Source organism: Neorhizobium populisoli (assembly GCF_019430945.1).
Taxonomy (GTDB): Bacteria; Pseudomonadota; Alphaproteobacteria; order Rhizobiales; family Rhizobiaceae; genus Neorhizobium; species Neorhizobium populisoli.
Window position 1 is genome coordinate 1 of the sequence record NZ_JAHYCB010000014.1, and the last position, 115343, is coordinate 115343.

General features: G+C 61.0%; 96 protein-coding genes and 2 pseudogenes (1 of these 98 running past the window's edge). 42 read left to right on the forward strand and 56 right to left on the reverse strand.

What is annotated here, in order from left to right:
- Positions 1 to 221, forward strand: a pseudogene (locus KX729_RS27800) (hypothetical protein); the annotation flags it as partial.
- 57 nt (positions 222 to 278) lie between these two features.
- Here KX729_RS27800 and KX729_RS27805 read toward each other — a convergent pair.
- Together KX729_RS27805 and KX729_RS27810 are read right to left on the reverse strand one after the other, a co-directional pair.
- Entirely contained in the window at positions 279 to 2267 is a 1989-nt protein-coding gene (locus tag KX729_RS27805; RefSeq protein WP_219745738.1) for an alpha-glucosidase, read from the reverse strand.
- Positions 2268 to 2292: 25 nt separating this feature from the next.
- The gene (locus tag KX729_RS27810) at positions 2293 to 2997 is read right to left on the reverse strand and encodes a GntR family transcriptional regulator (protein ID WP_219745739.1); all 705 of its coding nucleotides are present in this window, start codon (positions 2995 to 2997) and stop codon (positions 2293 to 2295) included.
- Between the two features lie 211 nt (positions 2998 to 3208).
- Here KX729_RS27810 and KX729_RS27815 point away from each other — a divergent pair, with 211 nt between their 5' ends.
- The 6 genes from KX729_RS27815 to KX729_RS27840 all read left to right on the forward strand — a co-directional run bounded on the left by KX729_RS27815 (position 3209) and on the right by KX729_RS27840 (position 9007).
- Complete coding sequence (locus KX729_RS27815) at positions 3209 to 4366, forward strand: LLM class flavin-dependent oxidoreductase (protein ID WP_219745740.1); 1158 nt, start codon at positions 3209 to 3211, stop codon at positions 4364 to 4366.
- Entirely contained in the window at positions 4366 to 5253 is an 888-nt protein-coding gene (locus KX729_RS27820) for an aldo/keto reductase (RefSeq protein WP_219745741.1), read from the forward strand. Before KX729_RS27815 ends, KX729_RS27820 begins: the two co-directional genes overlap by 1 nt.
- 9 nt (positions 5254 to 5262) lie before the next feature.
- On the forward strand, positions 5263 to 5790 hold the full coding sequence (smoA, locus tag KX729_RS27825) for an NADH-dependent FMN reductase SmoA (RefSeq protein WP_219745742.1): 528 nt from the start codon (positions 5263 to 5265) through the stop codon (positions 5788 to 5790).
- 76 nt (positions 5791 to 5866) lie between these two features.
- Positions 5867 to 7036, forward strand: coding sequence for a pyridoxal phosphate-dependent aminotransferase (locus tag KX729_RS27830; RefSeq protein ID WP_219745743.1), 1170 nt, complete (start codon positions 5867 to 5869; stop codon positions 7034 to 7036).
- Positions 7037 to 7074: 38 nt separating this feature from the next.
- On the forward strand, positions 7075 to 8658 hold the full coding sequence (locus KX729_RS27835) for a gamma-glutamyltransferase family protein (protein ID WP_219745744.1): 1584 nt from the start codon (positions 7075 to 7077) through the stop codon (positions 8656 to 8658).
- A 19-nt stretch (positions 8659 to 8677) separates the two neighbouring features.
- Positions 8678 to 9007: a hypothetical protein gene (locus KX729_RS27840; protein WP_219745745.1), complete on the forward strand. Its 330-nt coding sequence runs from the start codon at positions 8678 to 8680 to the stop codon at positions 9005 to 9007.
- Between the two features lie 358 nt (positions 9008 to 9365).
- Here the strand turns inward: KX729_RS27840 and KX729_RS27845 are convergent, their stop codons facing one another.
- The 9 genes from KX729_RS27845 to KX729_RS27880 all read right to left on the reverse strand — a co-directional run bounded on the left by KX729_RS27845 (position 9366) and on the right by KX729_RS27880 (position 22600).
- Positions 9366 to 11906 (reverse strand): DNA translocase FtsK, encoded by a 2541-nt coding sequence (locus tag KX729_RS27845; RefSeq protein WP_219745746.1) that lies wholly within the window; start codon positions 11904 to 11906, stop codon positions 9366 to 9368.
- 287 nt (positions 11907 to 12193) lie between these two features.
- Positions 12194 to 14530, reverse strand: a complete 2337-nt coding sequence (locus KX729_RS27850; protein WP_219745747.1) for a polysaccharide biosynthesis tyrosine autokinase — start codon at positions 14528 to 14530, stop codon at positions 12194 to 12196.
- A 70-nt stretch (positions 14531 to 14600) separates the two neighbouring features.
- On the reverse strand, positions 14601 to 15569 hold the full coding sequence (locus KX729_RS27855; protein ID WP_219745748.1) for a glycosyltransferase family 2 protein: 969 nt from the start codon (positions 15567 to 15569) through the stop codon (positions 14601 to 14603).
- Positions 15566 to 16483 (reverse strand): glycosyltransferase family 2 protein, encoded by a 918-nt coding sequence (locus KX729_RS27860; protein WP_219745749.1) that lies wholly within the window; start codon positions 16481 to 16483, stop codon positions 15566 to 15568. Before KX729_RS27860 ends, KX729_RS27855 begins: the two co-directional genes overlap by 4 nt.
- On the reverse strand, positions 16483 to 17493 hold the full coding sequence (locus KX729_RS33785; RefSeq protein ID WP_281423276.1) for a glycosyltransferase family 2 protein: 1011 nt from the start codon (positions 17491 to 17493) through the stop codon (positions 16483 to 16485). The genes KX729_RS27860 and KX729_RS33785 overlap by 1 nt, the downstream gene beginning before the upstream one ends.
- Positions 17494 to 17502: 9 nt before the next feature.
- Positions 17503 to 18696: a glycosyltransferase gene (locus tag KX729_RS33790; protein ID WP_246617911.1), complete on the reverse strand. Its 1194-nt coding sequence runs from the start codon at positions 18694 to 18696 to the stop codon at positions 17503 to 17505.
- 70 nt (positions 18697 to 18766) lie between these two features.
- Positions 18767 to 19591, reverse strand: a complete 825-nt coding sequence (gene exoK / locus KX729_RS27870) for an endo-1,3-1,4-beta-glycanase ExoK (protein ID WP_219745750.1) — start codon at positions 19589 to 19591, stop codon at positions 18767 to 18769.
- 3 nt (positions 19592 to 19594) lie between these two features.
- Complete coding sequence (locus KX729_RS27875; RefSeq protein WP_219745751.1) at positions 19595 to 20740, reverse strand: acyltransferase family protein; 1146 nt, start codon at positions 20738 to 20740, stop codon at positions 19595 to 19597.
- Positions 20741 to 21121: 381 nt separating this feature from the next.
- Positions 21122 to 22600 carry a lipopolysaccharide biosynthesis protein gene (locus KX729_RS27880; RefSeq protein WP_219745752.1) on the reverse strand — a complete coding sequence of 493 codons (1479 nt, stop codon included), beginning with the start codon at positions 22598 to 22600 and terminating at the stop codon, positions 21122 to 21124.
- 112 nt (positions 22601 to 22712) lie between these two features.
- On the opposite strand from KX729_RS27880, the gene KX729_RS27885 reads away from it, so the two are divergent.
- Positions 22713 to 23684, forward strand: coding sequence for a glycosyltransferase family A protein (locus tag KX729_RS27885; RefSeq protein ID WP_219745753.1), 972 nt, complete (start codon positions 22713 to 22715; stop codon positions 23682 to 23684).
- A 37-nt stretch (positions 23685 to 23721) separates the two neighbouring features.
- Positions 23722 to 24675, forward strand: coding sequence for a polysaccharide pyruvyl transferase family protein (locus tag KX729_RS27890; protein ID WP_219745754.1), 954 nt, complete (start codon positions 23722 to 23724; stop codon positions 24673 to 24675).
- Here the strand turns inward: KX729_RS27890 and KX729_RS27895 are convergent.
- Positions 24666 to 25670, reverse strand: coding sequence for a glycosyltransferase family 2 protein (locus KX729_RS27895; RefSeq protein WP_219745755.1), 1005 nt, complete (start codon positions 25668 to 25670; stop codon positions 24666 to 24668). The two genes, KX729_RS27890 and KX729_RS27895, sit on opposite strands and share 10 nt — an antisense overlap.
- Before the next feature lie 79 nt (positions 25671 to 25749).
- Positions 25750 to 26034 carry an exopolysaccharide production repressor protein gene (locus tag KX729_RS27900; protein ID WP_219745756.1) on the reverse strand — a complete coding sequence of 95 codons (285 nt, stop codon included), beginning with the start codon at positions 26032 to 26034 and terminating at the stop codon, positions 25750 to 25752.
- A gap of 729 nt (positions 26035 to 26763) precedes the next feature.
- On the opposite strand from KX729_RS27900, the gene KX729_RS27905 reads away from it, so the two are divergent.
- The 4 genes from KX729_RS27905 to KX729_RS27920 all read left to right on the forward strand — a co-directional run bounded on the left by KX729_RS27905 (position 26764) and on the right by KX729_RS27920 (position 31141).
- Positions 26764 to 27444 (forward strand): sugar transferase, encoded by a 681-nt coding sequence (locus KX729_RS27905; RefSeq protein ID WP_025554975.1) that lies wholly within the window; start codon positions 26764 to 26766, stop codon positions 27442 to 27444.
- Positions 27445 to 27574: 130 nt separating this feature from the next.
- Positions 27575 to 28837, forward strand: a complete 1263-nt coding sequence (locus KX729_RS27910; protein WP_219745757.1) for a polysaccharide biosynthesis/export family protein — start codon at positions 27575 to 27577, stop codon at positions 28835 to 28837.
- 16 nt (positions 28838 to 28853) lie between these two features.
- A complete protein-coding gene (locus KX729_RS27915) occupies positions 28854 to 30125 on the forward strand; it encodes an O-antigen ligase family protein (protein ID WP_219745758.1) in 1272 nt (423 codons plus the stop codon).
- Between the two features lie 2 nt (positions 30126 to 30127).
- Positions 30128 to 31141 (forward strand): acyltransferase family protein, encoded by a 1014-nt coding sequence (locus tag KX729_RS27920; RefSeq protein WP_219745759.1) that lies wholly within the window; start codon positions 30128 to 30130, stop codon positions 31139 to 31141.
- 11 nt (positions 31142 to 31152) lie between these two features.
- Here the strand turns inward: KX729_RS27920 and KX729_RS27925 are convergent, their stop codons facing one another.
- From KX729_RS27925 to pobA, 10 genes are all read right to left on the reverse strand, one after another.
- Entirely contained in the window at positions 31153 to 31842 is a 690-nt protein-coding gene (locus tag KX729_RS27925) for a superoxide dismutase (protein ID WP_219745760.1), read from the reverse strand.
- 126 nt (positions 31843 to 31968) lie between these two features.
- Entirely contained in the window at positions 31969 to 33270 is a 1302-nt protein-coding gene (locus KX729_RS27930; RefSeq protein WP_219745761.1) for an HlyD family type I secretion periplasmic adaptor subunit, read from the reverse strand.
- A 2-nt stretch (positions 33271 to 33272) separates the two neighbouring features.
- Positions 33273 to 35039, reverse strand: coding sequence for a type I secretion system permease/ATPase (locus KX729_RS27935; RefSeq protein ID WP_219745762.1), 1767 nt, complete (start codon positions 35037 to 35039; stop codon positions 33273 to 33275).
- Positions 35040 to 35296: 257 nt separating this feature from the next.
- Entirely contained in the window at positions 35297 to 36610 is a 1314-nt protein-coding gene (locus KX729_RS27940) for a calcium-binding protein (protein ID WP_219745763.1), read from the reverse strand.
- A gap of 348 nt (positions 36611 to 36958) precedes the next feature.
- Complete coding sequence (locus KX729_RS27945) at positions 36959 to 37675, reverse strand: ABC transporter ATP-binding protein (protein ID WP_219745764.1); 717 nt, start codon at positions 37673 to 37675, stop codon at positions 36959 to 36961.
- Positions 37656 to 38420 (reverse strand): ABC transporter ATP-binding protein, encoded by a 765-nt coding sequence (locus KX729_RS27950; protein ID WP_219745765.1) that lies wholly within the window; start codon positions 38418 to 38420, stop codon positions 37656 to 37658. The genes KX729_RS27945 and KX729_RS27950 overlap by 20 nt, the downstream gene beginning before the upstream one ends.
- The gene (locus KX729_RS27955) at positions 38417 to 39421 is read right to left on the reverse strand and encodes a branched-chain amino acid ABC transporter permease (protein ID WP_219745766.1); all 1005 of its coding nucleotides are present in this window, start codon (positions 39419 to 39421) and stop codon (positions 38417 to 38419) included. Before KX729_RS27955 ends, KX729_RS27950 begins: the two co-directional genes overlap by 4 nt.
- Positions 39422 to 39436: 15 nt before the next feature.
- Entirely contained in the window at positions 39437 to 40300 is an 864-nt protein-coding gene (locus KX729_RS27960; protein WP_219745767.1) for a branched-chain amino acid ABC transporter permease, read from the reverse strand.
- A 220-nt stretch (positions 40301 to 40520) separates the two neighbouring features.
- Positions 40521 to 41693 (reverse strand): ABC transporter substrate-binding protein, encoded by a 1173-nt coding sequence (locus KX729_RS27965; protein ID WP_219745768.1) that lies wholly within the window; start codon positions 41691 to 41693, stop codon positions 40521 to 40523.
- A gap of 129 nt (positions 41694 to 41822) precedes the next feature.
- Positions 41823 to 42995 carry a 4-hydroxybenzoate 3-monooxygenase gene (pobA, locus tag KX729_RS27970; RefSeq protein ID WP_219745769.1) on the reverse strand — a complete coding sequence of 391 codons (1173 nt, stop codon included), beginning with the start codon at positions 42993 to 42995 and terminating at the stop codon, positions 41823 to 41825.
- Positions 42996 to 43114: 119 nt separating this feature from the next.
- Between pobA and KX729_RS27975 the strand changes: the two genes are divergently transcribed.
- Positions 43115 to 44011 carry a helix-turn-helix domain-containing protein gene (locus tag KX729_RS27975; RefSeq protein ID WP_219745770.1) on the forward strand — a complete coding sequence of 299 codons (897 nt, stop codon included), beginning with the start codon at positions 43115 to 43117 and terminating at the stop codon, positions 44009 to 44011.
- 139 nt (positions 44012 to 44150) lie between these two features.
- Positions 44151 to 45107, forward strand: coding sequence for an AraC family transcriptional regulator (locus tag KX729_RS27980; RefSeq protein ID WP_219745771.1), 957 nt, complete (start codon positions 44151 to 44153; stop codon positions 45105 to 45107).
- Positions 45108 to 46113: 1006 nt separating this feature from the next.
- Here KX729_RS27980 and KX729_RS27985 read toward each other — a convergent pair.
- The 10 genes from KX729_RS27985 to tssH all read right to left on the reverse strand — a co-directional run bounded on the left by KX729_RS27985 (position 46114) and on the right by tssH (position 56514).
- The gene (locus tag KX729_RS27985; RefSeq protein ID WP_219745772.1) at positions 46114 to 46410 is read right to left on the reverse strand and encodes a PAAR domain-containing contractile injection system baseplate protein; all 297 of its coding nucleotides are present in this window, start codon (positions 46408 to 46410) and stop codon (positions 46114 to 46116) included.
- 45 nt (positions 46411 to 46455) lie between these two features.
- A complete protein-coding gene (locus KX729_RS27990; RefSeq protein ID WP_219745773.1) occupies positions 46456 to 46809 on the reverse strand; it encodes a hypothetical protein in 354 nt (117 codons plus the stop codon).
- 11 nt (positions 46810 to 46820) lie between these two features.
- The gene (locus KX729_RS27995) at positions 46821 to 47564 is read right to left on the reverse strand and encodes a hypothetical protein (RefSeq protein WP_219745774.1); all 744 of its coding nucleotides are present in this window, start codon (positions 47562 to 47564) and stop codon (positions 46821 to 46823) included.
- A 65-nt stretch (positions 47565 to 47629) separates the two neighbouring features.
- Positions 47630 to 48106 (reverse strand): hypothetical protein, encoded by a 477-nt coding sequence (locus KX729_RS28000; protein ID WP_219745775.1) that lies wholly within the window; start codon positions 48104 to 48106, stop codon positions 47630 to 47632.
- Positions 48106 to 48621, reverse strand: a complete 516-nt coding sequence (locus KX729_RS28005) for a DUF4123 domain-containing protein (protein WP_219745776.1) — start codon at positions 48619 to 48621, stop codon at positions 48106 to 48108. The genes KX729_RS28000 and KX729_RS28005 overlap by 1 nt, the downstream gene beginning before the upstream one ends.
- Entirely contained in the window at positions 48614 to 51016 is a 2403-nt protein-coding gene (gene tssI / locus KX729_RS28010; RefSeq protein WP_219745777.1) for a type VI secretion system tip protein TssI/VgrG, read from the reverse strand. The genes KX729_RS28005 and tssI overlap by 8 nt, the downstream gene beginning before the upstream one ends.
- A gap of 33 nt (positions 51017 to 51049) precedes the next feature.
- Complete coding sequence (locus tag KX729_RS28015; RefSeq protein WP_219745778.1) at positions 51050 to 51976, reverse strand: hypothetical protein; 927 nt, start codon at positions 51974 to 51976, stop codon at positions 51050 to 51052.
- A 10-nt stretch (positions 51977 to 51986) separates the two neighbouring features.
- Positions 51987 to 53069, reverse strand: coding sequence for a hypothetical protein (locus KX729_RS28020; RefSeq protein ID WP_219745779.1), 1083 nt, complete (start codon positions 53067 to 53069; stop codon positions 51987 to 51989).
- Positions 53070 to 53216: 147 nt separating this feature from the next.
- Positions 53217 to 53693 (reverse strand): Hcp family type VI secretion system effector, encoded by a 477-nt coding sequence (locus KX729_RS28025; RefSeq protein WP_219745780.1) that lies wholly within the window; start codon positions 53691 to 53693, stop codon positions 53217 to 53219.
- Positions 53694 to 53733: 40 nt separating this feature from the next.
- The gene (gene tssH / locus KX729_RS28030) at positions 53734 to 56514 is read right to left on the reverse strand and encodes a type VI secretion system ATPase TssH (RefSeq protein ID WP_219745781.1); all 2781 of its coding nucleotides are present in this window, start codon (positions 56512 to 56514) and stop codon (positions 53734 to 53736) included.
- 298 nt (positions 56515 to 56812) lie between these two features.
- On the opposite strand from tssH, the gene tssA reads away from it, so the two are divergent.
- The 14 genes from tssA to KX729_RS28100 all read left to right on the forward strand — a co-directional run bounded on the left by tssA (position 56813) and on the right by KX729_RS28100 (position 75551).
- A complete protein-coding gene (gene tssA / locus KX729_RS28035) occupies positions 56813 to 57826 on the forward strand; it encodes a type VI secretion system protein TssA (RefSeq protein ID WP_376776089.1) in 1014 nt (337 codons plus the stop codon).
- Between the two features lie 86 nt (positions 57827 to 57912).
- Positions 57913 to 58437, forward strand: coding sequence for a type VI secretion system contractile sheath small subunit (tssB, locus tag KX729_RS28040; protein ID WP_219745782.1), 525 nt, complete (start codon positions 57913 to 57915; stop codon positions 58435 to 58437).
- 127 nt (positions 58438 to 58564) lie between these two features.
- On the forward strand, positions 58565 to 60046 hold the full coding sequence (gene tssC, locus KX729_RS28045) for a type VI secretion system contractile sheath large subunit (RefSeq protein WP_219745783.1): 1482 nt from the start codon (positions 58565 to 58567) through the stop codon (positions 60044 to 60046).
- A gap of 85 nt (positions 60047 to 60131) precedes the next feature.
- A complete protein-coding gene (tssC, locus tag KX729_RS28050) occupies positions 60132 to 61520 on the forward strand; it encodes a type VI secretion system contractile sheath large subunit (protein WP_219745784.1) in 1389 nt (462 codons plus the stop codon).
- On the forward strand, positions 61517 to 62353 hold the full coding sequence (locus KX729_RS28055; RefSeq protein ID WP_219745785.1) for a type VI secretion system accessory protein TagJ: 837 nt from the start codon (positions 61517 to 61519) through the stop codon (positions 62351 to 62353). The genes tssC (KX729_RS28050) and KX729_RS28055 overlap by 4 nt, the downstream gene beginning before the upstream one ends.
- Positions 62346 to 62855 (forward strand): type VI secretion system baseplate subunit TssE, encoded by a 510-nt coding sequence (gene tssE, locus KX729_RS28060; protein WP_219745786.1) that lies wholly within the window; start codon positions 62346 to 62348, stop codon positions 62853 to 62855. The genes KX729_RS28055 and tssE overlap by 8 nt, the downstream gene beginning before the upstream one ends.
- Positions 62848 to 64629, forward strand: coding sequence for a type VI secretion system baseplate subunit TssF (tssF, locus tag KX729_RS28065; protein ID WP_219745787.1), 1782 nt, complete (start codon positions 62848 to 62850; stop codon positions 64627 to 64629). The genes tssE and tssF overlap by 8 nt, the downstream gene beginning before the upstream one ends.
- Positions 64630 to 64647: 18 nt before the next feature.
- Positions 64648 to 65700: a type VI secretion system baseplate subunit TssG gene (gene tssG, locus KX729_RS28070; RefSeq protein WP_219745788.1), complete on the forward strand. Its 1053-nt coding sequence runs from the start codon at positions 64648 to 64650 to the stop codon at positions 65698 to 65700.
- Positions 65690 to 66889: an FHA domain-containing protein gene (locus KX729_RS28075; RefSeq protein ID WP_219745789.1), complete on the forward strand. Its 1200-nt coding sequence runs from the start codon at positions 65690 to 65692 to the stop codon at positions 66887 to 66889. Before tssG ends, KX729_RS28075 begins: the two co-directional genes overlap by 11 nt.
- Positions 66879 to 68219, forward strand: coding sequence for a type VI secretion system baseplate subunit TssK (gene tssK, locus KX729_RS28080; protein WP_219745790.1), 1341 nt, complete (start codon positions 66879 to 66881; stop codon positions 68217 to 68219). Before KX729_RS28075 ends, tssK begins: the two co-directional genes overlap by 11 nt.
- Positions 68216 to 69763, forward strand: coding sequence for a type VI secretion system protein TssL, long form (gene tssL, locus KX729_RS28085; protein ID WP_219745791.1), 1548 nt, complete (start codon positions 68216 to 68218; stop codon positions 69761 to 69763). Before tssK ends, tssL begins: the two co-directional genes overlap by 4 nt.
- Positions 69760 to 73242 carry a type VI secretion system membrane subunit TssM gene (gene tssM / locus KX729_RS28090; RefSeq protein WP_219745792.1) on the forward strand — a complete coding sequence of 1161 codons (3483 nt, stop codon included), beginning with the start codon at positions 69760 to 69762 and terminating at the stop codon, positions 73240 to 73242. Before tssL ends, tssM begins: the two co-directional genes overlap by 4 nt.
- Before the next feature lie 10 nt (positions 73243 to 73252).
- Entirely contained in the window at positions 73253 to 74653 is a 1401-nt protein-coding gene (tagF, locus tag KX729_RS28095; protein ID WP_219745793.1) for a type VI secretion system-associated protein TagF, read from the forward strand.
- The gene (locus KX729_RS28100) at positions 74646 to 75551 is read left to right on the forward strand and encodes a serine/threonine-protein kinase (RefSeq protein ID WP_219745794.1); all 906 of its coding nucleotides are present in this window, start codon (positions 74646 to 74648) and stop codon (positions 75549 to 75551) included. Before tagF ends, KX729_RS28100 begins: the two co-directional genes overlap by 8 nt.
- 23 nt (positions 75552 to 75574) lie before the next feature.
- Here KX729_RS28100 and KX729_RS28105 read toward each other — a convergent pair whose 3' ends face one another.
- Entirely contained in the window at positions 75575 to 76714 is a 1140-nt protein-coding gene (locus tag KX729_RS28105) for a polysaccharide biosynthesis/export family protein (RefSeq protein ID WP_219745795.1), read from the reverse strand.
- Between the two features lie 295 nt (positions 76715 to 77009).
- On the reverse strand, positions 77010 to 78524 hold the full coding sequence (locus KX729_RS28110; protein ID WP_219745796.1) for a malonate--CoA ligase: 1515 nt from the start codon (positions 78522 to 78524) through the stop codon (positions 77010 to 77012).
- A gap of 304 nt (positions 78525 to 78828) precedes the next feature.
- Between KX729_RS28110 and KX729_RS28115 the strand changes: the two genes are divergently transcribed.
- Positions 78829 to 79092 carry a DUF982 domain-containing protein gene (locus tag KX729_RS28115; RefSeq protein ID WP_219745797.1) on the forward strand — a complete coding sequence of 88 codons (264 nt, stop codon included), beginning with the start codon at positions 78829 to 78831 and terminating at the stop codon, positions 79090 to 79092.
- Positions 79093 to 79162: 70 nt separating this feature from the next.
- Here the strand turns inward: KX729_RS28115 and KX729_RS28120 are convergent, their stop codons facing one another.
- The 8 genes from KX729_RS28120 to KX729_RS28155 all read right to left on the reverse strand — a co-directional run bounded on the left by KX729_RS28120 (position 79163) and on the right by KX729_RS28155 (position 89448).
- Positions 79163 to 80143 carry a mannonate dehydratase gene (locus KX729_RS28120; protein WP_219745798.1) on the reverse strand — a complete coding sequence of 327 codons (981 nt, stop codon included), beginning with the start codon at positions 80141 to 80143 and terminating at the stop codon, positions 79163 to 79165.
- Positions 80144 to 80196: 53 nt separating this feature from the next.
- Positions 80197 to 81087 (reverse strand): aldose epimerase family protein, encoded by an 891-nt coding sequence (locus KX729_RS28125; protein WP_219745799.1) that lies wholly within the window; start codon positions 81085 to 81087, stop codon positions 80197 to 80199.
- The gene (locus KX729_RS28130) at positions 81074 to 82261 is read right to left on the reverse strand and encodes a galactarate dehydratase (RefSeq protein WP_219745800.1); all 1188 of its coding nucleotides are present in this window, start codon (positions 82259 to 82261) and stop codon (positions 81074 to 81076) included. Before KX729_RS28130 ends, KX729_RS28125 begins: the two co-directional genes overlap by 14 nt.
- Before the next feature lie 11 nt (positions 82262 to 82272).
- The gene (locus KX729_RS28135) at positions 82273 to 83478 is read right to left on the reverse strand and encodes a mandelate racemase/muconate lactonizing enzyme family protein (RefSeq protein ID WP_219745801.1); all 1206 of its coding nucleotides are present in this window, start codon (positions 83476 to 83478) and stop codon (positions 82273 to 82275) included.
- A complete protein-coding gene (locus tag KX729_RS28140; protein ID WP_219745802.1) occupies positions 83475 to 85226 on the reverse strand; it encodes an ABC transporter ATP-binding protein in 1752 nt (583 codons plus the stop codon). Before KX729_RS28140 ends, KX729_RS28135 begins: the two co-directional genes overlap by 4 nt.
- Positions 85227 to 85233: 7 nt before the next feature.
- Positions 85234 to 86358, reverse strand: coding sequence for an ABC transporter permease (locus tag KX729_RS28145; protein WP_219745803.1), 1125 nt, complete (start codon positions 86356 to 86358; stop codon positions 85234 to 85236).
- A gap of 10 nt (positions 86359 to 86368) precedes the next feature.
- Complete coding sequence (locus KX729_RS28150; RefSeq protein ID WP_219745804.1) at positions 86369 to 87355, reverse strand: ABC transporter permease; 987 nt, start codon at positions 87353 to 87355, stop codon at positions 86369 to 86371.
- A gap of 140 nt (positions 87356 to 87495) precedes the next feature.
- Positions 87496 to 89448: an ABC transporter substrate-binding protein gene (locus KX729_RS28155; RefSeq protein WP_219745805.1), complete on the reverse strand. Its 1953-nt coding sequence runs from the start codon at positions 89446 to 89448 to the stop codon at positions 87496 to 87498.
- 201 nt (positions 89449 to 89649) lie between these two features.
- Here KX729_RS28155 and KX729_RS28160 point away from each other — a divergent pair, with 201 nt between their 5' ends.
- From KX729_RS28160 to KX729_RS28185, 6 genes are all read left to right on the forward strand, one after another.
- A complete protein-coding gene (locus KX729_RS28160) occupies positions 89650 to 89919 on the forward strand; it encodes a hypothetical protein (protein ID WP_219745806.1) in 270 nt (89 codons plus the stop codon).
- Complete coding sequence (locus KX729_RS28165) at positions 89919 to 90638, forward strand: FadR/GntR family transcriptional regulator (protein ID WP_219745807.1); 720 nt, start codon at positions 89919 to 89921, stop codon at positions 90636 to 90638. The genes KX729_RS28160 and KX729_RS28165 overlap by 1 nt, the downstream gene beginning before the upstream one ends.
- A gap of 48 nt (positions 90639 to 90686) precedes the next feature.
- Entirely contained in the window at positions 90687 to 91517 is an 831-nt protein-coding gene (locus tag KX729_RS28170; protein WP_219745808.1) for an NAD-dependent epimerase/dehydratase family protein, read from the forward strand.
- Positions 91514 to 92398, forward strand: coding sequence for an SMP-30/gluconolactonase/LRE family protein (locus tag KX729_RS28175; protein WP_219745809.1), 885 nt, complete (start codon positions 91514 to 91516; stop codon positions 92396 to 92398). The genes KX729_RS28170 and KX729_RS28175 overlap by 4 nt, the downstream gene beginning before the upstream one ends.
- An 11-nt stretch (positions 92399 to 92409) precedes the next feature.
- A complete protein-coding gene (locus tag KX729_RS28180; RefSeq protein WP_219745810.1) occupies positions 92410 to 93327 on the forward strand; it encodes a dihydrodipicolinate synthase family protein in 918 nt (305 codons plus the stop codon).
- 311 nt (positions 93328 to 93638) lie between these two features.
- Complete coding sequence (locus KX729_RS28185) at positions 93639 to 94034, forward strand: tautomerase family protein (protein WP_219745811.1); 396 nt, start codon at positions 93639 to 93641, stop codon at positions 94032 to 94034.
- Positions 94035 to 94083: 49 nt separating this feature from the next.
- Here the strand turns inward: KX729_RS28185 and KX729_RS28190 are convergent, their stop codons facing one another.
- Together KX729_RS28190 and KX729_RS28195 are read right to left on the reverse strand one after the other, a co-directional pair.
- The gene (locus tag KX729_RS28190) at positions 94084 to 94782 is read right to left on the reverse strand and encodes a DUF72 domain-containing protein (protein WP_312992406.1); all 699 of its coding nucleotides are present in this window, start codon (positions 94780 to 94782) and stop codon (positions 94084 to 94086) included.
- A gap of 128 nt (positions 94783 to 94910) precedes the next feature.
- The gene (locus tag KX729_RS28195; protein WP_312992369.1) at positions 94911 to 97226 is read right to left on the reverse strand and encodes a putative bifunctional diguanylate cyclase/phosphodiesterase; all 2316 of its coding nucleotides are present in this window, start codon (positions 97224 to 97226) and stop codon (positions 94911 to 94913) included.
- A 174-nt stretch (positions 97227 to 97400) separates the two neighbouring features.
- Here KX729_RS28195 and KX729_RS28200 point away from each other — a divergent pair, with 174 nt between their 5' ends.
- Together KX729_RS28200 and KX729_RS28205 are read left to right on the forward strand one after the other, a co-directional pair.
- Complete coding sequence (locus KX729_RS28200) at positions 97401 to 98204, forward strand: ABC transporter substrate-binding protein (protein WP_219745813.1); 804 nt, start codon at positions 97401 to 97403, stop codon at positions 98202 to 98204.
- A 203-nt stretch (positions 98205 to 98407) separates the two neighbouring features.
- Positions 98408 to 98677 carry a BON domain-containing protein gene (locus KX729_RS28205; protein ID WP_219745814.1) on the forward strand — a complete coding sequence of 90 codons (270 nt, stop codon included), beginning with the start codon at positions 98408 to 98410 and terminating at the stop codon, positions 98675 to 98677.
- Positions 98678 to 98730: 53 nt separating this feature from the next.
- Here KX729_RS28205 and KX729_RS28210 read toward each other — a convergent pair whose 3' ends face one another.
- Positions 98731 to 99141 (reverse strand): DUF4174 domain-containing protein, encoded by a 411-nt coding sequence (locus KX729_RS28210; RefSeq protein WP_219745815.1) that lies wholly within the window; start codon positions 99139 to 99141, stop codon positions 98731 to 98733.
- 362 nt (positions 99142 to 99503) lie between these two features.
- Here KX729_RS28210 and KX729_RS28215 point away from each other — a divergent pair, with 362 nt between their 5' ends.
- Positions 99504 to 101453, forward strand: coding sequence for an ABC transporter ATP-binding protein/permease (locus KX729_RS28215; RefSeq protein ID WP_219745840.1), 1950 nt, complete (start codon positions 99504 to 99506; stop codon positions 101451 to 101453).
- A gap of 334 nt (positions 101454 to 101787) precedes the next feature.
- Here the strand turns inward: KX729_RS28215 and KX729_RS28220 are convergent, their stop codons facing one another.
- From KX729_RS28220 to KX729_RS28235, 4 genes are all read right to left on the reverse strand, one after another.
- Entirely contained in the window at positions 101788 to 102204 is a 417-nt protein-coding gene (locus tag KX729_RS28220) for an organic hydroperoxide resistance protein (protein ID WP_219745816.1), read from the reverse strand.
- Between the two features lie 158 nt (positions 102205 to 102362).
- Positions 102363 to 103685 carry a sensor histidine kinase gene (locus KX729_RS28225; RefSeq protein ID WP_219745817.1) on the reverse strand — a complete coding sequence of 441 codons (1323 nt, stop codon included), beginning with the start codon at positions 103683 to 103685 and terminating at the stop codon, positions 102363 to 102365.
- Complete coding sequence (locus KX729_RS28230) at positions 103682 to 104422, reverse strand: response regulator (RefSeq protein WP_219745818.1); 741 nt, start codon at positions 104420 to 104422, stop codon at positions 103682 to 103684. Before KX729_RS28230 ends, KX729_RS28225 begins: the two co-directional genes overlap by 4 nt.
- A 108-nt stretch (positions 104423 to 104530) precedes the next feature.
- The gene (locus KX729_RS28235) at positions 104531 to 105577 is read right to left on the reverse strand and encodes an alpha/beta fold hydrolase (protein WP_219745819.1); all 1047 of its coding nucleotides are present in this window, start codon (positions 105575 to 105577) and stop codon (positions 104531 to 104533) included.
- Positions 105578 to 105900: 323 nt separating this feature from the next.
- Here KX729_RS28235 and KX729_RS28240 point away from each other — a divergent pair.
- The 3 genes and pseudogenes from KX729_RS28240 (at position 105901) to KX729_RS28250 (ending at position 109427) form a co-directional block, all read left to right on the forward strand.
- Positions 105901 to 107672: pseudogene (locus tag KX729_RS28240) on the forward strand (cytochrome c biogenesis protein DipZ).
- 47 nt (positions 107673 to 107719) lie between these two features.
- Positions 107720 to 108478: an alpha/beta hydrolase gene (locus tag KX729_RS28245; protein ID WP_219745820.1), complete on the forward strand. Its 759-nt coding sequence runs from the start codon at positions 107720 to 107722 to the stop codon at positions 108476 to 108478.
- 157 nt (positions 108479 to 108635) lie between these two features.
- Positions 108636 to 109427, forward strand: a complete 792-nt coding sequence (locus KX729_RS28250; protein WP_219745821.1) for a carbohydrate-binding protein — start codon at positions 108636 to 108638, stop codon at positions 109425 to 109427.
- Positions 109428 to 109448: 21 nt separating this feature from the next.
- Here the strand turns inward: KX729_RS28250 and KX729_RS28255 are convergent, their stop codons facing one another.
- The 6 genes in view from KX729_RS28255 to KX729_RS28280 are tightly spaced (at most 16 nt apart) and all read right to left on the reverse strand, a layout consistent with a single transcriptional unit that may run on beyond the window.
- Entirely contained in the window at positions 109449 to 110342 is an 894-nt protein-coding gene (locus KX729_RS28255; protein WP_219745822.1) for an ABC transporter permease, read from the reverse strand.
- Positions 110342 to 111277 carry an ABC transporter permease gene (locus tag KX729_RS28260; protein ID WP_219745841.1) on the reverse strand — a complete coding sequence of 312 codons (936 nt, stop codon included), beginning with the start codon at positions 111275 to 111277 and terminating at the stop codon, positions 110342 to 110344. The genes KX729_RS28255 and KX729_RS28260 overlap by 1 nt, the downstream gene beginning before the upstream one ends.
- 14 nt (positions 111278 to 111291) lie before the next feature.
- Positions 111292 to 112008: a glycerophosphodiester phosphodiesterase gene (locus KX729_RS28265; RefSeq protein ID WP_219745823.1), complete on the reverse strand. Its 717-nt coding sequence runs from the start codon at positions 112006 to 112008 to the stop codon at positions 111292 to 111294.
- Between the two features lie 16 nt (positions 112009 to 112024).
- On the reverse strand, positions 112025 to 112852 hold the full coding sequence (locus KX729_RS28270; protein ID WP_219745824.1) for an ATP-binding cassette domain-containing protein: 828 nt from the start codon (positions 112850 to 112852) through the stop codon (positions 112025 to 112027).
- A complete protein-coding gene (locus tag KX729_RS28275) occupies positions 112849 to 113877 on the reverse strand; it encodes an ABC transporter ATP-binding protein (RefSeq protein ID WP_219745825.1) in 1029 nt (342 codons plus the stop codon). Before KX729_RS28275 ends, KX729_RS28270 begins: the two co-directional genes overlap by 4 nt.
- Positions 113874 to 115343, reverse strand: partial view of an ABC transporter substrate-binding protein gene (locus KX729_RS28280; protein ID WP_246617915.1) — the 3' portion only. Its footprint extends 87 nt past the window's final position; only the last 1470 of its 1557 coding nucleotides appear in the window; its start codon lies beyond the right edge, outside the window; it ends in the stop codon at positions 113874 to 113876. The genes KX729_RS28275 and KX729_RS28280 overlap by 4 nt, the downstream gene beginning before the upstream one ends.

Here is a 115343-nt window from a genome sequence, read left to right on the forward strand (position 1 = left end):
TCAGAATGAACGCCTTCTGGGCGTCCGAAAACTTCGATGCCTTCATCACTTCCGCTCCTGTTCCCAGCCGGGAATTTAACGCGGAAAACTCCAGTTATGAACGATCCAGTTTTTGGGGATCAGAGCACGCAGATTGTTGGCTGGATCAAGGATATAGTTTCTCTTCCCTACAACTCTCCGGTTCGCCGGGAGCGGCAAAGAATGATGTTCCGATGGAATGATGAGGATAGGCTACTGCGGCTCTATTAAATCTAATAACAACCGCAGCTCTCTATTTCTCAGATGCCCTTTAGTGTCTTGAAAACATCCGCAAAAGCCGTGCCCTTGCGATAAAACACCGGCGGCTCTCCGATCGGGGAGACAACCGTCACGTCCTGCCCACCGGCAAATTCTTCCCCGCTCCAGACATGCACCCAATCGGCCCCTTCCGGCAGATAGACCACCCGCTCACCTTGAGCCGCCTGCCACACGGGCGCGACCAGCAGATCGGCGCCGTAGAGATAGGCGTCCTGCACCGCATAGGTCTTCGGATCACCCTCGTAGTGCAAGAACAGCGGCCGCTGAACCGGCAGACCCGTCGCCGCGGCCTCCTTGGACAGCGTCTTCAGATACGGCGCCAGATGCACATAAATCCGCGTCATCTGCGCGAAATGCGCCAGCACATCCGGGTCCTGATCGATCTGGATATTGTCCCGCGGCCGGTTGCCCTCGTGACTGCGCATGACCGGCGTAAACGCCGCCATCTCCGCCCAGCGCATCAGCAGTTCCGGTGTGCGGACATTGCCGAACAGGCTCGTGTAACCGCCGATATCCGAATGATGGTAGGCATTGCCGAGCAGACCGGATGACAGCGCCGCGCACATCACCGTCACCAGCCCGTCATGGCGCGAAAAATCCACCGACTGGTCGCCGCCCCAGAGCAGCGGGCAATGTTTCTGCACGCCGGTAAAGCCGGCCCGCATGAAAAACAGCGCCTCACCCGTCTTGCCACGGCTTTCCACGGCCTTGGCGTTCACCTCGGCCCAGAGCGTTGGCCAGGCATTGTGCATCAGCTTGGCGTCGATACCGTTCGAAAGCTCCACGTCGATCGGCAGGTACTCGCCGAAATCGGCCATCCAGCCGGAAAGCCCGAAGTCCAGCATTTTTCGGCCGATCACCTCTTCGGCAAACCAATCGGCCGCGTCCGGGTTGGTGAAATCGACCACGCCGCAATCGAATTCGCCGAAATCGACGATCGCCGTGCGGCCAAGCTGGTCCTTGGCGAAATAACCGGCCGCTTCCGCCTCTGGAAACAGAGATCCATCAACGCAAAGATAGGGGTTCACATAACCGAGGAACTTGATCCCTTCCGCGTTCAGCCCGGCGATCTTGTCGCGAAGGCCAGGATAACGGGTCTCGTTCGCTTGCCAGTCCCAGAACAGCCGAGATCCGAACGAGGTCTGGCGAAGCCCGACCCAATCTTCGCACCAGAGGCCGGAAACCTGCACGCCGGCAGCGCGCATCGTCTCCAATCGTGTGAAAGAATTCTCGCCGTCCTTCAGTCCGATGATCGCCCCGCCATAAACCCAGTCCGGCAGTTCCGGCTGGCGGCCGAAACGCAAAGAAAGCTGCTCAACGAGCTCGATGAAGTTAGGCGCAGACGTCAGTTCGATCCGCTCCGGCACTTCCCATACTTCGATCTCATGAAACGTCTTGCGGCGGAAATCGAAGACGGAATAGGCCGTCGTTTCCACATGCAGCGCATAACGCAGCGAGGAAACATAGGTCGGCTGCGGATAATTAGTGGTGTAATAGTCGCCACCGGCCTTCGCCATGTCGGACTTGAAGGTGATCTCGGTCGACTTGTCGCGCCCGACGCCGGGCTCGGACGTCCAGAGCGGAAACCGCCTTCCGCGCATGTCGAAATAGGACATCTGCTCGCCGCCGCCCCAGACATGTTCGTCGTTTTCGGCATGAATGCGGATCCAGAAGCGATTGATGCTCTCGTCCAGCGAGCGGAAATGGATCGATGTGCCGGCGACCGTCATCTCCAGCCGCGGTGCCCGCCCTTCGGATTCGGAGAAGGTGACAGTCTGCCCCTGCACAACCGCATGTTTCAGCGCGCTGCGCTCGGTGACATAATCCTCGATCTCGAAATTGCCGCGATACATATCCATCCGCTCCTGCCCCTGGCCGACGAAGATCGCGGGCGAGGCGGTGCTGTGGCGGAGGATGGTCCGGCCGTCGATGGAGAGGGAAAAGCCGTCTGGCGTGGTTTCGAATTTCATCTTTCGGGCACTCAGATCCATCGATTTACCTCAAGCGTGACACGTAGCGAGCCACGGCGTGGTCGAACCATGTACGGGAAACTTCTGCGGTGGCGCCGTCCTGCGCCTGGCTGACACGCAGCACGTGGGCGATCGGGGCGCCGGGCTTCTGGCCGAATTCCGGCGGCGCCCAGTCGGGCACGGAATCGAGATCGATCCGATCTTCGGCGCGCACGATCCAGAGATTGAGCCGGGTGCGATAGAAGAGGTAGAGCGATTCCGACAGGTCTTCCTCGACCACTTTCTGCGCATAGGAACCGTCGAGCCAGATTTCTTCGATCGCCGCCACCTGGCCGGAAAGCCGGCGGATGCGTCGAATGCGATGCCCTTCCGGCGAGAAACCGAATTTCGGCAGGTCCTTCGGTTTGTCGAGCCGGGTCACATCAATGACCTCGGCCGTCGGCAGGCCGCCGCCCTGGATCAGTTCCAGCCGGAACATCGCGTAGACGCTCTTCGGATCGCTGATGGCGCGAATATAATTGCCCGATCCCTGCACCCGCTCCAGAAGACCGCGGGTCTGCAGCTCCGCCAGCGCCTTGCGCAACGTGCCGACGGCGATGCCGAGCTGGTTCGCCATATCCCGCTCCGGCGCCAGCTTTTCGCCATCCACCAGCCGTCCGGCCGCAATGTCGCGCACAAGAAGTTCGGTGATCTGCAGATAGATGGGCAGGCTGCCCGGACGGCTTTCCAAGATAGAGCGGCCCCTCCTCCAGGGCGTTCGCCGCATCGGCCCGAAAATCGGAACTGATTTTCGGAAAGCACGATGCGCCAGTCAAAAACTTGGAGCGTTTTATGCGTGCCCATTTGGGCATGCGGCGCTCCAAGGAAAAATTGATACACCATTGATCTACACGATTTCAGATGTTATGCAAGTCATCACTGACGGAGTTGAGGAGAATTCGATGACCATTGTGCCCGTAACGTCGCCCGATCTCGATGCGGCGGAAGTCTCGTGGTTTGCCGCCCTCTGCTCCGATGACTACGCCTATCTCGGCGTGCCGGACGGTGCGTTGAAATCGAGCTGGGAACACTGCTCGGATATCGTGAAGCGCACCGAGGAGCTGGGCTTCTGCAACATCCTCTGCCCGTCCTCCTATCAGGTCGGTCAGGACACGCTGAGCTTCGTCGCGGCTGCTTCTCAGGTGACCGACAGGATCAACATGCTGGCCGCCATTCGCTGCGGTGAGATGCAGCCGATCATGCTGGCCCGCACGGTCGCCACGCTCGACCATATGCTGAAGGGCCGCTTGACGCTCAACGTCATCAGCTCGGACTTCCCCGGCGAAGTCGCCGACAGCGCCTTCCGCTATCGCCGCAGCCATGAAGTGGTGCAGATCCTCCGTCAGGCCTGGACGCGCGACAAGATCGACCACGAGGGCGAGGTCTACAATTTCAAGGGCGTCAGCACTGAACCCGCCCGCCCCTACCAGCAGAACGGCGGCCCGCTTCTCTATTTCGGCGGCTATTCACCGGACGCGCTCGAACTCTGCGGCGCCCAATGCGACGTCTACCTGATGTGGCCGGAAACCAAGGAACAGCTTGCCGAACGCATGAAGGCCGTCCACGCCCGCGCCGAAGCGCATGGCCGCACGCTGGATTACGGCCTGCGCGTCCACATGATCGTCCGCGACACGGAGCAGGAAGCCCGCGAATATGCCGAGCATCTGGTTTCCAAGCTCGATGACGAATACGGCCAGCTGATCCGCGCCCGTGCCCATGACAGCAATTCGCTCGGCGTCTCGCATCAGGCCAAGGCCCGCGAACTCGCCGACAAGTTCGGTTATGTCGAGCGGCATCTCTGGACCGGCATCGGCCGCGCCCGCTCCGGCTGCGGCGCCGCTCTCGTCGGCTCCACCGACCAGGTTCTTTCGGAAATCGAGGCCTATCAGAAGATGGGCATCCGCGCCTTCATCTTTTCCGGCTATCCGCATCTCGACGAGGCGGAACATTTCGGCCAGAAGGTGCTGCCGCAGCTGAAGACCTGCTCGCTGCCGCACGCCTACGGCCGCGTCCCGGCCGAAACACCCGCAACCCCGCTCGGCACAGGGAAACGTCAGTAATGGACCGCATTCAACTTTCGCCCGAACTCGAAGTCAGCCGCCTCGTTTACGGCCTGTGGCGCATCGGCGACGATGCCGATACCTCGGCCAAAAACGTTCAGGCCAAGGTCGAAGCCTGCCTCGAGCAGGGCATCACCACCATGGACAATGCCGATATCTATGGCGGCTACACCGCTGAAGCGATCTTTGGTGCGGCAATCAAGGCCTCGCCTTCGCTGCGTGAGAAGATCGAGATCGTCACCAAATGCGGTATCGTCGCCCCCGCCGGCCGTCACTCGGCCAAGCGCGGCAAGCACTATGATACCAGCGCCGAACACATCATCGCATCGGTGGAGGCCTCGCTCAGTGACATGGCGACCGACTATGTCGATCTCCTGCTGATCCATCGCCCGGATCCGTTCATGGACCCGGACGTGACCGGCTCGACGCTCGATGCATTGGTCGAATCCGGCAAGGTGCGCGCCGTCGGCGTCTCCAACTTCCGCCCCTGGGATTTCTCGCTGCTGCAGTCTTCGATGGAGCAGACGCTCGTCACCAACCAGATTGAACTCAGCCTGCTGGCGACCGACGCCTTCACCAATGGCGATCTGGCCTATCTGCAGGAACGGGCGATCGCCCCGATGGCATGGTCGCCGCTCGGCGGCGGCTCGCTGTTCAAGAACGCCGCGCTGATGGCTATCCTCGAGCGCATCGCCTCCGAACAGGGCGTCGATACCGCTGCCGTGGCGGTTGCCTGGCTGCTCGCCCACCCGGCCAGCATCCTGCCGGTGCTCGGCACCAACAATCTCGACCGCATCAAGACGATCGGCGACGCCGCCAAGGTGTCTATAGACCGCGAGACCTGGTTCGAACTCTACACCGCTGCGATTGGCAAGCAGGTACCATAAGGGGATAAAATGACGATATCCGCCGACACCACCCATGCCCACAACGAGAATGTCTTCATTCCCGATGCAACGACCGCCCGGCATTATCGCACGGCGCTCGGCGCGTTCACGACGGGGGTGACGGTGGTGACGGCGAAAACGCCGGCCGGGCCGATCGGCATGACGGTGAACAGTTTCACCTCCGTGTCGCTCGACCCGCCGCTGGTCCTCTGGTCTCCGGCGAAAAGCTCCTCGCGCTACGCAGCATTTACCGGGGCCAGCCATTTCGCCATCCATGTTCTGAGCGCCGACCAAGACCTGCTCAGCGCCCGCTTCACCCGCGGTGGCCTGGGCTTCGACGAGCTGCACTGGCTCGACAATCTCGAAGGCGTGCCGGTCATTCCCGGCACACTCGCCCGCTTCGAATGCGAACTTGCCTCGATGCACGATGCCGGCGACCATACGCTGATCCTCGGCCGTGTGCTGCGCGCCGCCCATCGCGAGGGCGATCCCCTGTGTTTCTCGCGCGGCACGTTCGGCCGTTTTCAGGGCCATTGAGGCCGAAAAAATATTGACCGGCGGTTAGGTCGGGCCTACGCAGGAAGCCACCATTTCCAGCATCGACAGGCCCTCCATGACCATCATCAGACCGGATATCAGCGCCCGTGCCGCGGCAGCGCCGCGCAGTGGCATTGGCGAAATCGTCACTTACGCACGAGGCCGCGAAAACCTGATGCCGCTCTGGATCGGCGAAGGCGACCTGCCGACGCCGGACTTCATCACCCGTGCCGCAAGCGAGGCGCTGTTGGCCGGCGAGACCTTCTACACCTGGACGCAAGGCATCCCGGCGCTGCGCGAGGCGATCGTCCGTTATTACCAGCGCCACTATGGCAAGAACCTCTCGACCGACAATATCTATGTCACAGGCTCCGGCATGCAGTCGATCGTGCTGGCCATCCAGACCGTCGCCTCCGCCGGCAACGAGATCATCTATCTCTCGCCCGCCTGGCCGAACGTCGTCAACGCCATCACGGTATCCGAAGCCAAGCCGGTCACCGTCGAGCTCGGTTTTGCCGACGGTCGCTGGGTGCTCGATATCGACCGCCTCGAAGCAGCGATCACCCCGAAGACCAGCGCGCTGTTCATCAACTCGCCCTCCAACCCGACCGGCTGGACCGCAAGCCATGAAGACCTAAAGGCCGTTCTGGCGCTCGCCCGCAAGCACGGTCTCTGGATCATCGCCGACGAAATCTACGGGCTCTATTATTTCGAAGGCAACCGCGCGCCGTCCTTCATTGATGTGATGGAACAGGGCGACCGGATCATCTTCGCCAATTCCTTCTCGAAAAACTGGTGCATGACCGGCTGGCGTGTCGGCTGGATGGTGGCGCCGGCCGAGATCGGCCAGACGCTGACCAACCTCATCCAGTATTCCACATCCGGCGTCGCGCAGTTCATGCAGAAGGGCGCCATTGCCGCGCTCGACCACGGCGACGATTTCGTCCGCACCAATATCGAGCGCGCCCGCACCTCCCGCGACATCCTCTGCGATGCGTTGATCGCCACCAATCGCGTCGAGACCCGCAAGCCGGAAGGCGCGCTTTACGCCTTCCTGAAGATCGACGGCGTCACCGACAGCCGCGACGAAGCCTTCAGGATCGTCGACCAGACGGGCGTCGGCATGGCTCCAGGCACCGCCTTCGGCCCCGGCGGCACGGCCTTCATGCGCGCCTGTTATCTGCGCGATCCGAAGCAGATCGAGGACGCGGCCCAGCGCCTCAGCGATTACATCCGCAGCCGGTAATTCCGGCTGCCGGTCGATCAGGAATTTTGGAGGACGACATGACTTTCAGCTTCAACTATCCCTATTCCGTAGAGCGCGTCCCGGTTTTCGCCCGCAACATGGTGGCGACCTCACAGCCGCTAGCCGCGCAGGCCGGCCTTCGCATGCTGCTGAAGGGCGGCAACGCGCTGGATGCCGCACTTGCCACCGCCATCACGCTGACGGTCGTCGAACCGACCGGCAATGGCGTCGGCAGCGACGCCTTTTGCATCATCTGGGATGGCAAGGAGCTGCATGGCCTCAACGCCTCCGGCCGTTCGCCGGCCGGCTGGAGCCCGGAGCGGTTCGGCGGCAAGATCCCGCAGCGCGGCTGGGAAAGCGTCACCGTGCCGGGCGCCGTTTCCGCCTGGGTCACTCTGTCCGAGCGTTTCGGCAAGCTCGCTTTCGCCGATCTTTTCGAGCCCGCTATCCATTATGCACGCTACGGCTTCTCGGTTTCGCCGCGCATTGCGACGCTCTGGAAGATCGGGGCTGAAAACCTGAAGAACTATCCGGGCTTTGCCGACCACTTCCTGAAGGGCGGCCGCGCGCCGGCTGCGGGCGAAACCTTGGTCAACGAAGACCTCGCCAAAACGCTGGAAGCGATCGCCGCCACCAAAGGCGCTGCCTTCTATACCGGCCAGCTCGCCGAAAAGATCGCCGCCTTTGCCAAGCGGCATGACGCGGTCCTGACCGTGGACGATCTTGCCGCCCATACCAACGACTGGTGCGGCACCGTCTCGGCCCGTTTCCGCGGCGTAGACCTGCACGAAATACCGCCGAACGGCCAGGGCATCGCCGCCAGCATGGCCGTCGGCATTCTCGAACATACCAATATCGAGAATTACGAGGTCGACAGCGTCGAGGCGATGCACCTGCAGATCGAGGCGATCAAGCTCGCTCTGGCAGACGTCGACCGCTTCGTCGCCGATCCGAAATACATGTCGGTCTCGCCGGAAGCCCTGCTCGACCCGACCTATCTCGCCGGTCGCGCCAAGCTGATCGACATGACCAAGGCCGGCGAACCCGGCGCCGGTGCCCCGAAGGCCGGCGGCACCGTCTACCTGACCACCGCCGACGAAAACGGCATGATGGTGTCCTATATCCAGTCCAACTATGCGGGCTTCGGCTCCGGCATCGTTATTCCCGGCACCGGGATCCACCTGCAGAACCGCGGCTTCGGCTTCACCGCCGAAAAGGGCCATCCGAACGAGGTCGGCCCCAACAAGCGGCCGTTCCACACCATCATTCCGGGCTTCGTGATGAAGGACGGCGCACCGCTGATGAGTTTTGGCGTGATGGGCGGGCCGATGCAGGCGCAGGGCCACACCCAGATGGTGGTGCGCACCGCCGTCTACGGCCAGAACCCGCAAATGGCGAGCGATGCCCCTCGCTGGCGTTTCGTCGAGGGCCGCAAGGTTGCCGTCGAACACACCATGCCGCAGTCAACCATCGACGGTCTTGCCGCCCTCGGCCACGAGATCAGCCAGGATTCGCCGGACAACAGCTTTGCCTTCGGCGGCGCCCAGCTGATACACCGTTTCGGCGATGGTTATGTCGGCGGCTCCGACCATCGCAAGGATGGCGCGGCACTCGGCTTCTGATTCTGCGAGGCCTCGAGGCATGATCAGAATTCTGCTGACCTTCGCCGTCATCCTGAACAACATTGCTCCCGCCCATGCCGAAGACCCCGCGGTCGAGGCCTGGGCCAAGGAGAAATGTGTGCGTTACGAACGCGCCTGGAACCGGGCCAAGGACTTCGTCGGGCCGAACGGCATCAGCCGGGAATTCATCGAGGGCAACGAAAAGTTCATTGCAGACGGCTGTTCCAGCGGAGCCGACATCTGCCCGCGCTCGGTGGAAGAGATCAAGCTCGCCAATGTGCTGACCATGGCCGCGATGAATTTCGGGACGGCCAGCAGCTTCCTGCCGTTCGTGTGTCGGCAGCGGTAACGGCCATATTAACGGGGATACCCCGCCATACCCCCCTCTGCCCTGCCGGGCATCTCCCCCTCAAGGGGGGAGATCGACTCGCGGCGCGATCTTTCCGTCACATCTACCGTTTACTGTGCAGCAACCGAGGGGCACCACTACAGCAGCGCCAATTGCTAAGTTTATTGTCTGGGGAAGCCAGTGCCCCCAGCCAATCTCCCCCCTTGAGGGGGAGATGCCCGGCAGGGCAGAGGGGGGTATCACACGGAACAACCGGCAACCCACATCTACCCAAACCGCTCAGCCCTGCGCTTACGCTTAAGGCGTTCGTCGCTGCAATCGATCCGCTGGATCGATTGCTCGGCTTAAGCCGAACCGATCACTCCTCAAACCCATCCGGAACCGCCGCCATGCCGCGCCCGCCGGAGATGATCTCACGCTTGCCCACGTGGTTGGCCGGGCCGACGAGACCCTCCTGCTCCATCCGCTCCACCAGCGAGGCAGCCCGGTTATAGCCGACGGAAAGCCGGCGCTGGATATAGGAGGTCGAGCACTTGCGGTCCTTCATGACCACCTTGACGGCCTTGTCGTAAAGATCGTCGCCGTCTTCCGCGCCAACCGCGCTCTTGTCAAATACGGCTTCCTGCGGCACCGCCTCATCGTCATCGGCGTCATCCTCGTCCTCGGTCACGGTGCCGAGATAATCCGGGCGGCCTTGGGTCTTCAGGTGACGAACGACCAGTTCCACTTCCGCATCCGAGACGAACGGGCCGTGGACACGTGAAATGCGCCCGCCGCCAGCCATATGCAGCATGTCGCCCTGGCCGAGCAGGTTTTCCGCACCCTGTTCGCCGAGAATCGTACGGCTGTCGATCTTCGAGGTGACCTGGAAGGAGATGCGGGTCGGGAAGTTCGCCTTGATCGTGCCGGTGATGACGTCGACGGACGGGCGCTGCGTCGCCATGATGACATGGATACCGGCGGCACGCGCCATCTGTGCCAGACGCTGCACGGCGCCTTCGATCTCCTTGCCGGCGACCATCATCAGGTCGGCCATTTCGTCGATGATCACGACGATATAAGGCATCGGCGACAGGTCGAGTTCCTGTTCCTCGTAGTTGATTTCACCCGTCGAGCGGTCGAAACCGGACGGCACGGAAACGGTGATCACCTCACCCTTTTCGCGGGCCTGCGCAGCGCGCTGGTTATAGCCGTCGATATTGCGGACGCTGAGGCGCGACATCTTGCGATAACGATCCTCCATCTCGCGCACCGCCCATTTCAGAGCCAGAACGGCCTTCTTCGGGTCGGTCACGACGGGAGTCAGCAGGTGCGGAATGCCGTCATAAACGGAGAGTTCCAGCATCTTCGGATCGATCATGATCAGGCGGCATTCTTCCGGGCGAAGCCGGTAGAGCAGCGACAGGATCATCGTGTTGATGGCGACCGACTTGCCCGAGCCGGTGGTGCCGGCGACGAGCAGATGCGGCATCTTGGCGAGTTCGGCGATCACCGGTTCGCCGCCGATCGTCTTGCCGAGGCAGAGCGCCAGGCGATGCTTGGTTTCCCAATAATCCTCGCACTCGATGAGCTCGCGGAAATACACCGTCTCGCGGGTGGTGTTCGGCAGTTCGATGCCGATGACGTTGCGGCCGGGCACGACCGCGACGCGCGCCGAAAGCGCCGACATGGAGCGGGCGATATCGTCCGAAAGGCCGATGACGCGCGAGGATTTGACACCCGGTGCCGGCTCGAATTCATAGAGCGTCACGACCGGACCCGGACGCACGTCGATGATTTCGCCGCGCACGCCAAAATCTTCGAGAATGCTTTCGAGCAGACCGGCGCTCTGCTGCAGGGCATCGGGCTGCATGGCCTGGCCACGCTCGCCCTGCGGCTCCTGCAGAAGCGAGATCGGCGGGAATTCGTATTCGGCAACCGGCGGACGCACGGCACGGGCGCGAGCGGGCTCCGGCTCTGCGGCAGCCGGCTGAACCACGACAGGAGCTTCGACAGGCACGGGCGCCGGAGCGGGCATCTGCACGGGCGCCCGGGCGACAGGCTTCGCACGCCTGGTATCGAGCACCGGCTTGATGAAATCGTCGATCGATTCCTCGCTCACCGTGAACTGGATGCCTGCAGGCAATTGCGGCACGTTTGTCGGCGCCATGTTCACCGGCACGACAGGCACCGGCAATGCGGGAACGATTACCGGTTCCGGTGCCCGAATGGGCTCCGGCCGGGGCGACGGGGCGATGACGACGGTGCGGGTGAGCACCTTGCGCGGCACTTCACGATAGAGATCCGTTACGGGCGCGCCGGGCTTGGCAGCGACTTCCGGTTCCGACGACGCAGGCGCGGGCTCGATGACGACCGGCCCTTCCAGCTCGAACGGCATTGCATCCCAGAAGGCGAAATCGGAAATGGCGATATCCTGCCGCGGCACCGCGGCCTTGGGCTGCTCGGCAGCAGGCTGAACCGCAACCGGCGGCACGAATCGCCGCACTTCCGGAGCGTGGTAGCGCATCGCCGCCGCGAGTTTCTGCAAGCCGGCGATCTGTTCCACGGCATTGGAATCGTAAGCGACCGAATCATATCGGGCAGACGTCAGGAAGACTTCCGACGGAATGACTTCTATCTCCTCAGTCACGGCCGGGGCCGCAACAGGCGCCGGCGATTCGGATTGTACCGGAGCCTCGACATGGGCTGGCTTGCGCGGCAGCACATTCTCCGGCGTGCGGGTGAAACGCACGTTGGGAGCGAGCCGGAAAGCCGCCTGCCAGGGGGCCTGCTCCAGCACCGGCTGATTGAAATCAGCAAGGCTTTGAGAGCGTACAGGTTGCCGCGCCGTATCGACTGCATCGTCTTCGGCGTGAGCATTTTCGGAACTCTGGGGGAGATTATTGCGTGTGAACTGCATGAGAACCGTACGAGAAACGATGAGGGCACATTAGCTCATGAAGTAGAAAATAAAGGTTAACTGCTCCTTTCGATCGGCTCACGATCGGACGATTCCGAGACGATGGTAGGAAATCGGCAACAGCGGAAATTGCCTTAGCCTCAAACCGCTTCCGTCATCCTCGGCCTTGTGCCGAGGATCCAAACCGGTGCAAAAAAGTGGGCGTGGACAGACCCTCGGGACGAGCCCGAGGGTGAGATCGAATCGGTGGCGAGGTCCGCCATGAAATCAACGGTCGGTCACATACGTTACCGAGGAGCCGAAGCCGAACCCTCTTTATAATAGGACACGTAGCTGCTGCGCAGCCGCTCCGGCGCGCCCGGATCCGCATATTTATGCAGCTCGGACATTTCCGTCTTGTTGAGGATGACGCCGACCGTCTTCGAGGCAATCTGCGGTTCGCCGCGCAGCACGGTTTCCACCGCCTTGGACGGCGTCTTGCCCCATTCGGTGACGAACACGAAACCGTCGACATAGGGCTCGAAGGCCTTCGCATCGATGACGGGGATCAGCGGCGCCAGATCCACGACGATCACATCGAAGGTTTCCTTGATGCTCTCGAGGAACTGGCTCATGCCGGAGGATGCGAGCAATTCGCTCGTATGCGCAAGCTGCTTGCTGCGCGTCGTCATCGGCAGGATGGTCAGCCGCGAGCGGCGATCGACGCGTGCCGCACTCGTCCAGTTGGTCTTCTGCAGCACCACTTCGACCAGACCGACATCCGGCTCCGATGCCAGCATGCGGCTGAGGCCCGGATTGCGCAGGTCGGCATCGATGACGAGCGTGCGCACGCCGGTCGAGGCGATCAGGCCGGCGAAATTCGCCGCCACCATCGATTTCCCCTCTCCCGGCAGGCAGGAGACGATGCCGATCACCTTGCACTTGCGCTCCTGCAGCATGATATCGCAGGCGAGCTTGGCGTTGCGCAACGTCTCGGCGAAATGCGAACGCGGCGCCTCGACCGCCACCCGCATCAGGCGGCGGAAGGAGATCGGGTTGCCGGGCGGTGCGGCCGCCACTTCAGCCTCGGTCGGCTGCGGCGCAGGCTTTTCTTCGGCACTCGCACCGCTCACCATCGGCAGGTAACCGAGGAAGCGTAGGCCGAGTTTCGCCTGCACATCGTCGCCGGTGCGGAAGAACCGTTCGCGGAATTCCAACAGCGTCGCCGCCGCGCCGCCGATCATCAGGCCGAGCACGATCGACAGCGCCATGGTCAGCGTCTTGCGCGGGCTGGACGGCGCGGACGGAAGTCCGGCCTCGGAGATGACGCGCGCCTTGGCGATCGGGAACGATTGCCGCTGCGTCGCCTCTTCGAACCTGCCGAGATAGGACTGGTACAGCGTCTTCAGCGCACTCGCCTTCTGCTCCAGTTCGGCGAGCTGCACCATCGAGACATTGGCCTGCGAATTGCGGCCTGCCACCTTTTCGATACTGTCGCGCAGCGATTTTTCGCGCGAGCTCGCGACTTCGAATTCATTGCGGAAACTGCCGGTCAGCTGCTGCAGTTCGCGGAAGATCTGCTGCGCCAGCTCCGCCTTTTCGCCTTTCAGCGCCACCGCCTGCGGGTGGTCGGCGCCGAACTGCTGGATGACGCCCTGTTCGCGGTCGTTGATAGCGATATAGCGCTTGCGCAAGTCCTGGATGAGGGTGTTGTCGGTATCGCGCGCCGAAACGACGGCGTTCTGGACGGCCGTATCCGCGCCTTTCGTGATGATCGCCTGGTATTGCTGGTAACGCGCCGAAGCGGTCGCCGCATCCGCCTGGGCGACGATCAGCTGGCTGTTGAGATCGGAAAGCTGCTGCGTCGAAAGCAGCTCGCCGCGCGGCGAGATCAGATTATGCTCGGTCTTGTACTGTTCGACGGCAAGCGATGCCTGCTGCGAGCGGGTGTTGAGATCGTTCAGCCGCTCCTGCAGCCAGAGCGAGGCCTGCTCGGAGGCGTCGAAATTGGCATTCAGCTGGTCGGTCAGATAGGCGGCCGCGTAAGTACGGGCAATCGTTGCGGAAAGCTGCGGATCGGGCGACTGCACCGAAAGCGCGATGACCGAACTGCGGCCGACCCGCTCGACGCTCAACGCCTGTTGCAGGAGAGCGGCGGCCTTCTCGCGCCGGCCGAGCCGTTCCAGCTCTTCCGATGGCGGCGGAGCACCCGGTGTCAGCATGGCAACGATGCTTTTTACCGAGCTCTTGACGAGATCGACGGGCGATTGCGGCGGATCGACGAGCATGTCGTTCTGGTCGAACTTACCTTTGTCGACGACGCGCAGCGCCAGCGCCTTGGATTTCAGAATTTCCACCGCGCTCGACATGCGGTTGTCGAGCTGCTGCGCCGATTGCGCGTCCTGCTGCTCTTCGGCGTAACGCGACAGGTTTTCGTCGATCAGGATGTTGGTTGCTGCCGTATAGATCGGTTTCGCCAGCACCAGATAGGCGCCGGCCAGCGCGACGGTGACGACAAGGCAAATGGCGATGATGCCCGACCGGCGGATGGCCGCCGCCCAGAGCTTGTCGAGATCGATGAACGTATCGCTGTCCCGGGTCTCGCCCGGGAAAATCGTTCGGGGTCTGAAATTCAACTGATCCATGGGGCTCGCTTTCAGGAGCTGATATCTTCAAAACGACAGGCCCGTCCGCCTGCCCGATCAATGGTCCCAACTATTGTTGTTGTATGCTGGCGGCCCCCACCAGCCGGCGCATGCGCACGGCAATCGGCATGCGCAGGTGCCGGAGCGCCCGCGGATTTTCGATCGCCGTCTTGAGAAAACCGCCGACGGATCCTTTTTTGATCTCATCGACAAGGGTGAGAAACGATCCCGCTTCCAGGATGCTGCGGGTGCGGCGGCGCTGTGCCGCCGTCGCCTGCGCGTCGAGCTTATAGCGGGAGAGGAAAATCCTGTCGGATGCCAGCATCGCATCGAGATGGCCCTGTTCGAGCACCCGCGAAATCGATCCCTGCCGCAGGTGATAGACATATCCTGTCTCGGCCGAAACGGCGCAGCGGCCGCCGCAGGCAAGTGCGGAGGCAAGCAGGAGATAGTCCTCCCCCACCCGCAGGCTTTCGTCGAAGGCAAGACCGTTCTCGATCAGGAACGACCGCTCGAAGACAGGTTTCATATAGCCGAAATTGAAGGTCGACTGGAAAATCACGTTGGAGCCGATGAAATCGGCCAGCGTCATCAGCGGTCGCCGCTTCAGCATATCGCGCGGAAACATCGATTGCGGCGGGCCGGCATCGAAGGGAATGACGTCGATATTGTCGACGACGATCTGGGCATTCATCGTCTCCGCGCGCTCCAACATGGCCAGCATGCGGACCGGGTAGATCGTGTCGTCGGAATCGAGCACCGCGATCCACCGTCCGTTGGCTTCGGCAAAACCGGCATTGCGCGCCGCCGCCGGGCCGCCATTGACCGTCTGGGCAACCAGCCGCACCCGCTCGTCGATGCTGGAATAGGCCTCCGCGATATCCCGCGTGCCGTCCGTCGAGCAGTCGTCGACGACGATCACTTCGACCGTCACGCCGACCTGCGCCAGCGCGCTGTCGATGGCGCGCACCAGCGTGTCCTTGGCATTATAGGCGGCGACGACGAAACTGACGTCCGGCTGGGTTGCGGAAATGCTCATACGGCCTCGGTCGCTCCATATTGTCTGATTTCACGCATGCCGAGCGTACCGGAAACGGCACCGGCATGCAGCGCGGCGCGAAGCGCATACCGATTGCGGATGATCGGGAAAAAGGCGGTCAAACCTGCCGCGGCGGCGCAGAAACCGAGTTTCAGGCCGGCAATGCCCGTTTGCTTCACCCGGTTCAGCCCCGCATTCTTTGCCGCGAGGATGCGCCCATGCGTCTGCCCCGAGCGGAAGCGGCGTTTCGCGAGCCAGGTAAAACTCGCCCGCTTCTCCGGCACCTTTTCCGTCACGACGGCATGGCGCGCGAACTCGATCCGGCCGCCGGCATCCGTCACGCCGGTGAAGAAATGCGTGTCCTCGCCGCCGCTCTGGCCAAGCGCCAGCGCGAACCGGCGGCCGGCAATGGACGGCGAGCGCATGTCGAGCAGCACGTTGCAGGTATAACCGGTCCTGATCCGCCCACCGACCCAGACGGGCAGCGTCGAATGGAAATCGCCATGCCGCATCCAGCCGGCGCTCTCGCTGCCATAAACCGCCTGTACCGGGCCCAGCACCGCGTCGGCGCCGCTGTCCCTTGCCTTGGCGAACAGTTCCGCCAGCCATTGCGGATCGGCAACCTCATCGTCGTCAATGAAGGCCAGATAATCCGCCTCGCATTCCGTCAGGCAGGCATTACGGGCGATCGAAATGTTCGATTTCGGGCAATGCACGTAGCGGATCGGGAATGGCGAGGCCTGCCGCAGGCTTTCCACCAGGGCCGCCGCGCTCGGGTTCGTGTCGTTGTCGGCAACGATCAGCCGGATTTCGGCACCGTCCGGCATATCGAGCGTGAAAAGAGACCGAAGCGTCTCTTCAAGCTCCGGCCGTCTGTAGGTGCAGATGCCGATATCGATACGGGTACGCGTCATCAGGCGGTCCTCCGCGGGCGGATGCCGATCAGTTCCAGCCAGAAGCCGGCCGACCAGGCGAAATGCATGATCATTGCGGAAAGCGAGGCGAGCGGGCCGTAGGGGTTCTTCTGCCCCACCGCCAGCCAGAAACCGTAACCCAGGCAGGCCGCAGCCCAGATCGCCATCGGCACCGCGGTCCACCAGTAGAAGAGCGCCAGAAGCGCACCGATCACGACTGGCGCGACGGCAAGCGGGATAGCCTGCCTAAGCTTCGGGATGGAGCGATGTTTGATGAGGTTCTTTGCCCGGCCCCGGCCATAGCCGAGATATTGCCTGAACAGCGCCGAAGCGCTCGCCCGCGGATAATAGGTCATATAGGTTTTGCCGGTCATCCAGATGCGGAAGGCGGCAGCCCGCAGCCGGAAATCCAGCTCCGCATCCTCATTGTGGCTGAAGCTCTCGTCATAGCCGCCGACGGCTCGGAAGGCGGCGATCCGCATCAGCGCGTGATGGCCGTGATCCACCCATTCGCCACCACCGCCGGCCCGATGCTTGGAGCCGCCATTGCCGAGCTTGGAATTCTGCGCCACGGCCGTCGCCTTCTGGAACAGGCCGAAACCGACCGTCTCCATGCCGACCACGACTGAATCCGCCTGCATGGCGACCGCCTCGTCGATCAGCGCCCGGCAATAATTGTCCGGGTAATCGCCATGCGCATCGATACGGATAAGATAGTCACAGCCCTCACCAAAGCGATCGACCGCAAGATTGATCGCCGCGCTCTGGATGCGCTTGGGATTGTCGATCAGCAGCAAGTCCGGAATGTCCGAAACCAGGCCGCGCACGATCGCCTGCGTCCCATCCGTGCTGCCGCCATCGGCGACGACGATCAGCATGTCCATGCCGCCGCGCTGGCCATTCAACTTGCGCAAAAGCGGCTCGATCGTCACTGCCTCATTGAGGCAGGGAATGACGAGAAGCATCCTGATATCAGCCACTTGATCATGCGGAGACAAACGCGAAACCATACTCCACCTCTAAGACTGCACGGTTGAAACGACCGGCATCTCTGCCGGCAACGGAATGTCGGGATGTAGGGCGGCGAGCCGGGAAACAAGGGCACGACAATTCGCCGGTCCCGTCACCCACTGGCTGCGCTCGACATCTGCGAGGCGGGAGACGAGATCCGAGTAGCGAGCCTCGGTCATACCGCTGAACAGGTTTTCCAGCGTCTCCGGCGAGGCATCCTTGATCGTCGCACCAATGCCGCGGCGGCTGACGAAGCGTCCGGTCTCGGTGCCCGCAAGCGCGATCGGCACGGCGCCGTAAAGCCCGCCTTCGTAGAGCCGGTTCGGCAGGAGCCAGCTGGAATTTTGCCCTTCCTCGAAGAAATCGATCGCCCAGGTGAACTGCACGTCGCGATAGATCGCACCGAGTTCTTCCGGGTTCCGGTAGGCCCCATGAAACTCCACATGCGGCGCGGCCCGAACCATCGCGTCGAAATCGTCGAATTCACTGTAAGCCGGCCGGCCCCGCAGCACGATTTCGACTTTGCCTTCCATACGTGCAGCAAAATCGATCAGGATTTTCAGCGACTTGCGGCAGCGGATCGCGCCGAACCAGCCGATCCGCCATGGTTTGCCGGGCTGCGGCATGCGCGGGCCGGAAATGCCGGAAACGGCCTCCGGCCTCAGCGCCAGAACCTTGTTTTCGAGAAGCAGGACCGGCAGATCGAGCCCGGAGCGGGGCTTGAAGAAATTCTCGACGAAAGCCGGCGAGCTGGTGATCAGCAGGCTGGCGCGACGGCCGAAATGCCGCTGCGCCAGCCGCATCAGCTTGCCCTTCATGCCATCGTCCAGCAACAGTCGGTGGATATCGAGGCATTCGTAGACGACCGGAATATCGCGGCCGAACATCGATGCCGCGGCACCGGCCAGCGCCAGCGTTTCCAGGTTTCGGGCGATGATGACATCGGGTTTCGGAACCCAATGGAGCCTGTTTTTCAGCGTCATCCGCGCACCGACGATCGCGCCGATCCGCTGCATGAACCGCCCATCGGCCGTCTCGCCCAGCGAAACCGTCGCGACATCACGCTCGTCTGCCAGCACATTTGCGCCGCGCTCGAAGCCGGCCACCGTCACATCGGCACCGCCGGCTTTCAGCGTCAGCACGCGCCGGCGGATCGCCGCATCGGCGAGGTCATGCGCGAGATAGAGAACATTCAGACTCAAATCGTCCAACTCCTTTTACGAGCCATTCGGCTGTTCAGCAGCGTCGGGCGACGAGGCGCGGGAATGCGCCTCAGTCGAGCGTGCAGAGCACGGATTGCGGGAAGCGGCACGCCTCACCGAGTGCGGTGAAGGCGAGGCGGTCGATCGTCATCGTCGAGGGCTGGCTATAGGCGAAGGCGCCCATCCAGCTCTTCAGCGTGTCGGTGCCCCAAAGGCTGAGGAAGATTTTCTGGCCGTTCGACGGGATTTTCGCCTTGTCCGTCACCTCCTGAACGAGCTTGCCGTTCAGAAAATACCGAAGCCGATTTTCTTCCCAGATGAAGGCATAGTCGTTGAAACCCTGGTCGGCACCGCCGGCGACCGGCACCAGCTTCTCGTTATTGCCTTTAGCACCGACATACTGGTTGACCTGCACCTGACCGGTATTCTTGCCGAGCACTTCGAAATCGATCTCGTCATGCGGCTTTTTGTCGGTCGGGCCGATATAGGTGAAGAAGGCGGAGTTGAGCCCCTGGGCACCAGCCGATTTCATGCGCACCTCATAGGTGCCGTAACCGAAGCGCTGCTTGGTCTGGATTTCGCCGCAGGCATAATCCCGATCCTTGGTCTTCGCCTGCTCGAAGGTGAGCTGCAAAGCGCCGTTCTCGGCCTTCACCTGATTTTTCGACCATGTGCAGTTCTGGTGCTTGCCGTTGTTCCAGCCGTCGGACACGAACCAGAAGGAACGGTCGATACGGTCGAACTCCTCGACGAAGGATTTGCCGGTCGCACCCTCCTGCGCCAAGGCACCGGTGGCGAATGTGCCGGTTGCGAAAAGCCCAAGCGCCAATGACGTGCTTACGACCTTGAGGGTTCGTTGAATCCGCGTGGGAATCTGTCTGGCTCTCGCCATCATGTTTCACCTCTGCTGTTGCGTCAGGGCCGGCTTGCCCGCGGGGGCAAGACCGGAAGAATGGGATTTCTGGGCGGCCGCCAGCTTCGCCTTGCGGCCCCGGCTGCCGGTCAGCACCTCGTAGACGCCAGGCAGATGACGCGAGACGAGTGAATTGCTGACGACCAGAATGATGAGACTTGTGGTGACGGCCCCCAGATAGAAGACCGGATAGGCGGCATCCCCCATCACCCGGTTCCACACCATCCACAGGCCGACCAGCAGCGGATAATGGGCGCAGAAAATCCAGAAACTCAGGCTGCCGGTATTGGCGAGCCGCTGGCCGATGCTTGAGCGAATGACGAACGCGGACAACAGCCAGAAGCCGAAGGCGCCGGCCATGGACAGTGCGTTGCGGACCATATCGACAGCCCATGGGAAGTCCGGGCCGGTGCGATATTGCGCGATCGAAAGCAGCACCGCCGCAGCAACGGTAGCCGCCGTGCCAACGCCGGCAAAACGATCGATCGCCTTCAGGTCGATCCGATTGAGCGCCAGGAAGACGCCGAGCGTGAACGAGAACAGGATCGTTTTCTTCAGCACGATGACGAGCGTCAGGTTCGGCATGACCGCCAGCAGGAACAGCACGCCGAGCGTCGGCGCCGGAAAACGGCGGACCAGAAACGCCAGAACCGGCGACAACAGGAGGCAGACGATCAGATCGCGCAGGAAGTAGAGCGGGATATCGACCGGCAGGCCTTCCGTCGCAAAGGCGTAACTCAAGAACTCACGGGGGCTGGCGCTCCAGAGATCAGGGAAATAACCGATGCCCATGCCGAGGCGCTGAATAATCAGCACGACCGCCAGCAGCCCGAGATTCCACAGGAGGAACGGCAGAGCCACGGTCTTCGCCTTGGAGCGGAGCGTCTTGCCGTAATCGAACTTGTCCAAGCCCCGCTGGAACAGCAGATAGCCGGAAATCGCGCTCAGGCACGGCACGCCGACACGAAACAGGCTGTCCCCGAGGAACACCCTGAGCCAGTCGAAGAAACCATTCGGCCCGAGATAGGGGCTGGTGGCCTGATCATACGGCACATGCACGAAGACGATGCCGGAGATCAAAAGGATACGCATCAAATTGATACGGGAGGAGATGTTCTGATCAACAGTCAAACAGGTCACCCTTTTTGGGCAGTGCCTCCCGTCACCGCCGTTTCAATCAGAGCAGACTTGAGCCCGCATTAGCCCGGAAAGGATCATGCCCAGTTGGGGGTAAAATGTGGCGGCGCAGCAAATAACGGTGCCGAGATAGAATAACCGGCTGCCTGAGAAAGGTTTTTCGAACCGATCACAAACCCGTCACAGGCTCATGATTTCAAGGCGATTGGCGTCGTCGCCTCATGCTGAATTGCTGCATCGCAACAAGCCGAAAAAAGATTGCCCGAAATCCGCGAGCAGACCAAAGACCCCGTTACCGTTTTACCGCCGACAGCCCGATCTCTGCCGAACTGTGGCAACATTGGGGCAAACTTGCGACATATTCAGGCGGCCATATCAGGCGACTGATACCGCATCCGCTGCGCCACGCCGTTTGACGATCTGGAAAATTTTCCGCAGAAGCGCCCGCTCGGTGATCAGGAACAGCAGGCCGTAGATCACGCCGCCCACCGCCGCACCCGCCAGCACTTCGAGATACGGGTTGGTCAGCCGCTCGGCAAACACATGCAGAAAGGCGCGCACGCCGAGCGCCATGACAAAAGCGGTGATCATCGACCGGCTGCTAACGAGTAATCCGCGCAGGAACGGGATCTCGTCGACCCGGAAGACCGCCCAGGAATAACCGATCAACGTGATCGCGTTGACGACGCAAAGCGCCACCATCGCATCGACCAGATCGCCGTAATAGGCGGCACCGGCAATCGCCACGGTCGTCGCGACGGCCCGCAGGACCGCCGACCAGAACAGAACCCGGCCATGACCGGTGCCCTTGAGATAGGGGATGAACGTGCTGCAGGGCGTGACAATGCCCTTCGACAAAGCCAGCAATCCGAGCACCGGCCAGGCATAGGCCCATTGCGGCCCGAACAGAACCAGCATCGCCGGCTCGGCAATTGCCCAGAGCCCGAACATCGCCGGCGCCAGGATGACGGTCGTCACCTGCGTGCTCAGCATCAGCGCGTCGGAACGTCGCTTGCGGTCATTGCCCATCAGGCTGAAGGCCGGGAACAGCACGCCCATCACGGCCGAAAGCACGACCTGGTTCGGAATGCTGGCAAACCGGTTGGCGGCCGAATAGGCGCCGGCATCGGCAATGCCGAGCATCCGCGCGATCACCACCATCGGCGCCTGGAAAGTGACGAAATTGGCGATCTCCGAACCCATCAGCCCCGAACTGAACCGGAGCAGCGGCCCGACCTTGCGCGGCACGAGCACAAAACGCGGCATGTAGCCGGTCACGAAATAAAGTCCGACGAGCCTGATCAGCGCCGCCGAAAAAAGCTGGAAGACCAGCGCCCAGACGCCGAAGCCGAAAAAGGCGAGCAGCAGCGCAATCAGCGCCGCGCTACATTCCGACACGGTACTGAGCACCGCGTCCTTGCTGAAATTCATCTGCCGGGCGAGCAGCGAATAGGCCACGTCACCGGAAAGCTGCAGCGGAATGAGCAGCGCCATGATCTGCAAAAGGCCCGCACTTCCGGGCGCTCCCATCATGATCGCAAGGTCGGTGGCACCGAAGAAAAGCACCGCCGCCATCAGGCAGGACATGGCGAGATTGGCCCAGAAAACCGTATGGACGGTGGCCATCTCGCCATCCCGGTCGACCACCAGAGCGGAGGTCAAACCGGCCCCGCCGATCATCGCCAGAAACTGCACCACGGTGAGCGCCACGGCGACCGATCCGAAATCTTCTGGGGTCAGCAGTCTTGCCAGAATCGGAACCGTGACAAATTTCAGCCCGAAAGTAGCGGTCTTTGAGAGCACGCTCCAGCCGACATTCGTCGTGATCGTCTTCACGCCTTGGGTTGGGGCCATAGATCAGATTCCCGTTTGTGGAGGACAAATTCGATACGGCAGCGATCTGCCGCCTTTTAATCCCAAGCCGGATCAGCGGCTTTCAATACTTCTCAGAAGCAGGGGCAAAAACATGGCGACATTCACGGTTGTTATCCCATTTTTCCAGAAGGAAGCCGGCATTCTTGGCCGCGCATTGCAATCAATCTTCACTCAGACCTATCAGGATTTCGATATAGTCATCGTCGACGACGAGTCACCCCTCCCCGCTGAAATAGAACTTCAAGCCATTGATGACGCTTGGAAATCTCGCATCAAGGTGATCCACCAGCCGAACGGCGGGCCGGGTGCGGCGAGGAATACCGGGCTCGACAACGTGCCGCCGGAAACCCGTTTTGTGGCGCTGCTAGATTCCGACGATATCTGGCTGCCGGACCATCTGAAAAATGCTCACGAGGCCATGACCCGCTTCGATTCCGAGTGCTACTGGGCCTCGATGCAGGCGAGCGACGAGTTCTATTACCACTTCGGCATGGCCGAACTGGAGAAGTCAGAAGGCGGGACACGGCTGTCCGAAAACCCCCTCATCATCGAGATGCCGGAGCTTGCCAGCGTCATGCTGAAGAACTGGAGCTTTCTGCATCTCTCCTGCATGGTCATAGCCCGGCCGGTCTTCGAGACGGTCCGTTTCGAGCCTTCGCTCCGGCTTGCAGCAGAAGACGTGCTGTTCTTCGTCGACTGCATCCTGAAATCGAAACGCACCCTGCTCTGCGACGAACCGGGTGCGGCCCGCGGCATGGGGCTCAACATCTTCCACAGCATCGACAACCGCTCGCCGCAGTTCCTGCGCCAGCAGTTCAACACCTGGGTGGCGCTCGATACGCTCGAGGAACGGTTCCGTACCCGGCCGGGCGACGTCGCCTCGATCGCCTCCTACAAAAATACCGCTCGCCGGCAGGCCTTGTGGAGCCAGGCGGGCCGGATGAAACGGCGGCAGGCGCCGGATTTCGGTCTGCTCGCCCGCTGGGTGATGCGCGATCCGGCGATCATCCGCGCCGCCTTCCAACTCGGCGCCGGCAAGCTCGGCCGCAGCGACGCCCGCTGATTTTTCGCAACGAATTTCAATCCCAAGGAGACTCCGCATGAAAGCGTACTACTGGGAATCCCATCACGGCAATTTCGGCGACGATCTCAATCTCTGGCTCTGGGATGAGCTATTGCCCGGCTTCCGCGACGTCCAGCCGGATGTGCTGCTGGTCGGCGTCGGCACGGTCCTGAACCCGGTCCTGCTGCCCGCCGGCCAGAAAAAACTCGTCGTCGGCAGCGGTTATGGCTATGGCACCCCGCCGGATATCTGCGACACGGACGAATGGGACGTGCGCGCCGTGCGCGGCCCGCTGACGGCGGAAAAACTCGGCCTTCCGAACGATATCGCGATCACCGATCCGGCTGCGATGATTGCCGACATGCCGGAATTCCAGCATCTGCCGAAGATCCACAAGAAGACCTTCATACCCCATTGGGAATCAGCCGAATTCGGCATGTGGCAGGCGGTCTGCGAGCCGGTCGGGCTGACCTATCTCGATCCGCGCGGCGAGGCGAAAGCCGTCATTCGTCACATCGCCCAGTCGGAACTGATCATCGCCGAATCCATGCATGGCGCCATCCTGGCGGACGCCTTTCGCGTGCCGTGGGTCGCGGTCAGCACGTCCCGATCCATCAACAATTTCAAATGGAACGACTGGGCAAGCTCGGTCGGCACCACCTATGAGCCGCGTTATGTGCCGGTCTCGACCAGGGCGGAAGCCGTCGCCAAGAAGGAGCGCTTCTGGGGCGTCAGCTTCGACGGCCAGCTACCAGCGGGCCAAGCGCCCGAAGAACAGCGCCCCACGGAACATGGCGAGGTGCTGACGCGCCCTCAACCGGCCCAGACCGGCCTGCGCGGCATGGCGAAACAGTTCCTGGCCGCGCCTTCCGTTCTGGCGCTCTGGCAGGCAAGCCGGGCCGAACCGCGGCTCAGCCCCGATGGCGTGCTGGAGGAGCGGAAGCACCGCTTCCGCTCCGTTTTGAAGGAAATCAGACGCGATTATTTCTGAACGGCAGGAATGCCGGGCAGCAGATAGCGAGTGGCGACCGGCTCGGCCGGCGCCTTCGCCGTCCTTGCCCGGAGCCCGTCCAGCTTGTCGCGCAAAATCCCGCCAGCGACGGCGGGCAGTGCTTGCGGCCGCGCCAGCATATGGCGGATCGCCGCGATCTTTCCGCCTTCGCGCTTCACATCCAGAAAAGCCCGCAGCTCGTATTTATCACGGATGTGGTCGCGATGCCGCCGCACCGAGGCGCGCGCTTTTGAAGGCAAAGCCGGGTCGGCGATGATCGCCTCATCCGCTTCATAAAACGTCTGCAGGTCCGCCGTGCGGTGCCGGCTGCTGAGCGAATCGCCGCGTACGATCGCGCCGTAACCGCAATGCTCGATCACCTTGTAACGGGCACCCCTGGCCAGTGCGCGAACGTAGAAATCATAGTCCTCGCCAAGCCGCATCTCTTCCCGATAACGCAGGCCATGCGTGTCGAGGAATGCGCGGCTCATCACCGGCTTCAGGAAGCCCGTCTCGCCGCGTTGCACGCCGCGTCTGGATATATTACCGTCGACGAATTCGACGAGCGACATGGTGCGCGCCCGTGCCTCGAACCGCTCCGGATGCAGGAATTCCGCCGGATCGTAGATGAAAGCGATATTGTCGGCGATCATGTCCCAGCCGTCCTCCGCCATCATCGGCGCGAACCGGCCCGGAAAATAGAAATCGTCCGCATCGAGAATGGCGATCAGCGGCGCGCTGGATATCGAGATCGCATGATTGCGGGCGGCCGACGGGCCGCGATTCTCGGCGAAGGACACCACGCTCAGCCGCCCCGACCCGTCATCGGTCTCGCGTGCCACGGCGGCGGTCCTGTCGGTGGAGCCGTCATCGACCACGACGACCTCGCTGACATAAACCTCGTTCAAGGCGGATTGGATCGCGATCCCGATCGTATCGGCGGCGTTCTTGGCCGCGATGATGACACAGATCGTCTGGGCGGCGGTTTCAGCCATGGCCATCTCCTGTTGCATCGATAGAAACTATCGACACGAGGAAAATGGCCCTGATGTGGAAAAGGTCAAAAAATGCGTGTCAGGTATCGCCGGCCGGCACGTTCGGCGCGGTATCGGCCCGCAGGCCTTCCCGACGATTGTCTTTCTTGGCCGCCGCGGTTTCAGGCGGCAGGCTTTCCTCGCGCAGCTTCTTTTCGCGGCTGACCAAATAGAGGACGCCGACGAAATATCCGACCTGCAGAATCACGGCGCAGATCAGCGTGTGTATAAGCGCGGTATAGACGGAACCGGAAATGAAATACGCAGACACCGCAAACACGAGCAGCACCATCGTCATGCTGATAAGGACGCGCGGTGCGTACATGATCTATCCTCCCGAACAAAACTGTTCAGTACGTCTGTCTTTTGGGCTCCTCTCCCAAGAAAACAAGCATATGAGCCTGCCGGAGAGGATGCAAGTTTAGCGACCTCGATTATGCCAGACCAGTGGTGAAACTTTCGTAAGGTTCTGGAGGTTCCGAACAAATCTCTCTGTCATCTTCTCTTCCGGACGCAAGGCACCAAGATGTCTTGGCCCAGATTTTGCCGCAATTCGGCCGCGATTCGGCACGATTTCCAACCGGCATTTCCGAGTCCGGCTCCGATACGGATTTTCCCAATCAACTTTTATTACAAAGATCAGCATCTGCTGCGCGCCATTGTTGCGCCGCAGCATTGTATTGCAGCGCAAAAATCATGGGCCTTTGGTCCTATGCGCAAGATACTTTGGTCGGCACTCCAAGGAAGCGGACATGAGTATAGCTGGAAGAGATGGAGGCTAGCTCGTGATGTTTAGATGAACGAGCTCGACATCTATTTGTGCGGCGCCAGCCAATACAGATCATCGGAAATAGAAACCGTGCAAATTCCGGAAGAGGTTCAATAGAGCGGGACTACGTGGGCCGGATATCGGTGGTAGTGATTTACCCCTGCGTTCAGCCATCGGAAAATTTTGACCAAGATCAAATTCCGACCACAGACTTGTTATCCCATAAGGACCGAACACGCCGTCATGGCACCCGACCTATCGCAAAGCGTAAATGGAGCTTTCTCTATGAAGTCAGCGACACGATCGGCAGAAACGCCGTTTTCAAAAATGACACAAGCCGAGATCGCTCTTCCGACCGGCGGCTTGGTCAAACGCAGTTTCGACATCACGTCGGCTGCGCTCGCTCTTTTGCTGTTCAGCCCGCTTTTCCTGATGATTGCGGCGCTGGTGAAGTTTTCCGACAAGGGACCGATTTTCTACGGTCATAGCCGGATCGGCCATAACGGCCGCATCTTCAAATGCCTCAAGTTCCGCACGATGGCCGTCAATGGCGACGAGATCCTGCGTAATTTCCTGCGTGATAACCCCCAGGCCGCCGAAGAATGGAAGGCGACCCGCAAGCTGAAATTCGATCCACGGGTGACCGTGATCGGCACGGTGCTGCGCAAGCTCAGCCTCGATGAGCTGCCACAGCTCTTCAACATCATCCGGGGTGAGATGAGCGTCGTCGGGCCACGTCCCGTCGTCGATGAGGAGCTGAACCTTTATGACAGCTTCGCAGGCTTCTATCTCAAGACCCGCCCGGGCCTGACCGGCCTCTGGCAGATCAGCGGCCGCAACGACGTCTCCTATGAAACCCGCATCGCCTTCGATACTCAGTATGTCCAGAACTGGACGCTGATCGGCGATGTCATGATCATCGTTAAAACCATTCCCGCCGTGTGCCTCGCCCGCGGCAGCTACTGATCACATCACCTCCTTCTCCACGCAATCCGCGGCCCCTCCTCCCAATCCGGTCCGGCATCGTGGCATCAAAAATCCTGAGCGCGGCCAAATCCATACGCGGACTTGCCCGCGCCCTTTGAGGAAAAACTCCATGCAGCAGAAGATCGCCTCCGCAAGGAGCCTGCGTGTTTTATGCCTTCTGGCCGGCGCGACGATCGCGCTGGCCGGGTCCATTGCACCCACCCTCGCCCAAGACAGCGGTTATCGTTTGGGGGTAATGGACCGGTTGAAGATCAAGGTCGCCGAATGGCAACCGGCTGACGGCACCGTCCGCAGCTGGGATGCGGTCAGCGGCGAATATACCGTCGGGCCGACCGGCTCGCTGTCGCTCCCCTTCCTGGGCGACGTGCCGGCCGCCGGCAAATCCACCGGCGAGGTGGCCAAGGCGATCGGTGACCAGTTGCGCAGCCAGTTCGCGCTTCGCAACCTGCCGTCGGCTTCCGTCGAAGTCGCACAATTCCGTCCGGTCTTTCTGGCGGGAGACGTTCACACGCCCGGCGAATATCCTTATGCCCCCAATCTCACCGTCCTGAAGGCCGTCAGCCTCGCAGGCGGCCTGCGCCGCTCCGATGCAGGCCAGCGTTTTGCCCGTGATTTCATCAACGCCCGCGGCGATGCTCAGGTCTACGGTTCGGAACGTGGCCGGCTTCTCGCCCGCAAGGCCCGCCTGATGGCGGAAGTCGCCGGCGAGGCCGAGCTCAAAGTACCGCCGGAACTCAAGGACGTGCCGAATGCCGATCAGCTGATCGCCAGCGAGGCCTCGCTGATGAAATCCCGCCGGCAACGTTATGAACTGCAATTACAGGCGCTGGCCGATCTGAAGACGCTGCTGAACACTGAAGTCCAGTCGCTGTCCCAGAAATCCGCGACCCAGAAAAACCAGCTGCAACTGGTCAGCGAGGATCGCGACAAGATGGCGAGGCTCACCGAACAGGGCCTTGCCACCGCTAGCCGCCGCCTGACTTCGGAAGAACGGGCCGCCGATCTCGAATCCAACATGCTCGATACGGATACCGCAGCACTTCGCGCCAAGCAGGATATCAACAAGGCGAACCAGGACGAGATCAACCTGCGCAACGACTGGGAAGCCCAGCGCGCCAAGGAATTGCAGGACACCGAAGCCGAACTCGAAAAGCTCGGCCTGCAGCTCGGCACCAGCCGTGAACTGATGTCGGAGGCGCTGGCGCAATCGGCAGAGGCCTTGAAGTTCGATCCCTCCGCCAAAGATGCGACGATCAAATACGTGGTCGTCCGTGACGACGGCAAGGGACCGAAAGAGGTCGTGGTCAGCGAAAACGACCGGCTGTTGCCGGGCGATGTCGTGAAGGTCACCTCCGAACTCCTGATGCAGTAAAGGCCTCGAGACCTGCATGAAGATCGCCAAGTCTGCCCTGATCGATCCGGAGAGAAACGAAGCCTATGGCATCGCGGCCATCGCGCTGTCCTTCTTCGTTTTCGCCTATTCGGCCAAATTCGGGCAGATTTCGATCCTCGGTTATTACGGCGTCTGGTTCCTGCTGGTGCTCGCCGACTATCGGCGGGTGCTCGGCAATTACATCAAATACCTCTGGATCTTTTCGTTCGCGCTGTTCTGCTTCGTCTCGGCCTTCTGGTCGCCGGCCTTCGGCACGTCGCTTCGAACCGCGATCCAGTACATGACCCATATCGTCTGCGCACTGGTCGCCATGCGCACGATCAGCCTGCAGACGCTGACGCGCGGCGCCATCGTCGGCGTGGCTGTGGTGCTGGCCTATTCGCTGCTGTTCGGCAACTATCTCTATGACGTCATCGACGGCAGTTATAGTTTCGTCGGCGCCTTCTCGTCGAAGAACCAGCTCGGCTTTTACGCCTCGCTCGGCATCTTCTTCTCCTATGCCACCGTGATGATTTTCGGCGCTCGCCGCCTCTGGTTCGCGGCGGCCGGCATCATCAGCCTGATCTCGGCTTATTCGCTGCTCGCCTCACAATCGGCAACCTCGGTCATCACCACGGTCGCGGTCGTGGCACTCTGCATCGGCCTGCAGGGCTTCATGTTCCTGGCACCGAAAAACCGTCGCTTCTTCTTCGCCGCCGCCGTGGTACTCGCGATCGTGGCAGGTGTCGCGGGCCTGCAGCTTGGCGCGGCGGATGCGGTTCTCGGCGTCTTCGGCAAGGACTCGACGCTGACCGGCCGCACCTATCTCTGGCAGCAGGGCATCGCCGCTGCCGGTCAGAATCCGTTCCTCGGTATCGGTTATCAGGGTTACTGGGTGCCGGGTTTTGCGGATGCGGAACGCCTTTGGGATGAGTTCTTCATCACCGGCCGCAGCGGCTTCCACTTCCACAACACCTATATCGAGACGATGGTGGAGACCGGCCTTGTCGGAACCCTGCTTATCGTCACCATCCTGCTGACCATCCTCGGCAGCTATCTCAAGCGGCTATTGACGATGGGACGGACGCCGGAAGCGCTGCTCTGCTTCGGCATCGGCACGCTGCTTCTGGTCCGCTCTTTCGTGGAGATCGACATCATGAACCCCTATCATGTCGGCTCCTTCCTGTTCTATTTCACCGCCGGCAAGCTGACCCTGCCGAGAACCGCACCGGCACGCGCCTATTTCGACCAGTATCTTCCGAACCCGACGACGATGCAGGCAAGCTGATCATGCGCACGCTCTATTCGATCCAGTATCTGAGAGCCTTCGCAGCCCTTGCCGTCGTGGTTTTCCATGCCGGAGAGCGAACCGGCATGCCGTTCACCATCGGCGCCGCCGGGGTGGATATCTTCTTCGTCGTCAGCGGCTTCATCATGATGGCGATCAGCGATGCGAGCCCGACCAGCCCGGTCGCCTTTTTCCGCAATCGCCTTCTGCGCATCGCCCCGGCCTATTGGGCGGCCACCCTGCTGATGATTGTCGGTGCAGTCGCCGGCCTTTTCCCTAACCTGAAGCTCGAATTCGCCCATATACTGGGCTCGTTCCTGTTCCTGCCCGTCGCATCGCCGAGCACCGGCGACCTTTGGCCGGTTCTCGTGCAGGGCTGGACGCTGAACTACGAGATTTTCTTTTATGCAATCTTCGCGCTGGTACTTTTCCTGAAACCCGGCATCCGGCTCGCTGCACTCGCTGCCATCTTCGGCCTGCTCGTTGCGGGCGGTGTCCTGCTGGAGGCAGAAAACCCGATCCTTGGTTTCTATACGGCCCCGGTCATCCTGGAATTCGTGGCGGGAGCGGCGCTCGCAAAGCTCTGGCAGGCCAATCGCCTGCCCTCCCCGGTCATCGGCGCGTTTCTGGTGGTCCTGTCGATCGCCGGATTTGCCGCGATCCAGGTGTTCAAGCTGGAATTCGATGCATGGTCCTGCGGCCCGCTCGCCTTCATGCTGGTAATGGGCGCGCTTGGGGTCGAGGCTTCGGGAAAGCTTCCGGTCTCGCGAATGCTGACCTATCTCGGCGACAGTTCCTATTCGATCTACCTGTGGCACACATTCGCCGTCTCGGTGATCGTCAAGCTCGGCCTGATGCTGTCGCTGGCGCCGCCCTTGACGCTCGCCATTGCCGTCGTGACCGGCACTCTCGTGGGCATAGCCGGCTACGAACTGCTGGAAAAGCCGGTCCAGCACCTCCTGAAGGGACGCCGGCCGTTTGCCTCGCGGCGCACGGCCGAACACCCCGTTCGATAGTCGATCAGCCGTCAGGCCTTCATCCGGTCCGCCACGACACGCCAGTTCACCAGCTTGTCCAGCACGGCCTTGATATGCTCCGGCTTGCGGTTCTCGTAATCGAGATAATAGGCGTGTTCCCAGATATCGATGCCGAGATAGGGAGGACGCCCGACCGCGACGGGATTGTTGCCGTCCTCGTAACCGACCAGCGCCAGCTTGTTGCCATCGTCGCGCGTCAGCCATACCCAACCCGTGCCGAACACCTGATCGGAAGCGGCAATCGCCCGCTCGATGAACCCGTCATATCCCTTGAACGTGTCGTTGATCATGCCGGCCAGCTCGCCGTCCGGCCGGTTCGGGCCGCCGGGCACGAACTGTTCCCAATAGGCAACGTGGTTCCACGCCTGGGCCGCCTGATTGAAGATCTTCTTGTCCGCATCGGACTTGGCCGATGCCTTGACGATCCCCACAAGATCCATGTCCGCATATTTCGTACCCGCAGCGAACTGGTTCAGCTTATCGAAATAAGCCTTGTGGTGCTTGCCGTAATGCAGCCCGACCGTTTTCGCCGAGATCGACGGCGCCAGCGCATCTTCCTTGAACGGCAGGGCCGGCTGCGTGATCGGCAAAGCCGCCCGCGCGATATTCGGCCTCGGGAAAACGGCGGCAGCCGCAGTGAATGCGCTTGCGGCCAGAACGGTCCGGCGTGTCATCTCCATCGAAAATCTCCCTTGAGGATGGCTGATGATACGCGAACGATGAGAGACGGCTTTTGTTTCCACACCAAATGGTTACCCCACGCCGAGGGACGCAGGATCACGATCATTCGGGGCTATTCGCCAAGCCTATTCCTCGCGGAAAGTGTGATTGATCTGGTCGGTAAGCGGCTTCATGAAATAGGAAACCACGCTGCGGTCGGCAACCTTGATGAACACTTCCGCCGGCATGCCGGGATAAAGCGCCATGCTTTTCAGGTTCGCCAGCGTTTCCGCCGAAGGCTTGATCCGCACAGGATAATAACTGGCCCCGGTACGTTGATCAACGACGATATCCGGCGAAACGGAAACCACTTCACCTTCGACTTCCGGCGTCGTGCGCTGGTCGAAGGCGCTGAAACGCACGTCGACCTTCTGGCCAGGCGTGACGGAGTCGATATTGCGCGACGCGATCTTCGCTTCGACCGTCAGGTTGCGGGTATCCGGCGCCAGCAGCATCAGTGCTTCACCGGGATTGACGACGCCGCCGACCGTGTGCACGGCCAGCTGGTAGACGCGGCCATCCATGGGCGCGCGCAGATCGAGCCGCTTCAGCTGGTCGAGGATCGCGACACGGCGCTCCTCCATCTCGGCTGCGTTGGCTTCGACCTCGGTCAGGTCCTTGGCGTTTTCCGACCGGCGATCTTCGCCAAGCTGCAGGATCTGCAGGTTGATTTCGCTGATACGACCTTCCGCCTGAGCCCGGGCCGCCAGGCGCTGGCCCCTGTTGCCGTCCAGTTCAACGCGCTGACGCTTCAGCGCGTTGACCCGCTGCATGGTGACGATCTGCTTTTCGTAAAGCGAATTGATCGCCTGATATTCCTCGTCGATCAGCTTGGTGGCGTCCTCGGTTGCCTTCAGCTGGATCGTGTGGCCTTCGATTTCCTGGGCAAGCTGACCCTTGCGCTCTCCGAGCTGTTTCTTCATGCCCGCCAGCGCCGAACGCCGTGTCTCAAACAGCTGCAGCTCACCGTCGATGAGCAACTTGTTGGCCTTCACATCGACGCCGCTTGCGGCAATATCATCGACCGAAAGGGTGTCCTTGTCGGCACGCTCGGCCTGCAGGCGTGTGCGGCGCGCATAAAGCTGCGCCAGCGTGCTGTTGATGATGCCGAGATTGGCGCGCAGCGATGTACCGTCGAGCTGCAGCAGCACGTCGCCGGCCTTCACATGCTGGCCTTCCCGGACGAACAGTTCGGAGACAATGCCGCCGGTCAGATGCTGAACCTTCTTGACGTTGTCGTCGATGATGACAGTGCCTTCGCCGACAACCGCGTTGGACAGCGTCGTCGTCGCGGCCCAGCCGCCGACACCGCCGACGAGTGCCAAACCGAGAACGCCGACAAACAGCATGTGGCGGCGCAGGGAGTGCTGTGAAACAACCATATTCATGCTCAGGACTCCTGCGGTTCGCCGACGATCTTCAGCGGTGCGGGACGATCCGAGACCGGCCCCTGCGGCCGCAGGATCTTCGACAGAACTTCATCCTTCGGGCCGAAGGCCGCGCTGCGGCCATCCTTCATCATCAGCACCAGATCGACGCCGGCCAGCGCGCTCGGGCGATGCGCCACCACGATGGCGACGCCGCCCCGCTTGCGGATGCGGATGATCGCTTCGCTCAGCGCGTTTTCGCCATCGGCATCGAGGTTGGAATTCGGTTCGTCGAGAATGACGAGGAAAGGATCGCCGTAAAGCGCACGTGCAAGCGCGATGCGCTGCCGCTGGCCGGCCGACAACATCGAGCCACCCGGCCCGATCTCCGTCTCGTAGCCGCTCGGCAGTTTCAGTACCAGCTCATGAACGCCGGCCATTCTTGCCGCGTCGATGATTGCCTCGGCCGTCGCATCCGGCTGGAACCGCGCGATGTTCTGCGCCACCGTCCCGGAGAACAGTTCGATATCCTGCGGCAGATAACCGACATTGCGGCCACGGGCAGCGTCATCCCATTGATCGAGCGCTGCGCCATCCAGGCGAACCGAGCCGCGATAGATTGGCCAGATGCCGGTCATGGCACGCACCATGGACGACTTGCCGGAGGCGCTCGGGCCGATGACACCCAGCGCGCTGCCGGCCTCGATCGTGAAACTGACGCCGGAAACGATGATTTCCTGCTTGCCCGGAGGGCCTGCAGTCAGGTTGTCGACAACGACGCTCTTCTGCGGCTTGGGCAGCGCCAGCGGCACGGCAGCCTCGGGCAACGCCGCAAGCATCTGCTTCAGCCGCTTCCACGATTGCTGCGCCTGCACGAAACCGCGCCAGTTGGCGATCGCCTGCTCGACCGGTGCAAGCGCACGCGAGGTGAGGATCGACGATGCGATGATAATGCCGCCGGAGGCTTGGTTCTCGATCACCAGGATCGCACCTGCCGCAAGCACGCCGGACTGCAGCGCCACACGAAAAATCTTCGAGATCGTGGCATAGCTGTTCGCCGTATCGGAATTGCGGCGGTAGGTGTGGCGGTAATTGTCGTTGCTGGTGGACCATGCGCGGGCAAGATCCTCGCTCATGCCCATAGCCTCGATCACCTCGGCATTGCGCTGCGCCGCCGACATCTGGCTGGTGCGCTGGCTGCCGAGTTCGTGCACCTGCTTGGCGGAAACCTGCGTGCTGCGATTGGTGAGATAGGTGAGCAGCATCAGCACCAGCGCGCCGCCGATGGCGATATAGCCGATGACCGGATGGAACATGAAGCAGATGGCGAGATAAAGCGGCATCCACGGCAGATCGAAGAAGGCGCCCGGTCCCGGGCTCGACAGGAAGGAGCGGACCTGGTCAAAATCGCGCATCATCGACAGGCCATCGGAAGCGCCGCGGGTCTTGATCGGCGCCTTCAGCATCGCCTTGAAGACGCGCTTGCTCATCACCTCGTCGAAAATTCCGGAAATCCGCATCAGCATGCGGCTGCGCGCCAGTTCGAAAGCGCCCTGGAAGGCGTAGAGCAGCAGGGCCAGAAGGCTGAGCGCAATGAGAGACGGAATACTGCGGCTCGGGATGACTCGATCATAGACCTGCAGCATGAAGAACGAGCTGGTCAGATAAAGGATGTTGATCAGCGCGCTGGCGAAACCAACGACCAGAAGGCCGCCACGGCTGCGCCGGAATGCATCCTGGGCAACATCCCTGTCGCCCGCCCCCGTGGAAACGATGCCCTGCTCGGCCATCTTCAACTCTCTAAACTTTTGGCTGTATCCCGCCTGTCCATACCCGGCTGGAAGATTGGGCGCAATTCTGAAATATGCTGGATCAAAGGCGTGAATAATATTTGCCCAAAGCCCCGCCAAGCCGAGATATATTTTGGATATCGGCAATATTGGGGCCAACCTGCGGTTTGGCGGCGAGATTGCGCATATTTCCGCCTGCCCTGGAGGCAAAAACAAGCGCGGCCCGGCCTCCAGAAAGGAAGCCGGGCCGACAAGCATCAGAAGATGAAGAATTCACCTGCCGTCATTTTCAACCCGGCGTCGACATGGGCAAAAAGAACCTTGGCGATCGTCTTGGTGCTGCCGTCGGCATCGTAATAGATGTTGCCGGTGTCGGATTCGTAGATGATCCGATCCTTAGTATCCGTCGCTTCACCCGAAGTGTTCGCAACGAACTGATCTGCGGTCAGCAAAACGTTGACGCCGGTCAGCTTGGTAAAGATCGCATTTTCCAGTCTGATGATGTCGTCCGCAACGACATAACCCTGAATCTGGTCAACGTTCTTGGTGGAATTCAGCACCGAATTGAAAATGAAGGTATCCTTGCCGGCACCGCCATTCAGGATATCGTTGCCGAGGCCGCCATTGAACGTATCGTCGCCGTTGTCACCCCAGAAGGTGTTGTTGGCCGTGCTGCCGGTGAAGGTATCTTTAAACTGCGTGCCGCGCGCGCCCTCGATATTCAGCAGCGTATCGGTCTTGCCGAAACCGTCGATTGCGTAACCCTTGGCCAGATCGACGGTCACGCCCTTGTCGCCGCCACGGTTGACGTCGCGATGATAGCGAACAATGTCGAAACCGCCGCCGCCATCGATGACGTCCTTGCCGCCCAGGCCCATGAAGGCCTCGTCGGCAGCGGATCCCTTCATATTGTCCGCAAACTGCGAACCGCGGAAGCTTTCGAAATTCTTGAATGTCTCGTTATTGCCCCAGGGATCGATAACCGTTCCCTTGGTGACGTCGAGCGCGATGCCCCGGTAGGCATTCGCGTTGAAATACGCGTCCTGGAAGCTCAGCTGGTCGCCGATGCCGGCGCCGCCGTCATAAGTGTCCTTGCCCTCGCCGCCCTGGATATAATCGACACCGGCGCCGCCATTCATGATGTCGTCGCCGCCAAAGCCGTACATCTCATCGTCTCCGGCAGTGCCGGTGAAGGTGTCGGCCTTGTTGAACAGCCATTCGGCGAGCTTTGGCAGATTTCCCTGCGCATCGAATGCGTTCACCGCATTGACGAAGGCTTCCGTTTTCAAAGTCGTCGTGATCGTCTGCAGAACCGTCTTGCCGTCACTGGCAAAGACCTGAATAGAGCTGATCGTTCCCGTATCGTCGAGGTCTCCGTCCAGCCCCTTGGTGAATCCGGTGCCATTGATCCTGATGGACATGCCATTGTCGAACTCATAGGTCGCGCGAGTGCTTGTCAGCGCTTCGAGGTGATAGTCCCCGGAATTACCGAGAATAAAATCCAACGGCGGATTAGCCTCGAAATTAAGCGGATAGCCGCTCGGCAACGAACCGTACTTTACTGTAGCCATGATAACCTCCGAATCCCCCTTGCGCCGACAACTGAAGTTTGCGCCGATGTATAGAACATATAAGAAACTGCAATTTATACTAGGAAAATATTTGAAGTGTAATAATTATGAAATTTAACCCACCCAAGATCGGGTAAATTTGCTATATATCAAGGAATCATCGTTAATCCGATAAAATATCACACGGATATCCGGTTTCGAAATTCGTCTCAAACGCACCGTAAACTTGATGAATCAGAAATTACCCTGCATTGCCACAGTATAGTTTCGAGCAATTTCAGGTTGAATTTTCAACAATAGCAGGGAAAGTCCCTGCACCCGCCGGCGTCAGCGGCGCCGGTCATCGGATCAATGCAGGCCGCCGACGCCGAGTAAGCGCTCTACCGTATCCTGATCCTTGGAAAGCGCTTCCGGCGTGCCCGACCAGGCGAGCCGTCCACGCTCGAGGATGATCACCTGCTCGGCGAAATCGAGCGCGCTCTGGATACGTTGTTCGACGAGCAGGATCGTCATGTCGCCGGTCTTCGCCAATTCGGCAAAGGCTGCCATCAGTTCCTCACAAATGACCGGCGCCAGACCTTCCAGCGGTTCGTCCAGCAGCAGGACCGACGGGCGACCAAGGATGCTGCGGGCCGTGCTCAGCATCTGCTGTTCGCCGCCGGAAAGCTGATTGCCGAGATTGCGGCGGCGTTCTTTCAGCCGCGGGAACATCTGATAGGCTTCCTCGATCGCCGTCTTCGGCCGGGCCTTGAGACCCACAAAGAGGTTTTCCTCCACCGTCAGCGTCGGGAAAATGCAGCGCGCCTGCGGCACGTAACCGAGGCCCTGAATGGCGCGCGAGGCGCTCGGCGCGGTTGAGATATCGGCACCACCAAGCTTGATGCGGCCGTCGTAACGTTTCGTCTGGCCGGCGAGCGAGGCAAGCAGCGTCGTCTTGCCCATGCCGTTGCGGCCGAGCACGGCGAGCCGCTGACCGGCGGGAACCGAGAAGGATATGCCTTCCAGAACCCGCGTCGGCCCGTATCCGGCGGACAGGTTTTCGACCTCAAGCGACGTGGCTGGCATGGGCATAACTTCCGAGATAGGCCTCGCGCACGCGGGCATCCTTGGTGACATCGGCCGGCAAGCCGTCGAATATGATGGTGCCGGCGGCAAGCACGATCACCCGCTTGGCGAAGCGGAAGACCAGATCCATGTCGTGCTCGATCATCAGCACGGCGAGATCCTTCGGCAGGTCGGCAAGCGCCTGTTCGATGCGGCCCGTATCGCTCTGCGGCACACCGGCCGCCGGTTCGTCGAGCAACAGCACTTTCGGCTTCAGCGCCAAAGCCACGGCGATTTCCAGCAGCCGCTGCTGGCCATACGCGATCTCGCTGACCTTGCGATGCGCAAGTTCGGCCAGGCCCAGCTTTTCGAGCAGCTCGGAGACTTCCGCCATCACATCCGGCATGGTCAGGAAGCTGCCGAACAGCCGGCCGGCACGACCACTTCGCTGCAGGACGGCCAAGCCCACATGTTCGGCCGGCGTCATGTCCTGAAACAGCCGCGTCACCTGGAAGGAGCGCACAAGCCCGCGCCGCACCCGGCCGATCGCATCCACCTTGGTGACCGTCTCGCCGCCGAGCCGCACTTCGCCGGAGCTTGGCGGAATGGTGCCGGTGACGAGGTTGACGAATGTGGTCTTGCCGGCGCCGTTCGGGCCGATCAGCGCAACGCGGTCTCCCGGCGCCATGGAGATCGACACGTCATTGGTGACGACCAGCCCGCCGAACGAACGCTTGAGGTTCTTGACTTCGAAAACGGCGCTCATTGGCTGCCCTCCCGACGACGAGAGAAATATGCGGCGGCGGTGCCATAGATGCCCTTCGGCGCGAAGAGCACCACCGCGATCAGCAGCACACCGACCATGGTCAGCCAATGGAAAGGATTGGCGGCCGAGACATAATCCTCGAACAGCATGAAGATCAGCGTGCCGGCCAGCGCCCCGAACAGCGAGCCGGTGCCGCCGAGCACCAGCATGACCAGTGCCTCCGCCGACTGGGTGAAGGACAGCGCATCGAGCGCCACGACCTGGGTGGAGATGGCGCTGAGCGCCCCACCCGTGCCGGCTACCGCACCGGAGATCACGTACATCTTGGTCAGCGCGGCATTCGGCGAGGCCCCCATGGCGCGAATGCGCAACGGGTCTTCCTTGATGCCGCGACACAGCATGCCGAAGGGCGAGCGGACGAGAATGCGCAGCAGAACGAAAACGATCAAGAGCAGCGCAATACCGAAGAAATAGGCAGTGTGGCCGTAGAGGTCGAATTCGTAGATGCCGAACACCGCATCCGGCATGATGCCGGCAAGGCCGTCGCTGCCGCCGGTCCAGGAGGAAGCCTTGTTGGCGAATTCGTGGAACAGGTAGATCAGCGCGATCGACAGCACGAGCTGCGGCAGGCCATGGGCGCGCAGCATGATGACCGCGCAGAGAAGTCCCGCGACCGCACCGGCGCCGATGCCACCCATCGTCATCAGGAATGGGTCGTTGATGCCGTAATGCGCCGATAGAATGCCGGCCGCATAGGCGCCGGAGCCGAACAGTGCGGCATGCCCGAGCGTCGCGACGCCGCAATATCCGGTGACGAGATCGAGCGACAGCACCAGCAGCGCGACGGCAAGGATGCGGGTCAGCAATGCAAGATTGTCTGGGAAGAGCACATAACCCAGCGCGGCGAAGACGATGATGACGATCACACCGATCAGGTCGCGCTTGAAGGAACCGCCTCTTGGGCGGCTGAGAGTGGTCTGGTTGTTCATCGCCACGGTCATTTTATCTCACCCGCCTCACTTCGCTCGCCCGGCAAAACCGCGCGGGAAGACGCAGATGATCGCGATCACTGCGAGATAGAAGAAGAATTCGCCGAATTCCGGCATCAGGTAACGTCCGGTCGTATCGACCGCGCCGAGCACGAGACAGGCGATCAGCGCGCCCGGAATGGAACCCGCGCCGCCGACCGAAACGACGACCAGGAAGGTCACCATGTAGCGCAGCGCATAATAGGGCTCGACCGGCAGAAGCTCCGCGCCGACGACGCCGCCGAAAGCCGCCAACCCGACGGCGACCGCGAAGCTCACCGCATAAACGATCTCGGTGCGCACCCCGAGCGCCGCCGCCATGGCAGCATTGTCCACCGAGGCGCGCAGCTTCACGCCGAAACTGGTCTTCTCGATCGCGAACCACAGGCCGAGCGCCACGACGAGGCCGCAGACGATGGCAAACAGGCGATGGATGGAAATGGTGCGGAAGCCGAGATCGGCCGTGCCCTGCAGCGGGCCGGCCAGCGGAATGGTCTTCAGCGTAGGCCCCATCACATAGTTCGCGATGCCGATGATGCAGAAGGTAATGCCGATCGTCATCAGCACCTGCGTCAGCTCCGGCTGGCCGTAGATGCGACGGTAGAGCAGCCGTTCGATCGGAATGGCGATGATGATGGTGATCACCACGGCCGCGATGACGGCCACCGCATATCCCATACCGAGATCGCGCGCGACATAGGAGGCGATATAGCCGCCGATCATCGCGAACGCGCCATGGGCAAGGTTGACGACCCGCATCAGGCCCATCGTGACGGATAGGCCGATCGAGATGACGAACAACACCATGCCATAGGCAAGCGCGTCGATGGCTATGCTGAAGACTGTCTGCATAGGGTTTGTGTAGTCCTTGGTTGGTGGCCGCGCAAAAACAATGTTGCGCCTCGGAGCCCCTCATCCGCCTGCCGGCACCTTCTCCCCGTTTTGACGGGGAGAAGGAAACATGCCGCACCGCCATCCCCTACTCAACTGTTGAGTAGGGTACGTCCCCTCTCCCCGTCAGAACGGGGAGAGGGTTAGGGTGAGGGGCATCTTTTGTAGCCGAACGGCAAACTTACTTCGCAGCAGCCAGACCCGGATCGCCCTGCTTCTCGAACGTCTGGACTTCCTTGTTGATGTAAGTCCCGTCCGCAGCCTTGGCGACTTCGCGCAGGTAGATGTTCTGCGTGATGTGGCGGCTTTCCGGATCGATGGAAACCGGGCCCCGCGGGCTGACCCACGAAAGCCCCTTCACTGCATCGACCGCCTTCTGCGCATCCTGCTTACCGCCGGTCGCTTCGATCATCTTGTAGATGACATGCATGCCGTCATAGGCGCCGACGGCCGGGAAGGAGAGTTCGGCCTTGTTGCCGATCGCCTTGATCGCAGCTTCGGTGAACTTCTTGTTTTCCGGCGAGTCATGCGAAACGGCATAGTGGAAGCTCGTCTGGATGCCGAGCGCGGCATCGCCCAGCGCCGGCAGGTCGGATTCCTGCGTCAGGTCGCCCGGCGCGAAAAATTTCACGCCCGATGCCTTCAGGCCGTTGTCGTTATAGGCCTTAACGAAGCCGAGCGTGGTCGGGCCGGACGGCAGGAAGGCGAACACGCCCTGAGCGCCGGAATCCTTGATACGCTGCATGATCGGGCTGAAGTCATTGGTGGAAAGCGGCATACGGATCGCCTGCACCACTTCGCCGCCGGCCTTGGTGAAACCGGCCTTGAAGGCGTTCTCGGCATCGACGCCCGGACCGTAATCGCTGACGACGGTGATCACCTTCTTGACGCCCGCATCGAACGCTACTTTGGCGATCGGCGTCGAGGTCTGCCAGGTGGTGAAGGACGTGCGCACGACGAACGGGCTGGTATTCATGATCGCCGAGGTGGCGGCGTTCATCACCACCATCGGCACGTTGCCCTGCTTCAGGATCGGCGTGACGGCCATCGCGTCCGGCGTGAAATAGAAGCCGGCGAGATACTGTACCTTTTCCTTGACGATCAGTTCCTGGCCGAGCGCCTTGGACTGGGCCGGATCGGCGGCAGGCACGTCGCGATAGATGATCTCGACAGTGTCGTTGCCGACCTTGTTGCCGTTCAGCGCCATATAGGCATCGATGCCGGCCTTGAAATTCTTGCCCTGCAGCGCAAACGGACCCGAGAACGGGCCGACGACGCCGACCTTGATGACATCGGCGTAAGCCGTGCTGCTCAGGGCCAGTGCTGCGAGTGTGGAGAGAATGATTTTCTTCATGTTTAGTCCTCCCTCTTCAAAAGGGTGCATGCCTCCGTGGTCGATGCACCGGTTTCAAGTCGTAATGCGAATTGATACCGCATCCTTCGATGCGATCATGCCTGTGAAGTCAAGCCGACGGCGAAACCGTCAGAACGGCAGGCCCACGTAGTTTTCCGCCAGCGCCGTCGAGGCGGCACGCGAATGGGTCAGATAGTCCAGTTCCGCCTCCTGAATCTTCTGGTCGAAATCACCGGTGTCCGGGAAACGATGCATCATCGTTGTCATCCACCAGGAGAAGCGGACGGCCTTCCAGACACGGGCGAGCGCCGTTTCCGAATAGGCGTCGAGCCCCGCTTCGGAACGGTCCTGATAATGCTCGCGCAGCCCGTTGAAGAGGTAATGCACGTCGCTGGCAGCCAGATTCAGCCCCTTGGCGCCGGTTGGCGGCACGATATGGGCCGCATCGCCGACCAGAAACATGCTGCCGAACCGCATCGGCTCGGCCACGAAAGAGCGCAGCGGCGCGATCGACTTCTCGAAGGACGGCGCGGTGATCAGCGCCTCGGCATGATGCGCCGGCAGGCGATGGCGAAGCTCGTCCCAGAAGCGGTCGTCGCTCCAGTCCTCGATCTTCTCGTCCAGTGCACATTGAATATAGTAGCGGCTGCGGGTCGCTGAGCGCATCGAGCAAAGCGCAAAACCGCGCGGATGGTTGGCATAGATCAGCTCATGGCTGACCGGCGCCACTTCGGCCAGAACGCCGAGCCAGCCGAACGGATAGATCTTCTCGAAAATCTTGATGGCGCTTTCTGGCACCGCCTTGCGGCTCGCACCATGAAAACCGTCGCAGCCGGCGATGAAGTCGCAGTCGATGCGATGGGTCGTGCCGTTTTTCTCATAAGTGACATAAGGCGCGCGACCATCAAAATCATGCGGCTGAACGTTGCCGGCGTCATAGATCGTCACGGCACCGCTCTTCTCGCGGCTTTCCATCAGGTCGCGGGTCACTTCGGTCTGGCCATAGACGATCACCCGCTTGCCGCCGGTCAGGCCGTGAAGATCGATACGATGATCGCGGCCATCGAAAGCCAGTGAAAAACCGTCATGCGGCAGGCCTTCGGCATGCATGCGGGCACCGGATTTCGCCTGGTCGAGCAGCGCCACCGTGCCCTCTTCGAGGACGCCAGCACGCACGCGGCCGAGGATATAATCTTTGCTCACACGGTCGAGAATGATGTTGTCAATGCCCGCTTCCGTCAGAAGCTGGCCGAGCAAGAGACCTGATGGTCCGGAGCCGATAATGGCAACCTGCGTCCTCAAGCTTATCCTCCCGAATGCTTGTTGGCTTATGACAAATTGTGCTTGGCTTCGGCATGCCCGGCAATGGACATTCAAGCCCAAAAATTGCACAAACTGACCATCGGAGTGGGAGGCCACAGATGAACAGGCATGTTCCGACCTATCAGCTTTATGGCGAGAATACCGGCAAGGAGCCTGACTTCTGGCTACATTGCGAGACGATCAAGTCGCGCAGCAGCCGGCATCAATGGGAAATCCGCCTGCACCGGCACGAGTCTTTCTTTCAGATATTGTACATCGACGCCGGCTCGGGCGATGTGACTTTCGACAGCGAAACGCATCCGATGCGACCACCTTCGATCGTCACCGTGCCGCCGGGACTCAACCACGGCTTCAGGTTTTCGCGCGATATCGAAGGTATCGTCATCACCATTCTCAGCTCCCATCTCAGCCACCGGCCGGGGGAGCGTACGCGCTTCGGAGAATGGCTCGCGACCCCCCATCTCACCGTTCTGGATCCTGAAAACCCCGACGCTGCCTATGTCAGGGAGACGGTGAAACGCATCGGCGACGAATTCGAGCAGCGCGGCAGCGGTCGCAACGAGCTGCTGGCCTCCTATGTCACGCTGGCCTTGCGGCTCACCGCCCGTATCTCCCATGCCGACAATCTCAACCAGCTTCCCGCCGAGGAAGGCGAGCGGCGGATGGACGTGCTGAACGGCCTGATCCAGCAGCATTTTCGCTCGCACAAGCCGGTTTCCTTCTACGCGGGGGAACTCGGCATCTCGCTCACCCATCTCAACCGCATCGTCCGTTCGATGGCGGGCTGCACGGCACATGATCTGATCGCTGCGAAACTGATGGAGGAATCGAAGCGCGAACTGGTCTTTTCGCTCGCCTCCGTGCAGGAGATCGGCCACCGCCTGGGCTTTGCCGATCCGGCCTATTTCTCCCGCTTCTTCCTGAAACAGACGGGCAAAACGCCCCGTGCCTGGAGGCTGAAGGAAAAGGCAAGGCTGGATGGAATGGGAAGTTGAACACAACTTTATGGTTTAGCGGCGCAGCCTGCATCGCGCTCCAAGGGCGCTAATGTCAAAAATGCTCACTTCCCATCCATATCCCGCTGAATACGCTTATGATATTCAGGTGGCCTCACAAAAAATTTGACCCAAGGCCATGCTCCAGTTTTCCACCGACGACCTCAGGGAAGCAGACAGGTTCGACGAATGGCGGGAAGCCCGCGGCAAGCATCTGTTTGGCGTCACCATCGAGCTTGATCCAGAGCGCCGCAAGCGCTTTCACGGGTCGTTCAAGGCCTTCGCAGTCGGCGGCGCAATCGCCTCGGAAATGCAGGCTTCGTCCTATCGCGTCAGCCGCACGGCCGCCGATATTGCAAGGCTTGCCGGCAACAGCCTTTGCATCTCCTTGCAGGTCCGCGGGCCGGGCATTCTCGATACGGGCCGGGACCTGACGCAATCGATGAGGGAAGGCGATTTTGCGATCAGCCACTCGGATCTGCCATTCAGGGGCACGCCCTACCACTACAACGACTTCAGCTATCGGCTTCTGAAGATCCCGCTCAACGAAGAACTCGTACTCGGCCGGCCGGCACACGATCTGTTCGCGACTACGCTCTCGGAAAGCCCGCTTTTCCGTCGGGCATTCCAGGCGCTTTTCGATGCGCTCACGATGAGGTCGCAAACCCTTGCGAACCCAGACGTGGACGTGCTTCACATCGCCAGGCTCTCAATGGCCGCACGCGGCCGGCTGCCTTTGACGATGCCGGAAATCAAGACCGCCATCCGTGTGGGACTGAATTACGCAGCACGAGAAATCATGGCGCGCCGACACCATGAGGCGAGCCTCAATCCGGCGAATGTTGCCGCCGAACTCGGTGTCTCCATCCGCTATTTGCACATGCTTTTCAAAAATTCCGAAATGAGCTTCAGCCGGACGTTGACCGCCATGCGAGCGGAAGGTGCTTATCGCCGGCTGATGGCAAATCCGACGCTTGCCGTCACGCAGGCCGCCTATGCGAGCGGGTTCGACAGTATCGCCACCTTCTATCGCGCCTTTGCCAACGCCTATGGCATGGCGCCGGGCGACCTGCGAACGATGAGGCTCGCCAGTTGATTGCGAGCAGGCAAACAAAAAATGCACCTCCGTGCACGCAATGAGAAGCCAGACTACGGTCGCCTGACATAGTTTTTCACCCGGCAGCAACAGGCGACGGTCGAAAGCTGCCGGGGTCGATAGAACCGATACGGATTGCAATTCCGGGTGGACAGGCGCGCGAAATGACGCTGCGCAGTCGAGACCGGGGAAAACTCCGAGATAGGTTCGGAAAGACCAGGACTGGTAACCGCGGCCGATCGTCGGCAGCGGCGACATATCGATCGACGTGTCAAGCGGGGGGCGCTTGGGCACAGCGAGATGCTGACGGTGGACATTGCCGAGACACCTTCGCCGAAAGGCTCCGGTTATTGGCATGGCCGGACGACGTTTCAAGCTTCGCGGGCTCGTCAAGGGTCCAAAGGGAGCACCTCCGGGGGCAATGGGGGCGAAGCGGCGTTTCCGGCGGATTGGAACGGCCCCTCACTGGCCGTCCTATCCCTCCCCCGTCAGCACTTACCTTTCACGAAGGATCCACCGCGCGTGATGCAGGCGGTGACCGCATCAAGAGAAGGACTGCTCTGCCGAAGACCTCCGGCAAGGCAGTCGAGGGATATCGCCCGCTTTGACCGGTGTTGGCCCACCGGTTTCCCTCCTGCGAGCGCGCCCTCAACTCTCCGGAGGCAGCTTTCGCCCTTCTCCTGTGGCGAAGGCGCTTCCGGAGTTGAATTTCGTCGCCAGCCCTGGCGATCGATACAGCCGGATAAAGTTTGACGGTCTCGATCTGTTGCCGCCATCGAAACCGTCAAAGCCAGCTCCCGTCTCGCAAAGCGGCGGGAGCTGGTAACCGGTCTGCTAAAGGCAAAGCTCGCTGCAAAGCCGAGGGGATGATAGTCGCAGCGTTTTTGGGTTCCGGGATCAGATCCCATGCGCCCTTAGCCACCTGATGCGGCTCGCGCTGATCCGGTTGGACCGTTTTGACTTTGAGATCTGACCTCATCGACGAATGGACAGCGCAGAAGGTCCTTCAATCCATCCGCACTGTAGGCACAGCTTCGGTGATCTTACCGCCATGGGCTGTGGCGTCCCCCAGGCGCGCAATGGGGCGGCCATTGATGCGAGCGATTGAGGAGCCCTTTGTAATACGATCCATTTGACCGCAGCCCGTGCAGATCGCGCTGTCCCCGACGACCGCAACGGGCACGCCGTTGATCCGGACGAAGGCTTGCCCCGTCATGATCGGACCGCCGACATGAGGAGTGGGACCGGGATCTACCTGAGGGCAGACATGCATCTTGCCAATCGTCGCGGTAGGCTGGCCCATGCTTATTCTCCACTCCAGGATATATTCGAGGTCAACGCGAATGCTTTACTCAAGATCTTTCCAACGATCCGAATTATTCTCTCCCAGGATATTCTTTTCCAGCACATCGAAACGCGCCGTCTCATCTATCGATGTATTGAACATGACGCGATAGAAATAGCGGGAATCGACCTGGCTCATCTCGGGTTTTCTGAAATCGAAACGGTAAAATCTGAACGTGTTACGCGGGCTGTGGATTCGGATCCGCGCCAGACCGTCGTGAAGCTTGGCCAGATGGAGCCCCAGCCGATTGTCCGCCTCCTCAACGCCTTCGTCGCGAAGGTATCCGATCATTCGCGGAACATATCTCTCTTTGAAATAGTGCTGTTCGAGAGCGATGAGTTGGTCATTGGACAACATGGAGGCGGCCTTCAGGCATAGGATAGCAGCATGTCTGGATGCGGCAGCTGAACGGGTTTCGGATTATAGGCCTCAAGAGCCGCCAATGCTTCACGGAAGCTTTGTTCGTCCGAAAACTCTTTCCGCATCGTCTTCAAATCATCGTCCGTCATTGCGCCATGCATTTGCGCCCAGACATCTTGTCCATGTTTCCAGATGACGGCCTTCTGCTCGCCGGAAAGCGAGGCGGCGGCTTTTTGCCAGTAATGCGACAGTTGCCGGCGGTCTGCGCCCAGTGTCAGCGTCGTGAAGAATTCCGCTTCGGACATCAGGTCTTCATTCGCATAGTGGCTGAAACACGTTTTGTCCCATTCGCTCAGCGGACGGGAAAGGCGCTCTTCCAGCTTCCTCTCGAAATCGGTCTTGCGCATCGTTGTGCGATAGAGGTTTGCCAGATCTTCTCCCCATGGAGACGCGGATTGTGAAGCGCGAACAACATTCGCAAGATCCGGCCAGGTCCGCTCCCATGCATCGAGCTCAGGCAAAACGGCGTCAGAGTCGCACGGAAACGATTTTCCCCATGCCTCGAAGTCACTCCTGACCTGACGGCCCAGCGAGGCTTCGATGGCTTCCAGTGCCGCCTGCCATAATGTGAGCGAAGCATTGGGATCGAAATTGCTGGCCGTTACGGTCTTTCTGAGCTCTGCCTGCAAGGCTTGGAAATTTGCAGATCGCATACCGAGATCGCTCATCGCGTCGGCATCGATGGCATCCATGCTCGGCAGGACGATCAGATTGCGCCAGGCTCTGCTTTCGGGTGGTCTGTTGATCATCAAATGCCTCAAGGAACTGGAATAAGGTTACGCGGCGGAAACAGTCGTGAACCTTCGGATATGATGACATAGGCGATAAGAGCGCCGCCTGTCAGGCCGGTAATCTGGCTCATTCGTTCCATGCTGAACCAGCCAGGCTCTTCAGCCGGCGGTGCCTCGTATTTCAATTCGTTGATCGACGGGTTCGGCCGGTTGATCCACTGCTTCGCATCATTGCCGATCGGCGCCTTGTCTCCGCAATTGTTATCGGAGAAATCCTTCATGACCTTCGCGATCTGTCGCTTGAGGTTGGTGATCGCTTCATCATGTCCCGCCCAGCCGGCGCGCGTTCCGTTCAACTGGTCCATGATGCGCTCGGCGAGCCCTCGTGTCCCCGTCTCCGCTTTCTTCTGAAAAACCAGGCGGCGGACAATCTTGCGAAGTTCTTCGCAGATTTCGTCCGGAGGGCAATTTGGGCAAAACTGGCTGGATGCTGCCGCTGCCATCACGACTCCTCTTTAACTTTTTGCAGCTGGAACTGAACGCTTTCTCCGTCAAAGGCGTAGGTATCGAGCTTTCCGTTAAGCGGGATGACAACGCGCTCGGCGATCGCCCCGATCATTTTGATCTGTTCGGCGGTGGCAATCTTCAGGAGAGTGGAAAAATACATGGCGTCAGCAATTCGGGCATAGACGTGGTTTTTCCCATGCCGCCAGTAGTAGAATTTGAAAAGGCGTGACCTCATCCGCTCAAGCGGCTGAGAAGAGCCGAGCCAGACCAGACCGCCGACGGAGATGGCGTCGTCGATCAGCTTCTCCATTCGCATGGAAGGCTCATCGACCTGCACCAGAAAAGGTGCGACACGAAGATAGGTTGTCGCCGACCATCCGTTCAGCAAACTGACGAAAGGCACGTCCAGAGCCTCCAGCCTGCTGTACAGGTTGGTGATACTCGTCCCATCGACAAGGGCGACACTGGGAAGACCGGCGCTTTCCAGGAAAAGGCTTTCGAGCTTACTCACCAAAAACGATCCCTCTGGACGTTTTCATGCAGCTTTCGCTTTTCAAACCGCTTTCGATATCAAGCGAATTGGTGATGATGCGAACACGCTTTCCGGAAATGATCACTTCGTCCTGGTTCAACTCGATCATCCCTCCGGGGGTCGACAGAATGATCTTCTCTTCCGAAACGAGTATGGATTTTGCCGATGTCACCTGGACGACGCGGCTGCCGTGAATGTCGATATCCTTGCCGGATTGGATCAGTCGATATGTACCGGTCTTCTCCTGATACTCGGTGCCGACCAGCGTCTTCTTCGCTTTGCCGACATTCTCGATCTGTATCTGCCCGACATTGGTGACCTTGCTGGTGCCGATCTGCTCGACCTGCGCGACGCCAACGGTGGTCGATTGAAACGAACCGATAATGGTGTTCATGATCCCGGGAAGCGGAAACAGGCTCGACGCGGCATCGCCGACGCCGCTCCCGGATCCGGCCAGCGCCGTGCCTGCATCGGCACGCGGGCTTGGACCCGATACGACACCTTCTCGGCTGCCAAGGCCACCCATGCCGAAAAAGCCGAGCGCTGAAGAGGCAAGTGTCCCGGCAAAGGCCTCTACGCCGGGCCCGCCGCCGCCGGCGAGCTGCGCCGCTTGCGAAAGGAGGCCCGAAGTCTGCCCGGAGAGCCCCTGCACGGCTCCCATTAGCACTTGTGCCATCAGCCCCGTACCACCAACGACGGTATTCACCGAGCCACCGATCTCGTGTTTCTGGTTGCCCGAGACTTCCACGGCCCGGTTGCCGCCGATCGCCGAGACCTCATGACGGTCGACCCGCTTCGTGCGGTCGTTCAGGACCCGCGTTGTCTGGTCCTTCTGGGCATGGAAGAACATGTTCTCCCGACCATTCTCATCCTCGAAGGACATTTCGTTGAAGCCGGTGCCCTTATGGGTGTTGGAGCGCATCACCATGCGGGTCTTGTTGGCCGGCAGGTCGTAGGGCACGCCGTTCGAAGGATTGGGCACCACACCCGTCACCAGCGGCCGGTCCGGATCGCCGTCGATGAAGGCAACCATCACTTCCATGCCGATGCGCGGAATGACCTGGCCGCCCCAGGTCGAACCCGCCCAGTTCTGCGCCACGCGCACCCAGCAGGTGTCGGAACCGTCTTTTTTGGCCTTGCGGTCCCAGGGATACCACAGCTTGATCCGGCCGTATTGGTCGGGATGGATCTCCTCGCCGGCAGGACCTGCGACGATCGCCACCTGCGTGCCCTCGATCCGCGGCCGCTTCGTCTCCCGATGCGGCGTCATCGGCACCCGGGCCGGCATGCATTCGAACGTATTGGTATATTCCGGCTCGCTCGTATTGGTCTCGTAGGAGCGGTCGACCACCGTCTGGGTCATCCTGGTAACCACATGCTCCTCGTAGGCATGTTCCGGATGCGCTACCTCGTAAGGCGTGAACCGCCGCCCCACTTCCAGCACACGCGAGGTCGAGCCGCTCTTGACCCGGTCGTGATCGGCCTCGCTCGCCTGCATCCTGAGCTTCTCGGCGCGTTCCGCCTCGGCCACGGACGAAATGCGGGCCGGATATTCGTAAAGCTCGCGCTTGATCGCTTCCGGCATCTGCACCAGCGACGGCGTCATCGTGCCCGGCACCATGCGCGGCGTCTCGAAATTCCAGTCGGCACCGGCCCGCTGGCCGGGCACATAGGAATAACGCCGCGACCAGTCGTTGATATGATTGTGGTCGGAAGATCCCTGCGCCAGGCGCACCCGCCCATCGCCCTTGGCCGAAGGAGACGGACCAAGCCAGCCGCTGGCGCTGTCTCCCACATGCAGCTTGTGTTTGCCGTTCTCGTGGCTGAACCAGTAGAACAGTCCGTCCTCCTCGAAACGCCTTGTCAGATAGGCAAGGTCGGTCTCGTTCCACTGCACCGAATAGTGCTGTGGCGGTGGTGGCGTGACGATGCCGGATACGTCGGGGGCGGGAATGCCGTGTTCGGAAAACAGCGTCTCGACGATATCGACCGAGGTCTTGTCCATCCAGATCCGGCAGTCGGACCGGCGCGACAGAAGCCACATCTGCGGCCTCAGCACCATGGAATAGGACCGCAGCCCGCGGGTGACCGGCGGACCTTCGTTGAGTTCCGTCACCAGCCCGTTGAAGGGACGGCGCACGCCGCCTTCCTGTTCGACCTCGACGGACACATCCATCAGCCGGCCGATCAGCTCCTCGGGCTTGACCACCGGCTTCTTCGAACGCGCCGACACCTTGATCGTGAACAGCGAGGAGACGGCCTCCTCGATCGTCACCTGCTCCGCAAGGAGCTGGTCTTCGCCGAGCGGCGACACAATCCGCAAAACACGGCTCGCCTGAATATAATCGGCGGCACCTTGTAATAAATTATCCATGCATCAAGTCCCGTCTTGGAAGCGATCAGTTTTTCACTGTTGCGACCGGGGATTAGCTTTGAGGTAGGTTGCCAGTTCGGAGAAATACTCACCAAGCATCCTGGTATTGGCCTGGTCGGATGCCTTGCCGTAACTTTCGACAAGCGCTTTCTTTTTGGCCTTACCTTCCTCGCTTTGATAGAAATCCGTCAGAACCGAAAGATCCTGGCTGGAGAGGGTTGCGAGCGCGAACGTGATCCGCGCCTTTTCGTCCATGCGCGCGACATCCTTCGGCAGCGGCTTCTCGTTCTCGGTCTTGCCGCGCAACGATGTCACGACACCCTGCAGTTCGGATTGCAGCTTGTCCTTCGGCGCCGACGTCAGCTCGGCCGCATTGGCACCCGAGGCCGCTTCGAGCGAAGCGTACATGACCTGCGCGGTCAGGGCCGTTTCAACGGCGAGATCGGGTGACGCCATCATGTCGGCGAGTTGCGTGATGCGCGGGCCGTCTTCGGCACTGCCGACCCGCGCCTCGATTTCCTTCGCCTTGGCCTGATCCTGGCTGCGATACATCTCATCGATCTTTTCACGACCATCGACGAAAGCGGCAGCCGCCTTCGACAAGGCGCCCGGATCAACCTTGCCGTCATCGGCTTCAGCCAGGTTATCGAGGATTTCCTTGCTCAAATCGGACGCCTTGAACGAACCCCGGGCGGCTTCTTCGAGAAGCGGCGCCACCTTGGAGGCCTCGGTATTCCCCCGTTCCGTGGCAGCCTTTGCCACGGTCCCGACCATGGACGGCATCGCCGAAAGGCGCGTATCGACCTGCTCCATCTGGAGGATGGCCGTGTCGACTTTGCTGGGACCCGATGCGAAGGCAAAAGCGGACCCGCCGACGACAAGCGCCAGGACCGCAATTCCCAATCCGCCGCGGATAACCCCTGCCCTGACCGGTAACGAAGAAGAGCCGAGAAACCTCATCGAAAGCACCTCAGATCATCCGCACGTCGGTGAGCTGCCGGGGGCGCGCATCGTTGTAGAGCTTGCTGATGATCTGCTCGGCCTTGACCATCTGGGCATGCCCGGTCGGATCGAACAGGAACTTTTCCGCAAAGTTCTGGCTGGGATAGAACGGCCCGTTGCGGGTGTTGATGCTGAGCTTGTTGATGCGGTCGCGGATGCCGGAACCGATATTCTCGTATTCGATACGCTGGCCCGTTCCATAAGGAACGAACGGCTTGCCGGTGAATTTCGGAGCGACCGCTTTCGGATAATTCGCCGTGTCGGACGGCATTTGCGAGATCGACTTGCGGCTGTATTCGTTGTCGCGGCCCATCCCCCCGACGGTTCCGCCGCTCGCGGCCGGCGAATAGACCACCAGACGGTCGGAATCCAGCACGCCGCTCATATAGAAGAGCAGTTCCATCTTTTCGGCGAGTTTCGGTTCGTCGATACTGTTGCCGGACGGCGGATTGCAGAACGGAATCCGCGCCGTCATGTCCACGACCTTCAGCTTGTCCGCTTCGCTGATCGAAGCATCATCCTTCACGCCTTCGATGAACTCATGCGTGCAGATGTGGCTGGCGCGGACGAAGTCCATCAGCCTTGTCTCGTAATTGACCGAAGTCGGCGCCGAGACCAGCGTCGCGCTGCTCGTGGCGGATTCCGCCAGCTTCGTCACCTGCTTGCCGGCGACCTTCTTGGCCTCGTCGAGCACGGCGCCCAGCGCGAACATGAACGCCTTGTTGCTGTTTGCGGCAGCGACCAGATTGAAGGTGCGGTTGAGATTGTTGTTGCAGATCACCCGCACGATCGCGCGGCCTGCCACGACCCGTACCGACGTGGAGGCGAAAGCAGCCATCATGATGCTGCCGCTGAGAACCGATGCTGCGAGCACGAACATCTCGGCGGTGGCGCGGTCGCGCTCACCCTGAGCCTTCATCTCGTTATCATAATTTCTGACAGCGGCGTCATAGGCCCGCACATAGGGGCTGACGACGTTGAGTTCCCACTGAGATTTATACTTGGGAAGCCTTACAAGAATATCGCCCAGGCGTTGATTTGCGGATGCCACGATCAATCTCCCATTCTCAAAGCCGAAAAATATGTCTCAACTGACTGCGACAGCAGCCGTCTCCCGCGTGATGCGAGGACTGGCCGGTCGGCACATGGACACGACGCCGGCCGAAAAAGGCCGGCGTCGCGACTATTGAGCTGTTGTTTAAGCGGCCTTGGCCGTGGACAGGTCGTAGGACGCGATCATCGGCGACTGCGGCGAGTGGTTCTCGTCGTAAGGCGTGTACTTCACTTCCATCTTGGTGAAGTTCAGCTTGATCGTCTCGATCGGACGGTCGCCGTTGGAATCGATCGAATAGTTGGCGATCAGCGTGTTGGTGAGCGCGTATTCGATATAGGTGTCGCCCGGATTGCCGGTCGTGACCAGGTGGATGACGGCGCGCTTGCCGGTGCGGCCGGAGCACGCTTCCTGGAAGAGCTTCGTGGAGGAGGAATCGCTGACCTTGGTCAGGATGACTTCCGAAATGGTCGGCTCGGAAGCTTCGCGGTTCGCTGCGGAACCTGCAGAGGTGTTCATGTTACGGGCAACGTTCCAGTGAATGGCTTCGATGTCCATCCACTTGCGGTGCTGCTCGTGAGTCGCGTCACCCTGGATACCGTCGATCTGCAGATAAATCGGCATGTTATCAGCTCCTATTATCGGATTAAATGCCTAGTTGCGGCTAAGGCTTAAGTGCCTTTCGTCTTGCTCCTCCCCGGACGCGCTTACGGCCCGAGGGTTCTTCATCCGCCTGCCGGCTATGATCCGGTTCGGCGAATTCCGGTGGAACAGCAGCCTTATCGGCATCGATGCCGAAGCGCTGTTCGTCAAAATGAATGGTGATGCCGGCGACCTTCCGACCTTCCGCGACCGCGTCGAGGAAGAAAGTCGAAAGCACAGGCAGAAGATCGCGGGCGATCATGATCTCGATGGCGCGGGCGCCCATCTCGCTTGTCTTGGCGCGAGAAATCAGAGCTTCACGTGCCTCCGCAGACAAGGTCAGCGCCGTGCCATAGGCAGAGCCGACGCGCTCGCGGATCTTGCCGATCTGGATATCGACAATGCCCGACAGCGTTTCGCTGGTCAGCGGCATGAACGGCAGGATCGTCGTGCGGCCGAGGAAGGCCGGCTTGAAATGCTTCTGCAGCTCGGGAATGAGCAGCGTTTCCAGTGCCTCGCCTTCCGGCATCGTATCCGGATCGGCAGCGAGCGCGGTCAGCAGTTCGGAGCCGGTATTGGCCGTCATGAAGATCGTGGTGTTCTTGAAATCGATGTCGCGGCCTTCGCCGTCGCGCAACGTTCCCTTGTCGAACACCTGGTAGAAGATTTCCTGGACGCCCGGATGTGCCTTGTCGACCTCGTCGAGCAATAGCACGCCGTAAGGCCGGCGCCGCACGGCTTCCGTCAACACGCCACCTTCGCCATACCCCACATAACCGGGGGGCGAACCGAGCAGCATGGAAATCTTATGCTCTTCCTTGAACTCGGACATGTTGATCGTGGTCAGATACTGGCCGCCACCATAGAGCATGTCGGCAAGCGACAGCGCCGTCTCGGTCTTGCCGGTGCCCGACATGCCGACCAGCAGGAAAACCGCCGGCGGCCGGCGCGGATCGGAAAGACCGGCACGGGCAGCGCGCATGGCGGAAGTGATCCGCTCGATCGCCGCATCCTGGCCGAGCACCCGCTCCTTCAACCGCGCATCGAGCGTCTTCACCGTCTCGACCTGATCGGACAAAAGCTTGCCGACGGGAATGCCGGTCCAGCGGGCAACGACCGCAGCCACCGCTTCCCTGTCGACGACGCGCGGCACCAATGGCGATTCACCTGCCACCGACGCCAGACTGCGTTCCGTCGTCGTGAATGCAGCACGCGCGCTTTCCGGCGTCATCGACTGTGGCGGGAATGGCGCGACATTCGTGCCTTCCGCCTCTTCCGCCGGGGCCAGAGGCATCACGGCCTCATCTTCAGCGAACAACCCCTCCAGGCGATCCGCCTCCCGGGCGAGCCGCATCTCTTCGTCGAATTTTGTCGTCAGCGCCTCGATCTCGGTGCCGATCGCCGCACATTCGCGCTCGATCTCCGCAAGCCGCTCGGCACTTTCCGGCGTCTCCGGCTCTCCGGAAAGCCATTTGGCCTCGGTTTCCAGAAGGCTGCGTTCGTTGGTAAGAAGCTTCAGCGCTTCCGGCGACGTCTGGCGTGCCAGCGCGACGGCCGCCGCAGCGGTATCGATCAGGCTGATCGCCTTGTCCGGCAATTGCCGGGCCGGCATATAACGAGCCGAAAGCTGGACAGCGGCGACTAGCGCCTCGTCGCGGATACGAACCCTGTGATGGACCTTCAGGCTTCCGGCGACGCCGCGCAGCATGCGCACCGCGGTCTCCTCGTCCGGCTCCTGAATATGGACCACCTGAAAACGACGGGTCAGCGCCGCATCCTTCTCGATATAGCGTTTGTATTCGCTCCATGTGGTCGCAGCGATTGTCCGCAACTCACCACGCGCCAGAGCTGGCTTCAGGATATTGGCCGCATCGCCCTGTCCCGCCTGCCCACCGGCGCCGATCAGGCCGTGCGCTTCGTCGATGAACAGAATGATCGGGTCAGGTGAAGTCTTTACCGCATCGACGACGCCATGCAGGCGCCGTTCGAACTCGCCCTTCACACCGGCACCGGCCTGCAAGAGGCTCAGGTCGAGAAGCATCAGCTTTACCGGCTTCAGCCGCTCCGGCACGCTGCCGGCGGCAATCTCGAGTGCCAGCGCTTCGGCCACCGCCGTCTTGCCGACGCCGGCCTCGCCGACCAGGATCGGATTGTTCTGCCGCCGCCGCATCAGGATGTCGATCAGCTGGCGCAGCTCCCGATCACGGCCGATCACCGGATCGATCTTGCCGGAACGCGCGTCCTCCGTCATGTCACGGGTATAGAGACGCAGGAATTCGTTGTCTGAAGGCGATGAAAAAGCCGGCTTCGAAAAAACCGGCTCGGATGCGCTATCGCCCTGGCTGGACTTCGCCTTTTCCAGCTTATCGTCGAGGCGTGTCCGGTCCAGGCCGCGCATGGAAGGCGCAATGCCGCGCACGACGACCCGCAATGCCTGATCTGTGGTTAGTGCAGCAAGCAAGTCGGCTAACGAAACCGCGTTTCGTCCGAATTGCAGCGACGCAACGACCCAGGCTTCCCGGGCCAGCGACAGTACGTTCTGGGACAGCACAAGCGATGCGCCGTCTTCCCGACGAATATCGGCAATGGCTGCATCGAGCTCGGTGCGAAGCGCTTCCGAGGAAACACTAAGTTCTTCGAAAACGGCGGTAATTTCAGAATTATCAAGTAGGGCGCGCAGCCAGTGGGCAACCTCGACGACCGGCTGCTGATGACGTGCAGCAAGTGAAGCGGCTGTCTCAAGACCGACACGCAAATTTGGCTCAAGGGTCCGGATCAGACGGTTGAGATCGATATGCGACATCCGGCAGTTCCTGTCTTTTTGACGAGTGCAGTGTTCTTTCGAGATGTGAGGCGACAACTAGGGCGGTTACTCGTCATTGTCTAGCCCTTGCCGAGATAAAAATTTGCGCTATGTCAAAAAACAGCGATTTCGACAGTCGTCATCAAACTGTCACCTTTCTTTTGAGGTTGACAATCCAGTATATGAACCACACAGTAATTGCCCACGAATTTATGCTCTCATTTTTGGAGAATATGACAGCGTGAATGTGTTAAAAATTGCCAATGCATTTGATAAAGACCCTCCATGTGGAGAAAACGTGCGAACTAATACTTCGCTGCGTGCAACATACTATAGAATTAAGGACGCCAGAAGCGCCGCCAGGACCGCAGAACGGGGTATAGTCCCGGGTGAAACTATTGGACTTTCACCTGCCTGGCAGGATGTTAACAATCTCGGGTTGCAAATTCTTTCTTCCGAGAGCAAAGACATCGAAGTATTGGCCTGGCTCGCGGAGGCTCAGCTGCGGCTTCGCGGCTTTGAAGGATTGCGCGACGTCTATGACGCACTTGCGTCGCTTTTAGACAACTATTTCGATTCTCTTCACTCGATCGGCGACGACGATTTCGAGGAAAGGTTCGCGCCGCTCGCGGGCCTCAACGGCGTCGGCGGCGAAGGCACGATCATTCAGGCAATTCGCCTGACTTCCTTGATCCCCGGTGGAAAATTCGCCCAGTTTTCGCTCTGGGATTTCCAGCTTTCCCAACGGTCGACCGAAAACCAAAGGCGCGAGGAATTGCAGCAGGCGGCGACGGAATCCGGTGTCGCAGCCATGTCAGGCCACCTGAAGGTACTCCAGGAATGCATCGCGGCCTTCGACCGGCTGGTCGCTATACTTGATGCCCGCTGCGGCGATCAGGCGCCACCGAGCTCGAATACCCGCAATGTTTTGCAAGAGGCCGCCTCCGCAATTCGCGTTCTCGCCGGAATAGAGGCGAGTGCTCCGGCCGTAGATCAGGCCGAAATTCACAAGCCGGACCTGCATCCGGCCAATACGAACGAGGCGGAAACGCAGGCCGCGCCGCAGCCACGCTCAATCAGCGCCGACATGATTCGCTCCCGCGAAGAGGCGTTCGAGATGCTGGTCGCGGTGGCGCGCTATTTCCGACGCACCGAACCCCATTCACCGATTTCCATGTCGATCGAAACGCTGGTGCGTCGCGGCCGCATGGATTTTTCCGAGCTTCTTGCCGAGCTTCTGCCCGAACAGCATGCGCGTAACGCGGTGCTAACGGCGGCCGGCATCCAGCCCTCGACCGACAGGGGAGGTTGAGGGCAAACCGCCGCCTCTGCGCACCGCCGAGGCAAACCGCAACAGTCCGCATTCACAATCTGCCGATGGCATGAAGGAGAATTCCGATGGAAAGTGTGCATCAGAAACTGGAAAGGGTTCGCAAGCCGCGGGTCCATATCAAGTATGAAGTCGAAACCGAAGGCGCGATGGTGGTTAAGGAACTGCCCTTCGTCGTCGGCGTCCTCGGCGATTTTTCCGGCAATCCCACCCAGCCGCTCAAGCCCTTCGGCGAACGCAAGTTCGTCCAGATCGACCGCGACAATTTCGATGACGTGATGCGCCGCATGACCCCGGGCCTCACCATTTCCGTCGAGAACACATTGCAGAACGACGGAACCGAGCTTCCGGTTTCATTGAAATTCGAAAGCATGGACGATTTCGAGCCAGGTTCCATCGTCAACCAGGTGCCGGCCCTGAAGGCGCTGCTCGATGCACGCAACGAATTGCGCGACCTGATGAGCAAGGCCGACCGCTCGGAAGAGCTGGAACGCCTGCTCGAAGACATCCTGCAGAACAAGGCCGATCTCTCCCAGCTCATCAACCAGCTCGGTGGTGACAAGAAGGCAGAGACCAAGGACGCCGTGAACTGAGCGAATTCGGCGCGCGGGTGACCGCGCGTGCTTTGAAATTCTTTCCCATTCGTTGGCTGAGCAGCCCTTTTGCCGAAGGCGTCAACACTTACGGCATGTGCAGCTCACCAGAACAAGGATTTGAGACATGAGCGCTGACACGCAATTGCAGACCAAGGAACAGGTCGATTTCGTTCCGGACGAAAACCTGCTCTCCAAGGTCGTCGCGGCAACCCGCCAGACTGAACCGAACCGTGCCCAGGACCTGCTGCGCACCCTCACCGATCAGGCCCTCAAGGGCACGGTCACCTATGACCGCAACCTGACGATCACGCTGAACAATGCGATCGCCGAAATCGACAAGACGATCTCAGCGCAGCTTGCGGCCATCATGCAGGCGCCGGAATTCGTCAAGCTCGAGGGCTCCTGGCGCGGCCTGCAATATCTCGTCAAGAACAGCGAGACCAGCGTCAACCTGAAGATCCGCGTGCTGAATGCGTCGAAGCGCGACATTTCCAGGGATCTCGCCAAGGCGGTCGAATTCGATCAGTCGCGCTTGTTCAAGTCCGTCTATGAAGACGAATTCGGCACGCCGGGCGGCGAACCGATGGGCGCGATCGTCGGCGATTATGAATTCGACAATTCCTTCGACGACGTCCAGACCTTGCAGGGCGTCTCGATGATCGCCGCGGCCGCCTTCGCGCCGTTCATTTCGGCAGCCAGCCCGCATATGTTCGGTTTCGACGACTATCGCGAACTGGCAAAGCCGCGCGATCTCGAAAAGATCTTCGATACGGTCGAATATGCCAAGTGGCGCAGCTTCCGCGACAGCGACGATTCCCGCTTCGTGACGCTTGCCATGCCGCGCGTTCTGGCCCGCATGCCTTATGGCCCGAAGACCAGCCCGATCGATGAGTTCAACTACGATGAGACCGGCGGCTCCAAGACCGGCGAGCTGCCGCATGACAATTATTGCTGGATGAACGCCGCTTACGTCATGGGCACCCGCCTTACCGAAGCCTTCGCCAAGAACGGCTGGTGCACGGCGATCCGTGGCGCGGAAAACGGCGGCAAGGTCGAAGGCCTGCCGATGCATATCTTCGCCAGCGACGACGGCGACCTCGACCTGAAATGCCCGACGGAAGTCGGCATTACCGACCGTCGCGACGCCGAACTCGGCAAGCTCGGCTTCCTGCCGCTGTGCCACTACAAGAACACCGACTATGCCGTGTTCTTCGGCGCCCAGACGACCCATAAGCCGAAGCTCTACGACCGGCCGGAAGCCAATGCCAACGCCGCCGTCTCGGCCCGCCTGCCTTACATGATGGCGACGTCTCGTTTCGCCCACTACCTGAAGGTCATGGGCCGCGACAAGATCGGCTCCTTCATGGAAGCGGAAGATTGCGAAGCCTGGCTCAACCGCTGGATTTCCAACTACGTCAACGCCAATGACGAAGCCGGCGAAGAGTCTCGTGCCAAGTACCCGCTGCGCGATGCCAAGGTCACCGTTCAGGAAATCCCGGGCAAGCCGGGCGCCTATAACGCGGTGGCCTGGATGCGCCCCTGGCTGCAGATGGAGGAGTTGACGACCTCTCTGCGGATGGTCGCTCGGATACCCTCCAAATCCTGATGCGACGGCACGCGCGGCGCCCCCTCGCCGCGCGTGACCTCCTGAATTTGTTTTCACGCAATTCCGGACAAAAGCCAGGACGACGATGGGTTCGAACACAGAGTGGAGGCGTCGGGCGGACCAGTTGATCGCATTGATCGACGAGGCGCTGAACGACCAGGTAAACGCGATCCTGCACCATCCCGACTTCCAGGCCATGGAAGCGCGGTGGCGCGGCCTCGCCATGCTTGTTCGCGAAGCCGGCCGAAGCACCGACGTCAAGATCAAGCTGCTGGGCTTAAGCTGGCGCGATCTCGCGCGCGGCATGGAACGTGCCGCGGATTTCGACCAAAGCCATCTCTTCGAACTGATCTACAGCCGCGAATTCGGCATGCCGGGCGGCGAACCTTACGGCCTGATGATCGGCGACTATCACCTTGCGCCGGACGAGCCGAAGGATGGCGATGCCGTCAGCACGTTGACGCAGCTCGGCATGGTCGCCGCCGCCGCCTTCTGCCCGTTCGTCGCCGGTGCATCGCCGCGGGCGATCGGGCTCGAGGATTTCCACGAACTCGGCCGCGTCCAGGATTTTTCCTGGCTTTCAGGCGATCCGGCCCGTATCCGCTGGAACAGTCTTCGCGCCCGCGAGGATTCGCGCTTCCTCGGCCTCGTCGCACCGCGCATCCTGATGCGCTCGCCGCTCGAAGCCTATGACCGCCGCCGCGATGACGGTTTTCCCTTCCGCGAAAAGGTCGAGGCTGACGGCAGTTCGCTGCTGTGGGGCAATGGCGCCTTCGCCTTCGCCACCATCGTCATCCGCAACTTCATCGAGTCCGGCTGGTTTGCCGATATCCGCGGCGTGACCCAGGACAGGGTCGATGGCGGCCTCCTGAGCAATGCCGAGCTTCGGCCTTATGACTTCGGCACCGAAAGCAACGGGCTCTCCGCCCAGGCGCCGGTGGAAATCCGCCTGACCAGCGGACAGGAACAGCAGTTCTGCGATCTTGGCCTGATCCCGGTGGCGACCACCTATCTGTCGGCCTCGGCGATCTTCAATTCCAACCAGTCGCTGCACGCGCCGCCGCATTATTCCAACGAGCATGCCCGCCAGAACGCAAGGCTCGCCGCCATGCTGCAATATGTGCTCTGCGCCTCCCGCTTCTCACATTATCTCAAGGTGATCATGCGCGACGAGATCGGCCAGCTCTCCGACGCGAACTCGATCCAGCGGAAACTGGAAGAGTGGCTGACCAGCTATACGCTCGGCAATGACGATGCCGATCTTCTGTTGCGCACCCGCTATCCGCTGCGCTCCGCCGGCATCACCGTGGCGGAAATCCCCGGCAAACCGGGCACCTTCTCCTGCACGGTCCGCCTGCAGCCGCATTTCCAGCTCGATGACGTTTCCACGAGCTTCCACCTCATCGCCGAGACCGCGAACACGGGCCAGACGACCCGCAGCGCCGTCGCCACGCCTGAAAGGATGTCCGCATGACACTGTCCGAAAACATCGCCCAGTCGCTCAGCAACAACGCTCTCGACGACGCACTCGATCTGGCGAAGGCGCGTCTCAAGACCAATCCGTCCGATCAGGAAGCGCGCCATCTCTACATCGACCTCCTGGTCCTGGCCGGTGACTACGAGAAGGCCGACAACCAGTGCAGCCTGGCCGTCACCTTCGCGCCCGACGCGACCATGGGCTTTGCCCTCCTGCGCAACGAACTGCGCGGCATGGCGGCGCGTGACGCCTGGTATCAAAGCGGCGCAGTGCCGGAATTCCCACAGGGTCCGAGCGATCTCGACAAGCTCGGGATCAAGCTCGGCATCGCCCATCGCCTGCGCGATGCCGCCGATACGCAGGCAGCCCTTGCGGCGCTGGATAACGCCCGCGGCGAGCGGCCGATGCTGTGGAACGGCAAGCGGGTTTCCGATTTCCGAGATCTCGACGACCGCACCCCGCATGCGCTGGAAGTGATCATGACCGGCGGCGCCTATCTGTGGATCGATTTCGCCAAGATCGCCGCGCTGACCGTCGAGCCGATCGCCCGCCCCCGTGACCTCGCCTTCCGACGTGCCGAACTGTCGCTGATCGACGGGGCGATCGCCCATGTTCTTCTGCCGGCGATCTATCATGGCACCGGCACCACGGGCGAGGCCGTCCTGAAGCTCGGCCGCGAGACGGACTGGGTCGACGAGCCGACCGGCATCACCACCGGCCGTGGCCAGCGTTGTTTCCTCGCCGGCGACGAGCTCGTTTCCTTCCACGATACGGAAAATCTCGAAACCGTCGCGGCAGCGGCAAGAAGCAGACAGGTCGCCCATGGCTGATCCGCTCGAACGGTACCGCCCGCGCGACCGCATTCTTGCCCGTTCGATCCTTGATCGATTGGTCGACGAAGCGCCCGATCGTGCCTTCGATCCGCCGGTGAGCGTCGTCGATCAGGTCCGCGATATGCGAGAATCGATCCGCCGCGATCTCGAAGCCCTGCTGAATACCCGCCGCTGCCCGGAAGCGCCGCCCGCCATCCTGTCCGAACTCAAGGATGCGCTGGTAAGCTACGGCGTCGACGGCATGGTCTCGGCCAATCTCGTCACGGATGAAGCCAAGCTCGAGCTTGCCCGGATGATCGAGCGGCGCATCTCAATGTTCGAGACCCGCCTCTCCGATATCCGCGTCACCATTCTCAAAAGCCGGACGATGACCGAGCGGGCGTTGCGCATGCGCATCCAGGCGACTTTCCGTCTGCACGAGGGCATGCCGCCGATCAGCTTCGAATCGACGATCGACCCCTCCACCCAGCGTTTCCTCGTGGAGGCGGCGAATGGCTGAAGGCTTTCTCAACCGCTACAATGACGAACTTCTGGCGCTGCGCCGCCGGGCGGCGCGTTTTGCGGACGCCTTCCCGAAGATCGCCGGCCGTCTCAGGATGACCGGCGATGTCGCTGACGACCCGCATGTCGAACGGCTGATCCAGAGTTTCGCCTATTCTGCCGCCCGTGTGCGCCAGAAGCTGGACGACGAATTCCCGGAGCTGACGGACGGACTGCTCGAAACGCTTTATCCGCATTATCTGGCGCCGCTGCCGTCCATGAGCATCGTCCGCTTCAAGCCCACCGATACGTTGGCATCGGTGCAGACCGTCCCGCGCCACACCGAAATCCTGGCCGAACCGATCGGCGGCGAAGCCTGCCGTTTTCGTACGACGCAGGACGTGGAGATGGCGCCGATCGAGATTACCGCCGCCGTCTTGTCCGGCCAGCCGGTCAACGCGCCGCTTTCTCCCTATAACGGGATTGCCGGCTGCCTGCGCCTGTCGATCCGCTCGCTCGATCCACGCAAACCGTTCGGCGAACTCGGCGTCAGCCGATTGCGCCTGCATATTCCCTCGCCCTGGCAGCAGGCCGTGGCGATCCATGAACTGCTCGCCAACCACACGCTCGGCATTGCACTTGCCCAACATGCCGACGACCGCGAGCCGGTTTTCCTGTCAAAACGCAATCTGAAGACGGTTGGCTTCGAGCCGGAACAGGCCATGCTGCCCTATCCGGCCCCAAGCTTCATCGGCTACCGGCTGCTGACAGAATTTTTCGCCCTGCCGCAGAAATTCCTGTTCCTCGATATCGAGGGTCTGGACGCCTGGAAGGGCGAAACGCTGGAAATCTTCATCTATCTGGACGAAACGGACGCAAAGCTGGAGCGAGCCGTCTCGGTCCGCGATTTCACGCTCAACTCAGCCCCCGTCGTCAATCTCTTCCGCCAGACCTGCGAGCCGATCTCGGTCGATGGTACTCGCACCGAATACCGCCTCCTGCCGGATGCCCGCCGGCAGCGGACGCGGGAAATCTATTCGGTCGACCGGGTGATCCTCACCGGCTCGCGCGGCCAGGAGGAATTCTGCCAGCCGTTCTTCGGCCGCTCGCAGCGAGCCGGCAACAGCGCTTCCTACTGGCAGACCTATCGTCGCTTCGATGAGGATGACGGCACCAGCGACACCGAGATCGCCTTCGTCGATCGCAACCGCCGCGTCGCTGGCCCGATGGATGCGGTGGCGAGCGTCGATACGCTCTGCCTCAACCGCGACCTGCCGGAACAGCTCCCTTTCGGCGGCGGCCATCCTTTTCTGCAGCTGGCTTCCGGCCATGAGGCGGTGGCCGGCGTCGAGGCGCTGATCCCGCCGACGCCGTCCGTCCGCATGAACGACCAGGAAGGCCGGAACTGGCGGCTGGTCTCGCATCTGCTGCTCAACCACCTTTCCCTGTTCGACAATGAGGGAGCGGCGCTGAAGGACATCCTGTCGCTTTACGCTTTCCGCGACAGCCCGGAAACCAAGCAGCTCGTCGATGCGCTGATCCGCATCAAGGCCGAGAATTCGACGGCCCGGCTCGGCAGCGGCGGCATGGTGCCCGGCACGGAGGTCTCGCTGGAATTCGATCCTGCCGCCATCGACCGGCCATCTGCCTATCTGTTCGGCGCCGTGCTCGACCGCTTCTTCAGCCTCTACACCTCGGTCAACAGTTTCACCCGGCTGACCGTGTCGATGAAGGGGCAATCGAAACCCATCGCCACCTGGCCGGCCCGCGCCGCCGAACGACCCCTGCTCTGAGAGGAACGCGAACGGACCATGGACCTGACGACGCTCAAACCCGAAACCTCGACCGGCACGGCAAGCAACCCGCTTGCGGACCTGCTCGAACGCGATCCCGGTCGCTTCGAGCCGGTGACGGCGTTTCGCGTGGCGCAGGCAGCCGTCGCGGAAGATCAGGGTATCGAGCTGGACGTCGCATCCCATACCGGCGTCTCTCCCGCGCCGCTCGCCATCAGCGGTTTCAGGCGCAAGGGCCTGCGGGCATCAGTCAAAAGCGCATTTGCCGGGTTGATCGGCCCGCTCGGCTCGATGCCGACAGCCTATAATGAAATTATCCTGCGCGAGGAGCGCAACAGGTCGAAAGCGCTGGCAAGCTTCTTCGACCTGTTCAGCGCCCGCATGGCCGAGCTTTTTGCGGATGCCTGCGAGAAATACCGCATCGCCCGCCGGCTGCGCTGGGGCGCCAACCGCCGGGACAATGCCTTTATCACCACGCTTCTGGCACTGGCCGGCTTCGGCACCAAGCGCCTGACGGAGCGAAGCGGCGTCAACGAAGACCTGATCCTGCGCTTCTCCGGCTTTTTCGCAGCCCGCAACCGCAATCCCGCCAATCTGCGGGCCATGCTGGAAGAGTTCACCGGCCTGCCGGTCGAGATCGAGCTGTTCCGCGGCCGCTGGCTGACGATCCCGGTTGAGGAGCGCAGCCGCATGGGACATGCGCAAGGCGTGCAGCTCGGCGTCAACGCCACGGCGGGTGCCGCGATCCGCGATTTCAGCGGCGGTTTCCGGGTGGTAGTCGGCCCGCTCAGTTATGCCGAATATCTGTCGCTCGCACCCGGTGGCCGCAACATCACGGAGGTGTTTGCCCTGGCACGTCTTTATGTCGGCGCGGCACTGGATTTCGATATCCAGGTCATTCTCCGCAAGGAGGATATTCCCTTTTGCCAGCTCGGCACCAATTCCGCAGATATGCCGCGCCTCGGCTGGAACAGTTGGGCACGCGTGGCACCGGCAGCAAAGGACAGCGGCGACGCGGTGATCGTCGAACGCCTGTCGACGGCAAGGGAAGGAGGCGGACATGCGGCTTGAACTGAAGCAGATCGCCAATGGCGGCGCCCCGCCACCGATCCGTTCCAGCTGGACCCTCGAACGCGGCCGTCGCACGCTTGGCCGCGCCGCGGATTGCGACTGGCAGGTGCCGGCAGACCAGCGTTCGGTCTCGAAACTGCACTGCACGATCGAGCGGGACCGCGAAGGTTTTCTCTTGCGTGACCAGAGCGCCAACGGATCGACGGTGAACGGCGTTATCGTGCATGAGGGCGAAGTCACCCGCCTCTCCGATCGTGCGCGGCTGGAAATCGGCGAAATGGCTTTCTCCGTCCACATTTCCGGCGAGAAGGATCACGATGTCGAAGATCCGGATGCGAAACTTGCCTTGAGCGACGAACCGCTGACCATCTCCGCCATCCTCGCCGATATCGCGCCGGGCGGACGCACCGCGACAGGCATTCTCGGAGAACGCGTTGCGGAAGACTGGTCCATTCCGGTCCCGCAGAAGAAGAACGGTGCCGCCTCTTCCCGCAATGTGGAGATCGGCTGGAGCGGCCCGCCGGAAATCAGCACAGCCTCGAAGATATTGCCGGACGACTGGAATTCCGACGGTAGCTCCGACTTTGGCAGCCATCTCGAACATGGTGCTGCTCCGCATGTTTCCGCCCCCGCCATGCGCGTCCGGCCGGTCGAAATGCTCGAAACCGTCAATGACAACAGTCCGCCGGAAGACCCTTTGCTCGATGCTTTTCCGCGCCTGTCGATCGGCAAGTCGGGCGAATTGGCGCAGAAGCTGGAGCCGCTGCTCGGCCGGCTCGAAGAATCCCTTGCGGATGCTTTCGCCGTCTTCGAAATCGAACAGCCACAGCCCGCCGTCGCATCCGACATTTTCGGCAGCGACGCGGAAGACGCGCTCGTTTTCCGCGTCGAAATTCTGCTCGGCCGGCAGATGAAGTTCAACGCCGCTCTCGAAGGACTGCTCCGCGAAGCCGGCCGGATGGAGCCGCGTATTCTGGAATCGCATGTCGATGCCGGTTCGCGCGGAATGCGCCTCGCGCCTCCATGGGGCCGCAACCGGGATTATTGGCAGGCCTACAAGGCACAGTTTGAAAAACACGGCAGCACGTTGTCGATCCGCGAGTTTTTCCGCGACGCGATGATGCGCGCGATGGATGCCCCGGAAGGCAAATCCATGCCGATACAAGGAGACGGCAGAGATGAGGAATGAGAACCGGGTGGCCTGGAGCGAGGGCATGTTCCTTCGCGTGCAGCACTTCCAGCAAGCGGACCGCTGGACGGAACGGCTGGTTCGCACCACGACCCGCGGACTGACTCCTTATCCCTGGGGCGTCTCCGAAATCGGCATCGACCGCAGCGCGCTGGCGATCGGTCAGTTCGCGCTCTCCAACCTGCGCGGCATCATGCCGGATGGCACGCCTTTCGAGGCACCGATCGACGCCGACCTGCCGCCACCGCTCGATCTCGACGAAAACACCAAGAATGCCGTCGTCTATCTGGCGCTTCCGGCCCGCCAGCCCGGAAAGGCCGATGTGGCGCTGAATGGCGGCGCCAAGCTCAACAGCGTCCGCCTCGTCGCCTCGCATTACGAAGCGCCGGACGCCAATGTCGAGACCGATTTCATGGCGCCGATCGATGTCGGCCGCCTCAGCATGCGTTACCTCAAGACCGGTGACGAACTGGCCGGCTACGAACTGATCGGGCTCGCGCGCATCATCGAGGTGCGCTCCGACCGCGCCGTCATCCTCGATCCGGAATTCATCGCACCGAGCCTCAACTGTGCGGCCGAAGCCCGTCTGACCGAGCTGATGACCGAACTTCTCGGCATCGTCCGCCACCGCGCCGAAGCGATCGCCGAGCGGATCGGTGACCCGACCATTCGCGGCACGGCCGAAGTCGGCGACTATTTCCTGCTGCAGATCTTGAACCGTGCCGATCCGATGCTGAAGCATATTGCCGCCAACGCGACGCGCATGCACCCGATCGAGTTCTACGAGACCTGCATCCAGCTTGCCGGCGAGCTTGCGACCTTCACCACCGAACGAAAACGGGCGACCGATTTCCCGCCCTATCGCCACGACGACCTGAAGGCGACTTTCGCTGCCGTCTACGACGACCTGCGCGCCTCTCTGTCCGCCGTGCTGGAGCAGTCCGCTGTCGCGATCGAGCTTGCCGAGCGCCGCCATGGCGTCCGGGTCGGCACGATCAACGATCGCTCGCTGCTCAAGGATGCCGGCTTCGTGCTGGCGGTGCGGGCGGAAATGTCGGCCGAAGACGTCCGCCGCAAGCTGCCTGCCCAGATCAAGGTCGGCCCAGTGGAACGCATCGCCGAACTCGTCAACGTGGCATTGCCGGGCATTCCCGTCAGGCCGCTGCCGGTTCTGCCGCGCCAGCTGCCTTACCGCTCCGGCACGATCTATTTCGAACTCGACACCAAAAACCCTCTCTGGAAGCAACTCGACACATCGGGCGCCATCGCACTGCATCTCGCCGGCGAATTCCCGGGTATCGAACTGGAACTGTGGGCCCTTAGAGAATGAAGAACGAACCCGCATCCGCATGGAACAGCCAGCCGACCATCGTCGAGGTGACCGAGGACGGCGTCAAGAAACAGCAATCGGCCCGCAAGATGGCCGAGATGCTCGACGATGTCCTGGAGTTTCCGGAAAGCGCTCCGGACAAGAACGCCCAGCCGCAATCTGTCAATAAAGGCGGCTGGTCGGTCGAAACGCTGGTCAAGAATTTCCGCTTCGGCGGCGATGAGGTGCCGACGCTGGTGCGTTCGGCCGCTCCGCTCCTCAATCTCGCCCATGCGCTGAGAACGACCGACGAGCAACCGGATATCGACCAGCTCCGCAAGGTTGCGGTCGAGGCGGTCGGCCGCTACGAGCGCGATCTCGCCAGCGCCCGCATCAGCCCCGACCGTGCCCGCGCTGCCCATTATGTCGTCTGCGCCACCGTCGACGACGTGGTGTTGAGCAAGCCCTGGGGCGTGCGTGCCGGCTGGGCGCGTTCCGGCCTGGTCTCGACCTTCCATATGGATGTCACCGGCGGCGATCGCGTTTTCGACCTGCTCGACCATTTCCATCAGAGCCCCGGCGCCAACAAGGACCTGCTGCTCCTCATCTATCTATCCCTCTCGCTCGCCTTCGAGGGCCGCACCCGCGTTTCACCGCGCGGCAATCTCGAACTCGGCCGCATTCGCGACAGTCTCTACAAGACGCTGCTCGGCCAATATGGCGTGTTCGAACGGGAACTCTCACCGCATTGGAAGGGCGTTTCCGCCCGCCACAAGCCACTGCGGACCGCAGTTGCGCTCTGGACACTGCTTTCCATCCTGGCATTGATTTTCGCGCTCGGTTATCTGTTTTTCACGCTCTCGCTGAATGGCGCATCCGACAACACCTTCCAGCGCCTTGCCAATCTGTCGCCGCGCGAAACGCCGAGCGTGCTGATCAAGGTCCCGGAGGCGCCGGTCGAACCCAAACCACCGGTCGTGGAAGTAAAACCCACGCCTCCGGTCGAGCCGCCACCGAAACAGGCCCCGCCTCCGAGCCGTCTCGACAACCTTCTCGCCTTCCTCCAGCCGGAGGTGGAAAAGAAGCTGGTGACGCTGTCGGATTCCAACGGCCGGCTTCTGGTGCGGATCAACAATTCCGGCCTGTTCGACACCGGCAGCGCCGAAGTCAGCGACAAGTTCCACGACCTGATCCAGAGGATCGGCGGGGCGCTGGCGGCGGAAAAATTCCGGGCCGTCGTGGTCGGTTATACCGACAACGTGCCGATCCGTACCATCCAGTTCCCTTCGAACTGGCACTTGTCGGAGGCCCGCGCCAAGGCCGTCGGCGACATTCTCGCCTCTTATGCCGGTCCTGACGCCATCCTGACCGAAGGCCGCGCCGACAGCGATCCGATCGCCGACAATGCCAAGCCTGAAGGCCGCGAGATGAACCGTCGCACGGAAATACTGGTCCTGACCGATCCTTCGGAACGGCTGACCGACGCAGGCCTCAAGGCCCCGCCGGTGCAGGCTGCAAGGCCGGATGATCAAACTGCGCCTGCTGCAGGAGGAGCTGCACGATGAACCCGTTAAGCTTCTTCTATACAATGCGCTCCTATGTGGAGGCCTATGCGGGCCTCCTCGGACGGCGCTTTATCTCGATCATCTGGGTGGCGGCGGTCTGCATCGTCATCTGGTTCTACGGTTACCTCGCCGCCTATGGCAATTTCAAACCGCTGGCGAGCACCAACAACCGGCTGATCCTGATCGGCATCATCATCGCCATCTGGATCGGTTATCTCGTCGTCACCACCATCCGCGATCGCCGCCGCGACAAACAACTCGTCGAAGGCATCGAGCGGGATGCGGCAAGCGAAGCCGCCGCCAGCCAACAGGCGGAAGTCGGCGAGATCCACAGCCGCCTCAAGGAGGCATTGCAGCTTCTGCGCCGCATCACCCGCAGGCGGTTCGGTTATATCTACGAACTTCCCTGGTACGTGATCTTCGGCGCCCCAGGCTCCGGCAAGACCACGGCGCTCAGCAATTCCGGCCTGAAATTCCCGCTCGGCGACGCGATGGGCAGCAATTCGGTGCAGGGCATCGGCGGCACGCGCAACTGCAATTGGTGGTTCACCGACGAAGCGATCCTGATCGACACCGCCGGCCGCTACACCACCCAGGACGACCTGAACGGCACTGCCAAGGCGGGCTGGGAAGGGTTTCTCGGGCTCCTCAGGAAATACCGCCGCTCGCAGCCGATCAACGGCGCGCTTTTGACGCTTTCGATCGGTGATCTGCTGACCCGCGATACCGAGGCACAGCGCGAAGAAATCCGCGCCATCCGCCAGCGGCTTGGCGAACTCGACGAACACCTTCAAGCCCGCGTGCCGGTCTATCTCGTGTTGACCAAGGCCGATCTTCTGACCGGTTTCGTCGAATTCTTCGATGGCTTCAACAAGAGTGACCGTGAACAGGTCTGGGGCACGACATTCGGCCTCGAGGAAAGCTACAAGGCAGCCGATCTGCCGGATCGTTTCCTTCAGGAGTTTGCCCTTCTGCAGGAACGCGTCGGCGCCATGCTGATCGAACGGCTACAGCAGGAGCCGAACCCGGAACTGCGTGGCCGCATCTTCCGCTTTCCCGCCGAACTCGGTTCGTTGAAGGAGCGACTGCACGACGTGATGGTCGAGCTTTGCTCCGGATCGAAACTTATCGAACCACCCATGCTGCGCGGCATTTATTTCGCTTCCAGCACACAGGCCGATGAGACCGTATCGGCAGCCGCTTCCCGCCCCCGCCGCAGTTATTTCCTCTCCCGCCTGTTCAAGGATGTGATCTTCGACGAGGCCTCGCTCGTCGCCCGCGACAAGCGCCTTTCCCGCCGCCAGGTCTATTTCCGTCGCGCGGCCTATGCGGCGGCGACCATTGCGCTTGCCGTGGTCCTCACCAGCTGGACCGCCACCTATTTCCAGAATGCTGCTGCGATTGCCAGCGCCGAACGGCGGATCGACGCCTATGAGCAACTCGCGCGCGGCGTGCCGGTGCGCGATGTCAACGACGCGGATTTCCTGCGGGTTCTGCCGGCGCTCGACAATCTCGCCGCCGTCACCACGGATTTCTCGAAAACCCGCGTCTGGCCTGTCAGTTTCGGACTGGACCAGGAAGACAAGGTCGCCGGCCGCCAGCGGGATGCCTATCAGCGGGCACTCAATGCGCTGCTCCTGCCGCGCATGCTGGTTCAGTTGCAAAAGGACATGACCGCCACGACGGATGTGACCGCCACATTCGACGCCCTGAAACTCTACGGCATGCTGGGCGGCCTCGGCCCGATGGACGCGGATTTCGTTTCGCTTGAAGCGGAAGACATGTTCACCAGGCTTTACCCCGGCGAAGGCCGGTCCGCCGCCCGCAATGCCCTGATTATCCATGCCAATGCCATGGCAAAGGGAGCTCTGCCGCCGATCGAACTCGACAGCGCTCTGATCGCCAAGGCACGCGAGACGATCCGTCCGCAAGGCATTGCCGACCGCGCCTATCGGATGCTCGCCAATTACCGCTCCTCCCGTATGCTGCCCGCCTGGACGCCTGCCGCGGCCCTCGGTCCGCTTGGAGAGAAGGCTTTCGAACGCACCTCCAAGACCGCGCTGAACGAAGGCATTCCGGGTCTTTATTCGAGCATCGGTTATCGTCAGGTCGTGCTTCCCCGCGTCACCGATGCAGCCCGCACAGCCGTCGAAGAGGAGTGGGTGCGCGGTCAGGCAAATCCGGCCGGGGTGACGATCGACACGATCGCCCAGGCAGCACTGCAGCTCTATTTCGACAATTTCGAACAGCGCTGGACGAACGTGCTGGCCGATCTGAAAATCAAGCCATCCCAGACCATCGCCAATGCGGCCGAAACCACCCGCATCCTGGCCAGCGAACCAAACCCGGTCGAAGGTCTGGCAAGGTCGATCGTGACCTCCACCGATCTTCGCCGCTCCGGCGCCGAGGTCGCATCCGCCGCCGGCGACAGTCTGCCGGCTTCGACAACGGCACTTGCCGGCGTTACCAATGCACCGGATCTTTTCGCCAGCCTTCGCGAGGCACTTGAAGCGCCGCAATCCGGCCAGTTGCCGATGACGCAATCGCAGGACGCGCCGAAATCGAAAATCGCCCAGCTGAAACCGGTGCTGCAGAAGGTGCAGGAACAGCTTTCCCGCGCGACAACCTCTTCGGCAGAGGTCGCCAAGGTCTTCGATGTCGACAGCCAGCTGACTACCGCCAACCAGGATCTCCTGCAGCAGGCACGCCAGCTGCCACCTCCCATCGATACCTGGATGGCCGGCGTTGCGGCCGATGTCGGTTCGCTCGCTGTCAAATCCGCTCGCTCGCGCATCAGCGATGCATGGACAGCGGAGGGTGCAAACTTCTGCTCCAACGTCGTCAGCGGTCGTTATCCCTTCGACCGGGAATCGCCGCGCGATGTGGCGATGAGCGATTTCATCCGGTTGTTCGGCCCCAAGGGCCTGTTCAAAACCTTCTTCGGCGACAAGCTCGCCGCTTTCGTCGATACCGGTTCCTCACCCTGGGGCTGGAAGGGCACGTTCGGTTCGGCCAGCATTCCGAGCGAGGCGATTGCCCAGTTCGAAAACGCCGACAAGATCAACCGCGCCTTCTTCCCCGCCGGCAGCGAAGGCCCGTCGGTCGCCATCAACATCAAGCCGGTCTCGCTCACCGACAGCGCCAATGCCGTCATGTTGGAAATCGAAGGCGAGCGGGTGGTCTATTTCCATGGCCCCATCCAGTCGAAATCGATCTCCTGGCCGTCGACCGAAGCGAGCAACGTCTCGCGGCTCGCCTTCCAGCCCGGCGGCTGGCAGCAAGCCTTGACGGAAAACGGCGACTGGTCGCCCTTCCGGCTGTTCGACGACGCCCAGCTTTCGGTACAGGGCGGCGATCTGTTCCGCGCCAAGTTCGAGCGCAACGGCCAGAAGGCGGAATTCGATGTGCAGTTCGGCTCAGTCCTCAACCCGTTCCGGCTGGAGGCGCTGAGCGCCTTTTCCTGCCCGACACAGTTCTGATCGGTAGACCATGGCCGTCCGTGCCGCCCTCGACCCGACGCCCACCGAGATCGATCGGATCGGCTTTTTCGGCAAGCTGCCGACCCATGGCGATTTCGTCTCCTCCGGGCTGGGCCGCCCGGTGCAGAACGCCATGGATGCTTGGCTCCAGGAAAGCCTCTCGGCGATCCAGCAGGAATTCGGCAAGGATTGGGAACGTCGTTTCCGGGCCATGCCCGGCTGGCGTTTCATCGTCGAAGACGGTCTCTGGGGGGCTGCGACGATCGCCGGCGTTATCGTGCCGAGCCTCGATCGGGTGGGACGCAGCTTCCCGCTGGTCATCGCCGCCCAGTTGCATGCTTTTACAGAAGATCCGCGAGGCCTTTGCCTCGACGACACCTGGTTTACGGCCGCCGAAGGCATGGCGGAAACCGCCGGCCGGCGCGATTTCGACATCGATTTCTTCACTGCCGGCTTGAAGCGCCTGCGCACGCCGCGGGCGGGCGAATTCGAAACGGACGTCAGACAGCGCGGTGCATCCCCCGGCGCCTTCTGGTGGAGGACCGATCCGGGCGACCGGCAGATGCGCGGCTTTCACGTCAATGGCAGACCCCGCCCCGACGATTTCCTGCGGCTTCTGACGGGTGATCCCTCCCCCGCGCCCAGCATGGACCGACCGGTTGCCATGCAGCCGGTGCCAGCGCCACCTCCAGAACCTTCTCCGAAGCCCGTAGTCGCACCTCTCGTCAAGACTATAAGTCTGCGCCTGTCGCATAGTTACGCCAGCCATCCGGGAACGCGGCTGACGCTCAATGCCGACAGCGTCTTTTCCTCTACGACGCCCGCCATCTTCGCGATTGCCGATGGCGTGGGCGACGGCGCCGATGCTGCAGAAGCCGGCGTAACCGCGACCGGCGTGCTGAACGAGATCGCCGCCCAAGAGACGATCGAAGCACTTGTCCAGGACATCAAGGGCAAACTCGGCCGGGCGCATGGGCTGCTGCAATCGGCGCATATGGTGCCGGACCGCCCCTCGCCTTCGGCCAGTATCGTCGTGCTTACGGCGCTTGCGGAAAACTTCGCGCTCCTCTGGGCCGGCGATGCGCGCTGCTATCTTCTGCGCGACGGGATGATGCGCTGCCTTACCCGCGATCATGTTGCGATCGGCATGAAGCGTTCTCTCGCCCGCGGCCTCGGGCTTCGCAGCCAGCTCACGCCGGATGTTTTCTTGGACGAATTGCGACCGGGCGACCGCTTCCTGCTGTGCAGCAATCCGCTTCCCCGGGTTCTCACCGAACGCGGGATTGCCGAAATTCTGCTTTCCGCCGATCTCGATGAAGTCTCCGCCGTGTTGGCGCAGGAAGCCCTGATCGCCAACTGCCGCGAAAACCTCAGCGCTCTGGTTGTCGACGTGAGCGCCGGCCGTGGCTGATGATGCGGATGCGGATTTCGGCGAGGTCGCGCGGAATTTCGCAACACTCTGGCGAGCACTGACGGTCGGAGAGGACGGACCGCGTGACCTGGAACAGCGCCGCTTCCTGATCGATCAGGTGCGTGACGCACTGGACCGCGCGGAAGACCGTCTTTCCGCAGAAGACAGGTCGATCATCGCCAACACATTCACGCTCGAGGCTCGCATCCAAGAAGGCGCCACGACCGAAGTCTATCGTGCCCGCCACCGCGATCTCGGCAGCCTTCACGTCATCAAGATTCTGCGCCCGGATCAGGCCGGCGACCCGATTGCCCGCAAGCTGCTGATGCGAGAGGCCAAAATCGGCATGGCGATCCGCCATCCGAACGTGGTCGCAACCGAAACCGCGTTGAGGCTTGGCGACGGCAGGCCGGCGCTTGTTTTCGAATGGCTGGACCAGAACCTCTCCGGTTTTACAGCTGATGCGCCTTTCTCGACCGACGATCTCACGAAGATCATCACCGCCATCCTCTCCGGCCTCGGTGCCCTCCACGAGGCCGGCTTCATCCATGGAGACCTGTCGCCCGCCAACCTGCTATGCAGCGGCCGGGATTTTTCCCGCCTGAAGATCGCCGATTTCGGTGTGGCGATCGAAACCGGGCGCCGCTACCGGGAACTCGACATCGCCTTTGCCGGCCGGCCGCAATTTGCGCCGCCGGAACAATTGGCCGGAGAAATTCTCGACGCTCGCTCCGATCTTTATGCGGCCGGACGCGTCCTGTCGGAGCTGCTATCTCTCTGCAGAGGGAATGTGGATCGCCTCGACGCTTTCATAGCCGAACTCATCCATGAGCAGCCGGACAAAAGACCCGAAAACGCAAAAGCCGCCCAGAACATGCTGGACGGCTTTTTGAGATAGAAGCTCCGACGGCTGTCAGGCGATCAACGACCCGGAAGCGGAGCCGCCGCCGTCGCCGGGCTCTTCTGATAGATCGTGAAGAGTTTGGCGAAATCGACAAGGCCGGAATTGCTGGCGTAGAGGATGTCACCGTCCATCACCTGGAAGCGCTGCATAAGGGCAAGGTTGGCAACGTCGTTCATGTCGACCCGGTAGATGACCGGCTTGGTCGTGGTGGCGGCAACCACCATGCCCGGGTTCTTCGCCGTCGCCGCAGGTACCGCGCTATAGACCTGCTGATTGCGCATCACGTAGAAATTGCTGGCATCGGCCCGGTCGTCCAGCAGGCCGCCGGCACGGCTGAAGGCCTGCATGAGCGAGAGCTTGCCCGGCTCGAACTCGAATTCGCCGACGCTCTTGAAGGCGCCGAAAGCCGTGAAGCTCGGTGCGTCCTTGCCGATATAAACCTGGTCTTCCGGCAGCAGGAAAATGTTCTGGCGATCCTCGTTCAGCACCCGCTCGAGCGGTGCGCTGGCGCGCTGCTTGCCGCGGATGACGGTAACGGTCGCAGCCGTCGGCGCCGAAGACGCCCCACCGGCCAGCGCGATCGCGTCTAGCACCCGCTCCTTGCGGGCGGTCAGCGGGAAACGGCCGGCCGAGCGAACGTCACCGTTGACGGTGAAGCCGCTGGTCGGTTTGTCGACGACGGTAACGACCGCCTGCGGATTGACCGCCGAGCCCTTGAGGCCGGAAACGATGCGCGACTGCAGGCCTTCCGGCGAGGATTCCAGAACTCGCTGCCGGCCGACGAACGGAAGCGTTACGGTGCCGGCGGAATCGACCGTGAAACGGCCGAGATTGAGCGTCTTGCTTTGCGCCGAAGAGAACATGCCCTCTTCGCCCGTATCGAGGATCGTCACCTCGATGACATCGCCGCGCCGCAGCCGCGTATCGGCAAAGCCCGTCGAGCGCAGCACGCTGAGACCCTGGTCGGAAACGGAATACCCCACAGGCGCAGTGCTGACCTGATCCATCGGCGCGTTGGCGAGCCGGATGACCGGGATCTTCTCCTGCGTATGGGGATCGGTCGCATTATAGAACCCGCCGGCGGACGGACCGTCCGAAGGTGCGGTACAAGCACTCAAAACTGCAACGAACAGGAGGCAGGGCGCAAGCTTCCGCATCGCGTATCCTTTTGGGCAAAGTTTCGTTAAGTTGACAAATATCAAGGGGATGCAGTCCGGCAATATCAATCGGGGCAAAAAAGGCAATTGTGACGCTTTGGAGGCGTACACCTGTGGTTTATGTGCAACCCCTCAAGCACGAGACGGTCGAAAGAGGCATCGAGGCACCTCATTAACCATGTCCATGTGAAGTGTCCGCCACAAGATTTGCCGCCGCCCCTGAAGATGATTCTCCCGATCGGCGAAGTCCTGCGCGACCTTGCATATATCGCCGATCGGGAGTTCTTCCAGAGCCCTAGTCGAATGTCTTTGCGAACTCTTCGCGCAACATGTTCTTCTGGATCTTGCCCATGACATTCCGGGGCAGATCGGTGACGATGAAGACCTTTTTCGGCTGCTTGAATTTGGCGAGCTGATCCTTCAACGCATCGCGAATGACATCTTCGTCCAGTGCGGCACCGCTGCGGCGCGCCACCACGGCCACCACGCCCTCGCCGAAATCCGCATGCGGCACGCCGATCACCGCACTTTCCGCTACGCCCGGGATCGCGTCGAGCGCCGCCTCGACCTCGGCCGGATAGACGTTCAAGCCGCCGGTGATGATGAGATCGCGGCTACGGCCGGCAATATAGACATAACCGTCCTCATCCATGTAACCGACATCGCCGGACTTGAAGAACCCGTCCTCGCGAAAATCCTCCTTGGTTTTTTCCGGCATGCGCCAATAGCCCTTGAAGACGTTCGGCCCGCGGATTTCGATGCCGCCCGCCTCGCCGCGCGGCAGGCTCTCGCCGGTCTTGAGGTCGGTGATGCGTACCTCGACGCCGGGCAGAGCCGGCCCGACGCTTCCCGGAATACGCGCCCCGTCATAGAGGTTCGAGGTGTTCATGTTCGTTTCGGTCATGCCGTAGCGTTCAAGAATCTCATGGCCCGTCCTGGCCGAGAATTCCTTGTGAACTTCCGCCGAAAGCGGTGCCGAACCGGAGATGAACAGCCGCATGCCCGCGGTCGCCTCGCGGGTCAGGCCCGGCTTGGTCAGAAGCCGGCTGTAGAAGGTCGGCACGCCCATCATTACACTCGCCTTCGGCATCTCGCGCAGCATCGTATCCGCATCGAAACTCGGCATGTAGATCATCGAACTTCCGGACCGCAGCGTCAGGTTGGTCGCGACGAACAGGCCATGCGTGTGGAAGATCGGCAGCGCATGCAGCAGCACGTCGTCGGCGGAGAAGCGCCAGGATGCCTTCAGTGCCTCGACATTCGAGAAGAGGTTGCCATGTGTCAGCATCGCCCCCTTGGAGCGCCCGGTCGTGCCGGACGTATAGAGGATGGCGGCGATATCGTCGGCCGCCCGCGGGACATCGGTAAAGGCGCCGGGGCTCGCCGCCGCTTTTTCCACGAGGCTGCCGCCGCCGGCCATCAGGGTTTCCAGCGCGCAACCGGGCAGTGCCGCGACCAGTTCGGCAACCCCATCGCGGCTTTCCGGTTTGCACACCACCAGGGTCGGCTCCGCATCGCCCAGGAAATAACGCAGCTCGGAAATCGTATAGGCCGGGTTGAGCGGCAGATAGATCGCCCCGGTGCGAACCGTGGCGACATAGAGGATCATCGCCTCGATGCTCTTTTCCACCTGCACTGCCACCCGGTCTCCCGGTTTGACACCGAGCGCCACGATCGCATTGGCAAACTGCCCGGAGCGCTCGACCAGACCGCCATAGGTGAGCACCGGCTCGCCAGGCTGCTGCAGGAAGGTCTTGTTGAGATCCTCCGGGAAATTGGTCTTCAGGACGGAAAAGAGATTTTCAGACATAACACGCCTCCATCTGCCTGCGGCCTGGACCCGGTGCCGGACGAAACCGGCCCGAGACACCGAATGGCGCCCGGCCGGATATAAATCCCAGGCACCCGCTCCTCCCGCAATTGCCGTTGTTCTGCACCCAACAAATCTCGTCCATGGGAGACCTGTCAATACCGCTAGCAACCGGATCGCAGACGATTGCCTGCCGGCATCATCCGAGAAGCAAAAACTTTGTTCGAGATCATGTCATTGTTTATTGCATGAGGTAGCGAGGTAAGGGATGGGAGGAAACCGATCGCCCGACGAAGAGACCTGAATGGACCGGAAAGCTCAATTTGACCCCTCACCTTCAACCTGGCAGCAGCAGGTGCTGATCAAGTGGGAGAGCGGCCATATCGAGCGGATCAGCGGCCCGAAGGCAGCCCTGCGGGTATTGGAAAACAAGTGGCCCGCATCACGAGGCGTGCACTATCAGACCGCGAAAGCCGCCTGTCGCGGAGTGATCGACCGCAAATGTTCGGCAGAACTCGCTCGGGAAACCTTCGTCGAAGCCGCAACCAAGGCAGGCCTTCTGGCATAGACGTGGGAAACAGCCGGCAGGGTATGACCGGAGACTTGCCTTGCCTCCGGCACGCTGCCATGCCCCTTCCTCAGGCAGCCTTTCCCTTCAGCACCTGCAGCAATGCGGCGATATAGCCATAGGTGAAAGCGAAGGCGGTATTGTCCGGATCAGCTCCGGAAATCCGCGGCACATGGTCCGGCATGATCATGTATTTGTAGCCGACTTCGGCATAGGTCTGCAGCGATTTCCACATGTCCATGTCACCCTCTTCCGGGAAGGTCTCCATGAAGGACAGCTTGCCGCCGCGGATGTTGCGGAAGTGGACATTGAACAGCTTGCCGCGTTCGCCGAACCAACGGATGATGTCGAAGATTTCTTCGGCCGGATTGTCGAGCATCTCGCCGACCGTGCCCTGGCAGAAATTCAGCCCGTGATAGGGGCTTTCGCGCGTCTGCACGAACCGCTTCAAACCATCGACCGTCCCGAGAACCCGCGTAACACCGCGATAGCCCGGCGGCGTGTAGGGATCGTGCGGATGGCAGGCGAGCCGCACCTTGTTGGCTTCCGCAACCGGAACGACGCGCTCGAGGAAATAGTCGATCCGCGCCCAGTTCTCCTCCTCGTCGATAACGCCGGCGATGGTGGGTGCCGCATCGTGATCGGCCTTGTCCCAGCGGAAAGCTTCGTTGAGCGAACCGCCACGGCCGACCTCGAGCTCGGTGCGGGGAATGCCTATGATGTTGAGATTGTATTTGACGGCCGGAATGCCGGCCTTGGCGACGTTTTCGATCAGACGGCAGACGGAGTCGATCTGCCGGTCACGATCCGGCCCCTTGCCGAGAATGTCCGGGCTATACTGCTTCTCGATGACATGCGAACTCAGCGGCAGCTGAACCATGTCGAGGATGAGACCGAAGCCTTCGACGCGGTCGCGATGCGCCTTGAGGACATCAAGCGTCCAGTCATGCGGATTGCCGTCCGGGTCTGCATTGACGTGCTGGACGCCGAGCTGCGCCATCACCCGGTAGTCGTCGTCGTTGCGTGCCCTGTATTGAGTGCCGATATACATGCGGGGTCTCCTCCCAATTTTAAAATCGCGATATTTATAGGCCGGGCCTTCCCTTATCGATCCGGGCCCGGGCCGATCGAAACATTCAATTGCGCAACTCGCCCTTCGCCCGGCTTGAGGACGAAAAGGCCTGCTGTCTGCTGCTGGTCGGGTTGAAACCCGAACACCCCGGCAACATGCGATACCGGCTCCAGGCAGACGTAACCGGACGTCCGATGCGCCACCATATGCGGCAGGTCCGGACCGGCCGTAACGATGACTTCGGCGCCGCCTTTCGTGACCGCCGTGGCGCGATGCCATTCGGATAGGAAAACCGTGAAACCTTCGCCCGGCAATTCCTCGCCGGTTCGAATTTCCGCAGGGCTCCCATCTGGAATGCCCGCCGTCCCGATCGGCCAGATCCTGCGTGCATCGCTGGACGCAGTCCTGTCGAACCCGGAGGCGAAATACGGGTGCCAGCCGAAACCGCCAGGTATGGAAACCGTGCCGGTATTGGTCATCGACAGTTCGATATCCAGCCGATCATTCGAAAGCACAAAGCGCTGCACGGCGCGGAAATCGAAGGGCCAGTCGGCATCGGCCTGGTAATCGACGGCCAGTTCGATCCGATCCGCCGCTTGCGACACGACATGCCAGGACCGGCGATGCGCCGGGCCGTGCTGGGCATCGGTCACCATTACCGGATGCGGCAATACTTCGTGGCGCTGCCCTTCATGGGTGAAGGCCGCGCCGAGAAGCTTGTTATGATAGGGAAACAGCGGATAGCCGCCGGCTTTCGGCCAGTTCAGCGGCTCGAATTCCGGTCCCGGCGTCGGCACGAGGATATCGCCGAAACGGTCATGCGCGAGGTGGGTCATCCGCCCACCGTTTTCCGGCAGGAAACGGGCCTCGAGCGGCCCGCTCCTTATACTGGTCCAGCTTTCCGGCCAATCAGGCGAAGGCATAGGACCCATCCGGCCGCTTAGGCACACGACGTTGCCAGTGGACATAGCCGTCCTCCTGCATCGCCTTTTCATCCATCTCGACGCCCCAGCCGGGACGATCCGGGCGCAGCTCGAGATAACCATCCTTCGGCAGATAAGGATCGGCGACGTAACGCGCCGTCTCTTCCCGCGTCTCGACCTCGGTGCCGCCATAGATATAGGTCTGCCCCTTCGGCAGGCGGTATTCGAGGATCTTGAAATTCTGCTGTGCGGCCGAGAAATGCACGTTGACGGCCGTCGCCAATGGTCCCATCGGGTTATGCGGCGCGACGCCGACATAAAAGGCTTCGGCGAGCGTCGCGATACGGCGCATTTCCGAAAGACCCCCGACCACGCAGATATCCGGCTGGATCAGGTCGGCGCCCTTCACCTGCAGCAGCCGCAGGAATTCGTAGCGGCTGTAAAGGCTTTCGCCCGTCGCCAGCGTGCATTCCAGCCCCTGCTTCAGCTCGCCCCAGGCCTCGATATTTTCCGGCCGCAGCGGCTCTTCGTAAAACAGCGGATCGTAGGGCGCCAGCGCATTGCCGAGCTGACGGGCGGCATTCGCCTCATAGATCTTGGCATGCGCATCGAAGGCGATCTCGTAATCGTCGCGCACCGTCTCGCGGAGCTGGCGGAAATAGTCGGCCGAAGCCTTCACCACATTGCCCCAGCGATTGGTGTGCATGTCGATCCGCCAGGGGCTGAGCTTGAAGGCGGTAAAACCCCAGCCTTCGTTCAGCCGGTCGAATTCGTCGCGCGCTGCCGGTGCGTCCGGCGCCGTATAAACGCCGGCATAAACCTTGATCTTGTCGCGCACCTCGCCGCCGAGCAACTTGTAGACCGGAACGCCCGCGGCTTTCGCCGCGAGATCCCAGAGGCAATGGTCGAGGCCGGCAATCGCCGCCAGACCCATCGCGCCGGGGGGAAACCGGCTCTGCTGGATCATCAGGTTGACGAGATAGTCCACCCGCGTCGGGTCCTGGCCGGCGATGAAGCCGTAGAGGTAATCCAGAAGCGGCGGCAGCGCCTTGTCCGGTCCGTGATTGTAGCACTCGCCCCAGCCGGTCAGGCCATCATCGGTATCGAGCGCGACGATGACGCGCGGGCGATCCTTGTCGCGGGTCATGTAAACCCGCATCCGGTCGATCTTCATCTTCAATATCCTTACTTGCTGAAATACTGGCGGCGCGAAACGCGGGTCTGCACATAGAGGTGTTCACCCCACGTGCCCGGCGCATAGGCGGTACTGTCCTTCGCAACCTGATTGGAGACATTGCCGAGGCTCGGGAAGCGGGCGACGAAATCCTCGTCGATATCGCAGCCGAGGCCCGGCGCGTCCGGCACCGCGATCGAACCATCCTCCTGCACCGGGTTCGGCAGGATGACGCTCTTGCGCCCTTCCCAATCGTCGTCGAGGCGTTCGAGGATCAGCGCATTGGGGATCGCCGCCATCAGGTGCAGAGCTGCATATTCGGCGACCGGCCCGAGCGAGCCGGAATGCGGCGCGAACTGGATATGATGCGCCTCCGCCATCGCGGCGATCTTCTTCATCTGGGTAATGCCGCCGGCACGTCCGGTATCCGGCTGGATGATGTCGACCAGTTCCTTTTCGATCAACTCGCGCTCGCCGAAGATCGTCGCCGAGCGCTCGCCGGCTGCCAGCGGAATATGCGCAGCGTCACGAATGCGGCGGTAACCGTCGACATTTTCCGGCGCGATCGGATCTTCCACCCACATCAGTTCGTAAGGCTCGAGCTTGCGCACCAGCCGGCAGGCATCGGCAGGTGTCAGCCATGGTGCGCCATGCAGGTCGATGGCGATATCCATGTCGTCGCCGACAGCCTCGCGCAGCTTGTCCACCTTGCGGACGGGATCGGAAACGCCGCCGCATTTGATCGCCTTGATGCCACGGCTCTTGACCTTCAGCGCCTGTTCCACCGTGTTGGCATGCGAATAGATCGGGATACGGTCGCGCACCTTGCCGCCGAGCAGGTTCCACACCGGCACGCCGAGTGCCTTGCCCTTGATGTCCCACAGCGCCATGTCGATACCGGTCATCGCGCCACCGCCGACCGTGCCGAGCATGCCGTGGCCCATCATGGCGATCATCATCTTCTGCCAAAGCTTTTCGATATGCGTCGGGTCCTCGCCGACCAGAAGCGGCGTGATATCCTTGATGGCAGTCTCGATCACGCGCGGCCAGCCGGAACATTCGCCGATGCCGGTAATTCCCTCGTCCGTCTCGATCTTCAGGAACAGCCAGTTGCGCGTGCCGCCGAAATATCCCCGCTCGCCGCCGGAAGGTTTGAAGGCCTCATCCACCGGTTGGCCGACATGCATGAGAAACGTGCGAATTCCGGTGATCTTCATCGCGCAGAACTTCCATTCTTGACATTGCTGGTATCGGTATGGGCTGGCTCGACATAACGGAACCGCCGCGAGCGGTCGCGATCCCGCGGATCGGGCCGCGGGATCGCGGAGATCAGCGCCTGGGTATAGGCGTGATCCGGATTGTTGCAGACCTTCTCCGCCTCGCCGACTTCGACAAGCTTGCCGCGATACATGACGCCCACCCGGTCGCACATGTAGCGGATGACGCCGATATCGTGGCTGATGAAGATATAGGCGAGTTTCAGCTCGTCCTGCAGCCGCATCAGGAGATCGAGCACTTGGAAACGCACCGAAACGTCGAGCGCCGAGGTCGCTTCGTCTGCCACGATGATGCGCGGGTTAAGCGTGATGGCGCGGGCGATGCCGATGCGCTGCCGCTGGCCGCCGGAGAATGCGTGCGGATAACGCTCGCGACCGGCCGGGTCGAGGCCGACCTGCTCCATCAGATGGCAGACCTTTTCGTCGAGCGCCTTGCCCTTCAGGATGCCGTTGACCAGCAGCGGCTCACCGATCACCTGCGCCACCGTCATGCGCGGGTTGAGCGAACCGAACGGGTCCTGGAAGACCATGCGCAGCTCGCGCCGCGCCGCCTTCAGTTCCGCGCCTTCCAGCTTGGCGAGATCGACCGTCTGGCCGTTTGCCTTGCGGTAATGCATCTCGCCGCCGGTCGGCTCGTAGAGCCGCATGATCGAGCGGCCCATCGTCGTCTTGCCGGAGCCGGATTCGCCGACGATGCCGAGCGTCTCGCCCGGCAGAAGCGAGATCGACACGTCGTTCAGCGCCTTCATTTCCCCGAAATGCATGGAGAGATTGCGGATATCGAGGATCGGTTCGGCGCTAGTGTCGAGCGGCGGCCGGGCAAGCCGGATCTCCGCCTTCTGCTCCAGCTTCAACACGGAGCCGATCAGCATCTTTGTGTAAGGATCTTGCGGCGTATGGAAAATCTGGTCGACAGGACCGTATTCCTTGACCACGCCATGATGCATGACCAGCACGTCGTCAGCGATCTGCGCCACCACGCCCATATCGTGGGTGATGAACAGCACCGCCATGCCGGTCGTCTGCTGCAGCCGCTTGATCAGGTCGAGGATTTCCGCCTGGGTCGTGACGTCGAGCGCGGTCGTCGGTTCATCGGCGATCAGAAGCTGCGGTTTGCAGGCAAGCGCCATGGCGATCATGGCGCGCTGGCGCATGCCGCCGGAATATTGGAAGGCATAGCGATCCAGCGCCTGTTCCGGATTGGGGATTTCCACCTGCCGCAGCAGCTCGGCCGCTTCCTTGCGGGCTTCCGCCTTGCTCATGTTGAGGTGCAGACGCAGCACTTCGGTGATCTGGTCACCGACGGTGTGCACCGGCGAGAGCGACGACATCGGCTCCTGGAAGATCATCGAAATGTCGCGGCCACGTACCGCACGGATCGCCTTGCCGCGCGGATCGAGCTTGGCGAGATCGAGTGATTTGCCATCCTTGGTGTTGAGCACGATCGATCCGGAGGCGATGCGGCCCGGCTGATCGACGATCTGCAGGATGGAGCGCGCCGTTACCGACTTGCCGGAACCGGATTCGCCGACGACGCACAGCGTCTTGCCGGGTTCGATGGCAAACGAGATGTCGTTCACGGCCTTGAAGATACCGGTGCGGAGCGGAAACTCCGTCACCAAGTTCTTCACTTCGAGCAGCGGCTTGATGCCCGGCGGGCGCGGCGTGATGGAGAGAATATCGGTCATCGGCGCCTCACTTGTTGTACGGATCGGCCGCATCGCGCAGGCCATCGCCGAAGAGATTGAGCGCCATGACCGCGACGACGACCGCGAGCCCCGGCATGAAGAGCCACGGCGCCGTGGCGATCGAGCGGATGTTCTGCGCCTCGCGCAAAAGCACGCCCCAGGAAATCGTCGGTGGCTGCAGGCCAAGGCCGAGGAAGGAGAGCGAGGTTTCCGCCAGGATCATCGCCGGCACGGCGAGCGTGACGGAGGCGATGACATGGCTGGAGAAGCTCGGCAGCATATGACGGAAGATGATGCGGCCTTCCGAGACACCGTCGAGACGGGCGGCAGCGACGAACTCTTCCGTTCTCAAGGACAGGAAGCGGCCGCGCACGACGCGGGCAAGCTGCGCCCAGCCGGTGAACGACAGGATGATGGTGATCATCATATATTGCAGCGTCGCCGGCCAGCCTTGCGGCAAAGCCGCCGCCATTGCCAGCCAGATCGGGATGGTCGGCAGCGACAATACGAAGTCGATCACCCGCTGCAGGACGAAATCGATCCGTCCACCGTAATAACCGGAGATGCCGCCGAGAATGATGCCCAACAATAGCGACAGGATGACGCCAACGAGGCCGATCGACAGCGAGACCTGCGCGCCCTGCACCGTACGGCTATAGACGTCGCGACCGAGGCGATCGGCACCGAACAGGAAAAGCGGCTTGGAAGGATCGCTTGAGGCGAGCAGGTGGATATTGCTCTCGAACAGGCCGAGCACCGTATAGGTATAACCGCGTCCAAAGAACTGGATCGGTACCTTCTTCTGCGCCTTATCTTCCACATAGATCGCGGCCAGCGTTTCCGGGTCGCGGGTCAGCTTGGTCGGGTAATAGTGAAGCCCGATCTCGAAGCCGTTGGTGGTGTCGATGAGATGCACCCGCTGCGGCGGATAGAAGGTGGTGCGGGCGTTCTGCAGGATCGGATCGTTGATCGCGAAGAAGCCCGGAAAGATCGCGACGATATACATGGCAACCGTGACGACCATGGCCGCCATGGCAAGTTTGTGCCGCTTGAACGCCCACCAGATGAGCTGCCATTGCGAGGCGACGGCGACGCGATCCGGACGATCGTTGGTAATGGTGACATCGACCATTGTGGGCCTCCTATTCGAGCCGGATGCGCGGATCGACCAGCGCCAGCAGGATGTCGCTGATCAGCGAGCCGATCAGGGTGAGTGCGCAGATCAGCAGCACGAAGGCGCCGGCGAGATACATGTCCTGCGCCATCAGCGACTGCAGCAGAAGCGGCGCCGCCGTCGGCAGGTTCAAAACGATCGCTACGACGACCGAGCCGGAAATCAGGTTCGGCAGCAGCCAAGCGATGGTCGAGATGAACGGGTTGAGCGCGATGCGCAGCGGGTATTTGACCAGCAGGCGGAACTCGGAAAGACCTTTCGCGCGTGCCGTCGTGACGTAAGGTTTCGGCAGCTCGTCCAGCATGTTGGCCCGCATGACGCGGATCAGGCTTGCCGTCGAGGAGACCGCAAGGATCGCCACCGGCAGCCAGATATGCGTCAGCAGATCGTACATCTTGCCGATGCTCCAAGACGCCGTCTCGTATTCCTGCGAGAACAGACCGCCGACATCCGCCCCGAATTCCACCGCGGCGACATACATCAGCACCAGCGCCAGCAGGAAGGACGGGATGGACAGGCCGAAGAAGGTGAAGGCCGTGAAGGCATAATCACCGATCGAGTATTTCTTGACGGCGGAATAGACGCCGATCGGCAGCGCGATCGCCCAGGTGGCGATCAGGCTGGCGAGCGCCAGAACCAGGGTCAGCGCCATGCGCTCCCAGATCAGGCCGGACACCGGCTGCTGCCACTCGAAGGACATGCCGAAATCGCCGCGGGAGATAATGCCCCAGATCCATTTCAGGTATTGAAACAGCATCGGCTGATCGAGGCCGAACCGCTCGCGCAGCTGGGCTGCGGTGTTCTGGTCGATCACTTCATTGGAAGAGGCCAACGTCGCAATATAGGTGGTAACGAAGTCGCCGGGCGGCAGCTGGATCAGCACGAAAGCCAGGAAGCTCACCGCAAACAATGACGGGATCATCCAGAACAGGCGTTTGACGATAAATTTCAGCATGGAGAGCTCGCAATTCGGATCGCACGGCTTATCGACGCGAGGCTTATGGCTCCCGCTTCAACATGTCAGGCAATGGGACTGGAGGAGTGCCGCCGCCTTCTAGACGGCGGCACCGACGAGATGGATCAGCGCGTGCCCATTCAGCTCGTAAACGTGAACTGCTGCGGCAGGGCCGGACCGGGGTTCGGCCAGGACCAGCTGTCCGGCTGCTTTTCCGGTACGTTACGCAGGTTGTTGCGGATGATGCCGAAGCTGCCGACGGCAAGGCAGATGCCCATGACTTCGAACTCTTCCGCCGCGATGTCGAAAAGCTGCTTCATGATCGCGCCGCGCTTGTCGACATCGGCCGTGGAACGGGCTTCGTCGAACAGCTTGAAGCGCTTCTTCTGGCTTTCCGGCGGCTCTTCACCCTTGGCGCCGTTGGACGTGTACCACAGCGTCCACGGAATGGCGTAACGCGAACCCTGCGGATGGAAGGCGAAGAAATCGCGCGGATCGAGCATCGGATCGAGACCGCCGGGACCCGGCCAGACCTGCGCGTCATGCGCATTGTCATCGCCGCGCGTGTAGTAGAGAGCGCGTTCGATCGTGTTGACCTTCATGTCGATGCCGATCTTCGCCCAATGTGCCTTCACCAGTTCCAGCACGTCGACGAGGTCCGGATAGAGCGTCGGGATGACGTCGACCGCGAAGAAGAACGGCTGGCCATCCGGCCGCAGGCGGATGCCGTTGGCGTTCTTTTTATCGAGACCGGCCTTGTCCAGCAAAGCGCTGGCCTTGTCGGCGGCAAACTCCGTGAACTGGCGGGCCAGCTTCTCATGATACCAGGGGTGACCCGGACGCGGTCCGGTCTGGTAGGCCTCGCTCTGACCAAAATAGGAAATGTCGATGATTTCCTGGCGGTTGATGCCCATCGACAAGGCCTGGCGAACCGACTTGTCTGCGAAGATCTTGCGCAGAACCGGGTCCTTGTGGGTCATGTTGAGATAAAGCGAGCATTGCTGGGCCGCCGACGGGATCAGCGACAGAAGACGGTAATCGCCCTTCTTCATGTTCTGCGACAGGGTCGGCTTGTTCTGGAGCGAGTTGATATGACGCTCCTGAATGTCCAGCTTGCCGGAGATGACGTTCAGCATCAGCGACTCGACGTCCTGCGAGATGCCGAAGTTCAATTCGTCGATATAAGGAAGCTGGTTGCCTTCCGTATCCACCTGCCAGAAGTACGGGTTACGCGTCATCAGCACGCGGGTGGCGCCGCCGGAATAGGCTTCCTTGATCATCCACGGATCGAGAACCGGCTTTTCGGCATTGCCCCAGCGCTGCGGGATCTCGATATCGCCGCACTTGGCGCGGAACAGATCCGGCCAATTGGCGGCACCGGCCGCCTTCACGTCGTCGGCGAGCTTGTCGTTGTATTTCGGCAGGAACTTGCTGCAATAGTGCTTGGCAAACAGCGTCGGATGCTGGCCGAGCGGGGTCGCAAGATTTTCGAGATAAAGCGCGTTTGCGGCAGCGAAGGTGAACTTGACGGTATAGTCGTCGATCTTCTCGACCACGACCGGCTTGCCGGCCACCTGGATCTGCGCCGGCGTGGCGCTGTAAAGTTCCTTGTTCTTGACGACGTCCTCGATCGCGAAGACCACGTCGTCAGCGGTGAACGGATGGCCGTCCGACCACTTCACACCCTTCAGCAGATGGAAGGTAAACTGCGAGGCGTCGGCATTCGCTTCCCACTTTTCCGCCAGATTCGGCAGAACCGCGGTGAATTCCATGTTCCAGCGCACGAGGCCCTGGTTACCGACCATGCGCAGGATGCCGTTATGGTCGGAAGAGCCGCGCAGACCGCGACGCAATGTGCCGCCGTAAGTGCCGACCTTTTCCCAGGGTTTTACCACCATGGGGTTTGCCGGCAGGCGATCGGCGAGTGCCGGAAGCTTGCCGTCCTTGACCATTGCCGCAAGCTGCGGCGCTTCCTTGGTTCCGGCAGCGCGGGCCGTCGTACCGCCCACCACCGACAGGGCAACCGCCCCGCCAACACCTGCCAGAAACGTCCGGCGGCTCACGCCGGAAGACATGATTTCGTCGTCGTGCATTGATTTCCTCCCAAATGCAGCCCGAGCCGACTTAAGGCAGCGACAGATGGCGGTTCCCACTCACCAAAAGCCGCCGCGGACCTCCATCCCATCGGCAAAACGGACCATATGACGCTTTTCAGATGATTACAAGTATTGACAGATTTTTACAGGTTAAATAGTTCTAGCGCATATGGGACATGCTGAAAGGGGAGGATAGGCATGACTTTCGGCGAGGAAACACGCGCTATATCGGCCGACAGCTCACGCACGGCCATCGCCGCAGCACGGCTGAATCACAGCCTGCTCCCGGACGGCTGCCACGTCAACGAAAATGGCAGATCAGCCTTCGGTAACAACTTACCCGACCCCTTGGAAAGCATCTCTGTTGGCAAAGTTGCAGCGACGGTTGTCATTCCGTCCGACATGGCTAAACAGGTGGCCGATGCAATGTCGGGAGCTCGATATAGCTTCCGCGAAGAGGTAAGTTGATGGATCAATCCGGCGCGATAGCGGCCGCCAGGGCGGAGCCTCGGTTCAGCGACATCATCTACGAGAGGATCGTGGGGATGATCGCTGACGGCCGTTTTCCCGTCAACGAACGCCTTCCCTCCGAGCCCAATCTCGCCATCATGTTCGGTGCCTCGCGGCCGGTGGTGCGTGAAGCGCTGGAACGGCTGCGCGCCGACCAGCTGATCGTCTCGCGCAAGGGCTCCGGCTCCTATGTGCGCCAGCGTCCGGACTCCTCGGTCTTGAGGCATGTGCCGGTCGGATCGCTGGCCGATGTGCAGCGCTTCTTCGAATTCCGCGCCGGGCTGGAAGCCGAGGCTGCGGAACTGGCGGCCCGCAACTGGCAGGCCCATGACCGCATCCGCATTCTGACCAAGCTTGCGGCCATCGAACACTGTCTGGAAATCGGCGAACTCGGTGCCGAAGAGGATCAAGAACTGCACGATGCGATCGCGGCAGCAAGCGGCAATCAGTTCCATGTCACGGTGCGCGACTGGTTCCGGCCGCATTTCACGGTCGGCATGTCGCTGACCCGCAGTCTCAGCCTGAAGCGCACACCACAACATGTGCGCATCGTCCAGGACGAACATCAAGCGATCGTCGAAGCAATCCTGGCGCGGCGGGAGGCCGCTGCCCATGACGCCATGAAGATTCATATCCTGAATGCACGCGCCCGCATGTTCCAGGGCGTGGGAGGCTAGAAGCCGTCAATTTTGAGCGACGTGGGGAGACGTCGCGGGGAGGACTTTTTGAAACGGATTGCGATAACGGGCGGCGCCGGCAATATCGCCACGCAGCTCAGAGGTTTCATGCGTTCCGAGGTGGAGCATATAAGGCTGATCGACATCAGGCCGGCGGCCGATCTTGCTTCGAACGAAAGCTTTTTCGAAGGCGATCTTGCCGATGCGGGTGCAATGCACGCCGCACTCGAAGGCATGGACAGCGTCATCCATCTCGGTGGCCTGCCGCGCGAATTCGACATCGCTCACATGATCCCGACCAATATTCTCGGCACTTACAATGTCTACGAGGCCGCGAGAGCAAACGGCACGAACCGCGTCGTCTTCGCCTCCAGCAACCACGCGACTGGATTCTACCCGCGTTCGCAAACGATTACACCGCTCGACGTGCCCCGACCAGACACCCGTTACGGCCTGTCGAAATGCTGGGGCGAGATGGTCGCCGGCTTTTACTACGACAAGGCGGGCATCCGCACGCTGTCGATCCGCATCGGCAATGCCGGTCCCTACCCCAATAGCGAACGCGCAGCGGCGATCTGGATCAGCCCGCGTGACCTCTATCAGCTCGTCAGGATCGGCCTGACCCATCCGGATATCGCTGCCGCCGTCGTCTACGGCATGTCGAAGAACGATGCCGGCTGGTGGAAGGACGAGCTTGCCGAACGACTGGGCTACCGGCCACAGGATTTCACCCGCGATCATCTGAAGCTGGAACCCGTCGAGGAAAGCCCGGTCGCTTCCTTCTTCCAGGGCGGCGGTTTCTGCGATCCCGAGCATGACGGGACGATCCGGCTCAGGGACGAAAACGGACTTGTATTATCAGGAGAAGCGACGCGATGAGCGCCACAAAGATCATCACCCCGGACGTGCGCAAGGTCATCGACTTTCCCCTGAAGGTCGGCGAATCCCCGACATGGGATGAGCGCACCGGCGATCTCTGGCTGGTCGACATCCTCGCGCCTGCCGCCATCTGCCTTCGCGCTTCCGGCAAGATCGACCGTTTCGAAATGCCGACAAAAATCGGCTGCCTGGCGCTTTGCGAAAACGGCGAGGATATCGCCGTGGCGCTGGAAAGCGGCGTGCATATCCTCAACCCGAAGACCGGCTCGCTGACACTGCTCTGCAACCCGGACAACGGCCGGCCGGACAGCCGGCTGAACGACGGCAAGGCCGGGCCGGATGGCTGTTTCTGGGTCGGCACCCGCGACGAAGCGGTGCCGCAGACCGGCAATGCCCGCCTCTACCGCGTCAAGCCGGACGGCTCCTTCGACACGATCCTCGACGGCAACCTGATGACCTCCAACGGCATTTCCTGGAGCCCGGACGGCCGCACCATGTATCATTCCGACAGCAGCGGGCTTTACGCGCAGGTCTTCGACTTTGATCCGGAGCTCGGCGTCACCAGTGCCCCGCGCCGACTGCACGATTTCACGCCGGAAGAAGGCCGCCCGGATGGTGCCGCGGTCGATGCCGAAGGCTTCTACTGGATCTGCGGCCAGCAGGGCAGCCGGATCAACCGGATTGCGCCCGACGGCACCGTGGTTGAAGCCTATAAAATGCCGGCCAAGGGGCCAAGCATGCCCTGCTTCGGCGGTCCGGATTTCTCGACGATCTACGTCACCACGCTTTCCACCGACAACAACGGCACGTTCGAACACGGCACGCTTTACGCTTTCGAAGCCGGCGTGCGCGGCCTGCCTGAACACCGTTTCGCGATTTGAGGAATAGTCACATGAACATCCAGGATTTCCGCAAGACGCTGACCGGCATTTCCGGCGTTCCGATCACCGCCTACGACAAGGACGGCGAGGTCGATGCCGCCACGACCCGCAAGGTTTATGACCGCGTAGCGGAAGCCGGCATCCACAATATCGTCGCAGCCGGTAATACCGGCGAATTCTACGCGCTCACCTCCGCCGAGATCGCCACAGTGACCGAAGCCGCTGTTGCCGGCGTCGATGGCCGCGCCCCGGTGACCGCTGCCGTCGGCCGCTCCCTGCGCGAGGCGATTGCAATGGCAAAGGCCGCCAAGGGCATGGGCGCTTCCGCCGTCATGTCCCACCAGCCGGTCGATCCTTTTGCCGCGCCTCAGGCGCAGATCGATTATTTCCGCGGTCTTGCCGAAGCTTCTCCGCTGCCGATGGTCGCCTATGTGCGCGCCGACGGCTTTACCGTCGACGACATGTTGCGGCTCGCAAGCCACGAGAACATTGCCGGCATCAAGTTCGCGACGACCGACATCCTGCTCCTGTCCCGCTCGATCGCCGCCTCGGACCCCAGCCATGCGCTGTTCGTCTGCGGCCTGGCCGAAAGCTGGGCGCCCTCCTTCACCGCCGCCGGCGCCCGCGGCTTCACCTCCGGCCTCGTCAATGTCGCGCCGTATTTCTCGCTCGCGGTGCATGCAGCACTTGAGGCGGGAAATTTTGCCGAAGCCCGCCGCATCGTCGAGATCATCGAGCCCTTTGAACGGATGCGCACCAAATACCGGAACGGCGCCAACGTGACCGTCGTGAAGGAAGCATTCGCGCTGACGACCGGTCTGTCCGTCGGGGAAGTCCGCATTCCAGGCCTGCCACATCTCGATCCGGCGGATCGTACGGCTCTTGCGGAGATGTTGAAGAGCTGGTCGGAGCAGCCGGCAGGCGCCTGACAGCCGTGTCTTTAAAAATCGAGTAGCTATCAATTCCGACGTAGCTACCAACTCGACCGGCTCGGAGCCTCATGGAGCAACCGCTACTTCATCAATATCGCGGCGCGGCAAACCGGCTTCAGCGATCGCGACCGGATGCGCCGCGCCTTCCTGTGCGCAGTCGGTCAACCGCCGCAACGAAGGCTGGGATGGAAGCATCGTGACCCAAATCAACGCTTATTCGACATTCCAGATTGGGCTGAGGAGGCTTACCTTCAGCTCACGGTCGGGCGTGAAGGTTAAGCCCAGCCATATCGAACTGGAACCCTGAAATGCCCTTTCTTCAGCTGGACGTGAATGGTCGATACACACCGGAAGACAAACAAAAGCTTGCGGCGGCAATGAGCAAAACCTATTCGCAGATGATGTCGGTCGACATCAGGCGAGTAAGCGTCGCCATCCGGGAATGCGGGGATGGAAGCGTTTGGCGCATACCTGAAGCCGGCGGCGAGCCGGTGCCGGTATCTGTCATGATGCTTGATATACGCCGCGGCCGACCGCCTGAACTTCGAATGGAAGTGGCGAAAGCGCTCTGTGCCCATTGCATCGAAATATTGGGATTGCGAGAGGACCGCCTGAACGTCGAGTTTACCCAGCATTCCGGCGACGAGATGTATCATCCGACATTGGGTGGATTCAGCGCCGAATGGGAACCGGGAGAACACTAGGCGCCTCCCGAACTCCATTATCCGGATAAATGCACGCCCCTGCTGGCTATCACAATAGCTTTGAATGCAGGCCAAGCGCGGTCAGCGCATTCTCAATTGCAGCCCCTGAGGCGGTATTGTCGAAGATGCACCAGCCATCCGTTGCCAGCAGCTCAGAAAATGACCTGATCTCCTCGTCGGTATAACTTGAGTAGTAGATTTCCGGATTGCCATGCAGGCGAATATACCGCGGAGGATAGGCAAAATCGTCTGCCGGCCACGTTGGAGCAGGATCGGCAAAAACTCGTTCGATGGCATAGCTTTTCAGCAGGTCCAATGCCTCTTTGCAGGCCCAGCTCTTGTGACGAACCTCGATGACGATCACGCCCTTATCGGCGTCTCGCATTGCCTTGAATGCGGTTTCGAGTTCGTCGGCATCGAATTTCAGTGAAGGCGGCAATTGGCATAATAGCGGTCCGCGCTTCCCTCCGAGGGGCGCGATGTCATCAAGAAAGGTGTCGAATGGTTCGCCGATGTCTTTCAACCGCCGGGTATGGGTGATCTCCTTCGGGACCTTTACCGAGAACCGAAAACTGTCCGGCACGGACTGTGCCCACCGTTCGAAGGTTGTCCTCTTGTGCCGGCGATAAAAGGTGGAATTTATCTCGACGCAATCGAACACGGAGGCATATCGCGTCAGCCCGCTGCCCTGCTCAGCAAACCGGCCGGCCAGCTTTTTCGGAATGGACCAGGCAGCGGTTCCGATCATCGGCAAATCTATTTCTCCCGCAGCCCTGACGTCTGGCAATGGCAGAAACGATGATTTGATAGCGAGGTTCCGGCATTAAGCCCGGCGCATCCCAGCGCCATGGATAAAGCTCAAGCTCGGCACCCGGTTTAGATCTGCATTGAAGCCCGCTGATCTAACCGACTGCTCCACAACATTGTCTCGAACTCGTCGACCGGCATCGGTCTTGAAAACAGGTATCCCTGCAGATCGTGGCAACCGGCCGAAATCAGAAAATCTCTTTGCCCGACCGTCTCGACCCCCTCAGCGGTGATCATCTTCCCAAGTGTTCTGCTTAAGCCCAAAATCGCCGAAATAATTGCCGCGCCTTCCGCTTGATTGCCGAGCAGGCGAACGAAGGACTTGTCGATCTTGATGCGGTCTATGTTAAATTGAATGAGATGGCTAAGTGACGAATACCCGGTGCCAAAATCGTCAAGTGCGATCCTGACCCCCGCTGACCGGAGCCGTGTAAGTCCGGCATGAGCCTTCTCGTCGAGCTCGAACAATGTTGCCTCGGTGACCTCAAGCTCCAATCTGGACGGAGACAGGCCCGTTTTTTCCAATATGCCCAACACCTGTTTATCGAATTCGGATCGGCGGATTTGCAATGGCGAAACATTGACCGCGATCGTCAGATCATCGGGCCACCGGGCTGCTGCCTTGGCAGCGTTCTCGAGCACCCACTCGCCGACCTGATCGATCAAGCCGGCTTCTTCGGCGAGTGGAATGAATTTGTCGGGCGACAGGAGCCCATGGACCGGATGACGCCAACGGATCAAAGCTTCCGCACCCGATAGCTGATGGAGATCTCCGCTTCGATGGACGCCCTGATAGAAAACTTCCAGACCGTGTTCGCTGAACGAATTTTCATCGACCTCACTGGAGCGGACCGCGGCACCCCGTTCGAGTTCGATCCTGAGATCGTTCTTGAGATTTTCGCGCGTTGAAACGAGCCGATCAAGGGAAGGATCGTAGGCAACGACTTGTCCCCGCCCATTGGCCTTGGCCTGATACAAGGCAACGTCTGCACGTCGCAGCATTTCGGTAGTGCCGAGATTGGGGCCTTCAAAGAGTGCCACACCGATCGAACATCCAATTCGGACCACGGCATCGGCTGCCTTGAGGAGGAACGGCTTGCTCAACTCGTCGATAAAATCCTTGAGGATCGCCTGCGAATGATCGCCGACGTCGATATCGGGCAGCAGCAGAGCAAATTCGTCGCCGCCAATTCTGGCAAGAGTATCGTCGTCACCGATCAGCGCGCGCATTCTCGCGACCGCTGCGTGCAAAAGCTCGTCGCCCGCGGGGTGGCCATAGGTATCGTTGACCTGTTTGAACCTGTCGAGGTCGATCAGGGCGAGAACGCCTCGCGATGATCGGGCTCCCATCGAACTGACATACTTCTCGAACCGGGTGACAAACAGCAATCGGTTGGGAATGCCGGTCAGGACGTCATGGACGGCAACATGGCGGGCATTCTGCTCGCTGGCGCTAAGCTCGCGCAAGCTGCGGCGCAGGCGCGCCATCAAGGCAAAGAACAGAACCGCGATGATGACACCGGCAATCGACAATACCGGGACCAGACGGCCCACCACACGTGATCCCGGCAGGTCGGGCTGCCAGATGATGTAGCCGATCGGCTCACCACTTTTTGTGGCTTCAATCTGGAATGCGACCTCGTCGTTCTCCTGATCTTGCGTGCGGGCGTATCGGGCACCCGCCAGGCCTTGCTCTCGACTGATCATGTCAAGCAGAGCACCATCAAGGAACCGAAAAACGACAAGATAGAGACGATCGCTGGATGCTGATCCAGCTCTGCGTGCCGAGGTATCCGAGATGGACACCACGCCTGCAACAGAAGGACGTCCCTCCAGCCGCATAAGCTCAACGCGGCTCAGATCTCCAGCCGCGGTTGACTGTGATGTGGCACTGGACATCATCGCGTCGATGTCCTGCAAAAGCGGCTGCAGAAGAGGGCGGACCCATCGATATCGGCGCACCTCGTCGGGAGCCAGGTTCGCGGCAAGCTCGCCATTGCCTCTGACGAGAAACGCAGCGTTATAGGCAAACACCGCCGTGGCAATCTTGCCGAACGCCTCCGTCGTTACCGTACCGCTCCGTTGTCGCTCGACGCCCTCTGCAATGACGGCCGAAGGATCTGCCGAGAGAAGAGTTTCATAACCTGCGCCGATCAGTGTGATCTCTTGGCTTACACGTTGAACCTGATGTTGCAGGCGCGCATCAACGAGGCCGCGCTGTCGTTCAAGAGCCGCAGCGTCGCTTTCCGCGCCAGCCCAGATCGCTGAAAGGAAAACAAGACCCAGAGTTGCAAGGCCGCTGATCGACAGAAAAAACAGGATCGAACCGGAAGACGTCCGGATACTCCGCCGAGCTAGCATATCTCGCATCAAACCAGCAGGCACCGCGTCCCTCTCCCCAAGCAGGCTGATTGTGACTGCGATTGTTTACGAAATGCTTTTCAAGGGAGGTCGAATTTAACGACAGCAAGTGATGTGGACATTAATAGTTGTGTGATTTGCTACGCTCCGACGGAAAGTAAACGGGGCTTGTCCTCCAACATCAGATCGAGGTTTGAAATGAAGTCATCTCAGCTGTCGAAGTTGATAAGAAAGGGCTTGCTCGCAAGCGCACTCCCGATGGCATTGTTGTCTGCGCCTGTTGCAGGTATTGCCGCCGATGCAGACAAGATCAGAATCGCCGTCGAAGGAGCTTTTCCCCCGTTCAACTATGTCGATGCCAAAAAGCAGCTTCAGGGTTTTGACGTCGACATTGCCAAGGCTCTCTGCGCGGCGGAAGAAATGTCATGCGAATTTGTCATGCAGGAGTGGACGGGCATGATCCCCAACCTCCTGGAAAACCGTTACGACGCGATCATCTCATCAATGTCGATGAGTGCGGAACGGCGCGAGAAAGTGGCGTTCACCCAGAGATACTATGATAGTCCGTCCGTTTTCATCGTACGGAAGGGGACCAAAATCCCTGGCACGGCGGCAGAACACCTGAAGGCGCTCAAGCTGGGCGTCACGTCCGCAACGTCACAGGAAGCCTACGCCAAAAAGTTTTACAGCAACGTCTCAACGACGGTATTTGCTGCGTCACCGGATCTCTACAAGGGTCTTGCCGACGGAAGCGTTGACATCATCCTTGAAGATAAACTGGCCGTTTACGATTGGCTTGCTAACACCAAAGCGGGCAGTTGCTGCGAGTTCGTCGGAGCTGACCTCAAAAATGCCGAGTATTTCGGCGATGGTGCCGGGATCGCAGTTCGCCCGTCTGAGACCAAGCTGGCTGATCGGTTCAACCACGCTCTCAAGACAATCGAAGACAGTGGCGAATATGATGCCATCAATGCGAAATATTTCCCTTTCAGCATTCGCTGAAAAGATCAGCATGCCGATTCCACGCTTCGATCTAGCGCCAGGCTGGAGTGGGGCGTGGCTTTCGAGCTGAGACGAGGCAGTGGTTCACCAAGCAAAAGACGCGAAAGCCTCCTCGTCATCCTCCGGAAAAGCTCATCATCTCAGGAACATCAGGTAAGCGATTGTGTTGTTCATCTGACATTCTTGTTGTGAGGATCTGACGGATGTTTTTAGATAGCGCACACGATAGCAACGCGTTTAGCTTCGGTCTGGGGAGCGAAACTCTTCCGGCTCAGAAGGCGGCAATCGAAGCGGAGCTGCACCACCTGCCGGATGGCTCTGGACGCGATATCACGGTCGAGATCCTTGGATCATGCATTATGCTCGAAGGCTCGGTTGGGACGGAGATCGATTTCTCGACCGCTTTGAAGGTGGCCCGGGAAATTGCCGGACCGGAAAAACTGATCTTTCGCCTTGCGCTGGATAAGCGATAGCAAAAGGAAGCAATCGGCCTCGTTTCCACTGCTAGTTTAAGGCGGTTGTCCTGTCAGTGTCTGAACGACGCCACGGGCTTACGATCTGAAGGTGCCGGGCCACGCGTTGCATTTTCCGCGTCATGCCGCGGCATTTCATCGACTGCAGAAACAACATCCTTGATGCCACAAGCTGTTGGCGCAGCCCATTTGACGCAATCTTGCTTGTCGATCAGGACATAGGAAACCTGCGCCGGTGTCAGGTCGTATTTTCTGATCAGTTCGGAAGCCGTCAGTTCACAGTTGCGATCGCCATGCGCTACCTTCGCGTCGCCGGGTTCGACCGTAACAACAACGATATCGCGGTCAGCAAAATGCTGTTGGTAAGGGGCGAGATCATCCCTCTGCTGCATCAATGTCTCATGGTCATCACAGATCACCAGCAAGATCCATTCCGGACCTTTGTCGTCAAAAAGATCGCGCATTTTTCTCTCCCAATGCTCGGCCTTCGCAAAAGGCCTCGGACCCGGCACTCTCGCTATTGCTCCGGCAACTGGCGAGCCGCAATTTCCAGATCGCGGGCTGTGATCCTCGTGCTGAACCTCAAACGTGACGCGGGGTTATATTTTTCTCAGAGCGACTCATTCCGGAAGCTAAATTCCGTATGGCGGAGAAAGTTTCCTCCGTGACCCCTGCCACACCAAAAATCTTTCCTCCTACGACACAGGCTTATTCGAATTGACAATTATCAATTCAAATCATGGGCTTTCGAGCGATTGGCAGGCAAGAGGAACCAATCAATCGACGCCACGTTTTGCCGCCGAACCTCTCCATAATTCTGGTGCACATGTCCCACGTAAAGCCCGGTCCAAAACCGACAGTCGCAGATAGTTTCAACGATGACGAGCCGCTCTCGTCAGAGGCAGTGGAGGTTCTGGATGCAGCCCCCGCTCCGCCCGCCGAGTTGGAAGGGCAACTTTCGCCGGAAGAAGCGGAGGAGGCACGCAAGGCATATCTGCTCAAACGCTTTTGGATGAGCGCAAGAGGTTTCTGGGGACATCATGGAGACCGGCTCGCCTGGGTTTGCTCGATCGGTCTTCTCGTCCTGATCGGGATGAATGTCGGCTTCCAGTACGGAATCAATGTCTGGAATCGCGAGATTTTCGACGCCATCGAGCAGCGCAACGCATCGAACGTATATTTCCTCGGCGCCCTGTTTCCTCCCCTCGTTCTTGGCAGTGTCGGTCTGGTAACGCTGCAGGTCTTCATTCGCATGATGATGCAGCGACGATGGCGCTCATGGCTTACGAAAGCGCTCATAGCGCGCTGGCTCGCCAACGGGCGTTACTATCAACTGAACCTCATCGGTGGCGACCATCAAAATCCCGAGGCACGCATGTCGGAAGACATGCGGATTGCCACCGAGTCGCCGGTTGATTTCGTGGCAGGCGTGATTGCCGCCTTTCTGTCAGCATCGACGTTCATCGTCGTGCTGTGGACGATCGGTGGCGCCCTGAGCCTTCCAATCGGCGGAGTTACCATCACCATTCCGGGCTTTCTCGTTGCGGCAGCCGTTGTCTATGCCATCATCACATCGAGCTCGATCGCGTTCATCGGGCGCAATTTTGTGAAGGTCTCCGAGGTCAAGAACCAGGTCGAAGCGGAGTTTCGATATTCGCTGACCCGCGTGCGGGAAAACGGCGAAAGCATTGCGCTTTTGGGTGGCGAAGAAGAAGAACGAAGCGACCTCGACAAGACATTTCGCAATGTTCGCCAGCAATGGCGTCTGCTTGCCCATCAATACATGCGCACCACGCTCGTATCGCATGGCTCGATGCTGGTCGCACCTGTCGTGCCGGTATTGCTGTGCGCACCCAAATTTTTGGATGGCAGCATGTCGCTCGGCCAGGTCATGCAGGCAGCATCCGCTTTTACCATTGTGCAAAGCGCCTTCGGTTGGCTTGTCGACAACTACCCGCGCCTCGCGGACTGGAATGCATGCGCCCGGCGTGTCGCGTCACTGATGATGTCGATCGACGGGCTTCAGCGCGCCGAAGACAGCGAAACGTTTGGCCGCATCAAACGCGGTGAGGCTGAAGGCGGCGCTATGCTCACCCTTAATGAGCTTTCGGTATCGCTCGGCGACGGAACCGCTGTTGTGAAGGAGACCCAGGTCGAGATTGAACCTGGGGAACGGGTGCTGGTGGCGGGGGAATCGGGCTCGGGGAAAAGCACGCTGGTGCGTGCGATTGCCGGCCTTTGGCCGTGGGGAGACGGGAGCGTCAATTTCCGGGCCGACAGCCGATTGTTCATGCTGCCTCAGCGACCCTATATCCCTTCCGGAACACTTCGCAGAGCCGTCGCCTATCCGCATGGCGCCGACGCCTGGGACGAAGAGCAGATCGGTACCGCCCTCGACAAGGTTGGTCTTGGGCACCTGAAGGAGAAGATCGAAGACGAAGCTCCTTGGGATCACACATTGTCTGGCGGTGAAAAGCAGCGTCTGGCGTTTGCTCGCCTCCTCCTCCACGATCCTGATATCGTCGTACTCGATGAAGCGACATCGGCACTTGATGAGAAAAGTCAGGATGCCATCATGGAGACGGTCATCCGTGAATTGCCGAAGGTGACTATCGTGAGTGTTGGGCATCGCGCCGAACTGGAAGCCTTCCATAGCCGCAAGATAACTCTGGAGCGGCGTGACGGCGGGGCACGGCTTGTCAGCGATATCGAGCTCTCTCCGCGCAAGCGAAAACGACATGTCCTGACAAGGCTTCTGGACCCGTCGCGGAAGTAGGTGAAGACGACGTCATAACGGAATTTCATGCAGGTCGCCGTCATAAAGCAGAAGCCGGCCCTTGGGGGGCCGGCATATACATTATTTGCCTCATCCTGGAGTTGGCGAGCGTCAACGTTTGCTGGATGGATATTCCGATGCGGGGCCACCGTTGAGCCCATATTCGAATCCCGCCTCATGAACATCGCGGCCGCCGGAAAAAGGGCGTGCGCCAAGTTCAACCAGCCCCTGCAGTGATGACGGTTCGGAAGACGTCGCGTCATAGACACAAGGTGCCGCGAAAACCGACGCGGCCAACAAGAATATGATCAGCTTCGTCCCATGGCGTGGAGGCTTAAACGATATTGAGTTCGACATCGATGTTACCGCGTGTCGCCTTGGAATAGGGGCAAGTCTGGTGAGCTTCCTCGACGAGCGCCCGTGCGAGATCCGGATCGATGCCCGGCAGGCTGACGTTCAGACGGGCCTGCAGGAAATAGGCGCCGTCCGTGGTGCCCAGATCGACCTCGGCATCGACCGCCGTATCGGCGGGAAGCCGCAGCTTGCGCTTGGCGGCGGCCAGTCCCATGGCGCCGATGAAGCATGCGGACCAGCCCGCCGCAAAAAGCTGTTCGGGATTGGTGCCCGGCTGAGCGGTGCCGGGGGGCGAAAGCTTGACGGCAAGCTCTCCGTCGTCGCTACGCGCAAAACCTTCGCGGCCGCCGGTCGTGCGGGTCTTGCCGGTATAAAGAACCTTTTCGATCTTGGTCATGGGACACTCCTTTGTTCGGTCGCACATCGCGACATCCGCTGACAGGGAGTGTTTTGAAGCTACGAGGTATCCGGCATGTTTCTCAAAAAGCCGGAAGTGTATCAAAGCGTAGCGGCAGGTGGACTGGACATCTTTTCATACAAAGAGCCCGATTTTCTTCAGCGGATGATCACTTCCGCCGCAAGCCCGCCGCCTTTGCGATTGTAGAGACGGACGGAGCCGCCGATCGCGCCGGCGAGCTGCTGGGCGATGGCAAGGCCAAGCCCCGTGCCGCCGGTTTCGCGGTTACGGGATTGCTCAAGTCGGAAAAAAGGCTGCATGGCGGCTTCCAGCATATGCTCTGGAATCCCCGGCCCGCGATCGAACACGGTGATGGCGATCGCACCATCGCCTTTCCGCTCGACGCTGATCTCGGCGGCGCCGGCAAACTTGATGGCGTTGTCGATGAAGTTCGTCAGGATGCGTCGCAGCGCATGCGGCTTGGTCGAAGCCGTACCTTGCACGATGCCGATAACGCTCACCGCCTTTCCGGTGTCCTGATAATCGTAGGCAATGCTGTCGATGAAAGAGGACAGATCGATCCGGGAGATTTTTTCGCCATTGCCGTGCGAACTGCGGGCATAGGCAATGCCATCCTGAACCAGCCGTTCGATCTCACGCAGATCGCTGACGAGCTTGTCTTTCTCCGGTGAATCATCCGCCATATCGGCGCGCAGCCGCATGCGGGTGATCGGCGTCTGGAGGTCGTGCGAAATCGCTGCCAATATCTGCACTCGCTCTTCGAGATAATGAGCGATCCGATCGCGCATGGCGTTGAAGGCGCGGGCCGCATATGCGACCTCGCTTGGCCCCGCCTCGCTCATGGGCAATTGCCCTTTTTTGTTCGGATCGAGGGCATCAGCCGCCGCAGCAAGTTCGCCGAGCGGACGGATCGCCTGACGAACGGCAAACCAGGTGCAGAGCACCAGCAGCGCCATCTGCACGGCAAAGACATACGGCAGCCATTCGGCAATCGGCATCACGCCGGTCGGGGTGACGTCGATGGTCAGTGGCGCACCGTCGGAAAGCGTCAGATGTCCCTGCAGTCGTTTGCCATCACCGGGGATGGCTTCGATCCGCAACGGAAACCTGTGCCCTGCAGCCTCCTCGATCCGCTCCGCGATCTCGGCTCCGCGGCCGGACATGTCCGGCACACCGGGCAGCCCGGGACCCAGCACGAGGCGATAATTGCCGCGGCTCAGGCGATCCAGCCATTCGGGCCGCTCACCGGCCGGCAGCCGATCAACGATCGCAATCGATGTCGCCAGATCGCTTTCCAGCGTGCCGAGCATGACGGCTTTCGCGGACATGTAGCGCTCGAGGAAAAGGATGCTGAAGGACAGGCCGTAGGCGATCGCCAGACCGGCAAACAGGATGAGGAAAAATCGGGAGCGCAGGGTATTCGGCCACCAGCCACGCCGGGATGTGCCGCCATCTGTCATAGCCTCGGCTCCGAAATCTCGACCGGAACCGAGAAGACATAACCTTCCGCCCGCACCGTCTTGATATAGGTCGGCTCACGCGCATCGTCGCCCAGACGCTGGCGCAGCCGGCTGACGAGAAGGTCGATCGAACGGTCAAACAGATCCGCATCCCGCCCCTGGGTCAGGTTCAGAAGCTGGTCGCGATTGAGTACGCGCTGCGGGTGGTCGATGAACACGCGCAGCAGGCGGTATTCCGCGCCGCTCAGCGCGATTTCCGTCCCCTGCGCATCAAGGAGGTGCCGACCGACCGTATCGAGGCGCCAGTCGCCGAAGGTCAGGAGCTGGCCTGCTTCGCTGATCTGCAGGTTGGGCGGCAACATACGCGTCCGGCGCAAGACCGCCTTGATGCGGGCGAGCAATTCACGCGCCGCAAACGGCTTCGGCAGATAATCGTCGGCGCCCATTTCCAGCCCGATAATGCGGTCCATCTCGTCGTCGCGCGCGGTCAGCATCAGGATCGGCGTCGCCTTGTGCTTGCCGGCGCGTAGCTCGCGGCAAAGAACCAATCCGTCATCGCCCGGCATCATCACATCGAGGATGATCAGATCGACCGCGTTACCCTCCAGGAAATTGCGCATCTGGCGGCCGTCGGCCGCGACAGTCGTGCGCAGACCGTTCTTTTTCAGATAGCTCGACACCAGTTCGCGGATTTCGCGATCGTCATCGACGATCAGGATGTGGTCGATATGCTCCATCTTCGGACTTTCGAATCCTCTTTCGGTATGGCGCCGCAGCGCCGCTCATCTTTAGCCTTGGATCGGGCTGCCGCGAAGCAAAGAAATGTCCTCCCGGCAGCCGACCGGTCAGAACTTTGCAACGTCGAGAACGGCCTTGGCAAAAGCCTCCGGCGCCTCCTGCGGCAGGTTGTGGCCGATGCCGCCGGTGATGTTGCGATGTTCGTACCTGCCGGAAAACTTGGCCGCATAGACCGAAGGATCGGCATGCGGCGCACCATTCGCATCGCCTTCCAGCGTGATTGCCGGAATGGTGATGACCGGCCCCATGGCCAGCTGCTTTTCATAGGCATCGTATTGCGCTTCGCCTTCGGCGAGCCCCAGCCGCCAGCGATAGTTATGGATGGTGATATCCACATGGTCCGGATTGTCGAAGGCCGGCGCTGAGCGATTGAAGGTCTCGTCGCTGAACTTCCAAGTCGGAGACGCGGTCTCCCAGATCAACCGGACGAAATCGCGGGTATTGGCGGCATAACCGAGGCGCCCACGCTCGGTGGCGAAATAGAACTGGTACCACCAGGAAAGCTCTGCTTTGGGCGCCAGCGGCTTCTTGTTTATCTCCTGGCTGCCGATCAGATAACCGCTGACGGAAACCAGCGCCTTGCAGCGCTCCGGCCAGAGAGCGGCCATGATATCGGCGGTGCGCGCACCCCAATCATAACCGGCGACGATCGCCTTTTCGATATGGAGTGCATCCAGCAGCGCGATCATATCGGCGGCGAGCGCCGACTGCTGGCCGTTGCGCGGCGTATCCTTGGACAGGAAACGGGTCGTGCCGTAACCGCGCAGATAGGGAATGATGACGCGATAGCCGGCGGAAGCCAGGATCGGTGCCACATCGACGAAGCTGTAAATATCGTAAGGCCAGCCATGCAGCAGCAGGACTGCCGGACCATCCGCCGGACCGGCTTCAGCATACCCGACATTCAATACGCCGGCCTCTACCTGCTTCAAGGCTCCCAAGGAAGTATGTGCTCCGGCCTTGATTGCTCCGGAAGACGGCGCGGCGGCGGTCTGGGCGTTTGCGAGCGACGTCACGCCGAATTCGACGGCTGCGACGGTCATGGCGGCAACACCGAAGAAACGGCGGCGCTGAAGGTTGATCTGGTTGTTCATGGCTTTCTCTCCGATCCGTATTGATCACGATCCATAGAAAGCCGGCGGCATGTATCCCCGATGTGTCCCCAAGGCGTCGCTATTGAATACGGATGTAGCATCCGGCCGCCGGGATACATTCCGATACAATTCGCCAATCCGCCCTGCCCCCGCACCTCAGCCAATTGTTTCGCTCTGTAGCGCTCCGGGTAATTCCTACACTTCGATACACTTCTCCTCGAACCCGGACACATCCGGGATACGTCGCGCCGACCAGATTGGCATCGTTGCTGGTCGAGCCATCGCCGCCCAGAGCCCGAACCCCGGTTTCAGAGGAAACGATGATGACGCTTCTTATCATTGCCTATCTCGGAGGGGCGCTGACCATTCTCAGCCCCTGCATCCTGCCCATCCTTCCCTTCGTCTTCGCCCGTGCCGGGCAGCCGTTCTTTCGCAGCACGCTGCCGATGCTGATCGGCATGGCTGCCACCTTCGCTGTCGTCGCGACACTTGCCGCGGTCGGCGGAAGCTGGGCGATCCACGCCAATGAATACGGCCGCCTTGCCGCGATCGCGCTGCTTGCCGTCTTCGGTGTCAGCCTCATCTCGCCGCGTATCGCGAGCATCATCACCCAGCCCGTCGTCGATTTCGGCAACCGCCTCTTGAACGCTTCCGGCAAACACGGTTCCGCGCCGACGGCTGCAAGTTCGCTAATATTGGGCATCGCAACCGGCCTGCTCTGGGCTCCCTGCGCCGGCCCGATCCTCGGCCTCGTCCTGACGGGTGCCGCACTTCAGGGCGCAAACCTTGAAACGACATTTCTGCTCGCAGCTTATGCCGCTGGTGCCGCGACATCTCTCGCCGTCGCTCTGCTTGTCGGTGGCAAGATTTTCGCCGGCATGAAACGGTCGCTCGGCCTTAGCGAACGTATCCGCCAGATTGTCGGTGCGGCCGTCCTGGCCGGTGTCGCGGTGATCGCGCTCGGGCTCGACACAGGCCTGCTGGCCCGGCTCTCCTATGCCAGCGCCGCATCCTTCGAACAGGCGGTCCTCGACCGGCTGCATGCCGAGCGAAACACCGGCGCTCCCTCCGAAGTCGCAAGCAGCAGCATGGCTGTGACGGCTGACGCCGCCCGGCCGTTCCGGGCCAGCCTGCCTGTCGAAGGCCCGGCCCCTTCGCTGAACGGTGCCGTCGAATGGCTCAACTCGCGCCGCTTTCCAGCGAACAGCTTCGCGGCAAGGTCGTGCTCGTCGATTTTTGGACCTATTCCTGCATCAACTGCATCCGCACCGTGCCCTTCGTCCGTGCCTGGGCGGAAAAATACAAGGATCAGGGCCTTGTCGTGATCGGCGTCCACGCCCCGGAATTCGCCTTCGAGAAGAAGATCGATAACGTCAAAAAGGCTGTCGGCGACTTCAAGATCGGTTATCCGGTGGCGATCGACAACGACTACAAGATCTGGCGCGCTTTCGAGAACAGCTACTGGCCGGCCCATTACCTGATCGATGCCAAGGGCCAGATCCGCTATCATCACTTCGGCGAGGGCAATTACCGCCAGACGGAACAGGCGATCCAGGATCTGTTGCGTGAAGCCGGCAGCGATATGGCGGCAAGCGCGCCGGTCGCCCCCGATGCAAAGGGTGCGGAGGCAAGCCCGGACCTGAAGAACATCCGCTCCGGTGAAACCTATCTTGGCTACAAACGCGCCACCAACTTCGCCTCGCGGGAAACCCTGCGCGCCGATGCCGCGCGGGACTATTCGGTCGAAACGCCGAACCTGAACGAATGGGGTCTCTTGGGCACCTGGACCATCGGCGCCGAACAGGCAAGGCTCGACCAGCCGGACGGCAGTATCGCCTATCGCTTCAGCGCCCGCGACCTGCACCTCGTCCTCGGCAGCGGCAGTTCCGGCAAGCCCGTCCGCTTTCAGGTGACCATCGACGGCAAGGCGCCCGGCGCCGATCACGGCGCGGATACGGATGCCGACGGCAACGGCACCGTGACCTCGACCAAGCTCTACCAGCTCGTCCGCCAGTCCGGCGATGTCGAAGCGCGGAATTTCGAAATCCGTTTCCTCGATCCGGGCGTCGAAGCCTACGCCTTCACCTTCGGCTGAACTTCTTTCCCTTCCTCATCCATAGCAAACCCAAAGGAGCAAATCCTATGAACCGTCGTTACATTTCCACTTTCGCCCTTGCCTTCGCCACCAGCGTCATCGCCTATGCGGCGCAGGCTGCCGAAGTCAAAAATATTGTCATCGTGCATGGTGCGCTCGCTGACGGTTCCGGCTGGCGCAAAGTGACCGACATCCTCGGCAAACGCGGCTTTAACGTCACGATCGTCCAGCAGCCGATCACCTCGCTTGCGGATGATATCGCCGCAACCAATCGCGTCCTCGATCTGCAGGATGGTCCAACCCTGCTGGTCGGCCACAGCTATGGCGGCATGGTGATCACGGAAGCCGGCAACAGCCCGAGTGTGGCGGGCCTCGTCTATGTCGCGGCCTTCCAGCCGGACAAGGGCGAAAGCCTGATCGGCCTTGCAAGCTCCAAACCGGCCGGCGGCATGAACATCCGCGAGACGAAAGACGGCAAATATCTCTATATCGACCCCGCCGCCTTCCCGAACGATTTTGCAGCAGACCTGCCGAAGGATGAGGCCGCCTTCCTCGCCAGATCTCAGGTCTTCGCCTCGAAGGAAGCCTTCACGGCGAAGATCGGCGATCCAGCCTGGAAAACTAAGAAAAGCTGGTCGATCGTCGCGACCGAAGACCGCTCCATCAATCCGGACCTGGAGCGCGATATGGCGAAACGTGCCGGCAGCGCGATCACCGAGATCAAGGCCAGCCACGCGGTGTTTGCTTCGCAAGCCCAGCAGGTCGCGGACGTTATCGAGAAGGCCGCGTCCGAAGTCTCGAAGTGACATTCAACGTGGCGGATCTGCAAAGGTCCGCCACGCTTGATGTTTTCCCTATCAATCGATCTGAAATCCGAACGCGGGCTTCCTTCATCCATGAGATTGTTGCACGCACGGCGGAAGGTGGTTTACGAGGTCGGCAAGGATCGCAAAGGCAGCAAGCATGAAACTCACTTTACAGGTTCTCGACCCACAAAATGGCGTGCGTGCCGAAAAATCAGGGATCGACGAGGTCGTGCTCGTACATGACCTCACCTACGAGCCGGGAGACCGGCTTTGTTTCGCTGTCGAACAGCCGGGCTGCCATCTCGTGTTCTCGCTGGATCAAGGCCTATGCGCGTCGCTTGCCTATGTCGCGGGGAACAGATTTGAGTTTCGCGTGCCGTTCGGCAGGGATCGGGATCCTTATCCTCCGCAGTCCTTTCTGGCGCAACGGCATCGGCTGTTTGTCCGCGCTGCTCGTCCCGACGAGATACATTCTCGCCGAAATCTCGCACTCAATCCTTGGGACCACCACGCGAACGAAAGCCTTTTTCCCCACAGTTTCGCCAATGTCGAAACCAGAGGCGAGGCAGTCTTTGCTGCCCGCAACGCCATCGACGGCGAAATGGCCAACGATGATCACGGGATATGGCCCTATACGAGCTGGGGCATCAACCGCGATCCGGAGGCGGCCCTTACCCTGCAGTTCGGCCGACTTGTCGTGATCAATGAAGTCGTTATCCGGACACGCGCTGACTTCCCCCACGATGCCTGGTGGGAACGCGCTACGCTCGCCTTCTCGCACGGTCCGGACCTGTCGTTCGAACTCAGGAAGACGGGCGCCAACCAGACCTTCTCGTTTCCTGAGCGAACGGTCGAATGGGTTCGCCTAGAACAATTGATCAAGGCCGACGACCCCTCTCCCTTTCCCGCACTGACTCAGATCGAATTCTGGGGACGCGAGGTCGGTTAGGAGGCTGCAGCCATTGACTGGCTAAGCCTCGGCTATCTTCAGCGTCGGATCGAGCTTGTCGCGTAGCCAGTCACCGACAAGACTTATCGAAAGCGTCGTCAGGAAAATGACCAGGCCTGCCGGAATTCCCGTCCACCACGCCGTCGCCAGATAATTTCGCCCCTCGCCCAACATCAGGCCCAGACTTGTCTGCGGTGGCTGAATGCCGAGGCCAAGAAAGGAGAGCGAGGTTTCGATCAGGATCAGTTCCGGGAAATTCAGCGTCACCTGGACGATCAAAACCGACATGATGTTCGGCAGGATATGCCGGGCATAGATGCGGATCGGGTGTACGCCAAGGGTGCGGATCGCGAACGCATAGCCCTGGCCGTTTGCCTGCAGCACGAGGCTGCGTGTCAGCCGCGCATAGACTTCCCAGCCGTAAAGCCCCACGACGACAAGGAAGAGCTCAAAATTGTTGCCGAAGAAGGCCAGCACAGCGAGTGCGATGATGAAGAAGGGCATGCTCGCCTGGAAATCGACGAAGACCATGATGATGTCTTCGACGATCCCGCGAAAATGCGCCGCGAGGAAGCCGAGCAGGGTTCCGACCGTGGCGCCGATCATCGAGCCGACGATGGCAATCAGCACACTCATGCGCGTCGCATAGATCAGTCGGCTGAGCACGTCGCGGCCAAGCCCATCCGTGCCAAGCAGATATTTCGGATTGCCGCCGAGGAAAGCCGGCGGCTTCAGCCGGTTGAGCAGGCTTTGTTCCGTATAGGCGAATGGCGCCAGATAATCGGCGCCTATCGCGACCATCAGGACCAGAATCAGCCAAGCTATACAGAGCATTATGAGCAATCGCGGCCGGCCAGCGGATTTGAGACGGAACCAACGGGAGCGGGCGGCGGGTGCGGACTGTTCGATAGCCATTACCCCTCCTTGTTCGGACGATTTTCGATGCGAGGGTCGAGCCAGCCATAGGTGAGATCGACGATGAAATTGGTGATGACCATGGTCAGCGCCACAAGCAGGACGATTGTCTGCACCACCGGCAAGTCGCGCTGGCCGACGGCGTTGACCAGCATCAGACCGATGCCAGGCCAGGCGAAGACGGTTTCAACCACGACCGCCCCTGCGATCAGGCCTCCCAGACGCAGGCCGAGGACGGTAACGACCGGGATCGCCGCATTGGGGATCGCATGCGACATCACCCGCCGCGTCAACCTCAGCCCCTTGGCGCGGGCCGTGCGCATGTAAGGCTGGTGCAGCACTTCCAGCATCGAGGAGCGCGTGAAGCGGGCCACTGTGCCTGCATTGATGATGCCGAGGGTCACGGCCGGCAGGATGAGATGCCACCAGGTCGCCCCGCCGGAACTCGGCAGCAGGCGCCAGGTCATGGAGAAAAGCAGGATCATCAGGATGGCGAGGAAGAAATTCGGCATGCTGTGCCCGAAGATCGAAAACGCCATGGCGGCGTGATCCACGCTCGTGCCGCGCTTCAGCGCCGCAGCGATACCGGCGAAAAGGCCGATGACGACGGTGATGATGAAACCGCAGACGCCGAGCAGTAGCGTCATCGGCACGCGCTCCAGGACAACGGTCAAAGCCGGCCGGTCGTCACGGAAGGAGTAACCGAGATCGCCATGCAGGGCCGACCAGATGAAGCGGACATATTGCTCCGGCACGGTTTTATCGAGGCCCCACGCGGCACGGTATTCGGCCACGATCGCCGGCGGCGTATCGTCCGGCAGCATCATCGAGACCGGATCGCCGGAAACGCGCAGGACGATGAACACGAAAGTCACCGCAAGCAGCAGCGTCAGCAGACCCCGCAGCAATTTCGTCAGAATGAATTGCAGCCGCATCATCGCGACGTCCCCTAAGCTTCCGCCAGAACCTGACGCGCGGTGACGGGATCGTTGACCAGAAAACCGGTCGCCCCCTCGCGGGCCATCCGGATCAGTTCCGCGGCCTCGAAATCACCAACGCGGCGCTCGGTCGCGCCCTCGCCTGCCGTGATCCAGACCGGCCGGCCCCGCTCCACATGCGAGGCGATACGGCCGGGTGCGGCATCCCATTCCCAGATGCGCAGGATGTCGCCGCCCGCCTCGAAGAAAGCCTCCTCGTCAAAGGTCTTGACCAGTCCAAGGATCAGCCGGCTCCAGCCACCGTCGCGCATATGCCTGACCGATCCTGATGCATGCAGGCCGAGGGTGAGATCGCGGCCGGGCTCGAGCGCCAATGCGGCGAGCAGGATATCCAGCGATTCCGGCCTCTCATCCTTCACGTCGAACAGAATGGGTTGATCCGCCGGCACGATGTCGAACAGCATCGCGAGCGGTGGGGCGGCGGCGAAACCATCGGCCTCGATGCCGGCAAGCTCGTCGCTTGTGACGTCCGCAATTGCATCATCGCGGTCGGCAAGGCGTTTCAGATCCTTGTCGTGGCTGCAGACGACCTTGCCGTCGCGGGTGATCCGAACATCCACCTCGATATAGTCGGATCCGGCTTCCATGGCGCCGATCCAGGCAGCAGGCGAGTTTTCCCGATAAAGGGTGGAGTAACCGCGATGGGCGACGATGGCAGGCAATGACATGGGCTTTCCTTGAATTTTACGATGCGAGCCGGCGCTCGCGGGCGCGACGTTCGGCGGGCGTTGCCGCGGGAACGGCTGCCAGCAGCGAGCGCGTATAATCGTGTTGCGGATTGGCGAAGATTTCGGCGGCCGGGCCGGTCTCGACGACCACACCCTTCTGCATCACTGCAATGCGGTCGCTGATATGCCGCACGACGCCGAGATCGTGCGAGATGAACAGATAGCCCATGCCAAATTTCGCCTTGAGCTCGTTCAGCAGGTTGATGATCTGAGCCTGGACGGAAACGTCGAGCGCGCTGACCGCCTCGTCGCAGACGACGATCTTCGGATCGAGGACCAAGGCGCGGGCGATGACAGCGCGCTGTTGCTGACCGCCTGAGAGCTGGTGGGAGTAACGGTCGGCCATGCCGGGGAGGCCGACCAGGGCCAGCATCTCTTCCCGCCGCGCCTTGCGACCCACAGCGTCGAAAAGCCCATGCGCCTGCATGGCCTCGTCGATCTGGCCGCCGATCGTCATGCGCGGATCGAGTGCCTTGGAAGGATTCTGGAACACCATCTGCACACCACGCCGCTCGCGCCGCCAGGCGGCCGAACCGATCCGGGCATAGGGGTTCCCGTCGAACGAGACCGTACCGGAGGTCGGCGCCTCGATGCCGGCGGCGATACGCCCAAGCGTCGACTTGCCACTGCCGCTTTCACCGACGATGCCGAGCGTCTCGCCGGGTTCAAGCGTGATGCTGACGCCGCCGACCGCGCGGACTTCGGTCTTGCCGCCGAAGAGGTTGCCGCCGGTGCGATAAATCTTGACGATGTCCTGAAGGACCAGCCTGCCTTTGCCGCTCATGCGAAATCTCCCGCAAAATGACAGGCAGCGCGATGATTGCCGACGACCGGGGCAAGTGCGGGCAGAGTCAGGCAGGTGTCCTTCGCGAACGAACAGCGCGGCCGGAAACTGCAGCCCTCCGGCCGGCGTGACGGGCTCGGAACCGTACCCTCGATCGCGGCGATGCGACCGTGGCTTGTCGTCGTCGCGTGCAGGCGGCAGGCCATCAGGCCGCGCGTATAGGGATGTAGCGGATTTTCGAAAAGCTCGTCGACAGTGGCGGTTTCCACCACCCGTCCGGAATACATGACGGCAACCCGGTCGGCGATTTCCGCGACCACGCCGAGATCGTGGGTGACGAAGATCATCGCGGCATCGGTCTCCGCCTGCAACTCGCGCATCAGCCGCAGGATCTGCGCCTGGGTTGTGACGTCAAGCGCCGTCGTCGCCTCGTCGGCGATCAGCAGTTTCGGCCGGCAGGCAAGCGCCATGGCGATCATGATCCGCTGGCACATGCCACCGGAAAGCTGGTGAGGGAAGGCTTTTGCCCGCAGGTCAGGCTCCGGAATACCGACCGAGGCAATCAGCTCGATGGCCTGCTTTTCCGCCTGCCGCCAGGATAGACCGCGATGCACCACCAGCACTTCGGCGATCTGCATGCCGACGCGGCGCACGGGATTAAGGGCGGCGGTGGCGTCCTGAAAAATCATCGCCATGTCGCGGCCACGGATATCGGCGAGCTGATTTTCGCTGAGCGATGAAAGGTTTTGGCCCAGGAATGAAATCCGGCCTTGCCTGACGATCAGCGGCTCTGACGTCAGACCCATGGCGGCAAGACAGGTCAGGCTCTTGCCGCAGCCGCTTTCGCCCACGAGACAGAGCGTTTCACCGGCACGGACCTCGAGCGACACGTCGATCACCAGATCGGCGCGACCGGTGCCGACCGTCAGGCCTTCCACCGAAAGCACGGTCTCCGCTTTGCCAGAGGCGAGGTCTCCCCGCCGGTCGGAACCGGCGGAGAGGATTTCGGTATCGATAACCGTCACGAGCGCTTGGCCTCGATCTGAAGGTTATAGGGACGCAGGTCCATGTAGTAGAAGTTATAGGGCTGCCACTTCACGGCCTTGCGGACGCCATAGGTTTCCAGCGGCTGGTAGAGGATCGTGCCCGGAGCTTCTTCTTCCCAGATGTCGACCATCTTCTGGAAGACGTCGCGGCGCTTGGCCGTATCCGAGGTGCGGTCCAGCTCTTCGCCGAGCTTGTTGAACTCGACCGGTACCCAGTCCTTGTTCTGCTGCACGCCGCCATAAGGACCCCAAAGGTTCCAGAGGCCGCCGGCCGGATCCGGATAACGGATCGAGTTCGACCAGGTGCGGACCATGCGCTTGTCACTCGGAATGTTGTCGGTGCTTTCGACGATATCGAGCTTGCCGTTGATGCCGACAGCCTTCCACATTTCCATGATCGCCTGACCGGCATTCATGGCATTCAGGTAATAATTGGCGCGGGTCGAATAGCGGATTTCCTCGCCCTTGTAGCCGGCTTCCTTCAGAAGCTGCTTGGCCTTTTCCGGATTGTAGACGAGGCCTGCGCGCTTTTCGTCATAGAGAGCGCCGAATTCCGGGAACTGGTGGCTCTTCGGCACGACGGCCTGGCCGCTCCAAAGCGCCTGCACCAGCAGGTTCCGGTCGATGGCGAGGTTCATCGCCTGGCGGATGCGCTTGTCCTTGATGGTCGGATTTTCCGTGTTGTAGACGAGCACGTGAGCGTTAGCGAGAACGACGCTGCGGGCCTCGACATCCGGATAGCTGTTGATCTGGGCGATCTGGTCCGGCGCGATATTGGTGGCGATGTCGAACTCGCCGCTGACGAGGCCGGCGATACGGGTTGCCTGTTCCGGCACGACGCGGAAGTTGACGGACTGCGCGGTCGGCTTGCCGCCGAAATAGTCGTCGAAGGCAACCAGCTTGACCGATTCATCCGGCTTGTATTCGCCAAGCTTGAACGGGCCGGTGCCGACCGGGAATTTCGGGAACTTGCCGTTGGCGTTGGCCGTCCAGTCCTTTTTGTTGATGATCCACGACGCCCAGGAGGCAAGGCGCTGTTCGAGGATCGGGTCGGCGGTCTTGGTGGTGAACCGAACCGTCAGCGGATCGATCGCCTCGACCTTTTCGAGAACGCCGAAATAGGCCGGCCCCTGCTTCATCACGGCATTCTTGCCGCTCAGACGCTCCGGCGAGAAGGTGAAGACGACGTCGTCTGCCGTCATGACTTCGCCGTTGTGGAACTTGACGTTCGGGCGCAGCTTCACTTCCAACGTCTTGTCATCGATGCGTGTCCAGCTCGTCGCCAGCGAGGGAACGAGCTTCGAGCCATCGCCCTTCGGCGAGGACAGGAAATCGCGGCGGATCAGCGTGTCGAACATCGAATAAGTGATGCGCACGCCCTGGTTGGACAGCTCCTGCGCCGGCTCCAGCGTCGGCGGCACATCTGCGACGGCAACCGCAAGATT

Bases quoted from the DNA above. Each gene is read 5' to 3' on its own strand.
- KX729_RS28245 (WP_219745820.1), top strand. From the start codon at position 107,720: ATGAACCGTCGTTACATTTCCACTTTCGCCCTTGCCTTCGCCACCAGC.
- tssE (WP_219745786.1), top strand. From the start codon at position 62,346: ATGGCTGATCCGCTCGAACGGTACCGCCCGCGCGACCGCATTCTTGCC.
- KX729_RS28150 (WP_219745804.1), bottom strand. From the start codon at position 87,355: ATGCTGAAATTTATCGTCAAACGCCTGTTCTGGATGATCCCGTCATTG.
- KX729_RS27905 (WP_025554975.1), top strand. From the start codon at position 26,764: ATGAAGTCAGCGACACGATCGGCAGAAACGCCGTTTTCAAAAATGACA.
- KX729_RS27985 (WP_219745772.1), bottom strand. From the start codon at position 46,410: ATGGGCCAGCCTACCGCGACGATTGGCAAGATGCATGTCTGCCCTCAG.
- KX729_RS27960 (WP_219745767.1), bottom strand. From the start codon at position 40,300: ATGCAGACAGTCTTCAGCATAGCCATCGACGCGCTTGCCTATGGCATG.
- tssC (WP_219745784.1), top strand. From the start codon at position 60,132: ATGGGTTCGAACACAGAGTGGAGGCGTCGGGCGGACCAGTTGATCGCA.
- KX729_RS28110 (WP_219745796.1), bottom strand. From the start codon at position 78,524: ATGTCTGAAAATCTCTTTTCCGTCCTGAAGACCAATTTCCCGGAGGAT.
- KX729_RS27850 (WP_219745747.1), bottom strand. From the start codon at position 14,530: ATGGATCAGTTGAATTTCAGACCCCGAACGATTTTCCCGGGCGAGACC.
- KX729_RS28015 (WP_219745778.1), bottom strand. From the start codon at position 51,976: ATGAGGTTTCTCGGCTCTTCTTCGTTACCGGTCAGGGCAGGGGTTATC.
- KX729_RS27830 (WP_219745743.1), top strand. From the start codon at position 5,867: ATGACCATCATCAGACCGGATATCAGCGCCCGTGCCGCGGCAGCGCCG.
- KX729_RS28215 (WP_219745840.1), top strand. From the start codon at position 99,504: ATGTCCCACGTAAAGCCCGGTCCAAAACCGACAGTCGCAGATAGTTTC.
- smoA (WP_219745742.1), top strand. From the start codon at position 5,263: ATGACGATATCCGCCGACACCACCCATGCCCACAACGAGAATGTCTTC.
- KX729_RS27900 (WP_219745756.1), bottom strand. From the start codon at position 26,034: ATGTACGCACCGCGCGTCCTTATCAGCATGACGATGGTGCTGCTCGTG.
- KX729_RS28185 (WP_219745811.1), top strand. From the start codon at position 93,639: ATGCCCTTTCTTCAGCTGGACGTGAATGGTCGATACACACCGGAAGAC.
- KX729_RS28175 (WP_219745809.1), top strand. From the start codon at position 91,514: ATGAGCGCCACAAAGATCATCACCCCGGACGTGCGCAAGGTCATCGAC.
- KX729_RS27815 (WP_219745740.1), top strand. From the start codon at position 3,209: ATGACCATTGTGCCCGTAACGTCGCCCGATCTCGATGCGGCGGAAGTC.
- KX729_RS27820 (WP_219745741.1), top strand. From the start codon at position 4,366: ATGGACCGCATTCAACTTTCGCCCGAACTCGAAGTCAGCCGCCTCGTT.
- KX729_RS27805 (WP_219745738.1), bottom strand. From the start codon at position 2,267: ATGAAATTCGAAACCACGCCAGACGGCTTTTCCCTCTCCATCGACGGC.
- tssL (WP_219745791.1), top strand. From the start codon at position 68,216: ATGAAGAACGAACCCGCATCCGCATGGAACAGCCAGCCGACCATCGTC.
- KX729_RS28265 (WP_219745823.1), bottom strand. From the start codon at position 112,008: ATGTCATTGCCTGCCATCGTCGCCCATCGCGGTTACTCCACCCTTTAT.
- tssG (WP_219745788.1), top strand. From the start codon at position 64,648: ATGGACCTGACGACGCTCAAACCCGAAACCTCGACCGGCACGGCAAGC.
- tagF (WP_219745793.1), top strand. From the start codon at position 73,253: ATGGCCGTCCGTGCCGCCCTCGACCCGACGCCCACCGAGATCGATCGG.
- KX729_RS27950 (WP_219745765.1), bottom strand. From the start codon at position 38,420: ATGAGCGCCGTTTTCGAAGTCAAGAACCTCAAGCGTTCGTTCGGCGGG.
- tssK (WP_219745790.1), top strand. From the start codon at position 66,879: ATGAGGAATGAGAACCGGGTGGCCTGGAGCGAGGGCATGTTCCTTCGC.
- KX729_RS28125 (WP_219745799.1), bottom strand. From the start codon at position 81,087: ATGCCTTCGCCTGATTGGCCGGAAAGCTGGACCAGTATAAGGAGCGGG.
- KX729_RS28235 (WP_219745819.1), bottom strand. From the start codon at position 105,577: ATGAACAACCAGATCAACCTTCAGCGCCGCCGTTTCTTCGGTGTTGCC.
- KX729_RS28260 (WP_219745841.1), bottom strand. From the start codon at position 111,277: ATGCGGCTGCAATTCATTCTGACGAAATTGCTGCGGGGTCTGCTGACG.
- KX729_RS28205 (WP_219745814.1), top strand. From the start codon at position 98,408: ATGTTTTTAGATAGCGCACACGATAGCAACGCGTTTAGCTTCGGTCTG.
- KX729_RS27990 (WP_219745773.1), bottom strand. From the start codon at position 46,809: ATGTTGTCCAATGACCAACTCATCGCTCTCGAACAGCACTATTTCAAA.
- KX729_RS28255 (WP_219745822.1), bottom strand. From the start codon at position 110,342: ATGGCTATCGAACAGTCCGCACCCGCCGCCCGCTCCCGTTGGTTCCGT.
- tssH (WP_219745781.1), bottom strand. From the start codon at position 56,514: ATGTCGCATATCGATCTCAACCGTCTGATCCGGACCCTTGAGCCAAAT.
- KX729_RS27845 (WP_219745746.1), bottom strand. From the start codon at position 11,906: ATGCAGTTCACACGCAATAATCTCCCCCAGAGTTCCGAAAATGCTCAC.
- KX729_RS28120 (WP_219745798.1), bottom strand. From the start codon at position 80,143: ATGTATATCGGCACTCAATACAGGGCACGCAACGACGACGACTACCGG.
- KX729_RS27835 (WP_219745744.1), top strand. From the start codon at position 7,075: ATGACTTTCAGCTTCAACTATCCCTATTCCGTAGAGCGCGTCCCGGTT.
- tssM (WP_219745792.1), top strand. From the start codon at position 69,760: ATGAACCCGTTAAGCTTCTTCTATACAATGCGCTCCTATGTGGAGGCC.
- KX729_RS27915 (WP_219745758.1), top strand. From the start codon at position 28,854: ATGAAGATCGCCAAGTCTGCCCTGATCGATCCGGAGAGAAACGAAGCC.
- KX729_RS27995 (WP_219745774.1), bottom strand. From the start codon at position 47,564: ATGGATGCCATCGATGCCGACGCGATGAGCGATCTCGGTATGCGATCT.
- KX729_RS28075 (WP_219745789.1), top strand. From the start codon at position 65,690: ATGCGGCTTGAACTGAAGCAGATCGCCAATGGCGGCGCCCCGCCACCG.
- KX729_RS27955 (WP_219745766.1), bottom strand. From the start codon at position 39,421: ATGACCGTGGCGATGAACAACCAGACCACTCTCAGCCGCCCAAGAGGC.
- KX729_RS28165 (WP_219745807.1), top strand. From the start codon at position 89,919: ATGGATCAATCCGGCGCGATAGCGGCCGCCAGGGCGGAGCCTCGGTTC.
- KX729_RS28225 (WP_219745817.1), bottom strand. From the start codon at position 103,685: ATGACAGATGGCGGCACATCCCGGCGTGGCTGGTGGCCGAATACCCTG.
- KX729_RS27965 (WP_219745768.1), bottom strand. From the start codon at position 41,693: ATGAAGAAAATCATTCTCTCCACACTCGCAGCACTGGCCCTGAGCAGC.
- KX729_RS28210 (WP_219745815.1), bottom strand. From the start codon at position 99,141: ATGCGCGATCTTTTTGACGACAAAGGTCCGGAATGGATCTTGCTGGTG.
- KX729_RS28250 (WP_219745821.1), top strand. From the start codon at position 108,636: ATGAAACTCACTTTACAGGTTCTCGACCCACAAAATGGCGTGCGTGCC.
- tssF (WP_219745787.1), top strand. From the start codon at position 62,848: ATGGCTGAAGGCTTTCTCAACCGCTACAATGACGAACTTCTGGCGCTG.
- KX729_RS27840 (WP_219745745.1), top strand. From the start codon at position 8,678: ATGATCAGAATTCTGCTGACCTTCGCCGTCATCCTGAACAACATTGCT.
- KX729_RS28160 (WP_219745806.1), top strand. From the start codon at position 89,650: ATGACTTTCGGCGAGGAAACACGCGCTATATCGGCCGACAGCTCACGC.
- KX729_RS28055 (WP_219745785.1), top strand. From the start codon at position 61,517: ATGACACTGTCCGAAAACATCGCCCAGTCGCTCAGCAACAACGCTCTC.
- KX729_RS28190 (WP_312992406.1), bottom strand. From the start codon at position 94,782: ATGATCGGAACCGCTGCCTGGTCCATTCCGAAAAAGCTGGCCGGCCGG.
- KX729_RS27935 (WP_219745762.1), bottom strand. From the start codon at position 35,039: ATGGCCGAGCAGGGCATCGTTTCCACGGGGGCGGGCGACAGGGATGTT.
- KX729_RS28115 (WP_219745797.1), top strand. From the start codon at position 78,829: ATGGACCGGAAAGCTCAATTTGACCCCTCACCTTCAACCTGGCAGCAG.
- KX729_RS28270 (WP_219745824.1), bottom strand. From the start codon at position 112,852: ATGAGCGGCAAAGGCAGGCTGGTCCTTCAGGACATCGTCAAGATTTAT.
- KX729_RS27980 (WP_219745771.1), top strand. From the start codon at position 44,151: ATGCTCCAGTTTTCCACCGACGACCTCAGGGAAGCAGACAGGTTCGAC.
- KX729_RS27860 (WP_219745749.1), bottom strand. From the start codon at position 16,483: ATGACGCGTACCCGTATCGATATCGGCATCTGCACCTACAGACGGCCG.
- KX729_RS33785 (WP_281423276.1), bottom strand. From the start codon at position 17,493: ATGGTTTCGCGTTTGTCTCCGCATGATCAAGTGGCTGATATCAGGATG.
- tssC (WP_219745783.1), top strand. From the start codon at position 58,565: ATGAGCGCTGACACGCAATTGCAGACCAAGGAACAGGTCGATTTCGTT.
- exoK (WP_219745750.1), bottom strand. From the start codon at position 19,591: ATGATGGCGAGAGCCAGACAGATTCCCACGCGGATTCAACGAACCCTC.
- tssI (WP_219745777.1), bottom strand. From the start codon at position 51,016: ATGGATAATTTATTACAAGGTGCCGCCGATTATATTCAGGCGAGCCGT.
- KX729_RS28230 (WP_219745818.1), bottom strand. From the start codon at position 104,422: ATGGAGCATATCGACCACATCCTGATCGTCGATGACGATCGCGAAATC.
- KX729_RS28145 (WP_219745803.1), bottom strand. From the start codon at position 86,358: ATGGTCGATGTCACCATTACCAACGATCGTCCGGATCGCGTCGCCGTC.
- KX729_RS27910 (WP_219745757.1), top strand. From the start codon at position 27,575: ATGCAGCAGAAGATCGCCTCCGCAAGGAGCCTGCGTGTTTTATGCCTT.
- KX729_RS27920 (WP_219745759.1), top strand. From the start codon at position 30,128: ATGCGCACGCTCTATTCGATCCAGTATCTGAGAGCCTTCGCAGCCCTT.
- KX729_RS28000 (WP_219745775.1), bottom strand. From the start codon at position 48,106: ATGGCAGCGGCAGCATCCAGCCAGTTTTGCCCAAATTGCCCTCCGGAC.
- KX729_RS27975 (WP_219745770.1), top strand. From the start codon at position 43,115: ATGAACAGGCATGTTCCGACCTATCAGCTTTATGGCGAGAATACCGGC.
- KX729_RS28140 (WP_219745802.1), bottom strand. From the start codon at position 85,226: ATGACCGATATTCTCTCCATCACGCCGCGCCCGCCGGGCATCAAGCCG.
- KX729_RS28180 (WP_219745810.1), top strand. From the start codon at position 92,410: ATGAACATCCAGGATTTCCGCAAGACGCTGACCGGCATTTCCGGCGTT.
- KX729_RS27885 (WP_219745753.1), top strand. From the start codon at position 22,713: ATGGCGACATTCACGGTTGTTATCCCATTTTTCCAGAAGGAAGCCGGC.
- KX729_RS28155 (WP_219745805.1), bottom strand. From the start codon at position 89,448: ATGCACGACGACGAAATCATGTCTTCCGGCGTGAGCCGCCGGACGTTT.
- KX729_RS28025 (WP_219745780.1), bottom strand. From the start codon at position 53,693: ATGCCGATTTATCTGCAGATCGACGGTATCCAGGGTGACGCGACTCAC.
- KX729_RS27925 (WP_219745760.1), bottom strand. From the start codon at position 31,842: ATGGAGATGACACGCCGGACCGTTCTGGCCGCAAGCGCATTCACTGCG.
- KX729_RS28220 (WP_219745816.1), bottom strand. From the start codon at position 102,204: ATGACCAAGATCGAAAAGGTTCTTTATACCGGCAAGACCCGCACGACC.
- KX729_RS27880 (WP_219745752.1), bottom strand. From the start codon at position 22,600: ATGGCCCCAACCCAAGGCGTGAAGACGATCACGACGAATGTCGGCTGG.
- KX729_RS28105 (WP_219745795.1), bottom strand. From the start codon at position 76,714: ATGCGGAAGCTTGCGCCCTGCCTCCTGTTCGTTGCAGTTTTGAGTGCT.
- KX729_RS28130 (WP_219745800.1), bottom strand. From the start codon at position 82,261: ATGAAGATCGACCGGATGCGGGTTTACATGACCCGCGACAAGGATCGC.
- KX729_RS27895 (WP_219745755.1), bottom strand. From the start codon at position 25,670: ATGGCTGAAACCGCCGCCCAGACGATCTGTGTCATCATCGCGGCCAAG.
- tssB (WP_219745782.1), top strand. From the start codon at position 57,913: ATGGAAAGTGTGCATCAGAAACTGGAAAGGGTTCGCAAGCCGCGGGTC.
- KX729_RS27890 (WP_219745754.1), top strand. From the start codon at position 23,722: ATGAAAGCGTACTACTGGGAATCCCATCACGGCAATTTCGGCGACGAT.
- KX729_RS27930 (WP_219745761.1), bottom strand. From the start codon at position 33,270: ATGAATATGGTTGTTTCACAGCACTCCCTGCGCCGCCACATGCTGTTT.
- KX729_RS27940 (WP_219745763.1), bottom strand. From the start codon at position 36,610: ATGGCTACAGTAAAGTACGGTTCGTTGCCGAGCGGCTATCCGCTTAAT.
- KX729_RS27855 (WP_219745748.1), bottom strand. From the start codon at position 15,569: ATGAGCATTTCCGCAACCCAGCCGGACGTCAGTTTCGTCGTCGCCGCC.
- KX729_RS28135 (WP_219745801.1), bottom strand. From the start codon at position 83,478: ATGAAGATCACCGGAATTCGCACGTTTCTCATGCATGTCGGCCAACCG.
- KX729_RS28200 (WP_219745813.1), top strand. From the start codon at position 97,401: ATGAAGTCATCTCAGCTGTCGAAGTTGATAAGAAAGGGCTTGCTCGCA.
- KX729_RS27945 (WP_219745764.1), bottom strand. From the start codon at position 37,675: ATGCCAGCCACGTCGCTTGAGGTCGAAAACCTGTCCGCCGGATACGGG.